The organism is Lachnoclostridium phytofermentans (assembly GCF_000733755.1).
Lineage (GTDB): Bacteria > Bacillota > Clostridia > Lachnospirales > Lachnospiraceae > Lachnoclostridium > Lachnoclostridium phytofermentans_A.
On record NZ_JPOF01000003.1, the window covers coordinates 1622672 to 1738014 of the forward strand.

At 35.7% G+C, this 115343-nt stretch carries 124 protein-coding genes, 4 tRNA genes and 2 pseudogenes (2 of these 130 running past the window's edge); 115 read left to right on the top strand and 15 right to left on the bottom strand.

All coding sequences use genetic code 11. The annotated features are described in order from the left end of the window. Nucleotides 1–480 carry the 5' portion of a QueT transporter family protein gene (locus tag CC92_RS0112465; protein WP_031420382.1) on the bottom strand. 39 nt of this gene lie to the left of the window's left edge, so only the first 480 of its 519 coding nucleotides appear in the window; the start codon lies at nt 478–480; its stop codon lies off the left edge, out of view. Nucleotides 481–866: 386 nt separating this feature from the next. On the opposite strand from CC92_RS0112465, the gene CC92_RS22200 reads away from it, so the two are divergent. From CC92_RS22200 to CC92_RS0112495, 5 genes are all read left to right on the top strand, one after another. Then, entirely contained in the window at nt 867–1766 is a 900-nt protein-coding gene (locus CC92_RS22200; RefSeq protein ID WP_081841828.1) for a response regulator, read from the top strand. A gap of 288 nt (nt 1767–2054) precedes the next feature. After that, nucleotides 2055–2765 (top strand): helix-turn-helix domain-containing protein, encoded by a 711-nt coding sequence (locus tag CC92_RS21690; RefSeq protein WP_051650681.1) that lies wholly within the window; start codon nt 2055–2057, stop codon nt 2763–2765. A gap of 140 nt (nt 2766–2905) precedes the next feature. Continuing rightward, a complete protein-coding gene (locus CC92_RS0112485) occupies nt 2906–3136 on the top strand; it encodes a hypothetical protein (RefSeq protein WP_029502574.1) in 231 nt (76 codons plus the stop codon). A gap of 52 nt (nt 3137–3188) precedes the next feature. Then, entirely contained in the window at nt 3189–4301 is a 1113-nt protein-coding gene (locus CC92_RS0112490; protein ID WP_029502573.1) for a GyrI-like domain-containing protein, read from the top strand. A 74-nt stretch (nt 4302–4375) separates the two neighbouring features. Further along, on the top strand, nt 4376–5626 hold the full coding sequence (locus CC92_RS0112495) for a helix-turn-helix transcriptional regulator (RefSeq protein ID WP_029502572.1): 1251 nt from the start codon (nt 4376–4378) through the stop codon (nt 5624–5626). Nucleotides 5627–5801: 175 nt separating this feature from the next. Here CC92_RS0112495 and CC92_RS0112500 read toward each other — a convergent pair whose 3' ends face one another. Continuing rightward, a complete protein-coding gene (locus CC92_RS0112500) occupies nt 5802–6884 on the bottom strand; it encodes an HD-GYP domain-containing protein (protein ID WP_029502571.1) in 1083 nt (360 codons plus the stop codon). Between the two features lie 150 nt (nt 6885–7034). Here CC92_RS0112500 and CC92_RS0112505 point away from each other — a divergent pair, with 150 nt between their 5' ends. Together CC92_RS0112505 and CC92_RS0112510 are read left to right on the top strand one after the other, a co-directional pair. Continuing rightward, nucleotides 7035–8120, top strand: a complete 1086-nt coding sequence (locus CC92_RS0112505; protein ID WP_029502570.1) for a metallophosphoesterase family protein — start codon at nt 7035–7037, stop codon at nt 8118–8120. An 8-nt stretch (nt 8121–8128) separates the two neighbouring features. Then, nucleotides 8129–10255 carry an ATP-binding protein gene (locus CC92_RS0112510; protein ID WP_029502569.1) on the top strand — a complete coding sequence of 709 codons (2127 nt, stop codon included), beginning with the start codon at nt 8129–8131 and terminating at the stop codon, nt 10253–10255. Between the two features lie 129 nt (nt 10256–10384). Here CC92_RS0112510 and CC92_RS0112515 read toward each other — a convergent pair whose 3' ends face one another. The 4 genes from CC92_RS0112515 to murC form a co-directional block, all read right to left on the bottom strand. Beyond that, nucleotides 10385–11554, bottom strand: a complete 1170-nt coding sequence (locus CC92_RS0112515) for a ribose-phosphate pyrophosphokinase (protein ID WP_029502568.1) — start codon at nt 11552–11554, stop codon at nt 10385–10387. A gap of 220 nt (nt 11555–11774) precedes the next feature. Then, nucleotides 11775–12770, bottom strand: a complete 996-nt coding sequence (locus tag CC92_RS0112520; RefSeq protein ID WP_029502567.1) for an ATP-binding protein — start codon at nt 12768–12770, stop codon at nt 11775–11777. A 125-nt stretch (nt 12771–12895) separates the two neighbouring features. Next, nucleotides 12896–14005 carry a DnaD domain protein gene (locus CC92_RS0112525; RefSeq protein ID WP_029502566.1) on the bottom strand — a complete coding sequence of 370 codons (1110 nt, stop codon included), beginning with the start codon at nt 14003–14005 and terminating at the stop codon, nt 12896–12898. 405 nt (nt 14006–14410) lie between these two features. Further along, on the bottom strand, nt 14411–15820 hold the full coding sequence (gene murC, locus CC92_RS0112530; protein WP_029502565.1) for a UDP-N-acetylmuramate--L-alanine ligase: 1410 nt from the start codon (nt 15818–15820) through the stop codon (nt 14411–14413). A 591-nt stretch (nt 15821–16411) separates the two neighbouring features. Here murC and CC92_RS0112535 point away from each other — a divergent pair. The 18 genes from CC92_RS0112535 to CC92_RS0112620 all read left to right on the top strand — a co-directional run bounded on the left by CC92_RS0112535 (nt 16412) and on the right by CC92_RS0112620 (nt 38202). Then, nucleotides 16412–17686: a glucose-1-phosphate adenylyltransferase gene (locus CC92_RS0112535; protein WP_029502564.1), complete on the top strand. Its 1275-nt coding sequence runs from the start codon at nt 16412–16414 to the stop codon at nt 17684–17686. Next, nucleotides 17683–18804 (top strand): glucose-1-phosphate adenylyltransferase subunit GlgD, encoded by a 1122-nt coding sequence (gene glgD, locus CC92_RS0112540; protein WP_029502563.1) that lies wholly within the window; start codon nt 17683–17685, stop codon nt 18802–18804. Before CC92_RS0112535 ends, glgD begins: the two co-directional genes overlap by 4 nt. A 52-nt stretch (nt 18805–18856) precedes the next feature. Continuing rightward, the gene (gene spoVG / locus CC92_RS0112545) at nt 18857–19138 is read left to right on the top strand and encodes a septation regulator SpoVG (RefSeq protein WP_029502562.1); all 282 of its coding nucleotides are present in this window, start codon (nt 18857–18859) and stop codon (nt 19136–19138) included. A gap of 706 nt (nt 19139–19844) precedes the next feature. Continuing rightward, a complete protein-coding gene (locus CC92_RS21695; protein ID WP_051650680.1) occupies nt 19845–20915 on the top strand; it encodes a polysaccharide deacetylase family protein in 1071 nt (356 codons plus the stop codon). Between the two features lie 445 nt (nt 20916–21360). After that, a complete protein-coding gene (pth, locus tag CC92_RS0112555) occupies nt 21361–21942 on the top strand; it encodes an aminoacyl-tRNA hydrolase (RefSeq protein ID WP_029502560.1) in 582 nt (193 codons plus the stop codon). 90 nt (nt 21943–22032) lie between these two features. After that, on the top strand, nt 22033–25572 hold the full coding sequence (mfd, locus tag CC92_RS0112560) for a transcription-repair coupling factor (protein ID WP_029502559.1): 3540 nt from the start codon (nt 22033–22035) through the stop codon (nt 25570–25572). 76 nt (nt 25573–25648) lie between these two features. Beyond that, the gene (locus tag CC92_RS0112565) at nt 25649–26698 is read left to right on the top strand and encodes a peptidylprolyl isomerase (RefSeq protein WP_029502558.1); all 1050 of its coding nucleotides are present in this window, start codon (nt 25649–25651) and stop codon (nt 26696–26698) included. A 203-nt stretch (nt 26699–26901) separates the two neighbouring features. Next, complete coding sequence (locus tag CC92_RS0112570) at nt 26902–27678, top strand: ABC transporter ATP-binding protein (RefSeq protein WP_029502557.1); 777 nt, start codon at nt 26902–26904, stop codon at nt 27676–27678. Nucleotide 27679: 1 nt separating this feature from the next. Beyond that, complete coding sequence (locus tag CC92_RS0112575) at nt 27680–28897, top strand: ABC transporter permease (RefSeq protein ID WP_029502556.1); 1218 nt, start codon at nt 27680–27682, stop codon at nt 28895–28897. A gap of 214 nt (nt 28898–29111) precedes the next feature. Then, nucleotides 29112–29504, top strand: coding sequence for an ArsR/SmtB family transcription factor (locus CC92_RS0112580; RefSeq protein ID WP_242841335.1), 393 nt, complete (start codon nt 29112–29114; stop codon nt 29502–29504). Between the two features lie 50 nt (nt 29505–29554). Beyond that, nucleotides 29555–30199, top strand: coding sequence for a TrkA C-terminal domain-containing protein (locus tag CC92_RS0112585; RefSeq protein ID WP_029502554.1), 645 nt, complete (start codon nt 29555–29557; stop codon nt 30197–30199). A gap of 273 nt (nt 30200–30472) precedes the next feature. Further along, on the top strand, nt 30473–31609 hold the full coding sequence (locus CC92_RS0112590) for an ABC transporter ATP-binding protein (protein ID WP_029502553.1): 1137 nt from the start codon (nt 30473–30475) through the stop codon (nt 31607–31609). Next, entirely contained in the window at nt 31606–33171 is a 1566-nt protein-coding gene (locus CC92_RS0112595; RefSeq protein ID WP_029502552.1) for a glycine betaine ABC transporter substrate-binding protein, read from the top strand. The genes CC92_RS0112590 and CC92_RS0112595 overlap by 4 nt, the downstream gene beginning before the upstream one ends. A gap of 252 nt (nt 33172–33423) precedes the next feature. Then, entirely contained in the window at nt 33424–33642 is a 219-nt protein-coding gene (locus CC92_RS0112600; protein ID WP_029502551.1) for a cation transporter, read from the top strand. A gap of 89 nt (nt 33643–33731) precedes the next feature. Beyond that, nucleotides 33732–35582, top strand: a complete 1851-nt coding sequence (locus CC92_RS0112605; protein ID WP_029502550.1) for a heavy metal translocating P-type ATPase — start codon at nt 33732–33734, stop codon at nt 35580–35582. A 268-nt stretch (nt 35583–35850) separates the two neighbouring features. Then, a complete protein-coding gene (locus CC92_RS0112610; protein WP_029502549.1) occupies nt 35851–36303 on the top strand; it encodes an 8-oxo-dGTP diphosphatase in 453 nt (150 codons plus the stop codon). Nucleotides 36304–36416: 113 nt separating this feature from the next. Continuing rightward, a complete protein-coding gene (locus CC92_RS0112615) occupies nt 36417–37307 on the top strand; it encodes an alpha-hydroxy acid oxidase (protein ID WP_029502548.1) in 891 nt (296 codons plus the stop codon). Nucleotides 37308–37365: 58 nt separating this feature from the next. Continuing rightward, complete coding sequence (locus CC92_RS0112620; protein WP_029502547.1) at nt 37366–38202, top strand: sugar phosphate isomerase/epimerase family protein; 837 nt, start codon at nt 37366–37368, stop codon at nt 38200–38202. 172 nt (nt 38203–38374) lie between these two features. On the opposite strand, the gene CC92_RS0112625 is transcribed toward CC92_RS0112620, so the two are convergent. Beyond that, nucleotides 38375–40525 (bottom strand): LTA synthase family protein, encoded by a 2151-nt coding sequence (locus CC92_RS0112625; RefSeq protein ID WP_051650679.1) that lies wholly within the window; start codon nt 40523–40525, stop codon nt 38375–38377. A gap of 579 nt (nt 40526–41104) precedes the next feature. Here CC92_RS0112625 and truA point away from each other — a divergent pair. The 13 genes from truA (at nt 41105) to CC92_RS0112690 (ending at nt 51328) form a co-directional block, all read left to right on the top strand. After that, nucleotides 41105–41899: a tRNA pseudouridine(38-40) synthase TruA gene (truA, locus tag CC92_RS0112630; protein WP_051650678.1), complete on the top strand. Its 795-nt coding sequence runs from the start codon at nt 41105–41107 to the stop codon at nt 41897–41899. A 216-nt stretch (nt 41900–42115) separates the two neighbouring features. Then, nucleotides 42116–42661, top strand: coding sequence for a stage V sporulation protein T (gene spoVT / locus CC92_RS0112635; RefSeq protein WP_029502544.1), 546 nt, complete (start codon nt 42116–42118; stop codon nt 42659–42661). A 151-nt stretch (nt 42662–42812) separates the two neighbouring features. Continuing rightward, the gene (locus tag CC92_RS0112640; protein WP_029502543.1) at nt 42813–44147 is read left to right on the top strand and encodes an APC family permease; all 1335 of its coding nucleotides are present in this window, start codon (nt 42813–42815) and stop codon (nt 44145–44147) included. Between the two features lie 191 nt (nt 44148–44338). Next, a complete protein-coding gene (locus CC92_RS0112645) occupies nt 44339–44662 on the top strand; it encodes an MGMT family protein (RefSeq protein ID WP_029502542.1) in 324 nt (107 codons plus the stop codon). Between the two features lie 171 nt (nt 44663–44833). Further along, entirely contained in the window at nt 44834–45838 is a 1005-nt protein-coding gene (locus CC92_RS0112650) for a patatin-like phospholipase family protein (protein WP_029502541.1), read from the top strand. Nucleotides 45839–46199: 361 nt separating this feature from the next. Continuing rightward, the gene (locus CC92_RS0112655) at nt 46200–47975 is read left to right on the top strand and encodes a carbohydrate-binding domain-containing protein (RefSeq protein ID WP_029502540.1); all 1776 of its coding nucleotides are present in this window, start codon (nt 46200–46202) and stop codon (nt 47973–47975) included. A gap of 23 nt (nt 47976–47998) precedes the next feature. Beyond that, a complete protein-coding gene (locus CC92_RS0112660) occupies nt 47999–48712 on the top strand; it encodes a MazG family protein (RefSeq protein WP_051650677.1) in 714 nt (237 codons plus the stop codon). Between the two features lie 427 nt (nt 48713–49139). Further along, the gene (locus tag CC92_RS0112665; protein ID WP_012198165.1) at nt 49140–49415 is read left to right on the top strand and encodes an HU family DNA-binding protein; all 276 of its coding nucleotides are present in this window, start codon (nt 49140–49142) and stop codon (nt 49413–49415) included. A 177-nt stretch (nt 49416–49592) separates the two neighbouring features. Next, nucleotides 49593–49832 carry an RNA-binding S4 domain-containing protein gene (locus CC92_RS0112670; RefSeq protein WP_012198166.1) on the top strand — a complete coding sequence of 80 codons (240 nt, stop codon included), beginning with the start codon at nt 49593–49595 and terminating at the stop codon, nt 49830–49832. A gap of 103 nt (nt 49833–49935) precedes the next feature. Continuing rightward, nucleotides 49936–50220 carry a sporulation protein YabP gene (yabP, locus tag CC92_RS0112675; protein WP_029502538.1) on the top strand — a complete coding sequence of 95 codons (285 nt, stop codon included), beginning with the start codon at nt 49936–49938 and terminating at the stop codon, nt 50218–50220. A 14-nt stretch (nt 50221–50234) separates the two neighbouring features. Beyond that, nucleotides 50235–50864: a spore cortex biosynthesis protein YabQ gene (yabQ, locus tag CC92_RS21700; protein WP_051650676.1), complete on the top strand. Its 630-nt coding sequence runs from the start codon at nt 50235–50237 to the stop codon at nt 50862–50864. Further along, nucleotides 50851–51150, top strand: a complete 300-nt coding sequence (locus tag CC92_RS0112685) for an FtsB family cell division protein (protein WP_029502536.1) — start codon at nt 50851–50853, stop codon at nt 51148–51150. The genes yabQ and CC92_RS0112685 overlap by 14 nt, the downstream gene beginning before the upstream one ends. Before the next feature lie 104 nt (nt 51151–51254). Beyond that, a tRNA-Met gene (locus tag CC92_RS0112690) sits at nt 51255–51328 on the top strand. Here CC92_RS0112690 and CC92_RS22205 read toward each other — a convergent pair. From CC92_RS22205 to CC92_RS21705, 3 genes are all read right to left on the bottom strand, one after another. Then, nucleotides 51310–52770, bottom strand: coding sequence for a recombinase family protein (locus CC92_RS22205; protein WP_029502535.1), 1461 nt, complete (start codon nt 52768–52770; stop codon nt 51310–51312). The two genes, CC92_RS0112690 and CC92_RS22205, sit on opposite strands and share 19 nt — an antisense overlap. Before the next feature lie 124 nt (nt 52771–52894). Then, on the bottom strand, nt 52895–53365 hold the full coding sequence (locus tag CC92_RS0112700; RefSeq protein WP_029502534.1) for an ImmA/IrrE family metallo-endopeptidase: 471 nt from the start codon (nt 53363–53365) through the stop codon (nt 52895–52897). A gap of 69 nt (nt 53366–53434) precedes the next feature. Continuing rightward, on the bottom strand, nt 53435–53860 hold the full coding sequence (locus CC92_RS21705) for a helix-turn-helix domain-containing protein (RefSeq protein ID WP_242841334.1): 426 nt from the start codon (nt 53858–53860) through the stop codon (nt 53435–53437). Nucleotides 53861–54037: 177 nt separating this feature from the next. Between CC92_RS21705 and CC92_RS0112710 the strand changes: the two genes are divergently transcribed. Continuing rightward, nucleotides 54038–54265 carry a helix-turn-helix domain-containing protein gene (locus CC92_RS0112710; RefSeq protein ID WP_029502532.1) on the top strand — a complete coding sequence of 76 codons (228 nt, stop codon included), beginning with the start codon at nt 54038–54040 and terminating at the stop codon, nt 54263–54265. A 20-nt stretch (nt 54266–54285) separates the two neighbouring features. Beyond that, nucleotides 54286–54480, top strand: a complete 195-nt coding sequence (locus CC92_RS0112715) for a hypothetical protein (protein WP_029502531.1) — start codon at nt 54286–54288, stop codon at nt 54478–54480. A gap of 129 nt (nt 54481–54609) precedes the next feature. Here CC92_RS0112715 and CC92_RS0112725 read toward each other — a convergent pair whose 3' ends face one another. After that, entirely contained in the window at nt 54610–54921 is a 312-nt protein-coding gene (locus CC92_RS0112725) for a hypothetical protein (protein ID WP_029502530.1), read from the bottom strand. A 132-nt stretch (nt 54922–55053) separates the two neighbouring features. Here CC92_RS0112725 and CC92_RS0112730 point away from each other — a divergent pair, with 132 nt between their 5' ends. After that, nucleotides 55054–55419: a hypothetical protein gene (locus tag CC92_RS0112730; RefSeq protein WP_029502529.1), complete on the top strand. Its 366-nt coding sequence runs from the start codon at nt 55054–55056 to the stop codon at nt 55417–55419. On the opposite strand, the gene CC92_RS0112735 is transcribed toward CC92_RS0112730, so the two are convergent. Then, on the bottom strand, nt 55416–55625 hold the full coding sequence (locus CC92_RS0112735) for a hypothetical protein (protein WP_029502528.1): 210 nt from the start codon (nt 55623–55625) through the stop codon (nt 55416–55418). The genes CC92_RS0112730 and CC92_RS0112735 overlap by 4 nt on opposite strands. 319 nt (nt 55626–55944) lie before the next feature. On the opposite strand from CC92_RS0112735, the gene CC92_RS0112740 reads away from it, so the two are divergent. From CC92_RS0112740 to CC92_RS0112850, 22 genes are all read left to right on the top strand, one after another. Further along, on the top strand, nt 55945–56157 hold the full coding sequence (locus CC92_RS0112740) for a hypothetical protein (protein ID WP_029502527.1): 213 nt from the start codon (nt 55945–55947) through the stop codon (nt 56155–56157). Nucleotides 56158–56162: 5 nt separating this feature from the next. Continuing rightward, nucleotides 56163–56420, top strand: a complete 258-nt coding sequence (locus tag CC92_RS0112745; RefSeq protein WP_029502526.1) for a hypothetical protein — start codon at nt 56163–56165, stop codon at nt 56418–56420. A gap of 165 nt (nt 56421–56585) precedes the next feature. Further along, the gene (locus tag CC92_RS0112750) at nt 56586–57452 is read left to right on the top strand and encodes a rolling circle replication-associated protein (protein ID WP_029502525.1); all 867 of its coding nucleotides are present in this window, start codon (nt 56586–56588) and stop codon (nt 57450–57452) included. A gap of 13 nt (nt 57453–57465) precedes the next feature. Then, nucleotides 57466–57930 carry an RNase H family protein gene (locus CC92_RS0112755; RefSeq protein WP_029502524.1) on the top strand — a complete coding sequence of 155 codons (465 nt, stop codon included), beginning with the start codon at nt 57466–57468 and terminating at the stop codon, nt 57928–57930. A 1-nt stretch (nt 57931) separates the two neighbouring features. Continuing rightward, nucleotides 57932–58408, top strand: coding sequence for a hypothetical protein (locus CC92_RS0112760; RefSeq protein ID WP_051650674.1), 477 nt, complete (start codon nt 57932–57934; stop codon nt 58406–58408). Between the two features lie 3 nt (nt 58409–58411). Further along, the gene (locus CC92_RS0112765) at nt 58412–58963 is read left to right on the top strand and encodes a DUF7666 domain-containing protein (protein ID WP_029502522.1); all 552 of its coding nucleotides are present in this window, start codon (nt 58412–58414) and stop codon (nt 58961–58963) included. Beyond that, the gene (locus CC92_RS0112770) at nt 58953–61145 is read left to right on the top strand and encodes a PcfJ domain-containing protein (RefSeq protein WP_029502521.1); all 2193 of its coding nucleotides are present in this window, start codon (nt 58953–58955) and stop codon (nt 61143–61145) included. The genes CC92_RS0112765 and CC92_RS0112770 overlap by 11 nt, the downstream gene beginning before the upstream one ends. 315 nt (nt 61146–61460) lie before the next feature. Continuing rightward, nucleotides 61461–61679 (top strand): hypothetical protein, encoded by a 219-nt coding sequence (locus CC92_RS0112780; protein ID WP_029502519.1) that lies wholly within the window; start codon nt 61461–61463, stop codon nt 61677–61679. Nucleotides 61680–61774: 95 nt separating this feature from the next. After that, nucleotides 61775–63115 carry a hypothetical protein gene (locus CC92_RS0112785; protein ID WP_029502518.1) on the top strand — a complete coding sequence of 447 codons (1341 nt, stop codon included), beginning with the start codon at nt 61775–61777 and terminating at the stop codon, nt 63113–63115. Between the two features lie 9 nt (nt 63116–63124). Next, the gene (locus CC92_RS0112790) at nt 63125–63310 is read left to right on the top strand and encodes a hypothetical protein (protein ID WP_029502517.1); all 186 of its coding nucleotides are present in this window, start codon (nt 63125–63127) and stop codon (nt 63308–63310) included. A 15-nt stretch (nt 63311–63325) separates the two neighbouring features. Next, nucleotides 63326–63754 (top strand): hypothetical protein, encoded by a 429-nt coding sequence (locus tag CC92_RS0112795; protein ID WP_029502516.1) that lies wholly within the window; start codon nt 63326–63328, stop codon nt 63752–63754. Between the two features lie 14 nt (nt 63755–63768). Then, nucleotides 63769–64173, top strand: a complete 405-nt coding sequence (locus CC92_RS0112800) for a hypothetical protein (RefSeq protein ID WP_029502515.1) — start codon at nt 63769–63771, stop codon at nt 64171–64173. Nucleotides 64174–64257: 84 nt separating this feature from the next. Next, nucleotides 64258–64416 (top strand): hypothetical protein, encoded by a 159-nt coding sequence (locus CC92_RS22560; RefSeq protein ID WP_155998327.1) that lies wholly within the window; start codon nt 64258–64260, stop codon nt 64414–64416. Then, nucleotides 64413–64703, top strand: a complete 291-nt coding sequence (locus CC92_RS0112810) for a hypothetical protein (RefSeq protein ID WP_029502514.1) — start codon at nt 64413–64415, stop codon at nt 64701–64703. The genes CC92_RS22560 and CC92_RS0112810 overlap by 4 nt, the downstream gene beginning before the upstream one ends. Next, nucleotides 64700–64858, top strand: coding sequence for a hypothetical protein (locus tag CC92_RS22565; protein ID WP_155998325.1), 159 nt, complete (start codon nt 64700–64702; stop codon nt 64856–64858). The genes CC92_RS0112810 and CC92_RS22565 overlap by 4 nt, the downstream gene beginning before the upstream one ends. 18 nt (nt 64859–64876) lie before the next feature. Further along, complete coding sequence (locus tag CC92_RS0112820; protein ID WP_029502513.1) at nt 64877–65059, top strand: hypothetical protein; 183 nt, start codon at nt 64877–64879, stop codon at nt 65057–65059. A gap of 16 nt (nt 65060–65075) precedes the next feature. Beyond that, complete coding sequence (locus CC92_RS0112825) at nt 65076–65363, top strand: hypothetical protein (protein ID WP_029502512.1); 288 nt, start codon at nt 65076–65078, stop codon at nt 65361–65363. Nucleotides 65364–65390: 27 nt separating this feature from the next. After that, nucleotides 65391–65657: a hypothetical protein gene (locus tag CC92_RS0112830; protein ID WP_029502511.1), complete on the top strand. Its 267-nt coding sequence runs from the start codon at nt 65391–65393 to the stop codon at nt 65655–65657. A gap of 52 nt (nt 65658–65709) precedes the next feature. Next, complete coding sequence (locus tag CC92_RS0112835; RefSeq protein WP_029502510.1) at nt 65710–65967, top strand: hypothetical protein; 258 nt, start codon at nt 65710–65712, stop codon at nt 65965–65967. Nucleotides 65968–66038: 71 nt separating this feature from the next. Next, nucleotides 66039–66320: a hypothetical protein gene (locus CC92_RS0112840; protein ID WP_029502509.1), complete on the top strand. Its 282-nt coding sequence runs from the start codon at nt 66039–66041 to the stop codon at nt 66318–66320. Nucleotides 66321–66367: 47 nt separating this feature from the next. After that, nucleotides 66368–66721: a hypothetical protein gene (locus tag CC92_RS0112845; protein ID WP_029502508.1), complete on the top strand. Its 354-nt coding sequence runs from the start codon at nt 66368–66370 to the stop codon at nt 66719–66721. A gap of 17 nt (nt 66722–66738) precedes the next feature. Further along, entirely contained in the window at nt 66739–67116 is a 378-nt protein-coding gene (locus tag CC92_RS0112850; RefSeq protein WP_029502507.1) for a DUF3307 domain-containing protein, read from the top strand. A 362-nt stretch (nt 67117–67478) separates the two neighbouring features. On the opposite strand, the gene CC92_RS0112855 is transcribed toward CC92_RS0112850, so the two are convergent. Beyond that, the gene (locus CC92_RS0112855; protein WP_029502506.1) at nt 67479–67781 is read right to left on the bottom strand and encodes a hypothetical protein; all 303 of its coding nucleotides are present in this window, start codon (nt 67779–67781) and stop codon (nt 67479–67481) included. 507 nt (nt 67782–68288) lie between these two features. Here CC92_RS0112855 and CC92_RS0112870 point away from each other — a divergent pair. From CC92_RS0112870 to CC92_RS0113010, 29 genes and pseudogenes are all read left to right on the top strand, one after another. Further along, complete coding sequence (locus CC92_RS0112870; protein ID WP_242841333.1) at nt 68289–69161, top strand: terminase small subunit; 873 nt, start codon at nt 68289–68291, stop codon at nt 69159–69161. Further along, a complete protein-coding gene (locus tag CC92_RS0112875) occupies nt 69161–69862 on the top strand; it encodes an HNH endonuclease (protein ID WP_029502504.1) in 702 nt (233 codons plus the stop codon). Before CC92_RS0112870 ends, CC92_RS0112875 begins: the two co-directional genes overlap by 1 nt. Before the next feature lie 115 nt (nt 69863–69977). Beyond that, entirely contained in the window at nt 69978–70292 is a 315-nt protein-coding gene (locus CC92_RS0112880) for a hypothetical protein (protein ID WP_029502503.1), read from the top strand. After that, nucleotides 70276–72018 (top strand): terminase large subunit, encoded by a 1743-nt coding sequence (locus CC92_RS0112885; protein WP_242841332.1) that lies wholly within the window; start codon nt 70276–70278, stop codon nt 72016–72018. Before CC92_RS0112880 ends, CC92_RS0112885 begins: the two co-directional genes overlap by 17 nt. A gap of 4 nt (nt 72019–72022) precedes the next feature. Further along, complete coding sequence (locus CC92_RS0112890; RefSeq protein WP_029502501.1) at nt 72023–73273, top strand: phage portal protein; 1251 nt, start codon at nt 72023–72025, stop codon at nt 73271–73273. Then, nucleotides 73263–73853 carry an HK97 family phage prohead protease gene (locus CC92_RS0112895; protein ID WP_029502500.1) on the top strand — a complete coding sequence of 197 codons (591 nt, stop codon included), beginning with the start codon at nt 73263–73265 and terminating at the stop codon, nt 73851–73853. The genes CC92_RS0112890 and CC92_RS0112895 overlap by 11 nt, the downstream gene beginning before the upstream one ends. Before the next feature lie 17 nt (nt 73854–73870). Then, on the top strand, nt 73871–75154 hold the full coding sequence (locus tag CC92_RS0112900; protein WP_029502499.1) for a phage major capsid protein: 1284 nt from the start codon (nt 73871–73873) through the stop codon (nt 75152–75154). Nucleotides 75155–75309: 155 nt separating this feature from the next. Then, nucleotides 75310–75606, top strand: a complete 297-nt coding sequence (locus CC92_RS0112905; RefSeq protein WP_242841331.1) for a head-tail connector protein — start codon at nt 75310–75312, stop codon at nt 75604–75606. Further along, the gene (locus CC92_RS0112910; RefSeq protein ID WP_029502497.1) at nt 75603–76196 is read left to right on the top strand and encodes a hypothetical protein; all 594 of its coding nucleotides are present in this window, start codon (nt 75603–75605) and stop codon (nt 76194–76196) included. Before CC92_RS0112905 ends, CC92_RS0112910 begins: the two co-directional genes overlap by 4 nt. Further along, nucleotides 76196–76657, top strand: a complete 462-nt coding sequence (locus CC92_RS0112915) for a hypothetical protein (RefSeq protein ID WP_029502496.1) — start codon at nt 76196–76198, stop codon at nt 76655–76657. Before CC92_RS0112910 ends, CC92_RS0112915 begins: the two co-directional genes overlap by 1 nt. Continuing rightward, nucleotides 76657–77124, top strand: coding sequence for a phage tail terminator family protein (locus CC92_RS0112920; RefSeq protein ID WP_029502495.1), 468 nt, complete (start codon nt 76657–76659; stop codon nt 77122–77124). Before CC92_RS0112915 ends, CC92_RS0112920 begins: the two co-directional genes overlap by 1 nt. After that, nucleotides 77111–78175 (top strand): phage tail sheath C-terminal domain-containing protein, encoded by a 1065-nt coding sequence (locus tag CC92_RS0112925; RefSeq protein WP_029502494.1) that lies wholly within the window; start codon nt 77111–77113, stop codon nt 78173–78175. The genes CC92_RS0112920 and CC92_RS0112925 overlap by 14 nt, the downstream gene beginning before the upstream one ends. A gap of 47 nt (nt 78176–78222) precedes the next feature. Then, a pseudogene (locus CC92_RS20985) lies at nt 78223–78625 on the top strand (phage tail tube protein). Nucleotides 78626–78628: 3 nt separating this feature from the next. Then, nucleotides 78629–78994: a phage tail assembly chaperone gene (locus CC92_RS0112935; protein ID WP_029502493.1), complete on the top strand. Its 366-nt coding sequence runs from the start codon at nt 78629–78631 to the stop codon at nt 78992–78994. A 166-nt stretch (nt 78995–79160) separates the two neighbouring features. Beyond that, the gene (locus tag CC92_RS0112940) at nt 79161–81245 is read left to right on the top strand and encodes a tape measure protein (protein ID WP_029502492.1); all 2085 of its coding nucleotides are present in this window, start codon (nt 79161–79163) and stop codon (nt 81243–81245) included. 15 nt (nt 81246–81260) lie between these two features. Continuing rightward, nucleotides 81261–81896, top strand: a complete 636-nt coding sequence (locus CC92_RS0112945) for a LysM peptidoglycan-binding domain-containing protein (protein WP_029502491.1) — start codon at nt 81261–81263, stop codon at nt 81894–81896. Nucleotides 81897–81908: 12 nt separating this feature from the next. After that, a complete protein-coding gene (locus tag CC92_RS0112950) occupies nt 81909–82964 on the top strand; it encodes an XkdQ/YqbQ family protein (RefSeq protein WP_242841330.1) in 1056 nt (351 codons plus the stop codon). Then, on the top strand, nt 82957–83214 hold the full coding sequence (locus tag CC92_RS0112955) for a hypothetical protein (protein ID WP_029502489.1): 258 nt from the start codon (nt 82957–82959) through the stop codon (nt 83212–83214). The genes CC92_RS0112950 and CC92_RS0112955 overlap by 8 nt, the downstream gene beginning before the upstream one ends. Next, nucleotides 83211–83627 carry a DUF2634 domain-containing protein gene (locus CC92_RS0112960; RefSeq protein WP_029502488.1) on the top strand — a complete coding sequence of 139 codons (417 nt, stop codon included), beginning with the start codon at nt 83211–83213 and terminating at the stop codon, nt 83625–83627. The genes CC92_RS0112955 and CC92_RS0112960 overlap by 4 nt, the downstream gene beginning before the upstream one ends. Further along, on the top strand, nt 83620–84666 hold the full coding sequence (locus tag CC92_RS0112965; protein ID WP_029502487.1) for a baseplate J/gp47 family protein: 1047 nt from the start codon (nt 83620–83622) through the stop codon (nt 84664–84666). Before CC92_RS0112960 ends, CC92_RS0112965 begins: the two co-directional genes overlap by 8 nt. Before the next feature lie 8 nt (nt 84667–84674). Further along, on the top strand, nt 84675–85238 hold the full coding sequence (locus CC92_RS0112970; RefSeq protein ID WP_051650672.1) for a putative phage tail protein: 564 nt from the start codon (nt 84675–84677) through the stop codon (nt 85236–85238). Between the two features lie 5 nt (nt 85239–85243). Further along, nucleotides 85244–85930: a phage upper tail fiber protein gene (locus CC92_RS20990; protein ID WP_034218386.1), complete on the top strand. Its 687-nt coding sequence runs from the start codon at nt 85244–85246 to the stop codon at nt 85928–85930. Between the two features lie 9 nt (nt 85931–85939). Beyond that, complete coding sequence (locus CC92_RS0112980; protein WP_029502485.1) at nt 85940–86968, top strand: WD40/YVTN/BNR-like repeat-containing protein; 1029 nt, start codon at nt 85940–85942, stop codon at nt 86966–86968. Between the two features lie 9 nt (nt 86969–86977). Then, nucleotides 86978–87301, top strand: a complete 324-nt coding sequence (locus CC92_RS0112985; RefSeq protein ID WP_029502484.1) for a hypothetical protein — start codon at nt 86978–86980, stop codon at nt 87299–87301. A gap of 28 nt (nt 87302–87329) precedes the next feature. Then, nucleotides 87330–87485 (top strand): hypothetical protein, encoded by a 156-nt coding sequence (locus tag CC92_RS22570; protein ID WP_155998323.1) that lies wholly within the window; start codon nt 87330–87332, stop codon nt 87483–87485. A gap of 74 nt (nt 87486–87559) precedes the next feature. Next, entirely contained in the window at nt 87560–88519 is a 960-nt protein-coding gene (locus tag CC92_RS0112995) for a hypothetical protein (protein ID WP_029502483.1), read from the top strand. 5 nt (nt 88520–88524) lie between these two features. Then, nucleotides 88525–88791 (top strand): hemolysin XhlA family protein, encoded by a 267-nt coding sequence (locus CC92_RS0113000; RefSeq protein ID WP_162175511.1) that lies wholly within the window; start codon nt 88525–88527, stop codon nt 88789–88791. Next, nucleotides 88792–88977, top strand: coding sequence for a hypothetical protein (locus CC92_RS0113005; RefSeq protein WP_330372715.1), 186 nt, complete (start codon nt 88792–88794; stop codon nt 88975–88977). A 2-nt stretch (nt 88978–88979) separates the two neighbouring features. Next, the gene (locus tag CC92_RS0113010) at nt 88980–89702 is read left to right on the top strand and encodes a peptidoglycan-binding domain-containing protein (protein WP_029502480.1); all 723 of its coding nucleotides are present in this window, start codon (nt 88980–88982) and stop codon (nt 89700–89702) included. A 63-nt stretch (nt 89703–89765) separates the two neighbouring features. Here CC92_RS0113010 and CC92_RS0113015 read toward each other — a convergent pair whose 3' ends face one another. Both CC92_RS0113015 and CC92_RS0113020 read right to left on the bottom strand, forming a co-directional pair. After that, nucleotides 89766–90167, bottom strand: a complete 402-nt coding sequence (locus tag CC92_RS0113015; RefSeq protein ID WP_029502479.1) for a type II toxin-antitoxin system HicB family antitoxin — start codon at nt 90165–90167, stop codon at nt 89766–89768. Nucleotides 90168–90189: 22 nt separating this feature from the next. Beyond that, nucleotides 90190–90372 carry a type II toxin-antitoxin system HicA family toxin gene (locus CC92_RS0113020; RefSeq protein WP_029502478.1) on the bottom strand — a complete coding sequence of 61 codons (183 nt, stop codon included), beginning with the start codon at nt 90370–90372 and terminating at the stop codon, nt 90190–90192. Between the two features lie 928 nt (nt 90373–91300). Between CC92_RS0113020 and CC92_RS0113025 the strand changes: the two genes are divergently transcribed. The 23 genes and pseudogenes from CC92_RS0113025 to nth form a co-directional block, all read left to right on the top strand. Continuing rightward, nucleotides 91301–92884 (top strand): SpoIIE family protein phosphatase, encoded by a 1584-nt coding sequence (locus tag CC92_RS0113025; RefSeq protein ID WP_029502477.1) that lies wholly within the window; start codon nt 91301–91303, stop codon nt 92882–92884. Between the two features lie 241 nt (nt 92885–93125). Further along, nucleotides 93126–94547: a tRNA lysidine(34) synthetase TilS gene (gene tilS / locus CC92_RS0113030; RefSeq protein WP_029502476.1), complete on the top strand. Its 1422-nt coding sequence runs from the start codon at nt 93126–93128 to the stop codon at nt 94545–94547. 31 nt (nt 94548–94578) lie between these two features. Further along, nucleotides 94579–95103, top strand: coding sequence for a hypoxanthine phosphoribosyltransferase (hpt, locus tag CC92_RS0113035; RefSeq protein ID WP_029502475.1), 525 nt, complete (start codon nt 94579–94581; stop codon nt 95101–95103). An 18-nt stretch (nt 95104–95121) separates the two neighbouring features. Next, on the top strand, nt 95122–96951 hold the full coding sequence (ftsH, locus tag CC92_RS0113040) for an ATP-dependent zinc metalloprotease FtsH (RefSeq protein WP_330372714.1): 1830 nt from the start codon (nt 95122–95124) through the stop codon (nt 96949–96951). 296 nt (nt 96952–97247) lie between these two features. Further along, nucleotides 97248–98546 carry a polysaccharide pyruvyl transferase family protein gene (locus tag CC92_RS0113045; protein ID WP_029502473.1) on the top strand — a complete coding sequence of 433 codons (1299 nt, stop codon included), beginning with the start codon at nt 97248–97250 and terminating at the stop codon, nt 98544–98546. Beyond that, the gene (locus CC92_RS0113050) at nt 98543–99256 is read left to right on the top strand and encodes a WbqC family protein (protein WP_242841329.1); all 714 of its coding nucleotides are present in this window, start codon (nt 98543–98545) and stop codon (nt 99254–99256) included. The genes CC92_RS0113045 and CC92_RS0113050 overlap by 4 nt, the downstream gene beginning before the upstream one ends. A gap of 59 nt (nt 99257–99315) precedes the next feature. After that, nucleotides 99316–99696: a GNAT family N-acetyltransferase gene (locus CC92_RS21710; RefSeq protein ID WP_162175543.1), complete on the top strand. Its 381-nt coding sequence runs from the start codon at nt 99316–99318 to the stop codon at nt 99694–99696. A 57-nt stretch (nt 99697–99753) separates the two neighbouring features. Next, entirely contained in the window at nt 99754–100557 is an 804-nt protein-coding gene (locus CC92_RS0113060) for a radical SAM protein (protein ID WP_029502470.1), read from the top strand. A gap of 10 nt (nt 100558–100567) precedes the next feature. After that, nucleotides 100568–101620 (top strand): glycosyltransferase, encoded by a 1053-nt coding sequence (locus tag CC92_RS21715; protein ID WP_051650670.1) that lies wholly within the window; start codon nt 100568–100570, stop codon nt 101618–101620. 34 nt (nt 101621–101654) lie between these two features. Next, nucleotides 101655–102755: a DegT/DnrJ/EryC1/StrS family aminotransferase gene (locus tag CC92_RS0113070; RefSeq protein WP_029502468.1), complete on the top strand. Its 1101-nt coding sequence runs from the start codon at nt 101655–101657 to the stop codon at nt 102753–102755. A gap of 52 nt (nt 102756–102807) precedes the next feature. Next, nucleotides 102808–103230: a methyltransferase domain-containing protein gene (locus CC92_RS0113075; protein WP_051650669.1), complete on the top strand. Its 423-nt coding sequence runs from the start codon at nt 102808–102810 to the stop codon at nt 103228–103230. Between the two features lie 12 nt (nt 103231–103242). After that, nucleotides 103243–105330: a glycosyltransferase gene (locus CC92_RS21720; protein ID WP_051650668.1), complete on the top strand. Its 2088-nt coding sequence runs from the start codon at nt 103243–103245 to the stop codon at nt 105328–105330. Between the two features lie 299 nt (nt 105331–105629). Next, nucleotides 105630–106099, top strand: a pseudogene (tnpA, locus tag CC92_RS20995) (IS200/IS605 family transposase). Between the two features lie 169 nt (nt 106100–106268). After that, nucleotides 106269–106712 (top strand): hypothetical protein, encoded by a 444-nt coding sequence (locus CC92_RS0113090; RefSeq protein WP_029502465.1) that lies wholly within the window; start codon nt 106269–106271, stop codon nt 106710–106712. A gap of 27 nt (nt 106713–106739) precedes the next feature. Further along, on the top strand, nt 106740–109061 hold the full coding sequence (locus tag CC92_RS21725; protein ID WP_051650667.1) for a glycosyltransferase: 2322 nt from the start codon (nt 106740–106742) through the stop codon (nt 109059–109061). A gap of 56 nt (nt 109062–109117) precedes the next feature. Continuing rightward, a complete protein-coding gene (locus CC92_RS0113100) occupies nt 109118–109381 on the top strand; it encodes a hypothetical protein (RefSeq protein ID WP_029502463.1) in 264 nt (87 codons plus the stop codon). Nucleotides 109382–109416: 35 nt separating this feature from the next. Then, nucleotides 109417–109953: a GNAT family N-acetyltransferase gene (locus CC92_RS0113105; RefSeq protein ID WP_242841328.1), complete on the top strand. Its 537-nt coding sequence runs from the start codon at nt 109417–109419 to the stop codon at nt 109951–109953. Nucleotides 109954–110563: 610 nt separating this feature from the next. Beyond that, the gene (locus CC92_RS0113110) at nt 110564–112666 is read left to right on the top strand and encodes a glycoside hydrolase family 13 protein (protein ID WP_051650955.1); all 2103 of its coding nucleotides are present in this window, start codon (nt 110564–110566) and stop codon (nt 112664–112666) included. A 145-nt stretch (nt 112667–112811) separates the two neighbouring features. Further along, nucleotides 112812–112893, top strand: a tRNA-Tyr gene (locus CC92_RS0113115). A gap of 4 nt (nt 112894–112897) precedes the next feature. Next, nucleotides 112898–112983 (top strand) — tRNA-Leu (locus CC92_RS0113120). 96 nt (nt 112984–113079) lie between these two features. Continuing rightward, nucleotides 113080–113150, top strand: a tRNA-Gly gene (locus tag CC92_RS0113125). A 36-nt stretch (nt 113151–113186) separates the two neighbouring features. Further along, on the top strand, nt 113187–115028 hold the full coding sequence (locus CC92_RS0113130; protein ID WP_029502460.1) for a B12-binding domain-containing radical SAM protein: 1842 nt from the start codon (nt 113187–113189) through the stop codon (nt 115026–115028). Between the two features lie 40 nt (nt 115029–115068). Next, on the top strand, nt 115069–115343 hold the 5' end (the start) of the coding sequence (gene nth / locus CC92_RS0113135) for an endonuclease III (RefSeq protein ID WP_029502459.1). Its footprint extends 421 nt past the window's final position; 275 of the gene's 696 nt are visible here — the first part of the coding sequence; the start codon lies at nt 115069–115071; the stop codon falls past the right edge of the window.

Here is a 115343-nt window from a genome sequence, read left to right on the forward strand (position 1 = left end):
AGGAATATAAAAGATTTTCTTATATGGTTTTAAGCAATATAATAATATGATACCTATAACCCCACAAGAAATAACTTCACCAATACCAACCGTTAACATCATAAAAGGAATTGACATAGCTTCGCCATAAGCAAAACGTAGAATCCAAGGGATGATAATCGTATTAGCGACTATTGGAGGAATTGGAACAAGGAACTTGTATCTTCGTAAGGAATAAGAACCGATTGCTCCAAGTAAGGTAGCAAGAGTCCCGAAGACAATATCAAGAATATCGCATCCTGCAATAATATTACCTAGCAAACAACCAATCGTAACTCCCGGTATCGCTGCCGGAGTAAAGAATGGAAGAATCGTCAGGGCTTCTGCAAAACGCACTTGAATATAAGAGACGCTGATTGGTTGAAATAATAAAACCAGCACAACATAAATGGCCGCAATCATCGCAGAATGCAGCAAGAAATAAAGTGTTTTGTTTTTCATAAAAATCTCCTTTAGTTTTGTTTTACGTGTGGAAGGTCTCGAACACACGATTACCCATTGGTATAGACCTTGTTTTTATGGGGTTTTAGCATGTAATATAATAACTCATAGGCTAAGAAAAAGCAAGTATTACACAGTTGTAATTTAATAATAGGATGAAAGACTCCTTTTGCAGAAATATTTCATTGCTATGTATTAGCAAATTTTGTATAATAATCACAAAACAATAAGAAAAATAAGTATAAGGTGTCAGGATCAATCTTGGAGTTCTTATAAGCATATCGGTATGAGAAATTTCCTAAACAGTGTATTCTATAGAATATAAGGAAGTTATGAAAAATGAAATTAGACATGATGATATCTTTCTATGAAAGGAGGGAGAATAGATGGCTAGAACAGTTACTGCTTATGACCTTTTAATATCCTGTCCTGGTGATGTATCACAATTTGTAGAAAAAATTGAAAATGCTGTGAGTAAATTTAATAACTTTTACGGACGTGAAAATGATATAGTATTACGCACAATCAGCTGGACAAACAATTCTTTTCCTCAGTTTGGAGCACATCCTCAAAAATTATTAGATAAACAAATTGTTGAAAAAGCTGATATTGCCATTGCAGTTTTCTGGACAAGATTTGGAACAGAAACAGAAGATTATGGTTCTGGCACGGAAGAAGAAATTGAAAAAATGCTAAAGGATGGCAAACAAGTATTTTTATATTTTCTTGACAAGCCAATACAACCGTCAAAAATCGACCAAGAGCAGTATAGTAAAATTCAAGCTTTTAAGGAGAAACATAAGAAAGGTGGATTATTTTTTACCGTACAAGATGAAAATGCTCTTGAAAATGCATTTCGTGGAAACTTGGAATTGTATATGGATAGTATAATTCATGGGAAGAAGTTTAGTCAGACGAAGGGAAGTAAACTGATTCTTTGGGTTGACGATTGTCCGGAAAATAATATTTACTTGAGACATATTTTTGAAAATTATGGTTTAAAATTTGATTTGGCACTATCTACAGATAAAGCATTAAACCAAATTGAGAACAATGATTATGCATTAATAATATCTGATATGGGGAGAAAAGAGGGTCCACGAGAGGGATATGTTCTGTTAAAACAAATCAGAGATAATGGTAATAACGTTCCATATGTCATATTCTCATCTGATGGAAGTAGGTCAGAGCATAGATTTGAAGCAGAGAAACATGGTGCACAAGGGTCAACCGATGATTCGAGTGAAGCGGTTGATCTGGTTTTAAAATTATTGCTTAACAAATGATGAAAGCAAAATAATAATACATAATAATATTTCAATTAGTAATACGTAAATCCCCTGTAAGAGAAATTAATATGCTTTTGCAGGGGTATCTTCTTTTACTGCTAGTACCCATTTTATATTTATCTGGGATAAAACACGATGTAATAAAATTCAGTACTTTCATGGGCAATAAGATACTAAGGCCTATCTAAACTCCACGTTAAGTAGACAATTTAGAACACACCGTTTGTATATATAATACAACAAGTGTAGTAATATTTACCTAACAATAGAAGGAGGTAATTAGGAATGGATACAGAAACGATTGGAAGATTTATAGCCGTTCGCAGAAAAGTAAGGGGACTTACACAGCAACAGCTTGCTGACGAGCTAGGATTAACAAACAAGGCAATCTCAAAGTGGGAAACGGGACAGGGGATGCCGGATGTTACGACGTTACCGATACTTGCTGAGATATTGGGAATAACGGTAGATGAGCTTTTAAAAGGAGAATTGATTGATAAAATCGATAATAAGAAGGAATACGGGATGGAGGACAGCTATACCGTACATCGAAGCATTTTTTGGTTTAAGGTCATGGCTTGCCTATCGATTTTCTTTGCACTTGCAGGCAATATTACTCCATTATTTATGCTTAGAGAAACTTCAGCGGTAGCAGCTTTCTTGTTTGGGTGTTGGTTTGAAATATGTAGTGTAACAGTGTTTATGGTATTTTATTTCAGAATGAAAAGTGAGATAGAGTTTCATAGCAAGACCTCAGCGAGTAAGGAAAATTCAATATTAATAAGAAATCAATTTATGAAATATGAACTTTGGTTTTGGTTGCTTTCGCCATCTGCTCTGCTTGTAACGATGGTGTCAGAAGCTCTATCCTGGGAAAATCCTATGATGCAAACCATTTTATCAATTGTTATTGCTATAATGGTAGGATTACAATTAATGTTTAGAATTAGGAATACTGGAAAGGTAACGAAAATCAATTCGAAGATGTTGATGTGATAATAATAGGTCTTTTGATGTAAGCAAATTAGAAAGAAGTTTTTAGATTATACTGAGTCAGAAAATATGTATGCATCTATTTTCTGGCTCTTTTTATTCATGACAGGGAAAAGTCCGCGAAGCGAGCTTTTTCTTGTCGTATGAAAAGAAGAAATAACAACTATTATTATACTGGTGATCTTGACTTTATAATGTGCTACATAAAAACCTGTAAGAGTGCAGGTATTTATGTTATTATGGAACTTGTTGGAAAATACGATTTTGTACATACCAAGATAAAAAAGTTGTTAAAAACGGATAATACCATAATGGAAATCAGTGATATTATGGTTAAGGAAGGGATAGCGAATTGTAATAGGCTACTTCCTTAAGTGTATAGAAAGCAAATGGATAAGATGTGATATGCTTAGAATGGAGGTTATGATGAGTTCATTACCAAAGGAAAACCCAGTCATGATAACAGAGGATTATAGGCCAAAGGACAAGCCCCTAATTATGTCCATGGTAGAGGAAATGAAGGAAAAGGGAGTGCCAGAAGAAATTGTGGTAGAGCAGATCAATGAGTTCTGTAGCATTGTAGACAGACCTGAAATGAAGATAGTTGGAATTCAAATACCTATGAATCCATACAGTGGTTTCGATGCTATTTCAATTGTAAAAAAACTGATAAGTGATGGAACATGTAAGCTGTTAGAGGAACTGCTTCATCCGAACAAAAAAGGAAGGTATGTTGCTGCAGTTAGTCAGGTGAAGACAGGGATTGAATTTACTTATGTAGTTGGAGTTGAGGTCGAAAGCTTTGATCATCTACCAAAACATTTACCACCAGATACCGTAATGCTAACCTGTCCGGCTGCACGATATGGTAAGGTCAGAAGAAAGCCAGCGAACAAAGAAGACAGGCATGCAGCCGCAAAGCAAGCAATCTGTTATTTATCTTCTCAGGAATTTAGAAATACCACAGGGTTATCCTATGATGTTGATGCCACGCCATTTCGTGTATTTGATCACTGTGGAGAATTGATATCTGCTTATGAGCCAGTGAAAAAACCAAATAACGAGGAAGAAAAGTTTGAACAGGTAGGATGCGAAATTGTAATGCTTCCTGAGATTAAAGTCATTGGATGCACGGGAGAAAATGGCTCCGGTATGTGGAACTTGTTTGACATTGAGAACGATATTGATTGGAAAGCAGCTGGAAGTCTGAATGATTATCAGTACTATTCTTTTACCACCAAGGATGAGGAAGGGAATAATACAAGCATCTTTGGTCGGATTGTTGGGGATTTTAATCATGTCCCTGAGTGTCTTGAGCAGGCAGCGATGCCATCAGGGCTATGGGTTAAGTTTTATCAGAAACAGATAAACAATGATGATCCTTCAATTATTTTTGAAGGTGCCAAGGAGTTATTATTCTCACAAAAATATCCGGATTACGAAGAAGATTATTCTATTCGTAGCGGTTTATATGTGGCCCAATATGAGCAAGGTGCATGTTATTACTTTCCAATCAGAGAAAAGTCAAGAGATAAGTAGAAGTATACTCTAATGAACTTTGCTAAACTAAACAATTTCTATAAAGGTAGCAATTTACTTAAGGGGAGGTAGGGATGCATCAAAAAGAATTGGAAAAAGTACTGGATTACATAGAAGCAAATCTAAATCAGCCCTTAAGCCTTCAAGAGATTTCAGCGAAAGAGTATAGATCCACCATGCAGATTTATCGGGATTTTTATAGTTTAACTGGGCATTCTGTCAAGGAATACATTCGTAAACGAAGGCTTTCCAACGCACTGGCAATGGTAAAGCATTCAGAACAGAGTTTAGCTGATATCGCTTACGAATATGGTTATAGTTCGCAGCAAGCTTTTTGTAAATCCGTAAAAGCTTCCACAGGCTTGACACCACTGGAATACAAAGCAGACGAAGGATTCTACTATTATCCGAGATTTCATCTGGATCATAAGTTTTTAGTCACTGTTTCTACTGACCACATACCCAAAACGATACAGATAAAATATTACCATAGTCAGATTAGAGGGATAGAGAATCGGTCTATTAGGTATTTACGCTCTATCTTACCTGAATATAAGGGTAGAATATTTGGGAGGAATGGAAAGCAGAAGGATTATAAATTTTGTTACGAACTAAGGATAGAATATCAGGATAGTCTCCTTCCTATCCTAAAATCAAGTGAGCGAAAAGAGATTGAGATTCATGATTCGGAAGTAAATAGCTATGCAAAGATATCCATTAAAAATAAAGATAATGATATTAATGAAGCTTGGGACTATCTGTATTTAAGATGGCTAAAGGCAAGTATGTTTGAACAGGCTAGAAGCCCTTATTTTGAAGAATACGTCTATAAGAAAGATAAGATTAAGAAATTAATATTATATCTTCCTATTACAAAAAGAAAAGATTATGCAAGAATCACCATAAGAGATTGTGAGGATATGTTTTTCTTGGTATCTAGCTGTGAAGGTATGGATGGAGAAGAGAAAGCTTCAAAAAATGTAATGGAATATTTAGCAAAATACAATCCCTTCTATATCAAAAAAGCAACAAAATTCTATGTTTCAATTTATAAGGATAACTATACCTGTGGTATTGAGGTTGACAAGGATTTCATGTATCAAAATAATGATAAGGTTGTATGCATTTCTAGAATTGGCGGTAGATATGCAGTGCTTGAGAGGGAATGTAGTGGAGACAGCAGCATTTATGAAGCTATGTTAAACGCATGGGTAGAGGAGAATGGATTACATATCGAGGAAAACAATAGATTTACACTATATGAATCATTAGATTCTAAAAATGAGAAACTAAAAACTACAGTTTATCAAAAATTAATGAAGTAAAAAGGTAAGTTGGCTTACAAAATAATAAGCCAACTTACCTTTTTATTTATTATTCTGGTAATAATACCATATAATTTTACTTTTTCAAGATTCGTTTTGTGATAATAAAGGATATCTCTAAAGTCTTAGCAATAGTTAAAATATACACTATTAGGTTATATAGGCTTTATTACTATTAAAGTATAGAAGCTATCTTAAGTTCATTATGTTTTGATAAATCAATAAACTGGTTATCCACTTTTACGACCGGGCGGGATAGATTGTTTTTGTTGATCATAACGACCTCACCAACCAGGGAATTACTAAGTCTCACAGTAGTATTTATGTAACACTGAGCGAGCCCTTCGAGGAATGGAAGGAGATATGCAGCATCGTACTTTTGAAAGCCTTCTTTTTCAAAGTTTTCAAGCACTTCAAAAGGACAGATTTCCTTGCGATAAACACGTTTTGCAGTCATTGCATCATACACATCTGCAATTGCTAATATTTTTGCAAAAGGAGAGATGTCTTTCGAGGAAAGTTGATTCGGATAGCCACTACCATCGCAGCGCTCATGATGCATTAGAATTGCTTCTTTCACACGTGGATCTATCTTATTATCTTTCACAAGCTCATACCCCATAACTGGGTGTTGATGAACATATTCAAGTTCCTTCTCATTGAGCGCAGTTGGTTTTTGCATAATATCCTTTGGCAGTTTTAATTTACCGATATCATGCAATAATCCAGCAAGCATAAGCTGTTCTGCATCATGGACATTAAAATTTAACCAGGTAGCAAAGGAAAAGCAAATTAACGACACATTAAGAGAGTGTACATAGATTTGGTCATCTAAGTCCCTGATACACTGTAACATATCAAAGGTTCTAAGAGAACTTCGGCATTCTTTTAAAAGCTGTTCGACCGAATCTAGTAGCTTGATTTCATCATATGGTAGAGAAGTTGTCCCAGTAAGAGCTAAATAAGAATCTTTTAAAGTAAGAATACTATCCATGTAAAACTTTTTGAATTTTTTAAATTCTATGGAATTTTTTAAAGCAGTGATATGTTCCGATGGTTTTTTTGTCTGCTTCTTCACTAAAGTATTCGGTATGTAAACAAAAATCTCTTTAATTGCATGAATTTTTAGTTTCGTTATACTTCTTGTGGTTACCATCGTATTGCGAGAAAGGATACGTTCATTCCTTAGATTATACACATCTTCTGCAACAATCATTCCAGATACGACTTGAGATACCGGAATATTTACTATGTTCATAGAAGTTAGGAACCTCCCCAAAGTTAATCATACAAATTCTACCACAATTATAAATGCTCTTTTCAAAATAAACAATACTTTTCTGTGTTTTTATAGAGAAGTATGCTATAATAAGTAAAATGAAAATAAGGCTAGAAAGGCGGATGTATCTTGAATTTTATACATGTTGCAGATATCCATCTCGGTGCTACTCCTGAGTCAGAACGTGGTTTTGATATCAACCGAGAGAAAGAAATCTACGATAGTTTTGGGCGTGTAATATCGGAATGTGAAAAAAAGAAAATTGACTTATTATTGATTTCTGGCGACTTATTTCACAAGCAACCATTGCTTCGAGAGTTAAAAGAAGTAAATTATATATTTTCAAAGTTAACACATACCAAGGTGGTGTTGATTGCGGGGAATCATGATTATATTGGTCCACGATCGAATTATTTAAATTTTAACTGGTGTGATTGCGTTAGTATGCTAAGTAGTGGAGAAATGGATAGCATCTATTTTGAGGAACTAAATACGGAGGTCTATGGATTAAGCTATCTTAGCAGAGAAATCTTTGAAGCGAAGTACGATGGTATTATACCAGGAGTGGAAGAGCGTATTAATATTTTATTGGCTCATGGTGGGAATGAGAATAACATTCCGATAAACTATAAAAAGGTTGACGAGGCTGGCTTTGATTATGTAGCATTAGGCCATTTTCATAAGCCACAATTAATTTTTGAGAGAATGGCTTATGTTGGTTCTTTGGAGCCGCTATCCAAAGGAGAACCTCTAAAACATGGTTACTACTATGGAGAAATCACGAAGGAGAAGACAGGGAATAAAGATGGTTATGAATCAAATCTATCCTTAACTTTTGTTCCAATTGCATGTAGAGAGTATATTACAAAAGAAATAGAAGTAACACCAGAAATGTTAAGTACACAAATCGTAGATTTGGCTAGGACTATCATAAGTGAATATGGATGCGAAAACTTTTATCAATTTGTTCTCGTTGGAAAAACAGATCCTTCTATTCTACTTGATTTAGAGGACTTTTATCGACTGGGCTATGTTACCGAGGTTTTAAACCATACTTTACCTGATTATGATTTTGATTCCTTGTATGAGGAGAATAAAGATAATCTTATTGGTAGCTATATCCGTCGTATTCGAGAAAGCGATGCGAAAGGTAACCTAGAAAATAAGGCGCTGTATTATGGAATCGAAGCATTACTTAATACAAAGGAAAGGTAGGATCTTAAGTGATTATTAAAGAATTACACCCAGGGCATTTTGGAAAGTTTCATAATGTCGATGTGGAGCTAACGCCTGGGATTAATGTGATATATGGTAAAAATGAAGCAGGAAAATCAACACTTCATGCATTTGTAAAAGGAATGCTATTTGGTATTGAGAAGCTTAGGGGAAGAGCTGGGAAAGAGGACCTTTATGTAAAATACCAGCCATGGGATACCCCAGGAGCATATCAAGGTAGCATGGTTCTTAGGGTAGATGGGGAAGACTATCGTATTATCCGTAGTTTTTATAAAAAGGAAAGAAGCATTAAAATAATCAAAGAAAGTACTGGACGAGAATTGACAGATGCAGAGCTTGGAGTAGGTGCTATCATTCCAAAACTTACGGAAAGTATCTATAGAAATACCATCAGTATTGAGCAGTTAAGAGCGAAAACAGAATATGAACTTGCAGAAGAATTAAAAAATTATATCACAAACCTTTCTATGTCAAAAAGCAAGGAAGTTGATGTTAATGGAGCTATTCAATATCTGCTAGAAAAGAAAAAGAGACTGGAAAAACAGCTTCCTGATGAACAAATTGCAGAGTTATCTAGCGAACTTAAAGAATTACAGGATACGCTTAAAACAATCGATGTTTTAAGTGGAGAGCTTACGGAATTACAAAAGAGGGCTACCTTCCTTGAAAATAAACAGAAGGAATACAATCGAAGTACCAATCAAGAGAGAATGAAAAAGGTTGCGTACTATCCTGCAATCCTTGAGAAGTTTAAACGTTTTATGGAGATGAAACAGGCTGCAAAAGATATGGAAGACAAGGTAGAAGGATTAGGGGAGAAGACCAAAAAACAAGCAAGCGAATTAGATAGTAGTAGTACCATCGAAGCGCATCTAAAAGAGCTTGGAGAATTGCGCCAGAAAAAGCAAGAGTTTGAAGAGGAGCTTAAGGTAAAACGACAGGAAATTGAGCCACTTCTAAAGCAAGGAAGTAAATCCGGTCGAGTAATCGGTGCAATTATTGTTATGCTAGGATTAGCAATTTCCTCAATTCCAATTCCTTTCATGACCATTGTAATGCGTTGTATTATAGGAATTGCATTTTTAGTAGCCGGAATTTCAAAATATATTATGACAGCTACAAAGGAAGAGAAAAACAAGCAAAAGCTAGAGGATATCAAAAAGGAATGTGAACGACAGATATTTTCTCTTCATAGTAGAAGGCATGATATTTTATTAAACCATCGTGTAAGTAATGAAAGTCAGTTAATGGCAAAATATAATGATGTTCTTAAAAATGAAATGGAACGGGAACAAGCGATACTTCGTAAGGAAGAATATCATACTGCTGCTAAGCAATATCATGAAAAGGCCGATGAGTTAGAATATGAAATAATAGACTATATGAAGTGTTTTGTCGGTAATCCAGAAGCTACCCAAGAATGTATGCAGGAACTTTGGCAGGAGATTGAGGAATTTAAGGAAGATATCATAGGAGAGATGAGTGCGAATGAAGAAGAACATACGTCAATTCGTACTCAGATGGAACGTATTCGCTGGACCTTGGAAGCAAACACGGAGTGCGAGGTAAAACTAGAGGAAAAGCAAATGGAATATGATGAGTCGTGTGAATTAAGAGAAGCATTATTAGAGGAGATTGAAGCAATCTCGTTAAGTATCCAAACGCTAAAGGAACTTTCCACCGATATTCATGATAGTTTTGGAAGTACATTAAATCAGATGCTATCAGAAATTGTATCCTCCATAAGCCAAGGCGAGTATAGTTCCATTGTAGTGGATGAGAAGCTAAATGTATCAGTTCTTCACCGGGGACAATATGTTACCTTAGATAGACTAAGTGCAGGAACTATGGATCAGATTTTTCTAGCGCTTCGATTATCAGTTGCATCGCTACTCTTTCCAGAAGAAAATATGCCGATACTTCTAGATGATTCATTTGCGTTATATGATGATGAACGTACCAAAGCAGCCTTAAGATTACTTGCAGAAGAAACGAATCGCCAAGTAATAATCTTTACCTGTCATCGAAGGGAAAAAGAATTACTTGAGGAATGCAAAGTTCCTTATCATTATGTTGATTTAAATGACTTAGGGAATTCTTTAGAGTATGCATAGCATGTAGGAAATGCGCCCCATAAGGTAACCGTATACTTTGGCTGCCTTATGGGGCGCATATTATTCTTGTATTCTCAATGAAACATCATCTGCTTCATCCAAAATCTATGATTCTATCATCTAAAAATTCTATTTATTCTTATACTTATTAAGAACGTTTTGAATACGCTCTGTTGGGCTTAAAAACTCACTAATGGAAGCATCGTGATTTAATGCATCAATTAATAATGCAATATATTTACTCATATCTGCACTGATATAGTAAGGTCTGCTAAGTAATTCCTCTGTCTGATATACAAGGTTTGTTGTCATTACGAAATCAATAAGACCCTTCTCATAAGCTTCATCAAATTTCTCAAGACCATTTGTGAATAAGCCAAAAGTAGCACATACAAAGATACGTTTTGCTTTTCTCTTCTTTAATTCTTTTGCTACATCTAACATACTTTCGCCAGAGGAAATCATATCATCTAAAATTAAAACGTCTTTTCCTTCTACATCTGCTCCTAAGAACTCATGAGCAACGATTGGATTACGTCCATTTACAATTGTCGTATAGTCACGGCGTTTATAGAACATACCCATATCAAGTCCGAGAACATTTGCAAAGTAAACAGCACGTCCCATAGCACCTTCATCCGGGCTGATTACCATCATATGCTGGGAATCCACTACTAAATCAGGAATGTTTTTTAATAAGTTCTTAATAAACTGATAAGATGGCATTACTGTTTCAAAACTCTTTAGTGGAATTGCATTCTGTACACGAGGATCATGTGCATCGAAAGTAATAATACTCTCTACACCCATGTTTGTAAGTTCTTGAAGTGCTAATGCACAGTCTAAAGACTCACGAGAACTTCTCTTATGCTGTCTGCTTTCATATAAGAAAGGCATAATTACAGTGATTCTTCTTGCCTTACCACCAACAGCAGCGATAATTCTCTTTAAATCCTGGTAGTGGTCGTCTGGAGACATATGATTCGTGTGACCACATAAGGAATAAGTTAAGCTATAATTACAAACGTCAACAAGTAAGTATAAGTCATCACCACGAACAGATTCTTTAATAACACCTTTTGCTTCACCAGAACCAAAGCGTGGACATTGATGCTTAATTAAGTAGGAGTCTCTTTGATAACCAGCAAATTGCATTGTTGCCGTATGCTCACCAGTGCGTTGCTTTCTCCATTCAACAATATAATCATTTACTTTCTGACCTAGAGCCTTGCTACTTTCCAAGGCAATGATACCAAGAGTTCCTACAGGTAGGGTTTCTTTAAAATTATCTTGTGACATTGTTTTTCCTCCAGTATTGTTCTTAACATAAGCTATTTGGGGTTTGCTCATGTTGTTTATAAGGGTATAAGCTATGATGAATAATTTCTTGAAATTATTTAGTTCAAGAAAAAATTGGCTTTTTCTATAAAAATTTCGCCAAATATAGTTAGATTCAACCAACTTCCGAAAGCTATATTACTATTATCCTCTTCTTTCGTCAAGATTAAACTCAACTTTTCTAGTGTTTCTTTAGAAGTTTCTGCAAACGTATGTCATCTCCTACAATTTTTAACAATAAATAGTTACTGGAAATTCGAGAAAATATTCGCTCGCTATAATTTGTTTTTAATTGTTCAAAAGACAGATTCGTTGAGATTACGGTTGATTTTTGTCTTAGGTGTCTTTCGTTGATGCATTGATAGAGTTGAGAGTTGATGAACGTGTTATTCATCTCTGTACCGATGTCATCAATAATAAGTAAGTCGCAGTCAAGGATATAGTCAAATTGGTTTCTTATGTCATCCATATCCTCAGCAGAATTAAATTTGTATTTCTCTAAGATTTCAAAAAGCTGAAAAGAAGTAAGGTAAATCACAGTATGTGCATTATCCATCAGCTCCTTTGCAATACAGTTTGTAAGAAAGGTCTTTCCAACTCCAGTATTACCATAAATTAAAAGGTTTTGATAGCTTGTATCAAAATGATTTATAAATTTCTTAATTTCTGTAACTACACGTTTTATATTTTCAAGAGGTGTTAGCTTCGTAGCTTCATCATAATAATCATTTGTGTAGTAATCATAAGAAAATGTTGAAAAGTTTTCATATTGCACCGAATCTCTTACATTGGATTGATGATATAGGATGTCTACGATTGCCTGTTTGAAACAGTGACATTTTTCGTTTCCAATATAGCCGGTATCCATACAATCAGGACACGCATACCATAAGTTCAGATAATGATTAGGATAACCTGCTTTACTAAGGAGCTCTTGTTTTTTCATGGAAAGAACTTCATTCCGTTCTTTTAAGTGCTTAAGTGCGTCCTCATTACCGGATAAAGAGAGTTTAGCACTTTGAATCGAACCATTAATGATTTCTTCGTCAATCAGCGTAAGCTCAGGTATTTTAGCATAAACTTCTTCTTTCCTTTTTTTTAACTCATGTTGATTTTGTAGCCTTCGATTATCGTATTCTCTTAATATGGTATTGTACTGATAATTTTTCAGTGCCATTAAAATCCTCCATTCTACCTTTAATCCACGAATATGGGCAGCAACTCAAATCTGCCAGTGAATCGCATTATATATATTGCTCACATAGGAAAGTTTTCACTTTCTTATGTGAGCATATTATATACTTAGGAACGATTATTTAATAGACGTTGCTCCATGGATAGAAAGTCCTCTTCCGAGTACTTTCTTTGTGGGAATGCATTAAAACGGTTATTTGTAGTAGGTTGTTTTGTGGCAGCAGTTTGCTTATTCGCTGCTAAAATAGCGGTTTGTTTTGCATGTGCCTCATCTAATTTAGCGATATCCGCTGCACAGGTAACCCCTTTTTTATACCAGTTTTCAAGAATTTTATCAGCATACTTAAAGTCTGGTTTTCCCGTTGCTAACATGGTACGATTGCATGCTTCCTCAATAATATTAATATCAAAACAAAATTCATGGAACCAACGGTGCATAAACTTTTTTTCGATGGTTCCTGGAGCTCTATTTAATCCAAAGGCTTTGTTAATGGCGTTGTAGTTATTGTTATAAGAAAGTGTTGCAGACTCAGCTTTTTCGACAGTGTCAATACCTTCTTCTGCCCAAGAAATCGCTACAGTTTCAATATAGCTCGCACTTCTCTTATTCTTTGATACACAGTACTCATAGAGATAAAAAATTAGTTCAGCGGAAAAACCAACGCTTTCATATAAAAATAGGATTAATTGAACGTCAGTTGGCTTTAATAAGCGCTCTAACAATCGTTCTACAGTATTCATAATCCACTTTACCTCTTCCATCTCAGTAAGTACTTTAATCTGTGCTTCGGAGTAATTTGGCTTATGAATGGTCGTTGCTTTTGGCCTATCCTGTTCTTTTGTCGCTGTTTTTATTATTGCTGTTTCCATTACCTCTTGAGTGTTAGATGGTAAATCTTCCTCAGTATTTACATTATCGTAGGAAGGTAGAGTAAAAGTTATAGCAGTAATTTGTCGATTGGCTGCTCTGGTTACGACGAGCAATTGTTCTTTTTCCCAATACCTTATTGCACGATCGATATCTTTTTCTGTCTCATCTAATTTTTCAGCTAAGTGAGAAATTGAAGTTTCTAAAGAAGGATCCTGAAAACAACGAAGCAGATAAAGGTATATTTTCACGAAGGTACCATTGGCACGTGGCATATATTCATCTAAAAATCTATTGGAAATTACAGTGATTCCTGTATCTGTGGTTGAAAAGAAAGAAATTTTACTCATAATTCGCCTCCAAGCTATATGAAACACAAACCTTCTGGGTTGAAAGTGGATTTTTTTCAACCTGACTACTCCCACTGTTATGTAATAGTGTAAACAGTACGGGGGATGGTAGGAGGTTTTACTATTGGTCTACCCTTGTTGCATGCACATTATAGCATACAAAAATTAAGAATGAAATAGGTCTTTTTGGAAGGAGGAGGGAATCTCTTAAAATGTGAATAATGTGGATAATGTGGATAAAGTAGTGGATGAATTTTAGGGAAAAATGTTAATGATTAAAAAAGTGGCTTAAATAAAGGGTTTTTACGAAATGGGTCGTTTCCTGTAGAATTTTAAGAGAAAAGAGAAAAATCCACAACCCTATCGGATAAAAAATGTTGATAAGGTTGTGGATAATGTGGATAACTATTTCTGAAGTAGAGATTCTCCAATAGATACAACGTCTCCGGCGCCCATGGTTATCAACAAGTCACCGTTGGTACAATGTTCTAATAAAAATTTTTCTATCTCTTTGAAATCTTTAAAATAGTAAGCTTCCTTCCCTATTTTAAGTAGTTCATTCTGAATATCTCTGGAAGAAATATCGCCAGGATTCTCTTCTCTTGCTGCATAGATATCCGCAAGGACTATTTTGTCGGCAAGTGCGAGGGATGTTGTAAAATCGTGAAAAAAGGATTTCGTTCTTGTGTAAGTGTGTGGTTGGAAGACACACCAAATATCTTTATGCGGGTAAGATGCCGCTGCAGTTAAAGTTGCTTTAATTTCAGAAGGGTGGTGGGCATAGTCATCAACGATGGTAATCCCGTTTAATACTCCCTTACGTTCAAAGCGACGTTCTGTTCCCTTATAAGCTAAAAGTGCTGTCTTAATAGCAGACATAGAACCACCAAGGGTATCTACAAGAGAGATCGCTGCCAAAGAGTTTAATACATTGTGGTCACCAATGACACCTAGGCGAATGCGGTCAACAAACTTACCGTATTTATACAAATCATAGCTACGAAGACCAAAATCGTCACTGCTAACATTGCAGGCAGCATAATCATAGCGATTGATATTTTCGCATCGTTCTTCCTCTGAGGAAAACATACCATAAGTGATAACATGACAAGAGAGGTCTTTTGTCAGTTCTTCATAACGGTCGATTCCGCCCCAGATGACTAGATTTCCATAATCAGGGAGTTTCTTTGCAAAAGTATGAAAAGAATTTCTAATGTCCTCAATATCTTTAAAGTAGTCTAAATGTTCTTCTTCTATATTTAAAATGATTGCATGGGAAGGATTAAAGCTTAAGAAACTATTTTTATATTCACAAGATTCAACAATAAAATTCTCAGAATTACCAATACGAATATTACCTTCAATATTATCAAGAATCCCTCCGACGGAGATGGTTGGATCAAAATTACTTTCTAACATCATTAAAGAAACCATAGAAGTAGTAGTTGTTTTACCATGAGTACCAGAAATACCAATGGCATTTTTATATTGTAGCATCACCTGACCCAAGAATTCGGCCCGATCTAGCATCGGTATGTTATGTTTTTGAGCAGCTAGATATTCTACGTTATCGGATTTAACAGCAGCAGTGTACACTACAAGGTTGATATCCTCAGTAATGTTGTCTGCCTTCTGACCAATATGAATTGTAATGCCTAAATGTCTTAATCGATCTACAATTTTACTGTCCTTTGAGTCAGAGCCGCTAACGATGAAGCCTTTTGTATGTAGTAGCTCTGCAAGGCCGCTCATACTAATGCCTCCGATACCGATAAAATGTACATGAATCGGTTTGGTAAAGTCAATATGATACATATAGAATGTCCTCCAGTCTTTATAAAAAGCGGAATATGATGTAACCGCTATAATACAGGAAACATTATTTCCTGATATAATACTTATGCTATAATAAGAAAACGGTGTCTTGGGTACAAGGCCTATTTTACCGTTGCATGAAGAATTTTCATACAGAAATCACAAAATAGTGTAACCACTGTATTCACTTGCTATTATAACCGATTTGAATAAAATTACAATCGTTCGCTGGAAAATAGCAAATATAGGTAGGTGCCTATAGAGAGAAATGGAATTAGAATAATATAGGTAGATAGGAATTTAAAAGAATTATTATATAATATGACAATAAGGGGCAGAATAGTACGTTATTGGACGAGGATAAATATGGTATCATTAAGTGAGATTTTAAAATGTTTCGTTAAAATGTAAAAAAATTCGCACTGATTTCGTAATAAATAGGAAAGAATGTCTACTAAATTTGTAGAAAAATAGAATTATATGATGTTTTGAACAATAATTATTATAATCCAAGAAAAAAACTAGTAAATATATTCACAACCTCGTAATAAAATGTTATAATGGAAATATAAAACAGCATGAGGTGATGGCATGATTAAAAAAGAAATGATTGCAATGCTATTAGCTGGTGGACAAGGCTCTCGTTTGGGAGTGCTCACCTCGACTATCGCAAAACCGGCAGTTACATTTGGCGGTAAGTATCGTATTATTGACTTTCCACTGAGCAATTGTATTAATTCTGGAGTGGATACGGTTGGTGTATTAACACAATATCAGCCTCTACGGCTAAATACCCATATTGGGATTGGTATACCATGGGATTTGGACCGTAACATAGGTGGAGTGTCAATTTTACCACCTTACGAGAAAAGTACAAACGCAGAATGGTATACGGGTACAGCCAATGCGATTTACCAGAATCTAAAGTACATGGAGTATTACAATCCAGAATATGTTCTTATTCTAGGTGGTGACCATATCTATAAGATGGATTATGAGGTCATGCTAGAATTCCATAAGAGTAAGAATGCTGATATCACACTTGCAACCATACCGGTTCCAATAGAAGAAGCGTCTCGATTTGGTGTAGTAATCACAGACGAAGACAAACAGATTTGTGAATTTGAAGAGAAGCCGCCAAAGCCAAGAAGTAATCTCGCTTCGATGGGAATATACATATTTACATGGGACATATTAAAAGAAGCCTTGATTAATTTATCGGAACAAAAAGGATGTGATTTCGGAAAACACATTATTCCGTATTGTCATGAACGTGGTGATCGTGTATTTGCTTATGAGTATAACGGCTATTGGAAGGATGTAGGCACCTTAACCTCATACTGGGAATCCAATATGGAGCTTATCGATCTTGTTCCTGAATTTAACCTGTACGAAGAGTTTTGGAAAATCTATACCAAAAGTGATGTAATACCGCCCCAGTTCGTCGCAGGACAAGCGGTTGTAGAGCGTTGTATTATTGGTGAAGGTACAGAAATTTATGGAGAAGTATATAATTCTGTCATCGGTGCTGGAGTTATAGTAGAAGAAGGTGCCATTATTCGGGATTCTATTATCATGAGATCAACGGTAATAGGCAAAAATACAAAAGTAAATAAAGCGATAATTGCAGAAAACTGTGTTATCGGCGCAGACTGTGAGCTTGGAGTTGGAGATGAGTTACCAAACGTTTTATATCCAAATATCTACTATGATGGATTAGTAACGATTGGGGAAGAGAGTGTTATACCAGATGGTGTAACCATTGGTAAAAATACAGCAATCTCCGGTAAAACCGAAAGAGAAGACTACAAAGAAGGTTCTCTTTTTGGTGGACAATGCTTAATTAAGGCAGGTGACATAGTATGAGAGCGATAGGAATTGTATTAGCTGGCGGAAATAGCAAAAGAATGAGAGAGCTATCAAACAAAAGAGCGATAGCGGCGATGCCGATTGCTGGAAGTTACCGTAGTATCGATTTTACTTTAAGTAATATGTCGAATTCACATGTTCAAAAGGTTGCGGTTTTAACACAGTATAATTCAAGATCTTTGAATGAACATTTAAGTTCATCAAAGTGGTGGGATTTTGGTAGAAAGCAAGGAGGGCTGTTTTTATTTACTCCAACGATAACAGCAGATAACGGGTTCTGGTATCGTGGTACAGCAGATGCTATTTATCAAAACTTAAACTTCTTAAAAAATAGTCATGAGCCTTATGTTGTAATCGCTTCTGGAGATGGAATCTATAAACTAGATTACAATAAGGTTTTGGAATACCATATTGCAAAGAAGGCGGATATTACAATAGTAACAAAGAGATTACCAAGCAATGATCTGAGTAATCGATTTGGGTGTATTATGACAGATGAGGATAACCGTATTGTTGAATTTGAGGAAAAACCTTTGATTCCGGTTTCTTCCCTTGTATCAATTGGCGTGTATGTTATTCGTAGAAGGCAGCTAATAGAGCTAATTGAGAAATCGGCATTAGAAGAGCGTCATGACTTTGTTTCAGATATCTTGATTCGGTATAAGAATCTGAAGAGGATTTATTCCTATGAGATTGACAGCTATTGGAGCAATATTGCTTGTGCCAATTCCTATTATAAGACCAATATGGATTTTTTAAATAAAGACATAAGGGACTACTTTTTTAAACAGTATCCGGATGTGTATTCTAAGATTGACGACTTACCACCAGCAAAATATAACATTGGCTCGGTTGTTAGGAATAGCTTAGTTTCAAGCGGATGTATTATAAATGGCGTGGTAGAAAATTCTGTGCTATTTAAAAAGGTTTATGTCGGAAACAACTGCACCATCAAGAACTCCATAGTTCTTAATGATGTACATATTGGTGACAATACTTACATTGAGAATTGTATTGTTGAGAGTCGTGACACGATTCGAGAGAACTCGACTCATGTCGGAGAAGAAGGAAATGTTAAGATTGTCATTGAAAAGAATGACCGATATGTATTATAGGGAGCATTTCTGGTCAACTGACAAAAGAATGAGTGCTAAAGGGGGATGCTGTATGCAGATCACGGATGTAAGAGTACGTAGGGTTAGTAAGGAAGGTAAGATGAAGGCAGTAGTTTCTATTACCTTAGACAATGAATTTGTAGTACATGATATTAAGGTAATTGAAGGAGAGAAGGGTCTCTTTATCGCAATGCCAAGTCGTAAAGCCGGTGATGGGGAGTATCGGGATATTGCACATCCGATCAACTCTACCACAAGAGATAAGATTCAGAGTATTATTCTTGAAAAATATGAACTCGCTGCCTTGGAAGGTAACGTAGAAGAGGTAGAGTAGATTAACTTAGCAAAAGTGCTAAAACAAAACTGTTTAAAAAGTAATCTAGGTCCCAAAAATACGGCTATCAAAGAAAATGATAGCTGTATTTTTTTTCATGACAAAAAAAGTCTGTAAAGCGTGTTTTTTCTTGTTTACTTAGTAATAATGAACTCCAAACATAGGAAAAAATGAAAAAAATTTGGGAATTAAAACTTATTGAAACTTTTTCAAGAATGGAGTAATCTATATATAAGAAAAGTTATTTAACGTAAATTTTCATGATTAACGGATACTACCATGATGAGATAAAAATATACATGAAAATTTACTAAAGTTCTCTCTGAGAAGGCATGCAAATGAGGTGAGTAATTACCCCATGAGGGTTACTATAGTGTGTCTTATGTCTATAGCAAAATACGAAAGATTAACACCACGCATAAGTTGGCGTGAAAGATTCCCCAAGTAATTATGTAAGTAGTAACGAAACAGATACGAAGTGAATAAAGTAATGTAGGTAGTAGATCCCTATGATATAAAATACGCTTGCCATGATAGACATTAAAAACATGGTGGATTTACCAATGTTCTAATAAACAAAGACATATCCTTTTGACGCTTACAAACCCTAAGGAGCCATATCTTAGGTGATGATGTTACAGTAATTGACATAAGAGTGGAGGAAGCAATTGACAACTGTTAACCATTGATTAGGAAGGAAAGAATTGTGAGACGTCGTAAAAGAAGAAACAAAAAATTATTGTATGCATTACAAATATCTTGGATTGTACTTGCGATTACAGCAACGATTGTAATGATAACACAAAGCAGTAAGTGGTTTGGCAATGGAGATGACGCAGATAGTACAATAGTGAATGCGGAAGGTACCATTGATAATGAGAATAAAGGTGACCCAAATGGATCTTTGGATGAAGATTCCGGAAATATACATACCGGTACACCAACAATAGAAGCCACGATTACCCCGACAATTCCTCCTGAGGGAAGCGGTGATCAAGTAGGAGATGGCGATCATGGGCAGATCGGTACTCCAAGCATTACCCCTGGTGTGGAAGAAAATGATGGATCTAATAATCAAGGAGAGAATTCATCTTCAGGAGACACGACAACGCCAGGAGAAAACGGTGGTTCTAGTGCATCTTCTGGTAACTCAGATCGCGTGATTGATCCAGAAAAGCCAATGGTCGCATTAACGTTTGATGATGGACCGTATCCACCAGTGACAAAAAAAATCTTAGAAACATTAGAGAAATACGATGCGAGAGCTACCTTCTTTGTGATGGGAAATCGTATTGATTTATATAGTGAGACCGCGAAGTTGGTATTTGATGCAGGAAATCAAATAGGAAATCATTCTTACAGCCATAAAGACTTAACAAAACTTGATAAAAAAGGAATTGAGCACGAAGTCGATTATTCCAATGAATTAATTAATGAGGTAGCAGAGGTAGGAGATGCTTTCCTTCGCCCTCCCTATGGTGCTAAAAATGATAAAGTATCAGAATATGTCAAAGTACCTATGATTGGATGGTGTGTTGATACCTTAGACTGGAAATCAAGGGATAAGAATGCAGTTTTTGAAGAGGTTAAGAAAAGTGTAAGTGACGGTGCTATTATTCTAATGCATGATTTGTATCCATCGACAGCAGATGCGATTGAATTAGTAGTTCCATGGTTGATTGAACAGGGATATCAGGTAGTTACTGTTGAGGAAATGTTTGAAGCCAAAGGAATCGAGTTAGAAGCTGGGAAAATATATCATAGCGCAAAACAATAATTTATTATATTAAAAAAAATGACAGGATAAAACAAGGATAAGTCATAGATTAGGTGGAGCCCATTTGCTTTTACTAAATCTTTAGGCTTATCTTTGTTTTTCTATTGGAAAGATCAAAAAGATTTTGTTGTAATAAGATTTCGAGTAAATTATAATAATAGAAGTGAGCAAATAAAAAGAAATAAGAATATAAAAGTTAACAAGTTAAGAAACCGCAGGTATTCCTTACCCACAAAACCCTAGGGAAAGGATATGTGCGGTATACTGTGTTTCAATTAAATTTTACTACACAAGAATGTAAAAAACCAATCTTCTTTGATTCGGTATGAGGGTTTGATATAAAATGGTGTATTACATTAGAGGGTGAAGTTGTACCTATGTTCAAACCTTTTTAGAAAATAAATAGCTTTAAATGCGCTAAAGTAGCGTAGAAATGAGGAGAATCATGTATATAATTATTGGATTAGGAAATCCGACAAGAGAATATGAAGCAACCAGACATAACATTGGATTTGATGCAATAACACGATTAGCAGATGACTATCATATATCGCTCGATACAAAAAAGCATAAAGCCATTTGTGGAAAGGGAATGATTGGTGGAGAGAAAGTAATCTTAGCAAAACCTCAGACCTTTATGAACTTAAGTGGGGAAAGTGTAAGAGAATTAATTGATTTTTATAAAGTAACAAAGGAAGAGATTATTGTAATCTATGATGATATCAGCTTGGATGTGGGGCAGCTACGAATAAGAACCAAAGGAAGTGCTGGTGGACATAATGGTATAAAGAATATCATTGCTCATTTGGGCTCCGATGAGTTTTGTCGTATAAAAATTGGGGTTGGAGATAAGCCGAAAAATTGGGATTTAGCAGATTACGTATTAGCTCGTTTTCCAAAAGAAGAGGAGCCTGTCGTAAGAGATGCACTTGCGAAAGCCTCGAAAGCTTGTGAAACTATTATTACAGAGGGCACACAGGTAGCAATGAATTTTTATAATAAAAAAGAAACAAACGCCAAGCCTTGAAACGGCTTCTTATATAGAAGTGTGGGATATAGCTTCACACGAATGGATTGTGATATGCACGAATAAGCATGCACAAGAATGGAGGAAAGCATGAAAACATTTACTGCGCCCTTGCAGGAATATCGGGAGTTTCAAGTAATTGAGCAAAGTGTTCAAAAAAATCAATTTCCACTCTTAATCACAGGATGTATTGATTCACAGAAATGTCACCTGATACATGCGCTCTCTGAGGGGATTGTATGTAAGCTCGTGATTACTTATAACGATATAAAAGCCAAAGAAATCTATGAAGATCTAAAGCTTTATGACCGCAATGTATACTTATATCCTGCCAAGGATATTATTTTTTACAGTGCGGATATTCATGGAAATGCCATCGTCAGAGAACGTATGAAAATTCTAAAGAATCTATTAGAACGAAGACCAATGACAGTAGTGGCAACAATTGATGGTGGGATGGATAAATTATTACCACTGGAGTACCTATCCAATAAAATTATCTGTATCAGAGAAGATTCCACTATTGATATAGAGGCTCTATGTGAAAAGTTGATTCACCTTGGCTATGACCGTCAGGGACAGGTTGAAAATCCGGGCGAGTTTGCCATTCGCGGTGGTATTATAGACATCTATCCATTAACTGAGGAGGCCCCTTACCGAATAGAATTATGGGGGGATGAGGTTGACTCCATTCGTACCTTTGATGTTGGAAGCCAACGCTCTATTGAAAGAGTTAGCACGGCAGTGATCTATCCAGCTTCTGAGATTATTTTAGAGCCTGAAGCGTTAAAAAAAGGACTTCAAAGGATAAATGCAGAGCAAAAAGAGTATGTTGCTAAGTTACGAGGAGAGCAAAAGACAGAGGAAGCTTCTAGGATTCATCAGATAACCGAGGAGTTTAAGGAAAATCTTGAGTGCTTACAAGGTTCTTTAAATCTTGATAGCTATATACGTTTTTTTTATGATAAAACTTGTTCTTTCTTTGATTACTTTGCCAATGATAGTTCTATTATATTTGCAGATGAACCAAATCGCCTTGCAGAGAAGGGCGAAGCTGTATTTACCGAATTTACGGAGAGCATGGTAGGACGTATTGAAAAAGGATACATTTTACCAAGTCAGATGGATGTTATTTATGATTATAAGGAGCTATTAGCAAATCTTAGTCGTAGAAATAGTGTGTTAATTAGTACGATGAACCATAAGGTAATGCAGCTTGCTGCAAAAAAGAAAGTGGATATAACCGTTAAAAGTGTCAATCCATATAATAATAATTTTGAAATCCTAATAAAAGATTTGCAAAACTGGAAGAGAAACGGTTACCGTGTGATTTTGCTTTCTGGTTCCAGAACTAGAGCAGCAAGATTAGCACAAGACTTAAGAGATAATGAATTACCTGCTATTTATAGTGAAGATGAAGATAGACTACCAGTAAAGGGTGAAATTGTGGTTATGCACGGCAGTGTTCACCGTGGCTTTGAGTATCCGTTAATTAAGCTTGTTATCATCTCAGAAAGCGATATCTTTGGTACTGAGAAAAAGAAGAGAAAGAAAAAACCTAATTATGAAGGTAAACAGATACAAAGTTTTACTGATTTAAATATTGGTGATTATGTCGTACATGAAAATCATGGATTAGGAATTTACCGTGGTATTGAAAAAATAGAAGTTGATAAAGTAAGTAAAGATTATATAAAATTAGAGTATGGAGGCGGTGGAGTACTCTACATCTTAGCAACCGGTTTAGATGTAATACAAAAATATGCAGGTGCAGATGCTAGAAAGCCAAAACTTAATAAATTAAACTCTGTAGAGTGGAAAAATACAAAAGCAAAAGTAAAGGGAGCGGTAAAAGAAATTGCCAAAGAGCTAGTAGAACTCTATGCGACCAGACAAGCAAAAGCAGGTCATGCTTTCTGCGAAGATACGGTTTGGCAAAAGGAATTCGAAGAAATGTTTCCATATGAAGAAACGGATGATCAATTAAGAGCGATTGATGATACCAAACGAGATATGGAAAGTAAAAAAATTATGGATCGTTTAATCTGCGGGGATGTTGGCTATGGAAAGACAGAAATTGCAATCCGCGCAGCATTTAAAGCGGTATCGGATGGAAAACAGGTAGTATTTTTAGTACCAACTACGATTTTAGCGCAACAGCATTACAATACGTTTAGCCAGAGAATGATGAATTTCCCAATCAATATTGATATGTTGTGTCGTTTTAAAACACCAGCACAACAAAAGAAGACATTAGAGCGATTAAAAAAGGGACAGCTTGATATTTTAATTGGAACCCATCGCGTGTTATCAAAAGATGTACAGTATAAAAATCTGGGACTTTTAATTATTGATGAAGAGCAGCGTTTTGGCGTTACTCATAAGGAAAAAATCAAACAAATGAAAGGCGATATCGATGTTCTTACCCTTACTGCAACTCCGATTCCAAGAACTCTTCATATGAGCTTAGTTGGAATCAGAGATATGAGTGTTTTAGAAGAGCCACCGGTAGATCGTTTGCCAATCCAGACTTTTGTGTTAGAACATAATGATGAAATTATAAGAGAAGCAATTAACCGCGAATTAGCAAGAGGTGGTCAGGTGTATTATGTACACAATCGCGTCAATGGACTGGATGAGATTACAAATACAATAGCAAAGCTAGTTCCAGATGCGAATGTAGCATTTGCCCACGGACAGATGCATGAACATCAGCTGGAAAAGATTATGTTTGAGTTTATTAATGGAGAAATAGATGTTTTAGTATCAACAACGATTATAGAGACTGGTCTTGATATATCGAATGTAAATACGATGATTATTGATAATGCCGATCAGCTTGGTTTATCACAGCTATATCAGCTTCGTGGTCGTGTTGGACGTTCTAACCGTACTTCTTATGCATTCCTCATGTATAAGAGAGATAAGTTACTAAAAGAAGTCGCGGAAAAGCGCTTGCAAGCAATTAAAGAATTCACAGAGCTTGGATCAGGCTTTAAGATTGCAATGCGAGATCTTGAAATTCGTGGTGCAGGAAACCTTCTAGGAGCTCAACAAAGTGGTCATATGGAAGCAGTCGGTTATGATTTATACTGCAAGATGCTAAATGATGCAGTGAAAGGGTTAAAGGGAGAGATTAGTGAGGAGGATACCTTTGATACCAGCATTGACATGGATATGGATGCCTTTATTCCTTCGACTTATATTAGGAATGAGATGCAAAAGCTTGATATGTATAAGCGCATCGCTGGAATAGAGAATGAAGAAGAATTTATGGATATGCAAGAAGAGATGCTTGACCGCTTTGGAGACATCCCAACCTCTGTAAATAATCTTTTAAACATCGCATTGCTTAAATCAATGGCTCATCAGGTTTACGTTAGCAATCTTGTTCAAAAAGGAACGGAGATAAAGTTAACGATGTATCCAAAGGCAAAGATCAAAGTTGAGATGATACCAGAGCTTCTTCTAAAGGTAGGAAATAATTTAAAAATGACCCCAGGTGCCACTCCGTTTTTCACCTATCATATGACCAATGTGGTCAAGAATACAAAGATAGGCACGATAGACACATTAGCAGTATTTGAGAGTGCAAAATCTCTCTTATTAGAGTTTCAAGTCCTTGTATAAGAGATGAATAGATAGAGACGAAAGGGAGATACAAACTTCTTAAGCGCAATGAGCATGCGCAGGAATGGAGGATAAGATGAGAAAGATAAAAAGAATAGGCACGATAGTATTGGTGATAGCCTTAGCAACTTCACTGTGGGCATGTGGCAATAAGAAAGATAAAGATGTAACAAATCAAGATGGGGTGACTGTAGCGCCAGAGATGTCTGCAAAGGAAAAACAGGGAAAAACTGTTCTTACGGTTAACGATATTACGGTTAGCTATGAAGAAGCAGTATTATATCTTCAGTCAAGAAAAGAAGAGATTGAGGGGTTATATGGCAAGGATGTATGGAGTCTTGTGGTTGATGACGAAGGTACCACTTACGAGCAATTATTAAAAGATTCGGTATATGAAGAGATAGAATACCTGATGCTCGTTTGCTCGAAGGCAGAAGAGTTAGGGATAACATTATCGGAAGATGAGTTATTGGATGTCGATGAATATACCGCAGACTTTATTAGTAATTTTTCTCCAGAAGCATTAGAGTACTATAATGTAAACAAAGGGGTTGTGAATAAAATCTATAAAGACAATATGCTTGCTAATAAGATTTATGAAAGCCTAACATTAAATGTGGATACGGAAGTATCTGATGAGTTAGCAAGGCAAGCAGTATTTGAATATATCCTAGTTGGAAAGTATGGATATGATGCCAATGGAAATCGAATTGAGTATACAGAGGAACAGCAAAAGGAAGCAAAAGATCGTGCAGATAAGTTAAGAGAAGAAGCACTTAATGCGAATAACTTTTACGATTTTGCGAAAGCAAATTCCGACGATGAAGATGAAGTGAAAATCACAGTTGGAAAAGGTGATATGAAAGAAGAACTAGAGAAAGTAGCATTTGCCCTAGAGGAAGGGGAAATCAGTGAAGTCATTGATACGGCAGAAGGTTATTTTATTTTCCATTGTGTTTCTTTATTAGATCGTGAAGCTACAGATAGCAAAAAGGAAGACATTATCATTGAACGACAAGAAGAAGCGTTTGATGTAGAGTATAGCAAATGGGAGAAGGAAAAAGATGTTAAGCTAGACGAAGAAATCTGGAACTCCATCGATATTACAGGGGTATTAGTGCAGTAAGTGTGAAAGAACGAAGTTCTTTTACACAGAAGTTTGTGCCTGCGTAATCCTCGGCACGAACTTCCAGCCTACTAAGAGGCATGTTTTGAAGTGTGAGAAAAACTTTCACACGGGTATTAAGTAGGCATGCTTTTCTAAGCGAAAGAAAAATCTTTCAGTCAGGAAATATGTAAAGAATTAGTTCAAAATAAGGGGGTGGGAGTATGATAGAAATTAATCATTTGACCAAGATTTATAAACTAACGAAGCGCCAAATGCGACAGTTAAAAACAAAAGAAACTTTAAAATGTGCAACTGATAATGTTAGCTTAACTGCAAAACCAGGGGAGATTTATGGACTGTTAGGTCCTAATGGCGCAGGAAAGACGACAATACTCCGATGTGTAGCAACTCTATTAAAGCCAACAAAAGGTTCTATAAAGGTGAATGGCTTTGATACAGTGATGCAATCTAAGAAGGTTAGAGAATGTATTAGTTTTCTGACAAACGAGATCAAATTAGACCCACAATTCTCTGCAAAGTATATGTTTCATTTCTTTGCTAATCTTCATGGTGTGTCAGAAAGAGAATGCACAGAGCGTAGAGAAAAGTTATTCAATTACTTTGGAATTACACCTTTTCAAGATAAAAAGATTGAGGAACTATCTACAGGAATGAAACAGAAGGCGGCGATTGCGGTCTCTTTAGCACATGATCCAAAGATTGTAATTTTTGATGAGCCTACAAGTGGACTAGATATTGTGACCGCACGAAGTGTGACAGAATATTTAAAGGAGCTAAAAAAAGAAGGAAAACTTATCATTATTTCAACTCATATCATGAGTGAGGCAGAAAAACTGTGTGACAGGATTGGAATTATCATAGAAGGACGAAAGGTAATTGAAGGTACTTTATCAGAAATCCTAAAAGAGACAAAGACAAATGATTTAGAAGATGCTTTCTTTGAGCTTTATCAAACCTATAATAAGGAGGAAGCGTAAGATGAATGGTGCAAAAATTATTTTCAAGAAAGAACTTAGGCGTATTTTTCAAGATAAAAAAATGATTTTTAGCTTATTTATCCTTCCTGGAATCATTATTATCGGAATGTACTCCTTAATTGGTGTAATGATTCATCAGATGGTTGATGATATAAAAAAACATGAATCCATAGTTTATATTCAGAACATGCCGAAGGAATATGAAAGTTTCGTAAAGGCGTCAGGCTTTTTAGAAAATGCTAAGGTCACGTTTCTTACCAAAGAAATTTCTGCTAAAGATTATGAAGAAATGATATTAGAGGAGTCTATTGATTTACTTGTATCTTTTGAGGATAGTTTTCATAATACCATAGCTTCTTATGAGAAATCCGGTGATACTATTCCGAAAGTTACGCTATATTATAATACAGCTGCAAAGTACTCACAAGAAGCGGAGAGTAAGTTTCGAAGTATGATCCTTGAGCCACTACAACAACAGTTATTAACTAACCGATTAGGGAATCTTGAGATATTGCAGGTATTCCAGATTGCAGACAAGGTCATCGTGGATGAGGATAAGCAAAATGGGCAGTTTTTAGCAATGCTATTACCGTATATGATTACCTTCATGTTATTTGTCGGTGCGATGAGCCTTGGGGTAGATGCCATTACAGGTGAAAAAGAACGTGGGACAATGGCAAAACTTTTGTTAACACCAATAAAAAGAAGTGAAATAGTGTTAGGTAAATTAAGCTCTCTTGCTGTGTTATCCAGTATTTCCGCTGTTGTATATGCAATCTCCATGATAATAGCGATGCCGATGATGGCTGGAGATATCAGTTCAGAGGGAGGAGCACTTAGTGTTCGATTTGAAGTGACACAGATACTAGCATTACTTATTATTATGATAATTATGGTGTATCTATATGTCGGATTGGTTGCCCTTGTTAGTACATTCGCAAAGACAGCAAAGGAGGCAAGCTCCTACATATCGCCACTTTATATTATAATTATTGTGGCTGGTATGCTTACTATGTATCAGGGGGGATTAGAAAAGCCTCTTTATCAATATGCAATTCCGGTATACGGGAACTCACTAGCAATTCAAAATATTATGACGAATGAGCTAACGCTAGCACAATTTTGTATATCCAGCTTCTCCACTTTAGTTCTTGCAATCCTTGTAACAATTGCCATTGCAAAAGCGTTTAATAGCGAAAAGATTATGTTTAATGCTTAGGTATTGGCGTACCAGTCTATGTGCCCTTGTTTTCTTATCATATCATGCTATAATGGTAGGATAAGCAGGCAGGTATCCATAGATTTGTGGTGCCATGACAGAGAGTAGGAAAGAATTTTTAATAAATTGTATTCTTTTATCGACAAGATTTGTGCGGTGTAGCTTTTGTACTAGTCTTGAAAGCGCCCATTAATGCGCAGGAATGGAGAAAGATATGTTAGGGAAAAAAGAAACTTCGATGCCAGTGGAACAATCACAACTGCATAATCATGATGGAGGTCTTACAAAGCTACTACACAACATTCCGCAGGAACATGAATTTGGAATGGCAGCAGAAGTCTTTAGCCAGCTAAGTGATGGTACAAGACTTCGTATTCTTTGGTTATTATGTCATAGCGAAGAGTGTGTAAATGATATAGCAGCTGCAGTGCGTATGACAGCACCTGCGGTATCGCATCATTTAAAAACGTTAAGACAGACTGGAATTATAAAGAGCAGAAGAGTTGGAAAAGAGGTCTTATATACATTAGAGGATACACCGAAAGCAATTTTAATTCATAAGATGGTAGACAGTATTTTTGAAATTAATTGCGGTGTTTCAAGATAGGTTTTATAGCTACTAATTTTGATTGTGAATCATAGAAAGAGGAATCCAAGATGGAGGAACAGAGGAAGAATAAGACTGCGATCCCTAGATATCAACAGATTGCAGTAGAAATTGCATCAAGGATTGCAAGTGAAGAATACAAGGTGGGAGATAAGATATATGCTCGTTCTTCCATTGCAGGGCAGTATGGAGTGTCTCCGGAAACTGCCAGAAGAGCTATCTGCGTTTTGTGCGATTTGGAAATTGTATCATCTGAAAAAGGGAGTGGTGTTACAATTAAATCAACAGAAAATGCGATAAAGTTTATTAAGCAGTATAGTAAACGCCAAACGATTGATACAATCAAGGATAATATTCATCAAAGCATTGCAAGACAAAGAAATGAGATGGAAGTTATGAATCAACATTTGACGGAACTTATTTCTGCTTCCGAACATTTTCGCTCATTAAATCCATTTATGCCATTTGAAATATTAATTACAAAAAACTGTATCTATCTTGGCAAAACCGTAGCAGATTTACAATTTTGGCAACATACTGGCGCAACCGTGATTGCGATACGCCGAGGGGATGCTACCATGATTTCTCCTGGCCCATATACTCATATCAAAGAACATGATATTTTGTATTTTATAACGCAGGACGATGCTCCAATTCGAGTTAAGAATTTTTTGTATCCATCGATAAATGAATAGTCCAGAGAAAGCACCCATTCTATAGTGGGTGCTTTTTATGTCCTTAGAAAATTGCCCTTTTATAAGGTTACTCTCTTGCGCAGTGAATATCTTATGAATCGATTTGCTGTTTTTTTCAGATACTATAATCTCTTGATATTTTAATGACAAGAATAGAGGGAATTTTAGTTTAGAACTTATCACTTGCTTTGTAGGATGGTGAATTATTCTTGACAAAGTAACAACTTTATATTAGTATAGAGGTTGTTACTTCGAGTAAGGAGGTAAAATATTATGATTCAATTTTCTAACATATCAAAAAGTTTTAAGTCAAATAAGATACTAAAAGACGTTACTTTCACTATTGATACAGGTAATCTAGTTGCAATTATTGGGGAAAGTGGATGTGGAAAAACAACATTGTTAAAGATGATAAATCGACTGATCAAACCATCCAGTGGTTCTATTCAGATTGATGGAAAGGATATCCTGTCGCTAGATGAAGTAGCCTTACGAAGAAAGATTGGTTATGTAATCCAGCAAACAGGTTTGTTTCCTCATATGACAATTAGAGAAAATATAGAAATTATACCAAAGATCCTAAAAGCAGATTCCGAACGTATTAAGGAAAATACCAAGAAATTAATGCACATGGTAGGACTTGATTATGAGGATTTTATTAACCGTTACCCAACAGAATTAAGTGGAGGACAGCAACAAAGAGTTGGTGTTGCTAGGGCCTTTGCCAATAATCCTGACGTTATTTTAATGGATGAACCATTTTCTGCTCTTGATCCGATGACAAGGTCCGATCTACAAGATGAATTAGTAGAACTGCAGTCAAAGTTAAAAAAGACAATAGTTTTTGTCACTCATGATATGGATGAAGCGATAAAGATAGCGGATAAGATATGTATCATGAGGGAAGGTTGTGTGCTCCAATATGATACACCAGAGAATATCTTAAAAAATCCGGTTGATGATTATGTATCGAACTTCGTAGGTAAAAATCGAATCTGGTCATCCCCAGAATTTATTAAAGTTCATGACATTATGATGAATAAACCAGTCACAGCGACAAAAGATCTCTCAGTTTTAAAATGCATTGATAAAATGCGTCAACATAAAGTTGATAGCCTTCTAATTATTAATCCAGAAAATCGCCACTTACAAGGTATTGTGAAAGCCAGCCAGTTAAGAAGTGTTGGGGATAGGGCAAAACCTGCAGAAAATTTCATGGACACTGAGTTCCCAACATTAAATCCCGATCATACCTTAGTAGATGCATTAAAATTAGTGACAGAACAGAAAATCTCAACCATTCCAGTAATTAATGAAGATAGATGTTTGGTTGGGTTAGTCACCCGTAGCAATCTAGTTACCACACTAAGTCAGCAGTACTATAATGAGGATGAGGAGGTGGAGGTATGAATTTCATAGATTATATAGCAAATAATTACGAACAGATTATAGGGCTTTTATTAGAGCACATTAAACTTACCGCAGTATCTGTAGGGTTTGCCATATTAATAGGTGTGCCATTAGGAATCTTAATAGCATATGCGAAAAGAGCGAGTAAACCTATCTTAATGGTAGCCAATATAATTCAAGCAATTCCTAGTATGGCACTGTTAGGATTTATGATTCCATTCTTAGGAATAGGTATGATTCCAGCGGTAGTAGCCGTTATCTTGTATTCATTACTACCGATAATTAAGAATACTTATACCGGAATCGATAATATTAATCCACAGACCCTAGAAGCTGCAAAAGGGATTGGATTAACTCCATTTCAGGTATTAACCAAGGTTCAGATACCACTTGCATTACCAGTGATTATGGCAGGTGTAAGAATTGCTGCTGTAACTGCGGTTGGATTAATGACTATGGCTGCTTTTATCGGCGCCGGCGGGTTAGGATATCTGGTATTTTCCGGAATTAGAACAGTTAATAATAATCAGATTTTAGCTGGAGCTATACCAGCGTGTCTACTTGCCTTATTTGTAGATTTCTTAATTGGTCTTGTGGAGAAGCTTGTAACACCTATTAGTTTACAAAAAGGTGAAAATAGTGCAAAGAAGAGAAAACGTGGAGTACAAAAAGGAATACTTGCAGGTGCACTAGTTGTTATCATAGCCATTTTTGCGTTCACTACAAAAGGCACGAATGCAAATAATCAGAAGGTAATTACGATTGGTTCTAAAGATTATACAGAACAGGCGATTCTCAGTAATCTTGTTGCAGATATTATTGAAAGTAATACCGATATTGTAGTGGATAGGAAGTTAGACCTTGGTGGAACGCAAGTATGTTTTGCTGCATTGAATAAAGGTGAGATCGATATGTATGTAGAATATAGTGGAACGGCATACACAAGTACGCTAGGACATACAGAAAAGAAAGATAAGGATCAAGTATTTGATATAGTAAAGGAAGAATTTAAATCAAAGTACGATATTGATGTTCTAAAACAGATGAGTTTTAATAATACTTATGCATTAGCAGTAACGAAGGACACTGCAGAGAAGTATCAGCTAGAGAAAGTAAGTGATCTAGCGAAAGTAGCTCCGACAATGAAATCAGGTACAACATTTGAATTTTTAAACAGGGAAGATGGATTGCCTGGTTTACAAAAGGAGTATGGATTTACAATCGGAGAAACCATTGCAATGGATGGGGCTCCGAGATACACCGCACTTGTAAATAAAGATGTTGATATAGTTGATGCGTTTACTACAGACGGATTATTGAAAAAATTCGGATTAACTGTTTTAGAAGATGATAAAGCATTTTTCCCACCTTATTATGCTATGCCAATCGTTCGTTCGGAGAGCTTAGCACAATATCCGGAAATTATACCACTCTTAGAGGAACTTGGAGAGGTATTGACAAATGACATAATGCTTGAATTAAATTATCAAGTGGATGAACTGCAAAAAAGTCCTGAAGCTGTAGCAAAGGAATTTTTGCAAAATCAGAATTTAATCCCTTAAGTAATATAAGTAAAAAAAGTAAGATAATCTATAATTGGCGGATAAGCTTTTTATAGATTATCTTTTTTTACTTTAAGTCTCATTTTCTTATTGACAGCATATGATATTGTGATATAATAAAGTCAACGATTAAATGATTGTTTAATTGTTCAATTGTTCAATTATAGAATTATTTATTTACAGGGTTAAGAAAAGCATACTCACAACGAGTGCTGGTAATTGAATTAATAAATGAAAGAAGAGGAGAATAGTATGAAGAAAGTAGTAAAATTAGAAAATTTAGATTGTGCAAATTGTGCAGCTAAGATGGAAGATGGAGTATCAAAGATTTCAGGTGTTGAGAAGGTAACAGTAAGCTTTCTTATGCAGAAGATGACAATCATTGCACCAGAGGAGCAGATGGAAGACATTTTAAAACAGGCAGAGAAAGTAATTCATAAAGTAGAGCCAGATGTTGTATTAAAATTATAATGTTTCGTTTAAGATACTTTGATTTTGAAATAATATAACTAACATAGATAAAAATAAAAGTAACATAGAAAAGGTGGGAGGTGGCTTCAGTGAATAAGCATAAAAAGAATTTAATTCGAATTATCATAAGTGCTGCAATATTCTTATTGGCAATTCTTTTACCATTGCCTAATATTGTAACCTTACTATTATACATTGCTGCTTATTTAATTATTGGCTATGATGTTCTATGGAATGCGTTTCGTAACGTTATCCGGGGGCATGTATTGGATGAGAACTTTCTTATGTCAATCGCAACCATAGGTGCATTTGCTATAGCAAAATATGATGAGAGTATTTTTGTTATGCTATTTTATCAGGTAGGAGAACTCTTTCAGTCTTATGCAGTTGCTCAATCTCGTAAGTCTATTACAGCGTTAATGGATATACGACCAGATTATGCGAACGTAATAAAAGATGGGGAAGTGAAGGTAGTAGATCCAGAAGAGGTCATGCCAGGAGATCGAATCTTAATTAAACCTGGTGAAAAGATTCCACTAGATGGTAAGATTGTGGTTGGCCAGACCTCCATTAATACGAGTGCCCTTACTGGTGAGTCACTTCCTAGAGAATCTTTAGTAGGAGATGAAGTAATTAGTGGATGTATTAATTTGAATGGTACAATCGAGGTAGAAGTAACAAAAGAATTCGAAGAATCTACGGTTTCTAAAATTCTAGAACTTGTAGAAAGTGCTAGTGATCGTAAGGCAAAAAGCGAAGCGTTTATTACGAAATTTGCGAAGTATTATACTCCTTCCGTAGTTATCTTTGCAGCTTTATTAGCAGTAATACCGCCAATATTTGTACCAGGTGCTTTATTTTCCGATTGGTTATATCGTGCTCTTATTTTCTTAGTTGTGTCCTGTCCATGCGCTCTTGTAATTTCAATTCCGCTTGGATTCTTTGGAGGCATTGGTGGTGCTTCTAAGAAGGGTATCTTAATCAAAGGTAGTAATTATCTAGAGTCGTTATCGAAAGTCACAGCAATCGCATTTGATAAGACTGGTACCTTAACAAAGGGTAACTTTGTTGTCCACGATATTGTAACGAATTCTGTAACAAAAGAGAATTTATTAGAAGTAGCTGCGCTTGCTGAAAGCCATTCAAGTCATCCAATTGCAGCATCGATACGAGCTGCATTTGGAAAAGAGCTTTCTATGGACCGCATCCGCGAAGTACAAGAAATCGCCGGTTTTGGTATTTCTGCAATAGTAGATGGACAGCAGGTTTATGCAGGAAATGCTAAGTTGATGGCAGAACAAAAAATTGAAATAAAGCAGCTATCAAAAGTAAAACCAATAGGTACTACGATTCATGTTGCTATCGATGGTAATTATGCAGGATATCTCGAAATACGTGACGAAATAAAACCAACGAGTAAGGCTGCAATAAAAGATTTAAGAAACAGTGGAGTGAACTCCCTTGTAATGTTAACAGGAGATGCAAAAGTTGTTGGTGAGGCAATTGCAAGTGAGTTATCCCTAGATCATGCATATACGGAATTACTTCCAGCAGATAAGGTAGAGAAATTTGAAGAGATGTTAGCAAAACGTGGTGAGAAAGACCAGCTTGCATTTGTTGGTGATGGCATTAATGATGCACCTGTTCTTGCCAGAGCAGATGTAGGAATTGCAATGGGTGGTCTTGGTTCGGATGCAGCTATTGAGGCAGCAGATGTTGTTATCATGGATGATGATCCACAGAAGTTGGCAACTGCAATAAGAATTGCACGTAAAACGATTCGAATTGTAAAACAGAACATTATCTTTGCACTTGGCGTGAAAGGCATTATCTTAATCCTTGGAGCGATTGGATTGTCTAATATGTGGGAAGCTGTGTTTGCAGACGTTGGTGTTTCTGTGATTGCGATATTAAATTCTATTAGAGCGTTGAAAGATTAGTATTTTCGTTTAGATGAGACTTTATTTTATTATGTATAATGATATAGTCAGATTTATTTTTCTAAATTATTCTGTTTAAGTAAGAACCCTAGATTATTTGTATAGGATACAAATGATCTAGGGTTTTAGTATTTGATTTCTTAAGAATACAACTGGTTAATTTAGGTTATTTGCAGTATAATAAATTTAAGATAAACCTCAGAATATAGCGATGTATTAAATTCTTAATTTTAGTTTCATTAAGGGTAAAACAGGAGAGAAATTTTAGATGAGTAGAAGTGAAAAGGCAATATTTACGAATATGTGTATGATTACATATGAGGATAAAATACTAGTTCAGGACCGTAAGAATAAAGATTGGCCAGGGATAACATTCCCTGGAGGACATGTAGAAGAAAAGGAATCCTTTGTAAAGTCTGTTATTCGAGAGGTCAAAGAAGAGACAGGACTTAGTATTAAGAATCCTATTCTTTGTGGGATAAAACAATTCCAAACAAAGGAAGAAGAACGATATATCGTTCTATTCTATAAAGCAAGTCAGTTTGAGGGTGAATTAAGATCCTCGGAAGAAGGAGAAGTTTTCTTTATCTCTCGTGCTGATCTAACTAATTATGTTCTGGCAGAGGATTTTGAACAGATGATAGAGGTGTTTGAGTCAGAGGATTTGAGTGAGTGTTATTATCATAAATCTGGGGGTGAGTGGAAGCTAGGGTTACTATAGGTGAAACGTGGTATTTGAAGTTATATCTATAAAATTATACATGCTTTCATTATCGAGGGATGGTGCTAAAGCAGTTTTTTTGAGAACAATGTGTAGATAGGAGTATAATAACTATGGAGAATTTAAGAACAAGTGATTCGAATATAATAACCAGGGATTACTTTGACTCATTGTTAATTGAAATGAGACATATCGACTCAATAATACCATCAACAACACTAGAGCTTTATGGAGAAAGATTTGACACCCCTATCATGATGGCAGCTTTGTCACACCTAAATAAGGTAAGAGAAAATGGTATGGTGGAAATGGCAAAAGGAGCTTTCCTTGCAAATGCTGTGAATTGGGCTGGTATGGGAGAGGAAGAGGAATTAGAGGAAATTACTTCAACTGGAGCCAAAATAATTAAAATTATAAAACCTTATGCGGATAATCAAATCATTTTTAAGAAGATAGAACATGCAAAAAAATGTGGGGTGCTGGCAGTTGGAATTGACGTAGATCATGCTTTTTCCGGTAATGGAAAATATGATAATGTGTTAGGCCATCCGATGACTTCAAAATCTTTGGATGAAATCAAAGAGTTTGTAAAATCAACGAATTTGCCATTCATCATAAAAGGTGTGCTTAGTGAGCAAGATACGATAAAATGCCTGGAAGCAGGAGTTAGAGGGATAGTAGTTTCACACCACCATGGAATTATGAATTATGCGGTGCCACCACTAAGAATTCTTCCTAAAATAGCTTCTATTGTAAATAAACATATTCCTATTTTTGTGGATTGTGGTGTTGTTAGTGGAATGGATGTCTTCAAAGCATTGGCACTAGGAGCAAGTGCAGTATCTGCAGGTAGAATAATCATGGACCCGCTATCAAGAGAAGGTGCAAATGGGGTAAAGGAAACGATAGTAAAAATGACTGAGGAACTGGCAGGTGTTATGGCACGTACATGCTCTCCTGATATTAATCATATTGATTCCTCCGTTATTTGGAATAGAGATTAACATAAAAAGTTGATTTATTGTTTGGATTGGTGTTTATATGAAAGGAAGGAGAATTATTATGAGAATTGGTGGTGGAATAGAAAAACCATATTCTAATCCCCAAGAATGGTATCAGTTGGTGAATGAGCTTGGTTACCGGGCTGTGCTTTCACCGATTGATTATAGGGCGAGTCAGGACGAAAAGAGAGATTATCTTCAATGTGTGAAAGAGCATGACTTGATTATAGGTGAAGTAGGGGCATGGAAAAATGCAATCGCATTAGATGAGTTGGAAAGAAGAGAGGCTCTTACCTATTGTAAAAACCAACTGGCTTTGGCAGAAGAACTTGGGGCGAACTGCTGTGTTAATATCTCCGGTAGCCGTGGAGAATTATGGGATGGGTGCTATAAGGAAAATTATCAAAGCGATACCTATGCACTCGTTGTGGATAGCATCCGCGAGATTATTGATGCAGTAAAACCAACGAGAACCTACTACACAATTGAACCAATGCCATGGATGGTTCCGGATTCTCCAGAGGAATATTTAAAGTTAATCCAGGATGTAGACCGCAGTGCATTTGGAGTACATCTTGATTTTGTTAACATGATAAACTGTCCAAAGCGCTATACATACCATGAGGAATTTATCAAAGAGTGTTTTGAAAAGTTAGGACCGATGATTAAGAGCATTCATGGAAAAGATGTATGGATGGAAAATAAATTTACAACACTGATTCATGAAACTATGCCAGGAAAAGGAATACTTAATTATCAATTGATTACGCGTTTATGTGAACGATTAGGAACGGACACAACACTATTTGTTGAACATTTGCCGGATTTTGAAAGTTATAAAAAGGCTGCAGAATATGTGAGGAAACAAGCGATGCTTGCAGGGGTATCTCTACCATAAAGTATGAAATAGATGACATAGAAAGAAAAAAACACTTCAAACATTCAAAATAAATAACTTAACAAGAGGGCTATGATTGATATCATAATTCATATTCAAAAAAAGAAGACATGGTAAACTTACCAGTGTCTTCTTTTTTGAACTTCATGTTAAAAAATCTACCTGCATAGCTTTAAGGTATTACATATGGATCCGTAGAACTAAGAGGGACTCCATCATTACCACTTTGTATTACTGTAATAACATCACCAGAATTCAATTCTTCAATCGGTGCACTTAGCATGGAACGATTAATAAATGTTGTTTCATAAACCGTATCATTAACCTGAATTTTGCTATATGGAGTGAAGTTACTACCCGTTACTACGATGCTTGCACTTACTTCTTCTTCCGTGCCTTCATTTTCCGCAGGTGCGGGTACAAAGTGAGCTTCCGTAATTTTAATAGGGACTGTGCCCATCTTTAGTTCTGTCTTGGTGTATGGATTTGTTCCATTAAAGCATTCCAAGTCACCATACAACATATCATATTCAAGAATCTTTAGCTCCTCTAAATAGATATCAGAATCCTTTTGAGTTTGATGAAGCTTTGTAATCAATCCATTGTGAATATCAAGAAGATCGAGGACATGTGCAGATAATTGGTAAGCTTCTAAATCCTCATCGTGTGTCGGCATATCGAAGTTACTCCATACGATATACTCCGTTTGAAATAAGGTGCCATTCGTTAAATCAGTATCCTCAAGCTGAAAACCTGGGAGGTGATCACCATACATCACGAGAATCGTTTCTTCCCCTCGTGAGGATAAAACATCGATTAACTCTCCGATAAACTCATCCATTTCTTTGATTTGATTTGTATAATAAAGGAGTGGGTAATATAAACTATCAGAAAGGTCTTCACTTAATGTTAAGTCTATTCGTGGATTCTCTATAAGAGCACTATCAGGATAGCTTCCATGGCCTTGAACCGAGATAGCATAAATCAAGTCTTGATTTTTGGTGGTATTAAGTACCTGAATAATTTCTGGTGTAAGAACCTTATCCTTTGCCCAATTATTTGGTGTACGTTCTATATCTTGCATGTATTCAATTGAAGTATACGTATCAAAACCTAACTGAGAAAATACAGTATTACGGTCGTAAAAAGTACCAACATTGTTATGCATTGCATGAGCGCTATATCCCAGCGATTTTAAATTAAAGGAAAGGCTTTCACAAGATGTCTTTTGTAAAATAGTTTTATATGGATATTCTCCAGGCCCAAAAAAGTCAAGGTTCATCCCAGTGATAACTTCAAATTCTGTGTTCGCTGTTCCTGCACCAACGCTTGGAACGCTTAGATATCCGCTTGAGAACTTTTCTTTTAATGCTCTAAAATTAGGTATCGGATCTTCGGTAAAGGTAACCCCTTTGATGTGTGTAGGATCAAAAAAAGATTCCAATTGTAAAAATATAATATTAGGTGTATCTTTTGAAGCTACCGTAATACCACCTGACGCAGAAAGGTCAATTGGTGGTACCTCCGTCGGGGTCGGAATCGGTGAAGGTGTGACTGTTGGTTCTGGTACTGCTGTAGGTGAAATATCAGCAGATTTAATTACCTTTCCCTGTTCTACTCCTTCTACGATTGTATTCACAACCTCTGTGGAATACATATCTGGTTTATCAATACCGGTGTTTATAACGCTGTTAACAAAACAATAAGGAAGACCATACTGGTGATATGCATTTGCAAGATTACCGAAATTTGTAGCCAAGAGGTTGGTCTTAAGCCCGAGTTCAGTTAACAAAGTTGCAGAAACTAAGGTTACTGCAAAGAAGACTGTTATCTTTACTAATGGTAAACGGGTGTCATAACGCTTGGCTTTTTTCCAAACGATAACACAGGAAAGAATAGCAAGCACGATACCAATACCAATTAGCACTAAATGAAACCATTTCAAATAATATTGCCAGATCTGAAGAGCAGATTTCATTAATGTGATATCAACAGCGGTAAATGGTGTAGTTCTAAATTGTAAAAGTATAAAATCAGTAACGCCAATGATAGCCCAAGCAAGAGAAACTAAAAAATAAACAAACCATCTTCTCTTAAAGAATAGTGCAATTGATAGTGTTACTAAGATAATAGTGGTATTATATAGAAATACCAAAGGATTCGTAAATAAATAAGCAATGGCCTTAAACACAGAGCGTCGCGACATAACTTCAACAAAGATGTTGAGAGCTAGGGCTAAAAGCACACACTGTAAAAGTGGTTGCTTACACTTAGTCTTTAGTGACTCGAGTATGGGTTTCGCATTCTGTGATATGAATTTCATATACTTGCCTCCAAAAAGTTGCAGTGAGATTAATAAGTGTCTGTTAGGAAAGTCTTTTCTTAATTGTATTATTTCTCAATGTTAGGAAATGAATGTAAAAAATATCCTATCATTTTATGCTACAACAGTTTATCACATTTAGAAAAAAAATCAATAGCGCAATTCTTAAGAATTTTTAAGTTATTATAACAAAATATAGGGCATTTTCACAAAGGGAGATGGAAGGATATTCTCTACTGCAGACTTAGGGGTATTTTGGACTTTAACAGTCTAAAATAATATATTATTCGTACGAGATTAAATTTAGTTACACTAAGTTCTAAAATTCATACAAAGTTAATGTTCTTGATATAATATTTATAATAGATTAAGAAAATAATTAAAAAAATCATTGGTGACATATTGAAGAATTGGTTTCTTTTTCATATAATATATAAACCATTATAAAATAGAGTATCTACTACTAATTTGGTTTTCAGAATATTTTACTTGAAATATTTAGAAAAAAGCTGTAAAATCTTAACTTAGTGTGGGTGCTAGATTAACACTAAGGGTATATCAGTTTGAGGGAGAGCAAAAATGCCTAGTGAAATGGATAGAAAGCGCAATATAAAACTAACCATAAGCTACGATGGGACAAACTATAGCGGTTGGCAGAGACTTCCTAAGGCAACGATAGGTGATAGATCAATACAAGGGTTACTAGAAGGATTGCTATCTGAAGTTTTGCTAGAACCAATTAAGCTGATTGGCTCAGGCCGCACAGATGCAGGGGTGCATGCTCTTGGACAGGTGGCGAATTTTTATTCCCGCTCCAATCTCGACGAAAATATTATAAGACAAAAGATGAATCAAGTTCTTCCGGAGGATATTAAGATAATCGAAGTGAATGAAGCTCCTTTCCATTTTCATTCCCGCTTCGATGCGGTAGAGAAAGTCTATCAGTATATCATAGATACCAGAGAACGGGAAAATGTTTTTATTCGTAAATATTCCTATCCTTGTGGCAAAGTTTTGGATTTGGATGCAATGAGGCAAGCAGCAAACTTACTCATTGGTACGATGGATTATAAGAGTTTCTGTACAGATCGAAGGGATGGTAAATCAACTATCCGTACGATATCTGAAATAACGATAGAAGAACTGCGACAGAATAGAAATCAACAGGGTGTTATTCTTACGTTTCGTGGAAATGGATTTTTACATCATATGATACGTATACTTTCTGGGACGCTGTTGGAGGTTGGAATACAAGAGAGAAGTGTGCAGAGTGTAGGGCAGGCTATTTTAGGGAAAAAGCGAGAATATGCTGGTATAACTCTGTATCCACAAGGGTTATTTTTAAAACAAGTTATCTATGAAAAAAATAGATAATGCTTAGGTTAATACTTAGGTTAACGTAATGGTGCGAGGGTGAATAATTAATGGTGGGTTGCAACTATAGACAAAAGATGCCATCATTTTAAATATTTTATGATAAATAGGTTCTTATTATAGGTATAAATTCCTTGAATTTACAAACAATATAGTCATAGCAATATTTTAGTGACAAGCATCTTAGATTGAGAAGTAAATGGAGGAATATGCTACATGAAAGCAACAGGTATCGTACGACGCATAGATGACTTAGGAAGAGTGGTTATCCCAAAGGAAATTAGAAGAACATTACGTATTCGTGAAGGAGATCCATTAGAAATTTTTACAGACCGCGAAGGAGAAATTATTTTAAAGAAATATTCTCCAATCGGTGAGTTGGGACAGTTCGCGAAACAATATGCGGATTCTATCGGTCATACGACTGGTCATATTGTAGCTATTACAGACAAAGATCAGTTTATTGCAATTGCTGGTTCTGCGAAAAAGGATTGGGTAACAAAACCAATTAGTAAAGAGCTTGAGGCATTAATTAATGATCGCGAAACAGTAGCTGCTGCGAAAGAAGAAAAAGGATTTATCCGTGTTTGCTCTGATGATGAAGATATTGCCTATGAAGTTATTGCACCAATTATTTGTGAAGGTGATGCTATCGGAGCAGTATTAATTCTTACAAGAGATGCAAAGACAAAGCTTGGCGAAGTTGAGAATAAACTTGCTGCTACAGCAGCTGCATTCCTTGGAAGACAGATGGAGAACTAATCTCTTAGTGAAAATAAAATAAGACAGGTTAGACATATAAGCGGAGAAATTACCTTGCTATGCCCGGGCATAGTAAAAAAAGGTTAATTCCTCCGCTTTTTTCGTGTGGTTATATTTCTTTGGTCATACTACGGTTTTAGAAAGGGTTTTTATGCAAGAAAAACGTTATGGGTTATTAACAGCCATTACTATGATTACTGGAATTGTCATTGGATCCGGAATCTTTTTTAAGTCGGATGATGTACTTCGATATACCAATGGGAATATGTTACTTGGTATCTTGGTATTTTTAATCGCTGCAATAGCGATAGTTTTCGGTTCATTAACGTTCTCACAGTTAGCAAGTAGAACAGATGAACCGGGAGGTTTAATCGGCTATGCTGAAAAATTTGTGAATAAACGAACCGCAGGGGCCATTGGATGGTTTCAGCTTACAATGTATTTTGCTCCATTAATTGGAGTAGTTTCTTGGGTGACAGGGCTTTATCTATGTCAATTGTTTGGAATTGAAAGTACACCAAAAAACAGTAGTTTGATTGGTTTTATAGTACTTTGTATCATATTTTTATTAAATATTTTATCTGCCAGGCTTGGCGGTGTGTTTCAGAACTTGGCTATGATAGTAAAGCTGATACCTTTGATATTAATCGCATTAGTTGGCTTATTCTTTGGCCAAGCACCTGAGATTATTGCAAAGGATGCTAGTGTTATGAAGGAGGCCATTGCATCTCCCGGATGGATTGCAGCTTTTGCACCGATTGCGTTTTCTTTTGATGGATGGTCGGTATCTACAACGATATGTCATGAAATCAAAAATAGTAAAAGAAATTTACCACTTGCGTTGATATTTGCACCTTTTATAGTATTACTATGCTATGTGATGTATTTTGCAGGAATTACCTCTTTGGTATCAGTTGATACAGTAATGCAGCAGGGAAATGAAAGTACTTATCTTGCTGCTACTAAGGTGTTTGGAAGTATTGGTGCAAGACTAATTTTAATTTTTGTTATAATCTCGGTGATAGGTACATTAAATGGTCTTGTGCTTGCTTATATTCAGTTACCTTATTCACTAGCGTACAGAGGAATGTTACCTTGTAGCGATGCTTTAAAAAAACAGTCTGAAAAATTACATGGGATCCCAATCAATTCTGCTATTTTAGCTTTTGTTCTTAGTAGTATTTGGATATTAATCAATTATCTTACTCAGAATGCGAATATGATCGGTGATGTATCAGAGGTTCCTATATGTTTAAGTTACCTTATGTTCATCATACTGTATATTACCGTTATGAAATTAAAGAAGCAGGGTGAAATAAAGAGTGTTTTTATGGGTTATGTTGCACCGATTTTAGCTATTATTGGTTCCATTATTATAGTAACGGGAACCTTATCGCATCCGTCTTTCTGGTTTTTTGCTGTCATTGGAACGATTGTTGCGTCCTGTGGATTTTGGTATACAAAGTCATCTGGCAATGCCTCTTGAATGAAAGGAATTTCATGAGAATTCTAGATTCAAAAGAATGGAACAGGTTATAAAATTACGATGAGATTACAAAAGTTGCTATTGAATTTTTAGCGAAGGTTCGCTATAGTAAGACGGCAAGCTAGTTATCAAAGTATAAGGATCAGTCCCTATGGACTAGAATACCAAGGAATAGAAAAGGAGCCCTAACCGTGGAAGAACTTACGACATTTCAACGAATATACGAGGTAGTTAAGGAGATCCCCTATGGAAAGGTTGCTACGTATGGACAGGTAGCAGCACTTGCTGGCAATCGACGCCTAGCAAAGGTGGTTGGTTATGCTTTGCATGTCAATCCAGATCCGGACATGATTCCGTGTTATCGTGTAGTAAATGCGAAAGGAGAAGCTTCGAAAGCATTTGCCTTTGGTGGAGAAAATCGTCAGATAGAATTACTTCAGAAAGAAGGAGTAGAATTTCTGGAGGATGGAAGTGTAGATATGGAAGTATCTCGTTGGGCAAAGTTAGTGTTCTAAAAGCAGGTGTAGTACAAGTTATTTATAGAGTTCCGTGGGTGCTGTAAGCATTATAGATTATAAGCAATACTGCGAAATCTTAAGGTATAGTGAAAAGAAAACCTGTGTATCATACATGGATTTCTCCTTCTTAGCATATAGTTTACTAAATCTGAGGAGGAGTGATGGACCATGTCAAAGAAAAAAGTGCTAGCAATTGACGGCGGAGGAATGAAAGGCATTGTCTCCGCTGTTTTGCTGCGTAGCTTAGAGGATAGACTACAATATCATAGCAATAATTATAAAGCAAGGATTGCAGACTATTTTGATTTGATTGCAGGTACTAGTACGGGATCAATCTTGACAGCACTTTATTTGTTTCCAAATGAACGGGGAGAATCAAAATTTTCGGCAAAAGAAGTAGTAGATTGCTATTACGAATACGGAGAGTACATATTTAAGAAACAAAAATTTTATCCTTTTTGGGGACCCAAATATACGAATAAGAATTTAGAGGAGATGTTAGTAAAGTATTTTGGTGATGCAACCTTAGGAAGTCTACGAAAACCATGTTTAATGACTTCTTATGATACAATGACTCGAAGTGCAGTTTTCTTTAATTCTGTGACAGGAAGAAAGGACGAAAATCGAAACTATCTATTAAGGGATGCTATCCTAGCATCAACAGCAGCACCAACCTATTTTCCGCCAAGCTGCTTTCACACAAAGGATAATTGCTATAACTGTTTAATTGATGGAGGAGTTTTTTCAAATAATCCAGCACTTTGTGCATTAATCGAGGCAATGAAACTACCGGGATGTGATGGAATTGGTGATACCATCTGTCTATCTGTTGGAAATGTAAAGAATACGAAGTCTTATACATATCAAAAAGTCCGTAGATTTGGACTCATACAATGGGCAGTGCCGATCTTTGATATCCTTATGGATGCCAGTGAGCAGACAGTAGATTATCAACTGAAAAAAATCTATAAATCCGTCAATCATCAGCAATATTATTACCGTATGGTGTTAAATACAGAAGAAGAGATACCAAAGATGGATGATTACTCAAAAGAAGCAGTACACAAACTAACCCTATATGGTGAAAAGCTAGCAAATAGGGAGAAATATCGTATCGATGAGATGGCGAAACGTTTAGTAATGGAAAGAGATAATGACAACTTGGTATTCTAAATACGTTTTAGAGATTTTGTAATAGAAAACTATAAAAATGCTAAAAGAGGCAGTATTCTTCTTTTAGCATTTTTTAAATTTAAAGAATTGTTCACATTAGGAACAAACTTCTTACATATTTATTCTGTATAATAGTAATACTCGAGTGCTTTTCTTTATTAAGAGAGGTACAATGTTGCGATAATATTAGGAAACAGGTGAGGAAGGTATTGGTTGGAAAGTTGGGGTAATGTTTGATTTTCCTAATCATGGAGAAAATTATAGTTGATAGATTCTATCAAACTAGTTAAAGTAAACGTATTGACACTAAGAATCATGCTATTTTGTTTTGTGGAACTTTAGTATGGATTTGGAGGACATGATGAGAAATAGTCATTCTATCTACTTAAAGATAAGCATATTACTTATTGCAACGTTGCTTTTTGGTTGCAGTAAAGTTTCTTCCAATCAGTTAGATTCGGAAGAAGCGAATAAAAACCAAAAAGAGGAACAGAATTCTGGAGACGAGGGCTCAAAGGATTCTTTAAAGAACACACCAGAGTCTTTTATTAACAATATGTCAGAGGATTTGTCAGAGGAAGGGCTTTCGTTTGATTCAGGGGACTATTATACTGATTATAATGAAAGAGAAGTAAATTATATTCAATTAAATGAAAGCTCTATCGTATTTAGTGGTGAAGGTGCATTTGTCAGTGATAATATAATTAGCATAAGTAAACCGGGTACTTATGTTGTATTTGGCATGTTAAAAGACGGTCAAATCGTGGTAGAGGAAAAGACAGGCGGATTGGTTCGTTTGATTTTAAAGGACGCAATCATCCACTGTGAAAAAGGCGCTCCTATTGATATCAAGGAGGCTGGTAAAGTTATGATTAGCTTAGTACCAGGGACAAGGAATGTGCTAACAGATGGCATATCAGAGGATAATAGTTTAAGTAATACGAAGGCCACAATATATTGCGAATCTGACTTAACCTTGAATGGGTCAGGGAGGCTTGTGATGAATGCAATGAATCAAAATGCCATAGTTTCAAAAGGCGTTTTAAAAATGGTAGAAGGGGACTATGAGATTCGTTCTGTGGCTCACGGAATTATTGGTGAAGAAGCAGTACTCATTGATGCTGCGAAGATGAAAATAACCTCTGGAAAGGATGGAATTCGTACAAGCAATGACTCTGTAAATTCAAAAGGTCTGATTTTTATGAATCGTAGCGAGTTTGTGATAAGCTCGAAGCAAGATGGAATTCAAGCAGATAAAAATCTGGTGGTTCAAGATGGTGTTTTTACTCTTAATAGTGAAGAAGATGCGATTCATAGTGATGGTAGTATATCGATTAAAAATGGAACTTTTACTATAGCTTCTGGAGATGATGGTATCCATGCAGATAGATCCCTTTCTATCGCAATGGCAGATATTACGATAACATCCTCTTATGAGGGAATCGAAGGTTCTATGATTCACATAAAGAGTGGAAAATTAAATATTGTATCCACGGATGATGGTATCAATGTTTCTGGCGGTTCGGATGGTAATAAAGAAAATTCAAAAGAGGAAGAAGATAGTTTTATGGAAGGAGAAGGGATGTTGTCCTTCTCAGGCGGTACCGTAACTGTTTATGCTGGTGGTGACGGTATCGATATCAATGGATCTGCAACAATGACAGGAGGCACTTTAATTATTGAAGGACCGACCAATCATGCAAATGGAGCCATAGATTACGATGGTGTATTTGAAATAAGTGGTGGAACACTACTTGCAGTTGGAAGTCGTAAGATGGCGATGGCACCTTCTAACACATCAAAACAAAATTCTTTATTGCTTAATTTAGAGGAAGTAATAGAAGAGGAAACTTTGCTTTGCTTACTGGAAGGAGAGGACAGAATACCAGTTATGGCATATTTACCCTCCAAGTCCTATCAGTCGATTGTATATAGTAGCCCACTTTTGGAAGAAGGAAAAAGCTATACACTATCTACGGGTGGAAACACAACGCCGAAAGAAGCTATGAATATCTATACTCCAAAAGCTTATGAGGAGGGGATAGATCAGGCTTATGTTACAATAAACGGAACCTTAACTACGTACGGTGAGTTAAAAAAACCTGATAGACAGCTACTTGATGAGATAATTGAATAGGATAATAGAAAGGAACAAAGGATATGAAGACAGAGTATGATTTTCAAGAATTTTGCGATATTATAGAGAGACTTCGCTCAGAAAATGGATGTCCATGGGATCGTGAACAAACGCATGATAGTTTAAAAAATTGTATGATTGAAGAAGCATATGAAGTTGTGGATGGAATCAATCAGTATACCAAGAGTGGGGACTATGATAACTTAAGAGAAGAGTTAGGAGATGTTTTATTACAGGTAGTTATGCATAGTCAAATCGCGAAAGAGGAAGGCTTATTTACGGTAGAGGAAGTTATTGATGAAGTTGCACGAAAGATGGTAAGAAGGCATCCCCATGTTTTTGGTGATGCTATAGTGGAAGATTCCGAAGGTGTTTTAACTACCTGGGAGGAAATTAAGAAAGAAGAAAAGAAGGGGAAAACTGTGGAGTCTGGAACGTTACATGTACCAATTTCTTTTCCAGCTTTGCTACGAGCACAAAAGATAGTAAAAAAAAGCAATAAAATTAGAAATATGGCTTATACTAAAGAAGAGTTGTTTTCTCGGTTACACATCGAAGCAACAAAGCTTCAAACCTTATGCCAAGAGGGAGCTTTGTTAGAGAAGCAAAAAAAGGCGTATGGGGATTTCTTGTATACTTTGAGTAACCTAGGGTTGGCTTTAAATATTGATGCAGAATCCTGTTTAACTGAAAAAATCCAGGATGAGATATCGAAATTAGAGTCAAATATGCACTAATTAATTTTACACTATAAAAGTGGAAATAATTAGAGGAAAATAAGCCTCTAATGAATGCTATACTGCAGTAAATTTATCTCGATTGTATATTGTGTGAAAATTTATCAATAGGGTTTTATGCCTATAAAAATAGCCAATTTAAGACTCAATCGACCACCAAAAAATTCTAATAGATAGAAATAGGCTTTTTTCTTCAAAAAACTCTGTCATTTTGGAAATAAATGCAGAAAATTCCTTGACAAATTGCCCTAATAAGTTTATAAATAGATTGAAGGTGATTTTTGAAGAAAAACCTACCATGGTTCACCTAGTTGCCCGAGAAAGAGTAATACTCAATTATGGGGAAGCGTGATACAAGACGGACCTAAAATCAATTCCGCTTGTGAAAAAACTATATTTAATAATACGTTAGAGGAGGAGTTTATCCATGAACAAAGCAGAATTAGTTGCAGCTATCGCAGAAAAGACAGAGTTATCCAAGAAGGATTCAGAGAAGGCATTAAAGGCATTTATCGATGTTGTTACTGAAGAATTAACAAAAGGCGAGAAAGTTCAATTAGTTGGATTCGGTACATTCGAAGTATCTGCTAGACCAGCAAGAACAGGTAGAAATCCACAAACAAAGCAGACAATTACAATTGCAGCTTCTAAAGCACCTAAGTTTAAAGCTGGCAAGGCATTAAAAGACGTTATCAACAAGTAATAGATTGCTTACAATGCGAACTTCTATAAGTTATAGTTGTTCTGGTAAACATATGAACATAGGCTGTTTTGAGGGATTCTTCAAAACAGCCTTTTTTCCTAGTTATGTTGAAATCTAGAAATTATTTTTCAACATATTGATTATAATACGTGCTAAAATACGCAGATAGGAGTTAGTATGAGATTAGATAAATATTTAAAGGTATCAAGGCTAATTAAGCGAAGAACAGTAGCAAATGATGCCTGCGATGCAGGCAGGGTTTTAATCAATGATAAACCAGCAAAAGCCTCCACAAATGTTAAGGTTGGAGATATTATAGAGATTGGTTTTGGAAGTAAAGCAGTTCGTGTTGAGGTATTGGATGTCCAGGAGACAACACGAAAGGATGATGCCAAGGAACTCTATAAATACTTATAGTTAACCTCGATACATTTGACCTAGAATTACTTCCGTAGTTCTTCACAATAACGTCCATGCATATATATGATAATAGCAGGGTTAGGTGAAATGAGGAGCATATATGGAAGATAGCAAACAAATAAAAAAGCATCATTTGAACTTAAATGATCGAAAGGAAGCGCAAATTACAGGTGTTCGTGACGTTCGTTCCTTTGACGATCATGAAATTATTTTAGAAACTGATTTGGGTATTTTGATGATTCGCGGTAGTGAACTGCATATGGGTAGACTGACCCTTGAGAAAGGGGAAGTAGATATCACTGGTCATGTGGACAGTTTTGTTTACTCTGAGCTAAAAGGATTTACGAAGTCAGGAGAATCCGTTCTTAAGAGATTATTTAAATAAACGGAGGGATGCTTATGAATACATCCATCTTTTTAGAACTTCGATATCTTGCGGCAGCATCCTATTGGGGAATCTTATTGTTTCTAATGTATGACTTGTTACGAATTCTCCGGAATACCTTTTATCATGGGAAAATAATGATTGGCATAGAGGATATCTGTTTCTGGATTGTGGCGGGCATTTTGATTTTTCGAATGATGTATCTGCAAAATGACGGAATGATTCGATGGTACAGTACAGTTGCTATGGTTCTTAGCATGGCTTTGTATCAAAAGATCTTTAGTCCACTGATTGTTTTATGTGGAACGAAGTTTACACTTTTCATTAAAAATTGTATATTGATGTTATTAAAACTATTAATTTCGCCGATAATGTTTATAATATCAAAGACAAAAAAGCTATTTCGTTTTCTTATAGGGAAAGTCGAAAAAATTGGACGTTTTATTGGTAGAAAAGTCCAAAAAAGAATTAATGTTTTCAAAGCTTGTATTAGAAAACGATTGAAAAAGTACGTAGATAAGGTTAAAATAAAGAAAAAGAAACAAGTGGAGGAAGCACCTCCACCAAAAGTAGAACGTCCACGTGGTGTTTTGGAGTTAATCACACAACCACAGGAAAAAGGTGAGATAAGTGAGAAGGAATAGGAAGAGAAGAAGCGGTTTAAGATTGACGGCGCTGATGGTTATGATAATTTGTGTTGTAGTGCTTTATAAATCAACAGAATTAAAAGAAGGAGCCAGCGCAAAAGAACAAAAAAAGGCTGAGTTAGAACTGCAGATTTCTGATGAGAATGAAAGAGCGAAAGAAATTGAGGAAAGTAAGCTATATCCAGGAACGAAAAAGTACATAGAGGATGTTGCTAGATCCCAACTTGGCTTAGTTTATCCGGATGAGATTATATTTGAACCGGAAAAGGAAAATAAAAATTAGAGAAAAGGTATCGATAATATACGATGCCTTTTTCTTTTTGAAAATGGATGAAAATACATATTGACATTAAAAACAAAACAAGTTATAATTTGCTTTGTCACTTTGGCGAAGTAGCTCAGTTGGCTAGAGCATACGGTTCATACCCGTAGTGTCGGGGGTTCAAATCCCTCCTTCGCTATTGTCCGTGCGTGCGACACCTACGGATACCTCAATATCTCCGTTTGGCATTATTACAATGCCAGTAATATAAGACTTAACTAATTCGGTATCATTTTTATATTCCCAGTTAGAAAATTGTTTTTTAACAAACATTGTAAGTCTTGATTTATCAAGTATAAGTCTAGAGTTTGAAGATGATATAATATTCTCCAACTCTTTTTTTCTGTCCTTAAGTTGCAGGAGTGTTTCTTTGAGTTCGGAAATATCTATTCCTGACAATATGGCATCCATACCGTTTTTTATCTTAGTTTGAATATCTAAGAGCTCTGATTGGTACTTATCAAGATTAGGAACCATAGCTTTATAGGTATTGTAAATATAGTCTACGACAAATTCAATATCTAGTTTTGACAGGAATTCTTTTAAATTCTCTAGTACAAAAGGCTCTATTATTTTGGCCGGAATATTCGGAGATTTACAAGTTCGTGTTCGTTTGCGGTTACTGCAAACATAATATATATTTTCATATCCTCTCTGATTTGTAGAAGCGTGTCCTACGTAAGAAGAACCGCAAGAGGAACATTTAATAAGTCCAGACAATAAATACTCGCGTTTGGCAGTATTACGAGCATTAGAAGCTGGTGTATTAAGTCTTCGTTGACATGAACACCACGTATTATCATCTATAATGGCAGGAATAGCGCCTTCAAGTCTTATAACCTTCGGATTTGGAACACCACCAGCCCACTTTCTAAGCTGTTTGCAAATACGTTTGTTCCACGTATACGTACCAATATATCTATCGTTAGATAAAATTGATTGTATTGAATTTTTACCAAAGGGGCGACCTCTTTTACCTTTTTTATTTTTAAGTGTATCAAGAATTTGATTATATGATTTGCCGGAAGCATACAGATCAAAAATTTTACGAACGATATCGGCTTCCATTTCATTTACTACATATTTACCTTCTACAATATCATAGCCCAATGGAGCTATACCACCAAGAAAAACAGCTTCTCTTGCCTTTACAGCTACACCATCAATAGATTTTTGCCTGGACGTAAGTACTTGATGTTGTCCTAAGCCTACATTCATAAGCTCAATTAAAAAATCATTTGGATTTAGCGGATCACCTAAATTATTTTCTACAGATATTACGCTAATGCGTAGTGCTCTCATTTCTTTTCTAAAAGAAAACCAATCGGCAACATCGCGGCTACCTCTAGTTACATCATAAATTACTACTGCATCGAATTCTTTTCGATGTGCAGCAGTTAGCATCTGTTGGAAGCCTTCACGCGATAAATTAGTTCCACTCTTAGCTTCATCATAAAAAGAAGCTACAATTTCAATATCGTTATTTAGACAGTATTCACGAATTTTACAAAACTGATATTCAATACTATTGCTTGTTTGATTATCAGTGCTATATCGAGCGTATTCAGCAGCTCTTATCATATCAATTACCTCCAGGATATTGTATCAACCAGTAAAGAATGATATAATAAGTTTGTGGGTGATATTATATCTTAACTGGTATAATGTTTATAACCGTCTTCGAAAGAAGGCGGTTTTTGTTTTGTTAATCATTAAAGGAATCAATTTTCTCTAGTACTGCTAGAGATGGGTCAAAAAATATAATATAGTTGCGATAAGGAATGCAGCAACCATACTTACTACGATAATATGAAATTGAAGACTCTAAAAAAGTTAAAGGGACATTTAGATAATCAGCAATATCAAATTTATCAAGGCAGCGTGCATTATAAGCATCGATTATTCTATGTAAGCCAATTAACTTATCATAACTCCAATATCGAGCCTTAATCTCTTGTTTTACGTTATTAGAAATATCTTGGTTAAGAATATCACCAACGGTAGTTTCATAATGTCCGATTTCTTCAGCAAGTGTTGTAAGTTTTTCGGATTTTATCATATCCGATTTTATATAAATATGATTATCTATTATTCTTCCTTTATTACCACGGAGTGGGACTTCTTTAATTTTTAGCTTCATACTAAAGGCTTCATCTAAAAGTTCTTCGTATTCCAATTAAAAACCTCCATTACCAGTTACTTTACAGGTCATTTGACTAATCCATAGTGAAATATTATTTAATTATTAATCATTTTTTTGTGATTCAAGTTCTTTTCTAATAAGCTCTTCATCAAAGTCTAAATCATCTTGTGTTGCATCTTCTATAGCGTGTGCAGCGTTAACCAATAGATAGGGTTTATTGCAACGACGGTACTCCATTTCTAGTATGGTATCTACTGTATGCTTGCCTTTGTCATCGATGGAACGATATTTATTTAGGTGTAACTGCTCTGACAGTGTAAGATGGAACTGTTCTTGGGCTTTTTCTTCCCAACCCATTAAATATGCTGGTGAGCATTGTAGAGCATCTGCTAATAATTTAATTTTATCACGTCGTACATTCTTAATCTCTCCGCTTTCATATCTCTGTATAGTTGGTGTACTAACTCCTGTTAACTTGGCCAACTCTTCCATTGTCATATTTAGTTCAGTACGCCTTTGATTGATCATATCCTTAAATTCCATATTTTCACCACTCTTTTCTAATTTTATTTTATAGTAACATGATTGTTGCATATTTGCAATAGGAAGTTGCGAAAAAGTAAAAATAGTTTGCGTTTACGTATTGACAATAAAAAAATACAATGCTATGATTAAGTTACGTAAACGCAAGAAAGGAGAAATTTAATGTTTGATAGGCTAAAGTTCTTAGGTAAAATAAAAGAATGTGGAAAAACAGTGCAAGAAGTAGCAAGTTTTCTTGGAATCAACCCAGCAACATTGTATAGGAAAATGAATGGTGAGAGTGATTTTTACAGGGAAGAGATTCAGAAATTAAAGGAGTTTTTAAACTTAAAAGACCCGATGGAAATTTTTTTTGCTGAAAAAGTTACGGAAACGCAAAAGGCGGGATAAGGTGTAGAGGAGGAGTACATATGAATAACTCAAATATAACAGTAATAGTTGATAAAAGTAATGTTGTACCTGTAGAGGTACTTGCTAAAGCTGTACTTGGTATGTCCGTAAGAAACTTTGTAGCGGCTCTCATAGAGAATAAAGACGGAGAGTTTAACTTTTTATTCTCAACAAAAGAAGAGATAGAAGCGAGAGAGAAGATGGGGAGGAGATGATGTGAAAAAAATAAATATAAGAATAACTATAAAACAAAATTTCTTAGATTATATGAAAGAAATTCGAAGTTCTACCAAACAAGGAAACCCAAAAGAGTCTCATTGCTTGGTAGAAAGGAAATAGCTAGATTATACTCTTACATCCGCAATACAGTCGATAATATCAGAAATCAAATCATCAACGTCCTGTTCCAATACGTCAACATCATTATCGTAGTAAAGAATCTTATACTCGTATAGGTAATCAAGAATAAGTTTGAGATAGGTAATCTTTTCATCTGTATCATTTGATGAATTTACTTTTTCTTGAAATGTAGATACAGCATGTTGTAAAGCGTTGACTTTGCTTTCTAAAATTAAGGAACAGGAATGACAGATTCCAATTTCATCATTAAAAAACTCTGACTCCGATTCATGGTTACAAATTTTGCATGTATTCATAGAGCATCTCCTTTCGTAAATACTTGGCTACGGGAATAGCCTGTAAGAAGATTGTACCATAAAATACCAAAATGTGAGTGGAGAGAATAAAGAATAAAAATAAAAAATGATAAACAAGGAGGATCTAAGAATATGAGATATGCAGTAGAAGCAAAAGTATTTAACAATGGGAAAATCGTAGCAAAGGTAAGAGATGCAAATCCAGAGGATAAGAATGGCTGTACAGAAACAAGGACATGTGATGTATGGATAGACTTGTTTGACAGTTACGAAGAAGCTCTTAAATTTAAGAATGATTATAAGAAAGTGGGGCTAAATGTGATGTTAAAGATATTGATTTCAATACTTTTAAGAAAAAGATCGTCAATAATTAGAGCTGTAAAAGTTAGAAACAAAACATATTTATTAAATATTGAAGAGTACACTCCAATACAAACACAGTTAGATGATTGGAAAAGCGCCTTGGAAGAATCAATCAACCAAAGCGCATCAAATTAAAAGCTGAAACTATCTAATTTTTCTAAACCTGGGACCGCATCTTTAAGCTTATCCATAATAGAAGTGTATAACTTAATTTCCTTTTTCATATCAGTATCTGAAAAAGGACAACCCGGAGTATTTTTTATTTCTTCAAGTTGTTGTACTTTCTTTTTAAATGTTCCGTAAATAAATAGTGCATCTTGAGTTGAAAAATTAATATCCATAAGTATTCCTTTCCTATGTACTTGGTGGTGCAACACCTGTAAGTACATTATAGGGGAAACGACAAAATATTACAATAAGGAGTAGAAGTAATGATAAAGAGTTGTAGAAACTGTTTACATAAAGAAAAAACATTATCACAAAAACCATGTGATAGATGTGCTACAAGTTTGAAAGATTTATGGAAAGAAAGAGAGGTGCATAACCATAAAAGCGAAACTAGGTGAAGTAGTAAAAGGAATTATAGCAGTCTTTCTAGCATCAATTTGTATTTTATCTATATTGTTAGTTATGTTTGCTGCTATAGCAGGTGATTGGAGAATGATATTTACTGGTATTCTACTATTTATAGGTAGTCTGTATGTATTAGTAGTTTTTACAGCACAAAAGTTCGTAAGTGATGAAGAGGCAGCAGAGGAACATGAGGACTTGAAGGAATATACGGTAGGAGAATGTTTGTTTCTCTATAAAGCAAAAGGAAAGCAAGTAATCCTTGAAGATGGACAAGTTACTGGTTTTAGTAAGGAGGCTTAATCCGAATGAGAAATAATGCCACTATAACAGTAAAGACATGGGACGGTCAGCAAAGGGCAATACATAATGCGGAGTTACGAGCAGAATTAGATCAAGGGGAAAATGTTTTCTTTAAGATTGAGGGTAAGCATGAAGATGATATATTCATGATTTACTACGATTATAACAGAGAGAAAGCCACAGCAGAGTATAACCAATTAACAAACAGGTTATTAAGGGCGCAGGAAAGGTGGCTGGAGCAGTACGTTGACAAGTACAGATAAAAAAAGAGCCATAGACTGCAATCTATGGCTCTCGGTTAAATGCTGAATAAAAATCCTATAAATATTATAGCATTTATCCTAAAATCTGTCAATTAGATTGAGGCCATAATTGCCTCTTATTCTACCTCGTAATGGGTATTATCTTAACGACGATAGGAGGATTAAGTGCTAGTGAAATATAAGGATTACGACTATGAAGAGATTTATGATATATCGGTACTGGGTAAAGAGGAACAAGAGGAGAGAATCGAAAGGTTAAGAAGAGGAAAAGTAAAGTATAAGTACAAACTGAAAACGATAGTATCCGGAAAGATGGTTGAGAGTGAATTGTATCCAGTCTATGAGAAATCGTGTGAGGTACCAAGAAAGGATAAGGAAAAAGAAAGTAAGGAATCTATGAAAAACCTTAATGATAAGAATGCACGTAAACAAATTGTTAGGTTGGTAAATACAAACTTCTCTGAAAAGGACTTAATGGTCACGTTGACATATACGGATAGGACATATCCTACGGAGAAGAGAGCAAAGCAAGATATGCAGAACTATATCCGAAGGGTAAAAACATATCGTAAGAAACATGGATTACCGGATATGAAGTATATCTATGTTATTGAATTCTTGGAACCGGAGGAAGCGGCACGTACAAGAAAGATAAGGATCCATCATCATATCATCATGAGTGGTATGGATAGAGATGCAGCAGAGGACCTGTGGAAGAAAGGAAGAGTGGAAGCTAAGAGATTACAACCCGATGACTTTGGATTAGAGGGTATAGCTACATACCTCATTAAAGGGAAAAAAGGTAAGAAAAGATGGTACTCTTCCCGGAATCTGAAAAAACCAAAGGTTTATGAAGCTGTTACCAGGGTTACAAAGAGAAAGGCTGAGAAGATGGCTTTGCAACCGGATAAGTGGAGAGAGATGTTTGAAAAGCTATATCGAGATAAATACATCATGAATGATTGTGAGGTATTTTACTCCGACATAGTAGGAGGTTTTTATCTGAGAGCGAGAATGAGATTGCTGATTTGAAGGAGGTAGAGCAATGGGCGAAGTTAGAATTTACATAGAAACCGAGTATAACGGAAACCCTGCATGCGGAAAAGGAAAGTATTATGTGGTCCTGGAAACAACATGCTCCAATGGAGAAATTGCAACAAGAGAAATCATTGGAGGAGTAAAGGAAACAACTAAGAACCGCTTAGCAATAATTGCTATTAATAAAGCTTTAGAGAGATTTACTAAAGAATCAGAGATTGTTATCTACTGTAATAACTCTTACGTCATGGAGACTTTGGACCAAGGGAGGTATATAACCTGGATCGAGAACGGATGGAGAGTCAGAAATAAAGAAATAAAGAATAAAGATTTGTGGTTACGTTTTGTAGAGTTAGCGCAAGAACATAATATTATACCTCAGTTAGTGCGAACCCATGCTTACACAGCAGTGCTAAGAACAATGCTTGATAAAGCAATAGTGGAATATGAGGAAGATAAAAAGGAGGATTAGTATGTTTGAATTATTTGGAGAGTTTTCAAGCGCAGAAGAAATCAACAAGGCAGCAGAAGGACAAAAAAACCAAGGCGATAGAGAATCGTTGATTGCATTAGCAAAAGAGAATGGAATCGATGAAATGTTTGCAGAAGCTTTTCTAAATGGAGAGATTCCTAATTTGGTTGATAACATGACCGCAGCAATTGGTAAATTGGCAGTCGAGGTTGAAGCTGAAAAAGAAAATAGTTTAATAATTGATTCCTTGAGAGCTATGGCAGATTATCTGCAATCACATTGCATAGAAGAAAACTTAGCAATCTGTGTAAGAAAGAAAGGAAAGAGACTGGTAGAAGCAGTCAATGAAATTCGTAAGGAAGCAGAGAAAAAAATATTAAATCCTCCAAAGCGGAGTGATAAAGGAGTAGAGGTTGTGAGTGTATATATGGCACCTTCTACAGTTTATCAGATGTTAAGAATGTACTATGAAAGGTAGAGTATGAAGGCTTATAAAGGGTTTGATGCTGATTTAAAGTGTAGAGGTTATCAATTTGAAATAAATAAAATCCATAGAACGAAGGAGGCAAACTGCAGGAGCAATGGATTCCATTGTGCAGAGAATCCTCTTGATTGTCTAACGTATTATCCGAATTGGGAAAAATCAGTTTACTACATAGTAGAGGCAGCAGGTGATATTAATGAAGATGGAATAGACAGTAAAGTTTCATGTACTGAGATGAAGTTAATAAAAAAACTGTCTATCGCAGACTTTGTTCTAGAAAGCATAATTTATATGACCGTTCATCCATATATGATTTGGAACAGATACGTCAAAAAAGATACGGCCATAGGTAATACAGAAGCATTCTTGATAGTGAGAGGAAAAAATCCAATTGCAAAAGGGAACAAAGGTCAGGTAATTGGATTAGTTAAAGAATGCATTGAATGCCATGAAATTGAAGAAATTTCTTTTTTCACGATTGATGGTAATGAATATATTCCGAATCAGTGGTATTCGGTGGAAGGGATGGTACAGGACTTTGAAGATTGAAGAACTTAAAAAGTTAAGAAAGTTATATGCAACGAAAGAAATGATGCAAAAAGCTGGAATAGATGTACCAAAAAGGGTTAGTACAGGAGGCTATTATAAGAAACTGGTTGAATCATATAAAAATGGCGTTTATATGCGAGGACAAAATCTAGGAGGAATTTTTAAGATAGCATTCTTCTTAGCGGATAGAATGAGAGTAGGTATTAAAGAACCAGTATATGAATTGTTTATAAACTACGAATCCGGTGAATTTATAACTTACGATGTGTCTCTTAAATCATGGAGGAATGCAAAACTTGATATGCTGGAGTGGCCAGAATATGTTTATCACTCGGGAAAGTTTGTTAACGCTGAATGCAATAGAAGTATTAAGAATCTACTGAAAGTAACTAGCGGAGGGTTTAAAGGAATCCTTGATTACCAGTTAAATGTACGAGCAGATCAATTAAAGAAAAAACATAAGCGTGAAACAAATCCATGGGATTTAGACATGGATGAGGTACCAGAATTACCAAAAGATTGGAATAAGTGGGTAGAAAAAGTAGGAATCACGAGCAATTATATTTTCTACGAATACCAAAGAAACGGAGCTAAGACAGGATATTGTTCATGGTGTGAAAAGGATGTTCCAATCGCAAAGGTGAAACATAACATGATTGGTAAGTGTAAGTGCTGTGGCCATGAAGTTACCTTTAAGTCCATTGGAAAAACAGGGAATTTCTATTCACCTGAAGAGTATATGTATCTAGTTCAAAAGTGTGATGATGGTTTTGTTATTAGAGAATTCAGAGGTCACAGACGTTACATGAAAGGTTCTTATAAAAAACCAGTAGAAAATTATGCTTCTGAGAGAAGAAGAACCATTTATAACGAGTATTACTCCTCAAAAAATTATTACTTTGGTGATTACAAGAATACAGAAATGCGTTGGATAAAAGGATATGAACGTAGCAATTACTATTATTCAAGCTACTACGGTGATTATGCTGGAAAAGTGTATGGAAAAACGCTTCCGAGTCTATCGAAAGATATTCTTAGAAAAAGTGGATTATATGAGATGGTTAAGAATATGGATAAGCTGGATCCGGAAACTTATATCAACAGCCTAAGGGGTAAGCCTTATCTGGAACAACTAGCAAAAGCAGGATTAACAAGATTAGCATATCAAGTCATGAAAGGTACTTTTTGTTTAGATAATTTCCATACTTCGGTTGGTGAACTTAGCAAAGCATTACTGATTGATAAGCAAAGAATGAAAAGACTTAGAGAGAACAACGGAGGAAATATTTATATAAAGTGGTTAAGAGATGAAAAAAATCGCAATAAAATAGTTTCCGATGAAGTTTTGAAATTCTTTGAAGCTGAAAAGATTGAGCCAGATAGTATCTCATTCATACGAGATAGAATGTCAGAAGTAAAGATAGCTAACTACTTAAAAAAGCAATACAGATTAAATGGTAGAAAGATTATAGAACTTATTTCAACATGGCAGGATTACTTGAGCATGGCCAATCGTCTGAAAATGGATGTTAAACAAGAATTGATATACAAGCCTAAGGACCTTATACAAAGCCATAACATTGTAGTTTCCTTATGTGGAGATGTAGAGATAGCAAAAAGGGCAGCAGAGATTGCAGAAGAGTTTCCTAATGTTGATGCAATCTGTAGAGAAGTAAAAGAAAAATATGAATTTGTTGATAAGAAGTATGCAGTAATAGTACCTCAGAAAATTGAAGATATCATTTATGAAGGTAAAATATTAGGTCACTGCTTAGACAGACATGATATCTACTTTGATAGAATCGAGAGAAAAGAATCATTCATTATGTTTCTTAGAAAAACAGAAGAAATTGATAAACCATATTACACTCTCGAAGTTGAACCGAAAGGGACCATCAGACAAAAGAGGACTGTCGGAGATAAGCAAAATCCTGACTTTAAAGAAGCGAAGAAGTTTTTAGAAAAGTGGCAGCGAGAGATTCAAAAAAATATGAATATGAAAGATGCTGAATTAGCTACAGAGAGTGCAAATCTAAGAGTTAAAGAGTTTGAGGAATTAAGATTGAAAAAGGTAAAGATAAGAGGAGGGCATCTTGCTGGAAAACTATTAGTTGAAATACTAGAAGCTGATTTGATGGAAGCAGATGTTGAGAGTAGAGAGGGGGAATACATCGTTGCATAAACATCATATCGTATTCCGGTCCCAAGGAGGACTAGATTTTCCTCTTAACTATAAAATCTATAGAGGTTATGACGACCATGAAGGGATGAACGGACCTCATAGAAACAGAGAAGTAGATTTGCAGTTAAAAAGAGAACTGCAGAATGAACTAATGCAACTTTTCACTAACACTCATTATACATTAAGAGAAATAGCGGACAAGTTAGATGTGAAAGAAAAGTACCTCGATCAACATTTCAAAAGAGTGTATAGCCATCAAGGAAAATACTTGAGAATGGACATCATCAGAAAGCTAATGGGAGGTAAATTGTATTAATGCTTAGAACATTGAAAAAGACAAAATATCAAGCAGGAGATAAATTTAAGTTAATGGTAGTAAAAGAGGATGGAAAAGAGGATAAAGAAAAGCCAAGAGAAATCTTCACAGTAATTAAAGAGTACCAACACTTTGTTTTAGCATATAAATTGACAGCAGAAGGAGATAAAATCCGAGAATGCTTTAGCAGATTGGAGATAGAGAAGAGAATCTGCTAGTAAACACAGGCACCTACATATCACACATATACCTTATTCGATACAACATATCAGGGTCTGCCCGGAGCTGGTGCGCTCCGGGGGAAAGGGGAACAATGAATGAGATTAATTTTACAAACATGACATATCAAGAAAGAAAAGCAAGCATTAAGGAGGGAATGATTAAAGCAACAGAATCCTTCTTAGTGATCGGGTACCAACTAAGACAGATTTATGAGCAGGAGTTGTTTAGAGAGGATGGATATAATACCATCTATGAATTTGCTAACAGTGAGTATAGAATCTCACGCAGCACAACCAACCGCTTTATGGGTATTAGTCGAAAATTTACGGTAGAGGGAGCAGGGCAGGAACTCTTACCACAGTATTCCGGCGTAGGAGTTGGAATGCTCCAAGAAATGCTGAATCTAACAGAGCAAGACTGTGAGTTGTTCGTTGATAATGTGGATAACTGTAATAGAGATAACATTAGAGAGTTGAAAAATTATAGAAAAGAAGAGGATAAGTACATAAAGAACACTGTCCAGGGAGAGCAAGATGAGGAACAAGTAACCGATCTGGAGACAGAAGTACCAAAACAGGTAGTGGAAGCAGAGAAAGAACACATCAAAGAGTTTTCAGACCTAGAAAAGATACTCCTTTACTTTTTTAAAGAAGCAGGAAAGCAAAAACAGAGGCATGGCCAGTTATTGGAGTTGCAGAAGATTGTAAGTAGCGAAAATGAAGTAAATATGGAGCGTGTGGTGGAAGTCCTCAATCCGAATGAAAATTACACCATGAGAACTGGTTTTTATTTTGTTTTCTTCTTCGATTTAACGAAGGGAATCAAGTACACCAAGTTTGGCCAAACACAGTACATCAATGTTACCTATCAAGAAGCATTAGAAACAATCAAGAATTTGTTTGATTTTACGGTGGAAGATGCCTGGTTAAAACAGTATGGAACTGAAGAAGTAATCGAGGAGAAAAAAACAGAGTTGCGCAGTGCGCAATCACAGAAAAACACTAGCACTCAAGCCAAAAACAGTGAAGAAAATATAGAGGATGAAACTGCGGAAGAAGAGGAACAAGAAGAAACAGAAAATAAAGAAGAAAATGAAGCAGAACAAGAGGTAATCGAACCTCAAGGACCCGAAGAAGCGGAGTCTCTAGTAGAAAACATTGAGGAGAAACAAGAACAGGGCGCAGAGCACTTACCGGATGAACCTACAGAGGATATAGTTGAAACCAAGATTGAAAATGTTACTGGTGAAGTAGAAGATGCTTATAAAACTAATTTGGAATGGATTCGAAGTAGCTCAGCGGAAGAACTAGCAAAAAGAGCGCAAGATGTTGGATATTGCCCTACTGGAATGAATATCTGCCGGAAAGATGAAGAATATTGTGAAGATGCATGTTCAAAGTGTTGGATGGAGTGGTTTACACAAACACATTAAGGAGGCGTTATGGCTGTTATTAAAGAGTTAAGACCTTGCTATGTAGCTATATGTGGAGAAATGAAGAAAGCATTATTCCACATATTTACCAAGGATGGAAATGCAATAGTGGAGTTGGAAGATGGCTGTGTAATGTCATGTAATCCAGCATTAATTAAGTTTGCAGATGATAAAATATATGAATATTTTTTATAAGAGAGGAGAAGTGAAATGTTAAAGCATGAAGTAGAGGAAGCCAAAAGGGAAGGTTTGATTGGAACCATAATCCAACAGGGAGCATGTAAGTGCTGTGGTCAACTAATGAAGATAGAAACAATCATTGACTGGGATGAAGATCGTTGCCATGAACTTGCAACCGAGAAGTGCGATTGTGAAGATGCGAAAGAATATACTCGCAAGAAGTATTGGCATGAGAATGCTAATAAGAAAATCTCTCTTCTTTTCGAAAACAAAAAAGAGCCAGTTAATCAGGAAGCAGTAGGGCTTATGAGAAATACAGTAGATTTACTCATTGATAACAAGCTTGAGAGTATTTCCATTGACCTTGGACAAGGAGTAAAAGCGAAGCTTTGTAAGAATTATAAGGGGAAAATCAAGGTGGAGCGTACTAACACAGTAAAAATGACAGAAGAAGCGTAGACAGGAGGAACTGGATGACAAAGAGAGACTTAAAGCAGATTTACTACATAAAGAAAGAAATTGAAGTTTACGAGGATGAATTAAGAGAACTAAGGTACAAGTCATTGGTCAAGGGGCAGCAGTTGACAGGGATGCCAACTGGAAGTGGTACAACATCGGATCAAGTCGGTAGACTAGCTGTAGATATTGCTGAAACAACAAAAATTATTGAAGGGAAAATTATTGAACTTCGAAAGAAAGAAATGCAGGTCTATGACTTCTTAGCTACCATTGAAGATAGTTGGATGAGACAAATAGTATACCTTCGTAATGTTAACCTGTTAAGCTGGAACAAGATAGCATCAAAGATGGGTGGAAATAACAATGAGGGAAATGTAAAGGTAGCATATCACCGATACATTAACTCTAGGCTAAAGTAGCGAGAGGCAGCAGATATGAATCAATATATGGAAAGTCAAATTATTAAGCATGCGTTGCAGTGTTATATCAAAAGGAGGTAGAAGGTGAGAAAAGAAATAAGTCCAAGAATATATGATGCAGAAAGCATTAACAACAATCCAGTGATGCCTTACAAGAATGGTGTAATGCAGTTTGTTAACATCCCAGTAAGGATAATTAAGGGTGAGGTATGCACGACTAAGGAAAGTATGGTGGAAGAATGAGCGATATAGAGAAAGAAGTATTACTACCAGAAGATGCAGAGGAAATACTTAGAAGGTATTCTTTTACACTTGCAAGAGGTATCAAAATAAAAGATATAGACACGGTAAATCTAGTTCTTCAGGCTATTTTTTCAGCAGGGAAAGCACTATATAAGCAGGTACCAAAGAAAATAGATAGAGTAGGCAACAAGTGCCCTGTATGTAAGTGTTACTTAGCAAGTGATCCTGTAGGAGACCATTACTGTTTTAACTGTGGTCAAGCGATAGATTGGAGCGTGGAAGAATGACAGTAGGTGAATTATTGGAATATATTCATGAAAATATTTCAGATGGTTGCTTAACAAAAGATAGCATTGTAGTGTTAAAAACGTATGAGGGAGATATACCAGCCGATTCATTATTTAATGATTGCAATGAGTTAACTATAGGTGAGTTAAATTAATAATTAAGGAGATAGAGAATGAGTAAAGACACATTAACAGTAGGAGAATTAAAAGAGTTTATTGAGGATTTACCTAGCGATATGATGGTATATATTACAAGCAATGATGATATGCCAATTAAAGCAGTGATTGATATATCATCAGAGGAACGTGTTGGATATTACAAAGAATTATATCTTGAAGTTGAGTGTGTAAACTGAAATTAAGGGGGTTAATATGAGTTTTATAGCAAGACAACCTAATGGTTTGTTATGCAGACATTCATCAATTACTGATTGCATAACGGACTATAACATGACAGATGAAGAGTATGTAAATCTCTGTATTGAAAAAGCTATCGAACAGGCAAAACATGAAGCAGAAGAAGTGTTAAAAGATTACGTAAGAGATATGGATCTAGTTAAAGCATCCTTCTTGCAAAACAACATGAGTAAGAAAAGATTCAATGAAATCCTGAAAGAAATGGAAAAGCCAGCTTGTGAATGTAAACATATGACCACTTAATAAAACTATAATTAAGGAGGAATAACCGTGAAAGATATTACTGATTTTTTTGAAGAGCAAAAAGTGATGTACATAGAAAGAGCAGAACATTGCACCGAACAAATTGAAATGTTTGAGCGCGGATATAAGAATAACGAACAAGCTCATGGTGATATTGCAGGCTATCCAAATGCAATTATTCCAGACGAACATGGAAGAGAGCAATTTATATCTGCAAGAGTAAAGAGAGAGGGACTTCTTGCAAAGGTTGAACTTATAGAACAACTTCAAGAGTTATATGGCTTTGTTAGGTAAGCTGAAATTTCACAATTAAGATGTAGCCTATAAAAAATAGAAAGGAAATATTATGGATAAATTATCGATTTTAAATGAGTTAAAAGTAATAGACGACTCATGCAGTGGTGGGGAATGTGAATATGTTCTCATAGAGAATTCAGATGAAAATTGTGAAGTATTAAAAGAACTTGGTGCAGATGAAGCAGATATCGAAAATATGAAAGTTCTTGATAACTATGATGTACTTGATATTACGTGGTTTGCATTTAATCAGCTAGACGCAGCGTGGTATGAGCCAGGTACTGGATTTAGTTACGATGAACATTAGTTCACTAAACTAAATTTTCCTCACGGTGAGGAATTAATAGTTAACTAAGTAGAGCAGAAAGGAGTAATGAGTTGGTAACGTTAAAAGAGCCTAAGCGACTAAAAGCAAGAAAAGAACATAAATGTGATTTTTGCGATAAGATTATAAACATTGGTGAAGAATATGTCTATGCTACCTATAAGGAAGATTATATCTATGATTGGAGAAATTGTGACAGATGCAAACCTTATGTAGATGAAGCATTTAGCAATAAAGACTATGATTGGTCGGATGGTATGGGATGGCAAGATTTCCATGATTATATGTGGGAAGAGCATAGAGAAATTGCAACAGAGTGGTGGAAACGTAACTAATTTAAACTGAAAGTTACCGAGGTAACTTAAGATTATAGGAGGTAAGTATGGATAACGTAAATATAGATAACTGGATTAAAGAATTATTTGAAAATCTATCTAACGGAGTATCAAGAACAGATGAAATACAAAGAAAAACAATTAAAGCACAAGACGGCATTACGGCAGTTGGTAGTAAGTATGGACTAGTTGCTAAAGATAATGATCTAAATAATGTAAACATATTCGATGTAGTTGATTCGTTGGGTGAATATGAAGATACTGGAATGACACCTAGTGATATTTTAAAAGCAAAAGAAGCAATAAAACTATTCTATAAAGATTTTCCCAAAAATATAGGAAAGGCAACTGATATGTTTCCATTATCTTTGTTTACTAAAATAGATATATCTGTAAACTAAATTCTAGGAGGATAAAAATGAATATTAAAATTATGATATTGTTATCAATGATATTTCTCCATATTGTTGATGATTACTATTTGCAAGGTTGGTTAGCATCCGCAAAACAAAAATCTTGGTGGGAAAAAAATGCACCAGATAAGTTATATAAGCATGATTATATTATTGCTTTATTTATGCATAGTTTTAGTTGGGCATATATGATTACATTAGTTCCTACACTATATATTGTATTATTTGGCGGTAAATGGTATCCAATATTATTTATGGGAAATGTACTTATACATATGGTTGTTGATGATATGAAAGCAAATAAAAAGAAAATCAATCTTATTCAAGACCAATCAATTCATATGTTACAAATACTTTGGACATGGGTTTGTTATTTAAACTAATTTAAGGAGGTGTTCGAAATTAAGGCAAGATATATCGGGGAAGATTCCGAAGGTTTTATTAATGGTAGAGTATATGACATCGAAACAAGATGTGTGCTGGTGACTGGAAATGGTATGAAAAAACCAACACCTTGTTTATGTGTGTGCGACACAGCAAGTAATACATGGTGTCCGTACAGTAGACTGGAGCCAATGCTAAAAAATTGGGAGCTATTATAAAATAGAATAAGAGGGAGATTATGGGGTTAAATGATTAATTACAGGAGTTTTGCACTAAGCATAGTTACACTGGAAAGATAAGTAGAAATGATTCCGGGGAATACGAAGCAAGGAAATAAAAAAACAGCTACTAATCGATATGGTTAGTAGCTGTTTATTTTGGAAGTAACCCAAAGACCTTGTTCTTTGTAGTAGATGATATCAATTAGTTGTTTACGGCCGTTAAGAGTAACATAGCAGTTATACAAAGTTCGCCCATGTAGTTCTTTCGTAAGTCGTACACTATCAACTGGTACCGTAACACGAGATTCGTCAGGTAAATCAATTTTAATCTTGAGAGGTGTTGAACTTCCTTCCGAATCGGTATAAGTAAACACAGCAATGGTCTGATACTTTTCATAATCGATTTCTATTTTATGAGTTTTAGGTTGTTCATAGAATGGCATAAGATGCACCTCCAGTGTTAGTATAACACAAGAAAAATAAAATGTTACGTTTGTTACGAAATTTTGTGATAGACTACAGATAGTGAAGTATAGATACATGGTTGATAAATCTATTCTTAGTCCTCCAGAGCCTACGTAGCGCACACGTAGGCTCATTCCGAAAGATGGTGATAACATGATAATCCTAAAAATTGAATGTATAGAATGGATTAAAGAAAAGAAAACAAGACCAGCATTTGATTCCGAGGGTAAAGCCAACAAGGCAGCAGGTCAATGGAATAGAGATGGTCCCAGATAGCCAATATTACATAAGCTACCCAAGTAAAACCTCGGAGTAGGTAGCAGAGTAGTATTGGCATAAAGAATTATATAATAGAGCAACAAAGGCAGCAGTGATTAAGATATCACGGTTGCCTTTTTTATAGGGATGTAGCGCAATGGGAGAGCACCTGTCTTAAATGCAGTTGGTTGTGAGTTCAAGTCTCATCATCCCGATTAAGCATAATTTTGATAAGAGGTGGTGATATGGCAAGGCCAAGAAGCCCTAATAGAGAAAAAGCTTTTAAAATATATAAAAGGCATCAAGGAAAAATATCAAATAAAGAAATTGCTGATATTCTAAGCGAAGATCCTAAGACTATTTCAAAGTGGAAAAAGTTAGATGAATGGGAATCTAAAGTTGAAAAGGAGAATAAAAAGGATAAGAATTCGAAAAATGATTCGAGTAAGGCTTCTTATGATTATATCTCTTGGGATGAAATAAAGAATGACACTACTTTTGAAAAAGAGATAAATGATATAAGAGAATCTGACGAACTGAATGAAAAGCAAATGCTATTCTGTATTTATTTCATACAATTTTTTAATGCTACAAAGGCATACAAAAAGGCGTATAATTGTAGTTCTAATACAGCAAGGGTAAATGGAAGCAAATTACTAGCACAAACTAACATTCAAGTCACTATTTCTAAACTTAAGCAAAATCGCATTAATCGTGCTATGTTATCACCTGATGATATATTCCAAAAATATATGGATATAGCGTTTTCAGATATCACAGAATTCATTAGCTTTGGAAAACGTGATGTACCAATTGGAAAGGATGAACAAGGCAGGATTGTTTATCAGAATGTTAATTATTTAGATTTTAATAATAGTGAAGAAATAGACGGTAGTATAATTCGTGAGTTTAAAGAAGGAAAGAATGGATTTAGCATAAAGCTTGAGGATAGAATGAAAGCACTGCAGTGGCTTACAGATCATTTGAATATGGCAACAGAGGAACAGAAAGCGAAAATTGACTCGCTTAGAAGCAAGGTAAAAGTAGAAGAAGAAAAACTTGAGTTACGTAAAAAAGAATTTGAAAGGAATGATTTTTAATGAGTTCAGGGGTGCTGCATAATTTCTATTGCTCGAAAGAATGGATTCGGTTTAGGGAAATGATAATTCAGGATAGAAGCAAGGAAGGGTTTGTATGTGAAGAGTGCAAGGGGTTAATCTTTAGTGTTAGTGATATTCATATCCATCACATTACCGAATTGACTGAGCAGAACTATCAAAATAAGTTGATATCGCTAAATCCTGATAATGTTATGATGGTACATAAGGTGTGTCATGATAAAATACATGGTCGCTTTTGCAGTGGTGCCAGGAAGAAAGAGAGAGGGATTTACATTGTATGTGGACCACCATTGGCAGGAAAGCATACATATGTGGAACAAAACATATCAACGGGTGATATGGTAATAGATATGGATCGACTCTTCGAGGCTATAAGTTTTAAAGAAAAATATAACAAGCCGGACAATCTAAAGTACAATGTCTTTGGTATTAAGAATCTATTAATTGATAATGTGAAGACAAGATACGGAGATTTTAAGAGTGCCTGGATTATAGGAGGTTATCCGAACAAGGTGGAAAGGGAGCAGCTCGCTAATAAGTTAGGTGCAGAGATTGTTTTACTAGAGGTACCGAAAGAAGAGTGTCTTAAAAGATTAGAGAATACTTTCGATTATAGGCATGGTCACTTCAAGGAATGGAGCCAGTATATCGAAGAATGGTTTTTTCATTTTTCGAAATGACCCCCCCAGTATCAAAATGATACGGAACGTAACAAGACCGATATAGCCAAGGCAGTTTCTATTGAGACTAGAATTTTGACTTTTTTGAAGAAAGATCTGGAAAGTTGGTGAGAACTTGGAAGTTGAAAAAGAATACCAAAGAATTAAAGCACTTTTCGAAGGGTGTGACGAATTACAAATCAAATTGTTGGAGGGTGCATTTTGGGAGTGCGCTAGACTAAGGACAGAACTTGATACCTTACACCAGATAGTTAGGAAAACAGGACTGGTCAAGGTCAATCCGTCTAACCCGTCAATGCAAAAGGAACTTCCTGTTTCAAAACTTATTGTAAGAACAAGGGCCAACTATCTGAATTATGTTGCTAAGTTATCCAATATACTTGGCAAGAACATAGGAGATGAGGAAGACGACCTTGAAGAGTTTGAGTAGTCCGTGTAGGAGTAACATCTTACAGTATTATCATGATATTGAGCGCGGCAATATAATTGTTGGCCATGAACTTATGCTGCAGCTCGAAATGCTTGTCAAGGAGATAACGGATCCTTTTTATCAGGAAATTAATCGTATAAAGATTGAGTATGAGGATTCAGAGAAGCGTATCCAATTTATAGAAACAAAGTGCAAGCATTCAGAGGCACCCTATGCTGGAAAGCCGTTCTTACTGGAACTATTTCAAAAGGCTTTAATCGAAGCTATATTTGCTATAAAAATATATGATGATGAACTTGGAAGGTACGTTAGAAAATATCAGGACGTACTTTTTTTAGTGGGAAGAAAGAACGGTAAGACTCCTCTGATCGGTGCCATTTGTCTATCTGAATGGTTCTGTGGTGAGATGGGAAAGAAAATTCTGTGTGCATCAAATGATTATGACCAGGCAGATCTTATGTATCAGGCAATCGATGCAATGAGAGAGGAGAGTCCTTCGCTTGAAAAGGTAACTAGAAGAAATCAAAAGGGAATGTTCTTTGGTAATCCGAAGAAAAAGAAAAAGACCGGAAAGTTTTCTTACCAGAATAAAGGAAGTATTCGAAAGCTATCTGCAAAGGCTGGAGCAAAAGAAGGAAGAAACATTGCAGTAGGAGCAGTAGATGAAGTATTCGAAATGGAAGACAATAGTCTAGTAATGCCAATCAGACAAGCACTATCGACACAGGATGAACCGCTATACTTCGAGTTAACGACAGAAGGTTTTACAAACAACGGGTACCTGGATACTCGCTTAATTGATGCAAGGCAGGTTCTTCATGGAGAATTGCAACGTCCTAGATGGCTAATTTGGTTATATACACAGGATAGCGAAGAGGAAGTATGGCAGGATGAGCAGAGCTGGTACAAATCCAATCCGGGTTTAGGAAAGATAAAAAAATGGTCTTTTTTACGTGGAATGATATCAGAAGCACAAACATCAAGCAGCACTAAGGCTTTTGTTCTTGCTAAGGATTATAATATTAAGCAGAATAACGCACAAGCCTGGCTGAGTGAAAATGATATAGCAAATGATCTGAGATATGACATGGAGGAAATGAGAAATTGTATTGGAATTGGTGGCGCAGACTTATCTGAAACAGGTGATTTGACTAACGCGAAAGTATTAATATATCATCCGATAACACGTCACAAATATTTTATCAGTAAATACTTCCTTCCGGCCTGCAAAGTCCATGAGAATGAACAATATGAAGAATGGGCGAAATCAGGCTACCTGTACATCTGTGAAGGTAATGAAGTGGATCAGTCCGATATTGTAACCTGGTTCGTGTCATTGTATAAAAAATATGGAATAAAGCTTTATATGACTGGGTATGACAAGTGGCAGGCTAAGGCATTCAAGAATGAAATGGAGAGCTACGGGTTTGAATTGGAAAAAATAACACAAGGTTTTGATTTATCAAATGCCATGACCGTATTAGAAGCAGATTTAAAAGCAGATATGGTCAATATGAATCAAAATCCAATGGATATAGAATGTTTGAAGAATACTTCTGTCAAATGGAATTCTGCCGGCACCCTAAGAATGCCAGTAAAAGTCCAGGGCGATAATGAAAAGAAGATTGACGGAGCTGTTACGATGTTGATATGCTATGAAACTTTAGATAGGTACCGGAAAGAGTATATGGAGATGGCTTATAGAAATTTTGCAGGACAGAGGTGAAAAAGTGGGACTATTTGACTTAATAAAGGCATTTCAGATGAATAAAAAAGAATTACATTATGCCAAGGTTATGAATGGGTTAACACCCGTATTCAGCAATTTTGGAAACGATGTATATGTCAGTGATATCGTTAGCGGAGCGATACGATGTATAGCAACTGAAATGAGTAAATTGAATCCAAGGCATATAAGAATTGATCCAAGGACTGGTATTCAGGAAGAAGTAAATGACGAGATTAATCGATTGCTAAAGTATGGACCCAATCCGTATATGACAACATCCGATTTTCTGCACAAGGTTGTTTATTTAAGAGAAAAATACAAAAATGCTTATATCTATCCGGCTTTTACTAAAAAAGACTTAGGAAATGGAAAATATAAGCGGATTTATACAGGTTTATATCCGTTGAACCCTGTGGGGGAAGAGTATCTGGAAGATGAGCATGGAAATCTGTGGATAAAACTAAAGTTTGGCAGTGGTTATGAATTTACGATGCCTTATTCAGATATCATTCATTGGAGGAAAGACTATACCGAGAATGATTTTAAAGGTGGTGATATGAATGGGCAGCCGGATAACAGAGCAGAATTAAAGCTTTTACAGGCAGATGATACAATAACACAGGGAATCGATAAAGGTGTCAAGGCTAGTCTTGGGATTAGAGGAATTCAGAAATATAATACAATGCTGGATGATGGGACTCAGGAAAAAGAGAGGGAAAAGTTTGAAGCAAAACTAAATAGTGCCCAAAGTGGCATATTGTTAGCAGATTTAAAAACAGAATTTATTCCAATCACAATTGATCCGAAAGTAATTGATAAAGATACAGTAGAATTCATCATAACGAGAGTGCTAGCAAATCGTGGAGTTTCATTACCGATATACAATGGTACATTTACGGAAGAAGAATATCAGGCCTTTTATGAAAAAACTCTTGAGCATATGATTATTAGCCTGGGCAGGGTAATTAGCAAAGTGCTGTTCACGAATCGGGAACTGGAGTTAGGGAACGAGATTATTTGTTACAATCAGGGACTTATGTTTACAAATACGGCAAACAAAATAAAAGCGGTTGATATATTGTCAAGAGTCGGTGTACTAACGGATAATCAAATTCTCGGTATATTTGGATATCCTCCTTTTGAAGGTGGGGATGTCAGGAATAAGTCACTTAATTATATTAATCGTGAGATTGCAGACGAATATCAGCTTTTAAAAACAAAAGGAAAGGGGGAAACAAACGGTGGAAAATAAAAGTGAGCAGCGAATAATTGAATTCAGAGCAGTTGACAATGACGAAGGTAAGATGATTATAGAAGGGCATGCGATAACATATGATCAACCTGCTACGCACCAGAATGGTAGTAGAAAATTCACAGAAGTTATTCAAAGAGGTGCCCTTGATAATACAGATATGAAGGATGTGCCATTAAGATATAATCATAATGATACTTGGTGTATCATGGCCAGGACCAGAAATAATAGTCTGCAGCTCATAAAAGATGATGTAGGACTGAAAATCAGAGCAGAATTAATTGATACACAGAGCAATAGAGACATATACAAGTCAATCCAGGAAAGATTGATTGATGGTATGTCTTTTTCTTTTACTATTGCAGATCAGGGCGATGAATGGTCCTATGGAGAAAAAGAAACCATTCGAAAGGTTAAGGCTATTAACCGTTTATATGACGTTAGCGTGGTGGATACCCCGTTTTACGATACAACTTCTGTATTCGCAAGAAGTTTTGAATTGCTGGAGAGTAATTTAAAGCAGCTGGAGAGCCTTGAAATGCGAAAACGGAAAATATTAATGCAAGCAAAATATCAATAAAAGAAAGAGGTAGAAAGATGAATTTGTTAAAGCAGTTACAGGAGTTAAGAGAAAAAAGAAATGCAGAAATGTTAAAGATTACAAATGCTGCAACGAATGAAGCACTTGACGCAATTGAGCTTGAAATCAGAAAGTATGACATGCAGATCACCCAGCTTGAGGGATTAATCAAGGATGGAGGAGAGGGCGAGGATCCGGCAGCTAGAAAGAGCGATGAAAGCGGAGAAAATCCAGAAAACAGAAATTTGAATCCTTTAGCTACATTTGAGAACAGACGTAGTGCGAATGCTGGTTCTGAAGAAGATATCTATGGTTCAATGGAATACAGAAATGCTTTTAAGAACTATGTTGTTTCAGGTACTCCTATTCCAGAAAAGTTCCATGCAGAGAACAGAGCAGCGGAACTTACTGTAGTTGGTGATGTGGCAGCAGTCATTCCGACTACAATTTCAAACAAGGTAATTGAAGACTTAACAACGGAAGGTAAGATTATATCGAGAATTACGCAAACGTCCTTCCAGGGTGGTATTCAAATTCCTATTAGTGAGATTAATCCGACAGCTACATGGTTAGAAAGTGAATCCGTTGTATCAGAGGAACAGAAAGCTAAGATGGAAGCAAAATTGCAATTTGCATATCATGTTTTAGAAGCAAGGGTAGCAGTTGGTTTATTGACATCGACTGTATCACTTCCAGTTTTTGAAGCAACAATTGTTAAGAACTTAAAGAAAGCAATGTATAAGGCGATTGAAATGGCAGCAGTGGCAGGTACTGGTTCCGGACAGCCGTTAGGCTTCACGAAACACGAACTGCCGGCAAATCAGAAGATATCCTTTGACGATACTAATATCAGCACTGTAAAAGGCTGGGCAAGAGTTGAAGCAGCACTTACAGAAGCGTATGAAGACGGTGAAATTTATGTTATGAATAAGCAGACATGGGAGATGTACTTAAACTCCATGACTGATACAACCGGTCAGAAAATTGGACTTGGAAGAATCAATGAAAAAGGCCAGAGAATCTTAAATGGTCGTGAAGTGTTATGCAGTGATACAATTCCAAGTTATGATAGTGTTGCAGCCGAAGGAGTATTTGGTGTGCTGGTAAACTTATCAGAGTACTGTCTAAATAGTAATCTTGCAATGTACTACAAGAAATACTTTGATGAAGATAAGAATAAATGGGTACATAAGTCCTTAATGATTGCAGACGGAAAAATGCCAATTGGCAAAGATTCTAAGAACAACCTAGTTGGGGCAAAGGGACTTATTTACATGGTTAAGGCAGCAGCGGGGGAATAGTAAGGTATACCCGTGAGGAGCTAGAAGCTATAACTATAGCGACTATGAAACAACTAGCCGCTGAAAATGGGTATACCATTACTAAATCACTAAAAGCGGACATTATTGACGAGTTTTTAGGGCAGCAGTTAAGCTGCCCTATTTAGGTGAGGAAGATGAGTGAAGTAAATGAAGAAGTAAAAGATTTGTCATTAGAGGATGTTAAACTGTTTTTAAAAGTTGATTTAGAAGATGATGACAATTACATCAAATTACTGATAGATGTAGCTAAAGAATATGTTAGCAGCCAAATAGGTTCATGTGATCAATCAAAAGCCAGAGTACGGATTTTAATGCTAACAATTATAGCGAATCTTTATGAGAATAGACAATTGACTATTGATAAAGGTGATAAAGTTCAATATGTTCTTAACACAATGATTATGCAGTTGCAGATGGAGGGTGATTCGTGAATCCTGGTGAAATGAATGAAAAAGTATCTGTATTAAAGCTCAAAGGGGCTGGTGATATGTTTTTATGGGAACAGGAATCTACTTTGTGGGCAAAATCCGAAAGATTAAATGGTAATAATCTATTTTCTAGAGTAGGAATAGGCGTAAAATCAGTAAAGTTCATAATACGAACAAGAAGGAATTTATCACTCCATAATGCATTTCGGTGGAAAGGAGCACATTGTTTTTTGACTGATATAGTTCCTATTGACCGAATGTATTATGAGGTTACAGCAGCTCTAATTGAGCCACGATTGTGCTCTGTGAAACGAACAGGAAAGCCAGTATTAAATGAGCTTAATCGTCCAGTTTACATCGATGATGTAACCTTAACATTTCCAGCATGCTTAACAGAAAAATATATAGGATTTACGCAGGGAGAGCCAATGGGTGTCAAAGAAACAAGGTATGTTCTTGTAACACCTAAACCAATCGAACTACAAGTTGGAGAACTTGTTACAATTGATGAAACGGATTATACCGTGATAATCCCTCATACATTAGATGATTTTAAAAACGAATATGAAATCATCGTAAAGGAGGATGCTTAATGCAAAGTGTCGATTTAAGCGGTTTAAAGCAGCTTGACGATGATCTAGAAGCTATCTTTAATGAGTTACCACGAAAACGTAGAGAGTTACATGAGAAGATTGCAGATGTAATAAAGTCAGAAGTGGACATACAAATCACTAATTCGGGACTGAATGATAGTTCAGGCAAAGTAAAGGGCTGGCAGGACAGTTACGTTGGTTCTGGTGGTGGTTATGCAGCGATACGTGCCACTGATAAAAGTACAGGAGCAAATAGCCCAGGAGCAATTACAAACTATCTTGAAAATGGTCATAAAATTCGCCAACCTTCAGGAAATTATAGAAAGTATCGCCCACGTATAAAAAAAGCTTACGTTGACGGATATCATTTTTATAAGACTGCAAGGGGAAATGTAGAATCCAAGGCTATTGAAGCAGCAGAAGAATTTGTACAAGAAATAACTGAAAAAATGGAGGGATAATGGTTAAACAGGTAGAAATATTAAGAAGCATAAACCGTATTCTCGCTGATTCCTTTCCTAATTACACTGTTCATATTAATACTTGTCCTGAGAAGTTTACCAGACCAGCTTTTTTACTGGAGTTAGTGAGGTCAAGTCAGACAGATGCTAATCGAACCACTGTTGATAAGACTGTATACTATACAATTACATGTTTTACTACCGTGGATAACCGCTATAAATCTGATGCAGAGGAGCTAATAGACTTACAAGAGAAAGTTTTGCAACTATTTACTACACAAGGTTATGTAACTGTTGGCGATAGAGCAATCAAGGTATCAGGGAGTACTGGAGGATTGGATATAGATAGAGCTTATATAGATTTACAATTCGAATATTTCGATAATCGAACCGATGAAGAGGACAGTACGCCACTTATAACGTCGGTTTATACAAAAATAAGGAGGAATAACAATGAAGCTACCTAACATTAACATTGTTTTTACAACGCAAGCGGCTAGTGCTATTACGCGTTCGGAAAAAGGAATCGTAGCACTGATTGTACGTGATACAGCAGAAAACGGTGGTCATATTTTAACTAATTCCACACAAATACCAAAAGGTCTTGGCATTGAAAATAAAGATTACATCGAAAGAGCGTTTATCGGGTATGTTAACCCACCGAGAAAGGTAATTATTTATGTTTTACCGGCAAATGCAGAGGATTTATCCGAAGCACTTCAATACTTTGAAACCCAGATGTTTGACTACCTTGCAGGACCATCGGATATCACCATTAGCGAGTGTACATCAATTGTTAACTGGATCAAGGCTCAACGATCTTTAGGATTTATACAAAAAGCAGTTCTTCCAGACACGGCAGCAGATAGTGAAGGAATTATTAACTTTACAGCAGATAGTATTAAGAATGGTGAAAAGGAATTTACAACCGCAGAATACTGCTCGAGAATTGCTGGTCTTATTGCTGGGACACCGATGACAATTTCTTGTACTTATGCAACGCTTCCAGAACTATCCGAGATTGATAGACTTACGATAGAAGAAATGGATACTGCGATAGGTTCTGGAGAGTTTATATTGCTACATGATGGTGAAAAAGTTAAAGTTGGGCGTGGTGTAAACTCCTTACAGACAACTACCCAGGAAAAAGGAGAAGCTTTCAAAAAGATTAAAATTGTAGAAGCAGTAGATATGATTCGAAGCGATATCAAGAAAACTGCACAGGACAATTATATTGGGAAATACGCTAACAGCTATGATAATAAGTGCCTGCTGGTAGCAGCAATTAAGGGATACTTTACAGGGTTAGAAAACGATGGAATATTAGAGAGAGATACCAGTGTAGTAGAGATCGATATGGAAGCGCAAGAGATTTATTTACAAAGCATCGGTAAAGATACATCTACTATGACAGAGCAGGAAATAAAGACTGCTTCTACCGGTGATAAGGTATTCTTATCGGCAAAAATAACAATAATGGATGCAATTGAGGATATTGATCTTAATATCGCTATCTAAGGAGGCGTAATATGAACGGAGTTAAAAAGACAAGTGGCAATAGAATCATGAGTGGCACATGGGGCGAGGTATGGCTCGATGGTGACTATGTAGCTGAGTGCTACGGATTACAAGCAAAATCATCATTTACAAAAGAAGAAGTGTATCTATGTGGTCAAATGGCAGTAGATCAGAAAATTACAGGAATCAAAAACACCGGATCGCTGAAGTTACATAAAGTAAACAGCAGAATGGCAATCGTTATAGGGAATCAGATTAAGAAAGGATATTCGATTTACAATAATATCCAAGTTAGATGATCCAGATGCTTATGGTGCGGAACGTGTTGTAATTAGCAATGCTTCTTTTGATGATGTTACGTTGGCAGATTGGGAAGTTGCAAAGAAAGGCAGCGTGGAAGCTCCTTTTACATTTACAGACTATGATTTCCTAGATAAAGTGGAGGGTTAGAGTATGAATACACTAGACTTGTTATTAAATACAGAAGTACAAAGCTTACCAGAGAAAGAGTATAAATTAAAAAGACTTTCTACAATTTGCGGTAGTGATGTTATTTTTAAGTTAAGAGCACTCACTTATAGTCATGCGAATAATTTAGCGCAGAACCATATGGAAGAGTTAAATGTACACACGGTATTAGCTGGTACGATTGAACCAAACTTAAAAGATAATAATCTGCTTGAGAAATATAGCGCAGTCACTCCTGCTGAATTAGTAAAGAAGATGTTGCTTCCGGGTGAAATTGAAGATTTGTCAAGAGCTATAGAAAAGTTGAGCGGATACCGTCAAATAACGGTCGAAGAAATTAAAAAAAAATAGATTCAGAAGTGGAGATGCGACTACTATATTATCTTTTTGTCGAACATAATATTTTACCAAGCTCTTACCGTAACTTACCCGCTGGGGAAAAGGTTATTGTAAGAGCTTTTTTTGAAAAAGATATGGAATCAAGGGTAGATTAATAATGATAGTCGGGAGGTGAAAAATGGGACGTGACGTAAGCATAGCAATAAGTGCAAAGGATAATTTTTCACAAGCAATTACCACAATGCGTAATGCAAATCAAGGATTTAACAAGGATTTAACTGGATTACAATCTAAGTTAAACGAATTGAATAAAACGAAAGCTATTTTAAAAGTTGATACAGATAAGGCAAAAGCATCATTAAAAGATGCAGAAAAACAATTTATAAAGACTGGTGATGCAGCAGATAAGTTAAACTTAGAGCTTGCTAATTCAAACTATGAGAACGCTCGTCGAAATCTATCTCTAGTATCTGATAATGCAAAGAAAGCTGAAAAAGATATGCGTAGCCTTGCAGATACTGTAAGTAAATCCGAGAACCGAGCAAGTAACACCGGTTCATCAGGCAATAGCATTATCAATAGTCTAGCAGCATCTGGAGCAACTAAAATGGTTGGAGATATGTTTGGGAATGTAGCGACAACTTGGATTAACAGTGCGTATGGGGCAGAGGCTGGTACTATGGCTAGCAGTATGTTATCTTCAGGAGCCATGGGAGCAGCAATAGGAACAGCAATAGCACCAGGTATAGGAACCGCAATCGGTGCTCTAGGCGGTGCTGTTATAGGATATATTAATGGTAGCAATACGATTTATGAAAACAAAGATGAAGCATTTAAAAAATATTACAATGAACTATATAGCGGAGTATTAGATAATCAGAGCCAAGCACTCACAAGTGGTTCAGGAATCGCATCTGGGCGTGAAATGAATAAAATTTCATTTCAAACTTTGTTGGGAAAATCTGAGGCAAATAAGTATCTTAAATCCTTAGTGCAATTTGGTATGGATACACCATTTGAATATGACTCTTTGGTTGATATTAGCAAGGTTTTACTTGCATACGGATATAAACAGGATGAAATATTACCTTTACTTGAGAAAGTTGGAAATACTGGTTCAGCACTAAGTATGAGTGTTCAGGATATGAAATTTGTATCAACTGCACTTGGTCGTATGAAAACGACTGGAAAAACAACAATGGAATATTTGAATCCTTTGCTAGAACGTGGTATTGATGTTTGGTCTTATCTTGCTGAAGCTTCGGGAAAAACAAAAAAAGAAGTACAAGAGATGGTAAGCAAGGGTTTAGTACCTGGAGAAAAAGCCGCAAAAGCTATCGCAGATTATATGGGATATAATTTTGCCGGAAATATGGAGAAACAGGCGCAAACTTATTCAGGTCTTATTAGCACATTAGAAGATGCTAAAGCAGAGTTAAATAATTCTATGGGAGAAGGATATAACAATACTCGTAAAAAGGGTATAGAAGATGAAATTAACTTTCTCGAAGGGAATACCGGCGATAGCATGAAAGAAGCCTATAATAAAATAGGTCAATGGAAAGCATATCAAGAAAATCAGGCAGAACAGTTTCAAAGGGATGTTATGAGTTCTGTTATGTCGGGTGAATTAGCATCTAGTCTTCATGATTCGGAACAAAGGGCTGCAGTTGAACGACTTATGAAGGAGTATAGCGAAGCAAAAAAGAAGCAAGATACAAGATATCGATCATATGACGAAGAATCAGCAATAAAAGCTGGTGCTGAAATGGGAAGAGTTCTTGCAGAAGCACAAGCAATTGCAACAAATGAGTATAACGCTAGCGAAGGAGCTCAACTTGCACTAGAGTCAAATAAAACATTAGCAGAAAACTTAAAGAATGATACAGCATCACTTGATGCATATTGGGATGCTGGATATGTAATGGGGCAGGAATTCACTAAAGGGTTATCATCGGCAATTCAAGAAGGTTCTAGTATTACGGCACCAAAGGGCGATATATATCAACCAGCGCAACCCCCAGTAAATAATCGAGGAGGATATGCGTTTGGCTTAAGTAATGTTCCATATAATAATTACCCTGCTTATTTGCATGAAGGAGAAAGGGTTCTTACTGCTAGCGAGAACAGAAGCTATTCCGCCGGTACTCCCCCAATTAAAATTACAGGAAACACATTTGTGGTAAGAAATGACAGCGATTTTAAGGGTGTAGCTAGAGAAATAGCAAGTCTAATAAAACAAGCATTTATACTAGCGCAATAACAAGGAGTGATATATATGCGTAAATTCATTTTTAAAGATACAGAAAAAAATACAGAATTAGTGTTGCCTGTCACTCCGCCAAGTTTTGAGGTTTCACACGGTATAAAAATAGAAACTATTAATATGCATACGCTTGGTGATGTAATACTTCCTGGTTACGGAACACTTCCACCTATCCGCTTAGATTGCATGTTTCCAGCAAAAAAATATTCCTTCAATCAACCGAAAACAAATCTTGATCCCTATAGTTATATTAAAAAACTTGAAGCGTGGTGTGATAATCATACAATCTTGAGATTTATAGTTTCGAATACTGGAGTTAATGAGCAAATAATTATTACAGATATAACTTATGGAGAAAAGGATGGTACCGGGGATGTTTATGCTACTATAAACATAAGAGGGTATAGAAAACTAACTGTTACTCAAACAAGTAAGACAGGAAATAAACCTCGCTCAAATGATAATCCATCATCAAAAACACAAGTTTACGTTATTAAGCGTGGTGACACACTTAGCGCATTATGTCGTAAGTTTTATGGTAATGCTTCGCTTTATCAAAAACTAGCTGCGTATAACGGGATAAAAAATGCTAACTTAATTTACACAGGTAACACACTTAAAATACCGGATAAAAAGTCTTTGATTTAGAAAGGAGTTACCGTGCCTATCAAATTATTCATTACAAACAATACTAAATCAGTGGATGTTACAGAACTAGCACAAGCGATTACATGGTCCGGTGATTACCAGCAGTGTGCTCGAACCTTAGACATAGAGCTTATTTCTTCGTATACAGATAAAAACATACCAGTAATAACATGTGAACTAGGTAGTATTGTAACACTGACATCAGATAATAGGATATTATTTGAGGGGATTGTATTTGAACGCCAGAAAAGTACTGATAGTAATACTATAAATATCACGTGCTACGATCGAGGAATTTACTTAAAGCGAAACGAAGCAACTTATAAGTTTTCAGGAATAACAGCGGAAGCAATCGTTAAAAGGGTATGCGCAGATTTTGGTATATCCATAGGTTCAGTAGCAACCACAGGTATAAAGATTTCAAGAAATTTCGTTGGTGTTACTCTTTATCAAATTATGCAAACCGCATATACACTTGCAGCAGAACAGACAGGTAAGCAGTATATAATTCGATTCAGTGGCAAGAAACTGAACGTAATTGAGAAAAAAGCCACAAATGAAACATTAATAATTGAGGGTGGTACTAACCTTATGTCAGCTTCAACAAGTGAAAGTATTTCAAATATGATTAATCAGATCGCTATATATAATTCTAAAGACGTTCTTGTTAAGACACTAAAGAGTTCCGAGAATATTAAATTATTTGGACTAATGCAAAGTTCTATGAAGCAACCTGATAAACAGGACGTTTCAGCGAAAGCAAAAAAGATACTCTCAGATAACGGAGTTATCCAAAAAATTGTTATAAATAACCTTGGAAATATCGCAAATATAACTGGGGGTACTGTCATTGTTCGGGAGCCATATACAGGAGTATATGGCTTATTCTACATAGACAGCGATACACACACATGGAAACTAGGACAATATTATAATAAATTGACCGTTAACTTCAAAAGTATCATGGATGAGCAGGAAGCAGGCAGTTTACCAAGTAAATCTAAAAATAATGGAGTATCTGGTACATGGGAATATCTTTATGAACCGGGAGGTGGTAAAAATGGATGATAATCCTTTCTCCAATATTGTAAGTATAATTCGTGATGATAATAAGAGTCAAATACACGCACATTACCGTATTGGTAGTGTGATATCTGCGGATCCATTAAGAGTAGATGTTGCTGGGGCTATCCAAGACAAAGATTCCTTGCTTGCGAATGGTCAAATAACTAATTTTCAACCAGGGGAAGAGTTGCTTCTTACTCCAATCGAAGACGAACAAAGATATATAATAATTTGTAAGGTGGTAAGCGTATGAGTATTTTTCCAATGATACAACCTCAAATATATGCTGAGTCAACTGAACAAAAATTATATAAAGAGATAAAATGGGATTTTGAAAATAATGAACCAGTTTTTCACAACGGGAATCCTATTATTATAAGTGGAAAGGAAGCAGTTTTCGTATGGGCTTGGAAAGCTCTACAAACGGCAAGATTCCGCTATGAAATTTATACATGGGATTATGGTTGTGAGGTTGAATCTCTCGTTGGACAGCCATTCACGGAAGAATTAAAGTTATCTGAAGCTGCACGTTATGTAAAAGAATGCTTACTAATTAACCCATATATAACGAGTGTATCTAATATTACAGCTTCGTTTAAAGATGAGACATTAAGTGTTAGCTGCGTGATAGAGACTGTATATGGGGAGGTGAGTATAAATGTATGAAACATTAACAGTTGAAGATATAAAAAATGATATCTTAAGCCGTATGAAAACAGACATTGATAAACGAGAAGGAAGTTATACTAATGATATGATTAGCACTGTTGCTTATGAAATTTGGAATGCTTACCAGTCACTAGATTCATTACTATCAATTATCTATGTAAATGAGACATCAGGAGATTATATTGATAAAAGATGTTCTGAATACGGTATAAAGAGAAAGGCAGGAACAAAAGCAACAGCAATTTTAACTATTACAGGCACTAATGGAGTAGTGATTCCACAAGGGAAGGTATTCTTAACTAATGACGGACTTGAATTTCTAACGGATAAAAAAGTGATTGTTGCGGATGGAGTGGCTATTGTAACAGCAACGGCAGCAGAGGCAGGAAGTGAATACAATGTAGCGGCTGGTACAATTGTAAATCAATACGTAAATTTAACAGGGATACTATCAGTTACAAATGCTGTAGCAACAGGAGGAAATGAACCAGAAACAGATGCAGGATTAGTATCAAGATTATATAACTATCTGCAACAACCTGCCACATCAGGCAACGTCGCAAATTACAAGCAATGGGCTATGGAGGTTGAGGGAGTAGGAGATGTTAAAGTGTTCCCTCTCTGGAATGGTTCTGGTACGGTTAAAGTAACGATAGTTGATATGGATAAGCAACCAGTAAATGAGACACGCATACAAAAAGTTGCGGAATACATAGAAACTGTTCGGCCAATTGGTGCATACGTTACTGTAGCATCTGGTATATCTAAGCCTATAAATTTATCAGCAACGGTTACGTTAGCACCTGGATATAGTGCTCAAATGGTTAAAGATGAACTTCAAAAGGATTTGGAAACTTACTTTAAGAGTATTGCTTTTGTGATGACTTATGTAAGCTATGCTAAAATCGGTAATATATTACTTAGCACAGAGGGTGTTCTAGACTATAACAACCTACTAATCAATGAAGACAATGTAAATATAGCCCTAGCTGATGATGAAGTTCCGCTTTTAAGTACGGTGAGTTTGGAGGTGTAAAATAAGCATTGAGTAACGTAGATGAGTACTTTGATGACCTAATGTCATATCTTCCGAACTTTTATAAAAATGTAAATGAAGTTAAAGAGATACAATTAATCTTTGGACAAGAAATGGCAAAGATAAAGTTTAGTGTAAAGGACTTGCTAGATCAGTGTTTTATATCTACAGCAACTTTCGGACTAGATTTATATGAAAAAATGTATGGAATAAGCACAGATAAAAGCAAATCTTATGAGGAACGAAGAGAAATTATAAAAGCAAAGCTTCGAGGCTCTGGAACCGCTACAAAAGAATTGATAAAGAATGTTGCGACTGCATTTTCCGGAGGAGAGGTTGAAATAGAAGAATATCCAGAAGAATACAGGTTTGTAGTACGGTTTGTCGGTGTCAAAGGTATACCGAAGAACATGGCAGGACTTATATCAGCTCTGGAGGAAATAAAACCAGCCCACTTATCTTATAGTTTTAAATATACCTTTACTACATGGGGACAGATAAATAAAACTTTACCGTGGAAAGAAGCTAAAAAAATGACTTGGGCTGAACTAAAAGTCTATAAAGGAGAGTGATAAGAATGCAGTACACGGCAAACTATAAATTAAAAAAGCCCGAAGATAACGATGTAACAAGCAATGAAGATTTTAACGAGAACTTCGACGTTGTAGATGAAGAGCTAAAGAAAGTTGCAGAGGAAACCGAAAGCAAATTATCAAAGATTGAAGCTGATGAGAAGTATGAAGAAAAAGCAAAATTAAAAGAGGCAGCATATAAGGAAATCTCAAATGTACCAACAGAAAACAGTACGAAGTTAATAACAAGTGGAGCTGTTTTTATCGCTAATAATGGAAAAGCTAATTTATCACATAAACATACCAAGGCAGATATAACAGACTTTCCAACGTCTATGCCTGCCAGTGGGGGTAATGCTGATACTGTAGATGGGAAGCATGCCGATGAATTTGCTACAGCTTCTCATAACCACACTAAGTCACAGATAACAGACTTTCCAAGTAGCTTGCCTGCATCTGACGTACCATCATGGGCTAAACAACCATCGAAACCTACTTACTCTGCTTCAGAGGTAGGGGCATTGGCTGTTAATGGTAAGGCAGTAAGTGCAGGAACAGCAGATAACGCCACTAATGCAACGAATGCATCTAACGCTGATAAAGTAGACGGAAAGCATATATCTGTACTCACTCAAGCGGCTTACGATGCCCTTGGCACGAAAGATGCAAATACAATTTATTTTACAACATAGGAGGTAGCTATGGCAGGATATAATCAATCAACAAAGCTAATGGGAATCTTTGATGGAGTAAATAAGATAAAAAACGTTTATCAAGGGACTGCTAAGCTATGGGCTTCGTTCACGAATAGAGTGCTTGTCACGGGTACTTATCAAACTGATTTATATACATTGGATGGGATAACTTTTAATTCAATGGCTAATGTAAATAGTGTATCGACTGTGACATTAGCAGCATCTGATGGAGAGACGATACTACTTATTACAAACAACAATACAATTATGAAGTCTTCTGATAACGGTGCTACATGGGTTGAAGTTACAAAGCCAGGTGGTAGTATTCTTTATTACGGAGTGGTTTATGGAAATGGAATATGGATAATCTATACTGAGAATGTCTTATATTACAGTACAGATTTGACAAAGTGGCAATCAAAAACAATGACGTTCGAACAGTATGAGCGTTTTAACAGTATAATATACACTGGTGGCTATTTTCTTTTTTTAACTGATTTTACTTTAAATAGTCAACTAACAGGTTTTAAGACCTATAAAGTAACAAGTGTGCCATTTAGTGAAAGTGATGTTGCTATTAAAAAGTTTACAAACGCAGGCAACTTATACAATGATAGAAAAAACGCATGCAAATACTACATTGATAAGAAAATGTTTTTAGCCGCAGGATACGATGGATTTATTAGGTCACTTGATGACGGTAATACGTGGTCAAGGTTTCCGTACTCAAATTCAAATTGGCTTAGCCGATGCTATATAACTTATGGAAATGGAAAGTATTGTGCAGTTATGTATTATGAAACGGCAACTAGAGTTTTTTATTCTACTGACCTTATAAATTGGACCATTGTTGATAGCATTTATTACACAAGTATGTCAAGGAAGGGGATTGAATTTATAAACGGAAGATTCATGGTAATAGTAGATAATACCAGAATAGCTACCAGTACAGATTGTATAAACTGGACTACAGTTACTGTCCCATACTACGGAAACGATGAGTTTTCACTTACTGCTATAACAAATGCATATTAGGAGGTAGCTATGAAATTATTACTAGACAGTAGAAAATTAATTTTAGCAATTGATGAAAACATTGAATTTGTGACACATGAAGGTTTAGCAAAATGGAAGATAGGAGAAACGACATATTACCTAGACAACAATTTTTCTGTTGAAGAATTGATTGACATTCCGTTCGATATTATACCAATCAAGTACTTTTACATTGATGGTGAATTTGTGCTAAACCCAAATTGGAGTAACACACCAGAAGACATTTCCAAACTACAAGCGGAAAATGCTAGTTTAAAGTCAGAACTAAGTTTACTACAAGAGGTTGTAAATGAAATGCTCTTGGGTATATAGATTATTATTTAGGAAAGGAGGAACTCGTATGAAAAAGTACAGCGCAACGGTTCGTTACCTTGTAAATCAGATTTTGATGAACAATCTTACTTATTTACAAGTAACAACATCGAGAAATGATCTCAAGCCTGATATTGATGGTTACATCAATCAGGAAGGTATTGAGATTGATAAGACAATCTAAGTAAGATTGAATAATCATTTGCATGCATAGGGCGCTTAGGCGCTCTTTTTTGTATGCATGAGAGGATGTGATATATGAAAACAATTATTGTAAATCCTAACAATACAATGAGTACAATCCAAAAAGCTCTCGATACAAAAGGAAGCAATATCATTTTTTCACCTGGAATTTATAATATTACAGCTCCTCTATTTATTGATTCTGGTGTAAAAATTATCGGTGACAAGGCTATCCTGCGACAAGCAGGGAAGATAAATCATTTACTTATGACGAGGACATATAAAAATACAACAGCATATTTAGGGGCGCATGATATCATCATAGAAGGGCTTACTTTTGAAGCTATGGCCAAATATAAAACTAAGCTAAACTTAGTAACTTTATGGCATGCTCGTGATGTGACCTTACGAAATATCACTATGCTTGATGCGTATATGTTTCATGCATTAGAAATAAACAGCAGCAAGAGTATAGTCGTTGAAAACTCAAGTTTTCTAGGTTACTTTTCAGATCATAAAGCAGATTTTAGAGAGCAAATTCAGATTGATTTTGCTTCTGAGTCAGCCTTATTTTTATTTGCCAAGGGATCTAAATGTTATGACAATACATGTTGCGAGGATATAACAATACGTGGATGCACCTTTGATAGCCACAAATCAGATAATCGGATAATAAGACCTGCAGCAAGTCAATGTATCGGTAATCACTGCCAGCCATCCAATGGACGTAAACATAAGAATATCATTATAGAAAGCAACATCTTCAATGGCGAAGGTGGAACAAACCCTAAGGGATGCGCAATTAATCTTACTGCTATGGATAATGTTACTATTAGAAACAATAAAGCTAGTGGGTTTGGAAGATTTGCTGTTGCAAAAAGAAATAAAGATTATTCATACAACAAAAATGGGAGGAAGATTACACCTACCATGAAAGATGGTACTTGCAATAATACAATAATAGAAGGCAATAAAGTAACCAATCCTTCTTGGTCCTATAAAGCTTATGAATTTTATCGAGAGAAAGGATGCTAGAGCATATGGAAACACCATTTGAAAGGGAAGTACTGGATAGATTAACAAGAATTGAATCCAGGATCGATGGGTACGATAAATTAAAGGACGTAGTATATGAGAGCCAAAGAGAAATTATTAAAATGAAAGAGAAGGATGATAAACAACAGCATGATATTGATGAACTAATAGAAAGGAACAAATGGCTAGCAAGAGTAACAGCAGGAGCCATAATAACTGGAATTATTGGACTTGTATTTGTTTTTGTTAAAATTGGAATGGGGGTAAATTAGATGATAAAAGAAAAACTAGCAAAATTACTGACCGTTAAAAGCTTAGTCACAATTATAACAACTATAGTTTTTTCTATTCTTGCATTACGTCGTGATATTACAGGAGAACAGTTCTTAATGATTTTTACAACTATAGTTGCTTTTTACTTTGGCACTCAATCAGAGAAAAAGAAGGATGGTGAGTAGAAATGCTTGAGTTATTTATTACATATTTATTGGACATGGCTGGACGTTCATTATATGTATGGGGTGCACAAGGAGAGAGTATTAGATCTATTGTCGCAACTTGGATTGAAAGCAAAGAAACATCAAGTAAAAATGCGCAACGTGTTATGAATCTTCTAGAAAAACTATTGGAGCATGACCTCTTTTTTTATGATTGTAGCGGTTTAGGAGTTAAGTGGCTATTGGATAAAAAATTAATAAAGTCCGATATGACAGCGAATAGCATGTATAAAATATGCACACCAATAAAGAAAACACAGCTTAAAAAGGGTGATTGGGTATTTATTAAAAACGCTTCTGGTATTATGACACACATAGGGTACATTGTAGATGATAATCTAAGCGTAGTTGAAAGTGCTGGAAGAGACGCTGGAGTAATAAAAAGAGATTTTTCGCAAGGATCTCCTAATGGTAAATGGACAGATTTCGCTAGGCCGGATAGTTTATTTCCAGAACTTAAAGAGGACAAGTTGACAATAAGCAGAGTCTTGAAGTTAACACAACCGTATATGAGGGGAGATGATGTAAAGGCTCTACAGGGAAAGATTGGGGAAAAGGAAGACGGAATATTTGGACCGGACACAGAAGAAAAAGTGAAAGAGATACAAGATCAATTAGGTCTTGTAGTAGACGGTAAAGCTGGAGAAAATACATTAACTGAATTGGGCTTTGAATGGAATGGGTAATCCATATACCAATAAACCCCTAGTCATAGGACTAGGGGAATCTTTAGTAAGCATCAGTATTAGCTATTTAATACTTTCTTTTTCTAATAATGCATCTTGAAGTACCTTAGAGAAGTTTAAATTCTGTTTCTCTCCAAAAGTTTTTAACCATGCGGGTATAGTTACATTAGTTCTTATACTTTGTGATCCATACTTTTCGGAGTAGCTATCCATATCTAGTACAAATAGATTAACGAAGCTTCCAGCAGGTGGAATGATATCAGTAATGTTAGAGGGAGCAGGAATTTTATTACCATCCTCTAATTCATCAAGTACCCATCCACTCGCTGCATCAACGCCCATTTCTAGTGCTTCAGCTAAGGTTTTACCTTCTGTAATACATCCTTGTAAATCTGGAAATTCAACAACGAATCCACCGGAATCATCTGAGAATGGTGTAAGAATAGCAGGATAGATTAGTTTCATATATATACCTCCTTATGCAGGGCTATTTAAGCCCTGCTTGTTTTAATATTGATTTAACTGTGTCTGGATGAATATCACCGGAATGTTCAGGTATCGTTACTTTTCCGGGCTTTGTTGGGTGTTTGTAATGATTGTGTGACCCTTTTTGATTTTTAAAGTACCAACCATCTTCAAGTATAATCTTCTCTAATTCTCTGAACTTCATCCTAGGTAACCTCCTCATGATTATATTATACACACTATGCGTATAAAAGTCAATAGTAAAATGCGTATTATACACATATATTTTCAAGAAATATTCTAATTTGTATGCTAAGAAACTTTAGTATAGTAAAAAGTCGTGAGTACAACTGGTTGCACACCTTCGCTATTGTTAATAAAAGGCACAGGATAATATCCTGTGCCTTTTTGCTGGTCCATCCATTCCGAAGGTTGTTAATGTGACAAAGTATAGCAAACCATGTTTTTTATTATATAGTTATTTTAATGTTATACCATTTTCTCGATTGCTACAGAACTTTTTAATAACCCACCGGTTATACAGGTGAGTTGTTAGGAATTTAAAAGAAAAGTAATAATGTGCTGTCGAAGAAAAGTAGGGCTGAAGTCATAAATCTCTAAAATAATAATTTTGAGGATGGAAAAAACATGTTGAAGAATCAGAAAAGGGATTAAAAAGGGGTTAAAAAAGTTATTAAAAAGGTATGTAGTGATGAAAAGAGTCTTGAAGTAGGACGTGTGTAGTCGCTAAGTAAATTTAATTTAAAAATAAAGTATAACAACATCTTGTAATACTTACTTGCTAGGTCCTACAAGATAATGTTCTTTAGGCAATATTGAGACTGTAACAATATTAAAATACATAAGTATTAATTGTGCTACAAATAAGATATAATTTCTAGTTTAACCTTCTTAAACAAGTTGAATTCCCTGAATTCGAGTTCTCAAGTGATACAAAAGGATAAATTGTCATAATGTTTTTGGAATTGGTACATCAATATGACAAACATTTTACGCCATCAGTTTTATAATCCTAAATTAACCGCCTGTTTTATTGCTGTATAAAAAATGATTTTAGGTAAGGAGCAGGAAGGCAGGGAAAAATACGGATAAGGGAAGGACGGCGTGTTCTTATGAAGAAGAGAAGAAGCTGGTTATTGCCATTGGCGGGGGTTGTTGTTGCGTTAGTTACTTTTTTTAATGCAAGTCCGAATGTTGTAGCAAGGTATCTGATTTTAGCTACCATCGTTATCATATTGATAGGAATCGCAGCGGTGATTGTTGGATTGCTGCAGGGAAGTGGTTCAGTTAACAATGGAGAACATTATGTGAAAGATGAATTTGAAAACACAGCACGTAAGAAATTAGAGGGGATTGCAGGGTCATTTCATAAATTAGCGTCAAGCTTTGACTATATGGCATCCCCCAAGACCGTATTAAATACGGAGGACATGCAGTTGGTCTTAGAAGACATCAGTACAAACCTATGCAAAAATTGTAAAAAGTGTGGTGTATGCTGGGATAGGAACTTTAATCAAAGTTATCAAGCAACATGGAATCTCCTTGAACTTGCAAAAGGAAAAGGCAATGTTACCGTAGATGATATGCCTGATATGCTAAGGATTCAATGTATTCAGGTTCCTGAGTTTGTGGAGGAAGCAAACCGTAACCTTAGTACAGCACGCCTTAAAATGATATGGCACAATCGAATTGTAGAGAGTAGAGAAGCAGTTGCAGGACAGCTTGGAGAGATAGCCAGAATCGTAAAGGATTTTTCAGGAAATCTTTGCGATAACGGAGAAGTGATTGAATTAAAGCGAAGAAAAATAAATCAAAAACTGCGTATACATAGAATCAAAGTACAAAGAGTATTGATGTTCGAACGGGAAAATAGAGGGATGGAACTACACATAAGAGCAAGATGCAAAAACGGTAGATGTCTAACAACAAAGGAAGCAGCAGTATTAATTGGAAATGCTTTAGAAAAGCATTTTGTACCAAGAGAGGATTCGAGGAATGTAATTGGACGGGTATACGATGATTATGTCTTTTGTGAGGATGCAAACTTTAAAGTATTAACAGGGGTATCCAGAGCTTCAAAAAAGAAAGGAGAATTAAATGGAGATAATTTCTCTTTTCTCTATCCAGATAGTCAGGATGTCGTTATGATGTTATCGGATGGTATGGGAAGTGGTAGTGAAGCTTATGAAGAAAGTGAAATGGTTATTGAATTATTGGAACAGTTTTTAGAAGCAGGATTTCGTGAAGAACCTGCAATTAAGCTTATCAACTCGGTACTCGTTTTACGGTCGGAGTATTCCATGTCATCCACGATTGATTTATGTATTGTTAACTTGTGTGCAGGTACCTGTGAATTTGTAAAAATCGGTGCAGCAACCACCTTTATTAAGAGGGATCATTTTGTTGAGACTATTAGTTCTAGCAGTATGCCAGCAGGAATTCTAAATCACGTCGATTATGACAGTAAGAGTAAAAAGCTTTATGATGGAGATTATGTTATCATGGTATCCGATGGAGTAATAGATTGCGTTGAAGAAGAGGACAAAGAGGGGTATTTTAAAGAGTTAATAAAAAATATTCCATATAAATCACCACAGGAAATTGCAAATACAATTCTATCAGCTGCACTTGAAAAGCATGGATATATACCAGCGGATGATATGACAGTCTTAGTTACTGGTATCTGGAAAAAGTAATATGGAAGGTTGCTATTTTATAGAAGAAGAGATAAAATACAGTTAACTCATTTTTTAGGGCAGAAAACAGTATATGATCGGAACTAAAAGCGTGTTCCAATCATCCGATTTACGGTGCAAAAAGCGCACCTTTTATCAGAAGTTTATAAATAAACTTCTGATAAGCTATCATACTAGGTTTAGAAATAGTCTTACTGAGAAAGACTTTAGGAGTACGTTAAGAAAGTTGTGTGAGGATGCAATGTTAAAGAAAGTGGAGAACTTTATAGAAAAACAGGAGATGCTTATGCCTTTTGATGCCATTGTTGTAGGGGTATCAGGAGGTGCAGATTCGGTATGCCTTTTAACTTGCCTTCATAGGTTACGGGAGCAGTATCAGCTAAAATTGTATGCAGTTCATGTGAATCATATGTTGCGTGGGATGGAGGCAGATGAGGACGAAGCATTTGTTGGGGATTTGTGTAAAAGTTTATCCATCCCTCTTCACTGCGTTCATGAAGATGTTAAGAGATTAGCAGAAATTTCAGGGACTACGATAGAGGAAGCCGGAAGAAATTTGAGATACCTTAGCTTTGAACAGGAATGTGAACGTGTTAAGGCTCATAAAATAGCGGTAGCACATAATCGAAATGATAATGCGGAAACGGTATTATTTCATCTGTTCCGTGGAACAGGTCTAACCGGTATGACAGGAATTCCGAAGAAGCGCGGTCAGATTATTCGACCGCTTCTTTGCGTTACAAGAGAAGAAATTGAAAACTTTTTGTTAAAAGAGAACATATCTTATCGTACAGACAGCACGAACCTATCAAATGACTATACTAGAAATAAAATTAGGCTTAGTATTCTTCCGATTGTCACGAAGGAGATTAATGAAAGAGCAATAGAGCATATCACGTCTCTTTCGGATCAATTAACGGAAGTTGCAAACTACTTAGACCAGGTAACGGAGAGAGAATTTAGAAAGATCGCTACTCTTTCGAAAGGGAAAGTGACGTTAGAATTAAAGGAATTCTCGTCCTATGAGGACTTAATAAAGCGTGAAATTCTCCGTAAAGCAATCAAATCAATTAGTGGGTTGAAAGATATTGAAATGATACACCTTACCGATGGAGCACATTTAAGTAAATGCCAAGTTGGTAAGGAAATTCATTTGCCAAATCATATTATTTTAAAGCGAGGGTATAATACTCTTATTGTTTATGATAGTCAGCTATACTCGGAAAGAAAGGATGGGGATAGAAATATTCAGCCAGTCGAAATTCCTCTTACGCTTGATCATGAGGATTCTATGAAAAAGGGGACAGTTCAAAGGGTAGATTTTTTAGGGAAAGGCTTTGAAATAAGGCTATTTCCTTATGAAAAATCTTTGGCGATACCAAAAAATAGCTATACGAAATGGTATGATTATGATAAAATAAGAGATGCTGTTGTTTTAAGAACAAGACGAGAGGGCGATTTTCTTATGATTCATCCGCAGGGAAAAACAAAAAGTTTAAAATCTTTGTTGGTTGATCAGAAAATTCCGCGAGAGGAACGTGATAAGATACCCTTGGTAGTATGTGATAGTCATGTACTTTGGGCAGTAGGTGTCCGCTCAAGCGAGGCGTATCGTATAGATCAGAATACGAACTGGGTGTTATCCGTTACCGCAGATAGCTAGTAGTAAAGAGAAGAGAAAGAGGTGCAATACAATGGCAGAAAATATAAAAGTACTCATATCAGAAGAGGAAATAGGTAAAAAGATTAAAGAACTTGGGGAAGAGATAAGTAAAGAATATGCAGGAAAAACGCTACATTTAATTTGTGTATTAAAAGGTGGTGTGTTCTTTATGACAGAACTTTCAAAGCATATTACAGTACCAGTAACTATTGATTTCATGTCCGTTTCCAGCTATGGAGATTCCACAGTTAGCTCCGGGCGTGTTAGAATCTTAAAAGACTTAGATGAAAGTATTGAAGGACGTGATGTTCTTGTGGTAGAAGATATTATTGACTCTGGAAGAACTTTGTCTTATTTATTAGATTTATTAAAAAACCGTCAACCAAGCAGCTTAAAGCTTTGTACTCTTTTAGATAAGCCTAGCAGAAGAGAAGTTGACGTTAAAGTGGACTATACGGGATACCAGATTCCGGATGAATTTGTAGTTGGCTACGGTCTGGATTATGCCCAAATTTATAGAAATCTTCCATACATTGGAGTGGTTCAAACAGTATAATAAAAAGGAGGTTTTGTATTGAAAAAGTCGATGAGGGGATATGGCTTTTATGTTATTATCCTACTAATTATTATCTCAGCAGTATATCTGTCTGAGAGTTTTGCTAGTAATAGTTCTGTAAAACACAGCTATACCGATTATGTAGCTGATTTACAAAGCGGTTCGGTGGCATCAGTGGATATTTATCAAAATGAGGAGGCTCCAACCGGCCGTGTAAAGGTTAATTTATCCGATGGAAAGACTTATACCATTTATGTAACGAGTGCAGAGGTAGCAGAAGCAGATGCTAGGGCCAATGGTGTTGCTTCTTATGTACATGACATAGAGAAACCAAGCTGGTTTTTAACAAGTGTACTACCTTACTTAATCGGTTTTGTAATTATTATTTTAATGTTTTCCTTCCTAACCAGTCAGGTAAGTGGTGGCGGCGGTGGTAATAACAAGGTGATGAACTTTGGTAAGAGTCGTGCCAAGATGACAATGGATGAAGGGAAGAATACAACGTTTAAGAATGTAGCAGGTCTGGCTGAAGAAAAAGAAGAGCTGAAAGAAATCGTTGACTTCTTGAAAAATCCTAAGAAATTTATTCAGGTGGGTGCTCGTATCCCTAAGGGTGTCTTATTAGAGGGGCCTCCTGGTACCGGTAAGACGTTACTTGCAAAGGCAGTAGCAGGAGAGGCAGGAGTTCCATTCTTCTCGATATCCGGCTCTGACTTCGTAGAAATGTTTGTCGGTGTCGGTGCATCCCGTGTTCGTGACTTATTCTCCGAGGCAAAGAAAAACAGCCCATGTATTGTTTTTATTGATGAGATTGATGCTGTAGCCAGAAGAAGAGGTACTGGTATGGGCGGCGGCCATGACGAAAGAGAGCAAACATTAAATCAGTTACTTGTTGAGATGGATGGTTTTGGTGCCAATGAAGGTATTATTGTAATGGCAGCTACCAACCGTGTTGATATTCTTGACCCGGCGATCCTTCGTCCAGGACGTTTTGACCGAAAAGTTTTAGTGGGTAGACCAGATGTAAAGGGCCGAGAAGAAATTCTTGCTGTTCATGCAAAGAATAAACCACTTGGTGATGATGTTGATTTAACACAAGTAGCTCAGACAACCGCTGGATTTACCGGTGCAGATCTTGAGAATTTGTTAAATGAAGCAGCGATTAGTGCTGCGAAAGATGATAGAAGCTTTATCTTAAGCGAGGATATTAAGAAGTCCTTCATTAAGGTTGGAATTGGTACAGAGAAGAAGAGCCGTGTTATTTCCGACAAAGAAAAGAAGATTACTGCTTATCACGAAGCAGGTCATGCGATTTTATTCCATGTCTTACCTGATGTTGGACCGGTTTATACAATATCGATTATTCCTACAGGAGGGGCAGCAGGTTACACGATGCCACTTCCAGAAAAAGATGAGATGTTTAATACACGCGGTAAGATGCGTCAAGATATCATCGTAAGTCTTGGTGGTAGAATTGCGGAAGAATTGATTTTCGATGATATCACGACAGGTGCTTCTCAAGACATTAAGATGGCAACGAAGACTGCTCGTAGTATGGTTACTCGCTATGGTTTCACAGAGAGTATCGGTATGGTAAACTATGAGAATGACGATGAAGAAGTATTTATCGGAAGAGATCTCGCTCATACAAAGAACATGAGTGAAGCTGTTGCAAGTAAGATTGATGAAGAAGTTAAGAAAATCATTGATGAATGCTATAAAGAAGCAAAACGAATTCTTTCAGAGAATATGCATGTGCTTCATTCTTGTGCAGAACGCTTAATTGAAAAAGAGCGTATTACAAGAGAAGAGTTTGAGTCTTTATTTGAAGTGCCAGAGGAAGTTTAAGATTTAAATTATATAATCTGAAATGAAAGATTGAGAGTAAATAATATTTTTTACGATTCATATGGATATTATGTTGGCAGGAAACGTTTGTTTCCTGCCTTTTTGAGGTGTTGTATCCAGTAGAGTATGGGTAATTAGTCCTTAATTCTATAAAAATAGTACTTTCTTTTAGATTTCTCTATCCTTTATGTGAGTATGTCTAATTGCGAAAACAAGTGATACAAGGTATAATGAAAGTAGAATAAAAATGTCGAATAAAGGCTAATTAGGTAGAAAAAGTATTAGGGAGGTTAAAATTGCGAATTTTAGTGACAGGGCTTTGTACGCTTCACTGGGGAAGGCTCCAGTTTGGTAACGTTGGTAATTATTATATTATTGAACCTTTGTTTCGAGAGCTACATCGGGTGTTTCCTGATGGAGAGATCACAACGACTTTTCAAATGACAAAGGAGTTTATAGAAAAAGAAAAAGTGAAATGTCTTCCTATAGAATGGTATTATGCTTGGCGGGAGAATGAGATTGAGTTAGCGAGAGAAGAGTATGAAGCGGTAAGGAAACATAAAGAGGTTACCACTCCCTATGCAACCTATGTAAGAGACTGCGACTTGATAATTAATGTGTCTGGAGATATGTGGGGAGATAATGCTGAACACGTAGGACACGGAAGGTTTCTAGTTGATTTATATAAAATGGGCACTGCACAATTACTAGGGAAAAAAACAGTGCTGTTCGGTGGTACCCCTGGACCTTTTACAGAAGAGGTAACTAGAAAATTTGCTAAATTGATATTTGATAACTTTGACCTGGTTGTCAATAGAGAGCCTGTTTCAAGCAGAAATCTAGGTGAATGGGGATTTTGCGTGGATAAAGTAAAAGACTTTGCTTGTCCTGCATTTTTGTATCAACCGGAACTATCGCAGAAGAAGGAATTACAGGTTGATAATATTTTAAAAGACGTTAAGGGCGAGAGACCATTGGTTGGTTTTACAATCGGAGGGTTTAATATGCCTGTTGGTCCTTATGATATGTGGCCAAGAGAAGAGTGGCAGTATAGTTGTTTTGCTGAAGCAATTGAATATATTGTAAATGTATTAGGTGGAAGGGTTATTTTAATTTCTCATACCAATGGGTTTACACTACCGCCAAACTTTGAGTTAATCAATGGAAGGGACTACCCAATTTTGAATCAATTATATGAGGTAGTAAAAAAACGTGGTTTAATTAAAAATATGGAGGAAGTTATTTGCATTGACAAGCCATACCTGCCAGAAATGATAAAATCCATAATTGGTAGGTTCGATCTCATGGTAACAGGACGAGTGCATGCATCTGTAGCTGCAATTAGCCAGTGCGTTCCAACTGTGTTTATCACTTATGAAAAGAGTTTTATTCCAAGTACTAAGATGTATGGATTTGCTTCCCTTGCAGGAGTTGGTGAGTTAGTAAGTGAACCAGGAGATAAAAAAGATCTTCTCACGAAAATAGACATTTGCTATCGTAATCGAAATGAAATAAAACAGAGGCTAGAAAAACGAATTCCGGAAGTGAAACAATTATCAAGAGACGCATTTGATGAAATGGGGCGTTTAGTATGAGTAAAAGGCTAGGGATAATGCAACCCTACTTTATGCCTTATCTGGGATATTTTTCATTAATAAAGCATACAGACATATTTATTCTTCTGGATGAGGTCCAGTTTATACGTCATGGTTGGATAGAAAGAAATCGTATTTTAAAACAGACAGGTGGTTGGCAGTATATCGCTGTTCCTTTAAAGAGTCATAGTCAAAAGACTATGATTAAGGAAATAGAAATTAATAATGAAATGCCATGGAAGAATAGAATATTAGATCAGTTAAGCCATTATAGATATGCTCCATATTACTGGAAGGTAAGAAAAGTATTAGAGGAGGCATTCCGTGATGAAGTTCATGATATTGCACATTTTAATCTAAAGTGCCTGATAGAAGTGTGTAAATATCTTGAGATTACTACTCCTATTTGCATGTATTCAGATATGGGGCTTACCATAGAGCCTGTAAATGCGGCTGATGAATGGGCATTATCTATATGCAAAGCAATACCAGGGGTGACTTCGTATTGGAATCCACCAGGAGGAAAGAGCTTTTTTGATGTTGATAAATATCATCGAAATAAGATAGAGATACAATTTCAGCAAGTTGAACTTTTAGAGTATGAACAAAAGGGTGATTTATTTATCTCAGGACTATCTATACTGGATGTTATGATGTTTAATGATATAAGTACAATAAATAAAATGTTAGACAGGTATAATTTATTATGATAGATATAACGATATATCATGAGAAGCCACCTTGTGACAAGGAGCGGCTAAGAAAACATATGAATGTTTTAAAGGATATTATGATACCTCCTCTTACTGGTAGAGTAGTACTTGATGAGTACGTTGAAAAACTTGCTCAAAATGCAGATTTATTTTATGCAATGGAGGGTGAAGTTACCTGTGGTAGCTGCGCTGTATACCTAAATCAGAGAATTGGTTATATCACTTCTATTGGTATTTTACCTGATTTCTGTAGAAGAGGAATTGGCTCTAAACTGATAGACGAGATGATTCGAGTAGCCAAGGAATATAAGATAGAGGTAATTACATTAAGAGTATTGGATAGTAATACAAAAGCAGTTCATTTTTATGAAAAGTCCGGTTTCGAAGTTGAGATTATAGAAGAAAATTGGATCAAGATGATATATAAAGTTAAATAGAGGAATCCACAAAGGATTTACAAAAATAGGAAGTTACCATAGGAGAAACAAAATTAAATGAAAAAACAAATAGATTTATTAAGAACAGGATTCTGTGTATCTCAAAGATGTACGTTAAGGTGTAAGCTTTGTCTTGCTTTTATTCCTTATTATAAAGAGCCTAAGGATGTATCATATGAGGAAGCAGGTGTTATATTGAATCGCTATTTTGAGCTTGTTGACAGTGTGGGGGTGTTTACTGTGACCGGAGGAGAACCATTATTAAACCCTGATTTGTATGATATTATGAAGCTTCTATATACATATTCTGGGCAGATTACAAGATCAGTGGATTTTGTAACAAATGGAACTCTTGATATTCCAGAGGATATTCTGAAATTATTTGCTGAACATGCAAATCAAACTAGAGTTGTATTAAGTGATTATGGAGAATTGTCTACTAAAATACATGATATTGCACAGAAACTTGAGGAGAGGGAAATAACTTACCGAATCTCTAGCTTTCATGGTGATAACTTATATTTTGATGGATGGATAGACTTTAGAAATCATGAAAAAAAGATTTTTAATCTAGAGGATCGGGATAGTCATGGGGAAAAATGCATTCATAAGTCTGGAAAATATTATCTTATTAATGAAGGAGAGCTACATAATTGTTCACGTTCTTATTGGAGAATGAAACATGGAATTATCCCTAGGGTAGAAGGAGAGTTTATTTCACTTCTTGATGATATATCGATAGAGAGAAAGAAGGATAAGCTTAGACAAATGTTAAGTCAAAAAAGTGTAACCTCTTGCGGATATTGTATAGGGCTACGAAATGATGTTCCAAGGCATTATCCAGCAGAACAACTTAAATAAGGAGAAGACAATGGAAAATAAAAAGGTTGGTGTGATTATTCCCTGTTATAATCATGTAGATTTTGTAGAACAAGCTATTGATAGTGTATTAAACCAATCGTATCAGAGTTTTGATGTCTATATAGCAGATGATGCTTCATGTGATGGAACGAGAGAAAAACTAATACAATACGATGAGAAAGTTAGAGAAATTCATTTCTTTGATGAAAATCAAGGGGGACAGACTATGTTTCTTCTTAGTAGATTAGACAATGAATACACAGCTTTACTCAATTCAGATGATTTTTGGTATGAAAAAAAATTAGAGAAACAGATCCGTTATTTGGAGGAAAATCCAGATTGTGCCGCGTGTTTTACTTGGTGTGCTCAAGTTAATGAACATGGAGAAAGGGTAACAGGGATTGATGCATTTCAGCAAAATAACAGAAGCCCTGAAGAGTGGATGCGATTTTTTTATGAGAGAGGGAACTGTCTTGCCCATCCATCGATATTAATACGGACAGATATTTATAGGCAGCTGATTAATAACAATTATAAAGCGTTTCGACAGATACCAGATTTTCAGATGTGGGTAAAGTTAGTTCAAACAAAAAAGATACATATTATTGAGGAAGAACTAATGAGTTTTCGTTGGCATAATTCTGCAAGTGCTATTAATGTGAGTGCTGGGACAAAAGAAAACCTAGCTAGACACCAAAGTGAAGAGTGTTATATGTGGTATGAAACAATAGCAGAAATGGAACAAAGTTTCTTTATGACAGCCTTTCAAGATATGTTAATCAATAAACAACCACAAACCCCAGAAGAAATTCAATGTGAAAAGTTTTTTGTGCTAGTTAGAGCAAGAGAAGAGCTAAGTCGCCAAGCAGCAGTCTTTTATTTTTATGATATCTACAAAAATAAAAAAGTTCAGGAATGTTTTACGGAAAAATATAGCTTTAGTAAAAAAGATTTTTTTCAGTTAGAGACAGAGATAGGATGTGCAAAACTATTTTTAGCTGGGGAAGAAAGAAAGAGCATTATGCGTGAGATGGGTCAATGTATTATGGAAGCAAATCGTTAGGAGAACAGGTGGATAAGCAGAAATGGAGTACAATATGATAGAAAAACCTGTATATGTAACTCGTTCATCTTTGCCTACCTATGAGGATTATATTGAGATGATACGTCCAATATGGGATACTCATAAGTTAACGAATATGGGTGATTATCATAAAAGATTGGAGAGGGAGTTAAAAGACTTTTTAAGTGTTCCTAATATTTCACTTATGGTGAATGGACACATAGCATTAGAAATGATAATTCAGGCTATGGATTTTCCAGTGGGCAGTGAAATCATTACAACGCCTTATACTTTTGTATCTACAACCCATGCTATTATTAGAAATGGCATGATTCCTGTATTTTGTGATATAAAGCTTAGTGATTTTACTATAGATGAGGCTAAAATAGAGTCTCTAATAACGGATAAGACAGTTGCAATACTTCCCGTACATGTATATGGAAATGTATGCAACTATTTAGAGATTGATAATATCGCAAAGAGAAATAATCTAAAAGTTATCTATGATGCAGCTCATGCATTTGGTGAAACGATAGATGGAGTACCAGTAGAAAGTCTTGGAGATGCATCAGTGCTAAGTTTTCACGCCACCAAGGTTTTTAATACAATTGAAGGTGGAGCAATATGCTTTTGGAAAGATGATTTATATGAAAAACTATTTGATTTAAAGAATTTTGGAATACGCTCAGAAGAGGTTGTGGCTTCTGTTGGAGCAAATGGAAAAATGAATGAGTTCTGTGCAGCAATGGGGTTATGTAATTTAAAATATGTAAAGAAAGAGATCCAAAAAAGAGCTGAAAAGTCTTTTTATTATGATGAGCGATTAACAAGTAGAAGTGATATTAGATTACGAAAACAGAATTTGCGAATCAATTCTAATTATGGGTATTATCCGGTACTATTTTCTAGTGAAGAACATAGGAATAAAGTTTATGATAGATTAAGAGAACATAACATCTATGCTAGGAAATACTTTTATCCTATCACAGCAGATCAGCAGTGCTTTCAAGGGGTATACAAGAACCTAGATTTAAAGAATGCAAGATATGTATCCGAGAGGATATTAACTTTACCTCTATATTCTGATTTAGAAGAGACTGAGATAGAAAGAATATGCACACTGATAGTGAGCTAATATAAATGGACGAGTAGTTGCTCTAGTATAAATTACTCATTAAAAATAAAGTATGGGAAATGATAAGCGTTTTGGTGTAACTTTTCAAGTGGATCTACAAGATATGAACATGATACCAGATAATAGTTATAGTATGTGGATTTTCTCACATGTATTGGAACATGTACCAGATGACAGGAAAGCTTTGAGAGAACTACATAGAATATTAAAACCAAATGGAATAGAATTACTTTTAGTACCGTTAGACATAAATATGTTAGAAAAAGACGAGGAAATTGGTTGTTCAGAAGAAGAAAACTGGAGACGATTTGGTCAAGGGGATCATGTTAGAAAGTATGCGAAACAAGACGTTATGAAGCGAATTACTGAGAGTGGATTTTCATTAAAGTGCTTAGGTAAAGAATATTTTGGAGAACAGTTATTTAAAAAAAATGGTCTATCGGATACAGCTACACTTTATGTAGTTAGGAAGTAAAGGGCGAAAACAATGAACGAAAAGAAGATAGCATTTATTATCTGTGTTAACAATGAATTATATTATGAAGAGTGTTGTTGGTTTCTAAGTCAGTTGATATTACCAGCGGGATTTGAAATCGATATTATTGCTGTAAGAGAAGCAGATTCGATGACAGAAGCTTATAATGCAGCTATGGAAAGCACCGATGCAAAATATAAAGTGTATATGCATCAGGATGTTTTTATCTGTAATCAGAACTTTATTACTGATATGTTAAATGTATTTCAGGCAGAGGAACAGATTGGGATGCTTGGTCTAATTGGAGGGGTAAGACTTCCTAAAAACGGTGTTATATACAATGCTTGGAACTGCGGTAGAACGATTGCTTGCGATTGGTCATTGGCGGTAGATACCTGTTTTTATCAAAAAGAACCATATATACTTGTTGATGCCCTAGATGGAATGCTCTTAGCAACACAATATGATGTGAGATGGAGAGATGATATTTTAAAGCAGTGGGATTTTTATGACATCTCGCAATCTTTTGAGTTTATTAAAGCGGGCTATCAGATAGCAATTCCATATCAAGAAATTGCATGGGCTATTCATGACTGCGGTTATAGTAATCTAATCAATTATGATAAAAATAGAAAAATTATGTTTGAGGCTTATCCTGAGTTTTTTTCTGGAACATGGGAAGAGTATCCATTTAAGCATAGCTATGAGCTACAATCGCTAACCAAACAAGTCTATAAGGAAATTGAAATCTTAATTAATCAAGGCAGAATCAATGAGGCAGAAGGTCTCATAAATAGCTTTGAAGAGAATGGTATGGATAAAAATGTGCTATTGTTAAGGAACATTTTTACGATTTCAAAATTGGAGAGAGAATGTTTAAACGAATCCATGTTATTGCAAATGGATTTGTCAACATTAGATTTATTAGAACGATATACAAGGATTAAGTTTTATCTTCGAAGACTAGAGGTGGGAGAAAAAGCCGAGGTAAAAAATATTCTTATATGGATTAAGAAATATCAAATTTCTCCTATAGAAATTATGATTTCCATAATTACTAACCTAATTGATAGGAAAAAGGTTTTTGATTTGATTGTGAAGGCTTATCAATCTGAGAATAATTTTAGAAATGCAGAAATTATTATGTCTATGCAAAAAAAGATTGAAGAAGGTAAATTAAGTATTACAAAAAAGGATGAGGAATATATATCAAAAAGACAAAAAGAAGCAGAATACTGGTCAAATTACAAGGAGGATCCTGATAGAACTAGATGGTGGCAGTCACCTACTATAATTCAGCACTATAATAAAACGATATGTGGGAAAGAGATTGATGGATGGAATTCAGGACCTATCCAGTTGCTAAAAGACAAGAACTTAATACCTGCTGGAGGATTTGAAAGAGCTATTTCTATTGGATGTGGCAGTGCACAAAAAGAGATTCATCTAATAAAAGAAGGTATCGTGAAACACTTTACTTGTGTAGATATAGCGCAAGGAATGATTGAGAAGGGCAAAGAAAATGCTAAAAATCAAAGTGTAGAACACCAGATGGATTTTATATGTGGTGATATTTATACGATGGCAGATAAAAAAGAGTACTATGATTTGGTTTTCTGGGATAATAGTCTTCATCATATGCAAAGTGCAGATAATGCAATCAGGATTTCTTGTGAACTGTTAAATCCGGAGGGTTTACTTTTCTGTAATGATTTTATAGGGAACAGTAGATTCCAATGGACAGACATGCAAATGGCAATTGTTAATGGCATTCGTCTATACCTTACGGAAGAATATTTTGAGAGTAGGAATGGTAATAAATATCCCAGATTTTTATCTACACCAACACTACAGCAGATGATGAATACAGATCCATCTGAGGCAGCAGATTCGGAAAATATTATACCAGCAGTAAAAAAATACTTTAAAAATCCAACAATTATTAATACGGGAGGATTAGTTTATCATTTGTGCTTGGAAGATATTTTGCAGAATATGCCAGAAAAGAGTGAGATATTAATTCATATGCTAACGTTAGATAATCAGACTATAGATTTTGGTTTGAGTCTGTATGCATTTATTTTTGCTAAAAAGCTTTAGAATTAAAAATTAATCTATAGTAAAGATGTTAGATGCTTCTTTAGGGTTATTAAAGTTCAGGAATTAAAGAGATATCACTGATTATTAAAGGGAAAAAGCAGCACCTTGTTTATGTTAATTTATTAGAATTAGGCAGATGCATAGTTGTTGCAGCTGCCTTTTTTTGTAGGGCTATCTTTAATAAACCACCGGCTAGGCCGGTGGATCACAATGGCTTCTAGCATTTTCATAATAAAACTCCTTTGTTATAATAAGTGTGGGTCTCAAACCGCACTAAATATAACAAAGGAGGTATCCAATTGGATAAGAATACATTATCACATACAACATGGGAATGTAAATATCATATTGTTTTTGCACCGAAATTTAGAAGGCAGATAATTTATGGAAGTATAAAGGCAGATGTTGCAAATATACTAAGTACATTGTGTAAAAGGAAAGGTGTAGAAATTATAGAGGCTGAATGCTGCAAAGATCACGTGCATATGCTAGTTAGAATACCACCGAATATAAGCGTTTCGGAATTCATGGGGTATTTGAAGGGAAAAAGTTCATTGATGATATTTGATAGACATTCAAATTTAAATACAAATATGGAAATAGAAAATTCTGGTGTAGAGGATACTTTGTAGATACAGTTGGAAAAAATGCAAAGAAAATAGAAGAATACATCAGAAGCCAGTTGATGGATGACCAAGCAGAAGATCAACTAAGTTTGAAAGAATTTATTGACCCGTTCACGGGTGAGCCAGTAATAAAAGGCAAATAATAAACCCTTGTAAGGGTTAGCCAGAGAAAGTGGTGCGGTTGGGGCCTTTACTTTCGAAGGACCTTTGAGGTCCATGCCGGCAATAGCCCCTTACAGGGGCAGAGCAAACCACCAGTTCACACTGGTGGTGCTGATTAAGGAATGGTTGTAGTAGAGGGGGAAATTATAAGTGGATTATTCAGAATTAAAAAATCAGTTTGATTACCATATTAAGAGACATGACCTAGAAAGTTGTATAAAGTTATATGAAAAGATTGGTGAGGTAGAAAAATCTGATAAAAGAATGACAGCTTTTTCTGTAATTCTAAAAATAGCTCAATTAGAAACTGCAGAAAATCGAACAGGACTTTTTTGGAGAGAAGATTGTAAAGATTTCGATAGCCTTGTGAACCTTTATTACAAGATCAAGTTTTGCCTTAGAAGGATAGAATTTGGAATAGACCAAGGAATAAGCAAAGAGTTTTTTGAACTTGAGATTTCAAGATTTATGCTTCTTATGATGATTTCACTATTTAGCTATGATCGAAAAAGAATGGCTTTATTATTAGAAAAGTGTTACGAAGAGAATAGTGATTTTGAGATGGCTAAGGCCTTACACGCTCTTGTCAATTAGAGCAACTAACTTATATAGGGAGGAAAGATGAAGGAAAATAAAATCGCATTTATTAGTTGCTCTAATCAGAGGGAAATCCGGGAAGAGATCATCAAATACATAGAGAAGCTGAAACTTCCTATTGGAATAGAGAGAGAGCTCATTATTATTGATGACGCATTGTCAATGACAGAGGGTTATAATCGGGCAATGAGCAGAAGTGATGCTAAATATAAAATATATATGCACCATGATGTATTTATCATTAATCCACTATTGATAGAGGAAAGTATACGAATCTTTTCGGAAAACCCTCATATTGGAATATTAGGGGTGATTGGTTGTGAAAAACTCCCAAGAAATGGAATCTGGTGGGAGAGTGATAGTTGCATAGGTAAAACATTAGAGGATAATCTAGAGTGTCTTAAGCTTCTGGAACTAGGAGAAGTGAAAGAACCATATTGTGAGGTGCAGGCTTTAGATGGACAGTTTCTAATGACACAGTATGACATTATGTGGCGTGAAGATATTTGTCGGGGTTGGCATTTTTATGATACCTCACAGTGTCTTGAGTTTGCTAGGGCAGGGTATATAGCTGCGGTAGTACGTCAGGAATCACCATGGCTAATTCATGAGTGTGGAATGGATATTAATAGAGGATATGAAGAAGAAAGAGATAGATTTTTAAACGAATACAGATTACAAATAGAAAATCGTGATTTTTCCGTTGAAGAAAGAATAGGATTACTAATCAATACAGGAGCATTACAAGAAGCTAAGAGTTTGCTAGAGGAGTATAAAGAGAAAGTCTTTTATAACGATAATATGGCTATTTTTGAAGCTAGTTTACTTTTTGCGGAACAAAAAGAGTATGAAGCTTATTGTTGTATTGGAAAAGGACTTTCTTATAATTGTAGAAATTATGAACTGTATTTTATGCTTGGTAATTATTATAGGGAAAAGAATAAAAATCAGGCCTTTCTATGTTATGAAAATTCTGAATTTTTTTGTAATAATGAAGACAAAGAATATGTAAGAAGTGTGAAAGAAGAACTATTACTATCTGGAGAGATAGAGGTTCGTCCAGTATCTGTGATCATTTTATCTTATAATGGTATGGAACTTACCTCTCTTTGTATTGATAGCCTCTGTCAGAGCATGCCAAAAGAGGCAGGAGAACTAGTAATCATTGATAATGCATCAACAGATGGAAGCGCTATTTGGCTTCAGAATCTTAAGAAATCAGAAGAGACAAAGAATAATTCTACCAGAAGAAATCCTGTTATTAAGGTGATTTGCAATGAGGAAAACAAAGGGTTTCCTAGTGGTTGTAATCAAGGTATTCTTGCTGCAGAACCCGAGAATGATATCTTTTTACTAAATAATGATACGATAGTTCCACCGAATGCTTTGTTTTGGCTTCGAATGGGATTATATGAAAATGAAAAGATAGGCGCTGCAGGTAGTGTCAGCAATCATGCCAATAATGACCAGATGGTCACGGCAAAAAAGGGAAGTCCAGAAGCATGGTATAAATATGGGGAAGAGCATAACATACCTATGAAATACCCTTATGAAAAAAAAGCTTGGCTTATGGGGTTTGCTGTGATGTTTAAGCGTAAAGCGCTAGAAAAGGTTGGTTATTTGGATGAGAGATTCACGCCAGGAAATTATGAGGATAATGATATTGGTTACCGTTTTTTAAAGGAAGGTTATACGCAGCTTTTATGCAAAAATAGCTTCATATATCATTTTGGTAGTGTGGGATTTCGTAAAAACAAAAGAGCTTTTGATGAATTATTAAGCAGTAATCGTAAGAAGTTAATTGAGAAGCATGGAATGGAAATTGACAGCTTTAGTTGGGTGCGTACAGATTTACTTAAATTAATAGAAGAAGAACCTTTCTCTAGACTTCGAATTTTAGATGTTGGATGTGGTTTAGGAGCAACAATTGCTAAAGCTGAGAGTTTATTTCCAAATAGTGAGGTAATTGGTATTGAAAAGGAACCAGAGGTTGTTAGGATTGGAAACAATCTAGCGAGAATAATAAAGGGAGATATCGAAACGATGGAGCTTCCTTTTGAAGAAAGTAGATTTGATTATATCCTGTTAGGTAATGTTTTGGAACATTTGAAGAATCCTCCGGAAGTATTGAAGCGGCTATATCGATATGTGAAAAAACCAGGTTCTATAATCATTAGTTTTTCGAAACATTATAGGAAAAATGGTGTTATGAGAACTGTAAAAAAAGAGGAGCTAGAGAAAATGCTTCCGAACAATAAGGAATTAAAGGTAATTTGGATAAAAGAGGAGGTAAATGAGGAAAAACCAGATTATATTATAAAGGTACAATTAATAAATAGTAAATAATATAACATTAGAGCTTGATTCATAAGGGATATAAAAATGAAGAGTGGAGGTTATCAATGATTACAATGTTTAATCGCAGAGAGTTATATACTACATTTTCAATGAAAGAGCAAGCCAATATAAGAGAAATACTTACAGGGAATAACATTGATTATGTCGTAAAGACGATAAATCGAAATAGCCCGTCTGCATTGTCAGACACAAGGGCTAGAACAGGAACATTTGGTCAGAATAAGGATTATGAGTACGAGTATATTATCTATGTTCCTAAAGCTATGTTAAATGAAGCAAAAGAGTTAATCGGAAAAATCTCGAAATAAACAATGATAGTACTAAACAATAAGAGGAATTAACAATGGAAGAGAGTAATATAAGTATGGAAAACAGTAGGGCAATACAACTTCGCCCTTACCAACCAGTCGATTGTAAGGAGATATCAGAACTCTTTTATCAAACAGTACACCATATCAATGTAAAGGATTACTCCCTGGAACAAAGAATGGTATGGGCGAATGGAAAGGTAAATCTAAAGGAATGGAATGACTCTTTTTTAAACCATTACACCTTAGTTGCTACCGATGGATCTTCGATTCTTGGATTTTCAGATATTGATGCTACAGGGTATCTTGATCGTCTTTATATTCATAAAGATTACCAGGGGTTAGGAATTGCTACTAGACTATGTGATGCGTTAGAAGCACAAGCCTTTACAAATGGAAGTAAGGAGATAACGACACATGCTTCTATTACCGCAAAGCCTTTCTTTCTTAAGCGAGGCTATCAAGTTGTAAAAGAGCAGCAGGTGATAAGAGGGGGAGTCTCTTTGACTAACTATGTTATGATATTAGAGAAAGAAAAATCAGAATATAACAAAGAATTTATAAATAACTAGATTTATTTTCTTAATATTTAGCCGAGAGAGAATTTGTTTCTATTTCGTGAATGATCCAAAATTGTAAATGTTTGCTCTGATTACCGGGAAGGAATCTTTCCATTCTCTATTGTAGAATGTTGAAACAGAGAATGGAAGAAGGTAAGTAAATATACCAAGCTTCTAGTTGAATCTATCTAGGAAAGAAGGAGTAGAAGATGAAATACAAAAAGGCAACTTTATCCATGTCTAAATCTGTCATTTTTTACGGGTGTAAAATATAAAGTATAGGTAACGGTTGGCACTTTTACTAAAAACATTTTTAAATTGATATAAACTTTGTGCACACTTAAGTGTTCCCTCATGCTATACTAATAATCGTAAACCCCAATACATTATATAGTTTTTGCTACACCCCATAAGTAACAAAAATACCTTCTCCGAAAAGGACAGCACCCGTGAAGCTGTCCTTTTTACTTTGTAAGAAATCGTCCATTAATGGCTTGTTTCCGAGATTTGTGCGGATGGTTTTTATTGTAATTGGGTTAATTATCAGTTAAAATAAGCTTACAATGTTGTGCAAGGGCTTATTGGAGTGATGGTAAAAATCATGTGGAATGACGGACAGGTTATGGAAGAAAAAATAGAAGAGATACAGTTAGAAGAAGCCCCTTTTTGCAAAGAGGCTGTTTTTAGTGATGGAACCATATTATATCGAAGTCCACAAGAGCCAAATCTTTTCGAACAGGTGAAGATTCGTATTCGAGTGAAGCATAACGACGTAAATGGAATATGGTTGATTAATAATAATCAAAAACTTCCTATGAAACTTTGGCTGGTGGAAGCGCTGTTTGATTATTATGAGGTAGCATTTGAGGTAAGGGAAGATCGAGAATCTTATTATTTTGAGTTGGTAAAAGGTGATAAGACGTATTTTTATGACGCTGCTGGTGTAACGGAAGAGATAGCACCAGAAAAAGAATTTACTATACTTGCTGGATATAAGACACCTGACTGGGCAAAGGGTGCTGTATTCTATCAGATATTCGTTGACCGTTTCTATAATGGAGATGTGTCAAATGACGTACTAGACAATGAGTATCATTACATAGGGGGAAGTACAGCACGGGTGTTAGACTGGAATAAGTACCCGGCTGTCAATGGCGTGAGAGAATTTTACGGTGGAGATCTGGCCGGTATAATAAAAAAATTAGATTATTTAGAGGATCTAGGGATTGATGCAATCTATATGAATCCTATTTTTGTCTCGCCTTCTAATCATAAATATGATATACAAGACTACGATTTCGTAGATCCACATTATGGAGTTATCAAACAGGATGAAGGTGAGGTGCTTAACATAGCAACTCAGAGCAACAAGGAGGCAACTAGATATATTAAAAGGGTAACAGACTTAGAAAATCTTGAAGCCTCGAATCAGTTATTTCAAAGCTTAGTAGAAGAGGCACACAAGCGTGGAATAAAGATAATTCTTGACGGAGTTTTTAATCATTGTGGTTCTTTTAATAAGTGGCTGGATCGAGAATTAATTTATGAAGATGCGAAAGGTTTTGAAAAAGGAGCATTTGTTTCAAATGAAAGTCCTTATCATACCTTCTTTCAGTTTCGAAAAGATTCCTGGCCTTATAATACTTCCTATGACGGTTGGTGGGGGTATGATACTCTTCCGAAGTTAAACTATGAAAAATCTGAAAAGTTACGAGAGTATATTATGGAGATCGCTAGAAAATGGGTGTCACCGCCATTTTCTGTGGATGGCTGGAGACTTGATGTAGCGGCTGATTTAGGCTATACCGTAGAATATAATCATTGTTTCTGGAAGGAGTTTCGAAAGGCGGTGAAAGAAGCCAATCCAGAAGCGCTTATCTTAGCAGAGCACTATGGAGATCCATCGGAATGGCTAAAGGGTGATGAATGGGATTCTGTCATGAACTACGATGCCTTTATGGAGCCTGTGACTTGGTTTTTTACAGGTATGGAAAAGCATAGTGATCAATATCGTGAGGATATGTTATCCAATCACAGCAATTTTATCAATGCTATGAATCATTATATGGGAAAATTCCAAACGCAATCACTACAAGTAGCTATGAATGAGCTTTCCAATCATGATCATTCGAGGTTCCTAACAAGAACGAATCGAAAGGTTGGTAGAACGAATAGTGTAGGGGCTCATTTGGCGGAAGCTGGAATTCAAATGTCAGTGATGAGAGAAGCAGTTGTGCTTCAGATGACGTGGCCAGGAGCTCCGACCATCTATTATGGCGACGAAGCTGGATTATGTGGGTGGACTGACCCGGACAATCGAAGAACCTATCCTTGGGGAAATGAGAATAAGGAGTTAATTCGTCTTCATAAGGAACTAATACGATTACGGAAATCATATCAAGCATTGAAAGTTGGTTCTTTGAAGTTCTTAACTTCCTTTCATGGAGTGGTAAGTTATGGTCGATTTGATTTAGAAGATCAGTTTTTAATTCTATTGAATAACAATGATTACGAAGTGACAGTTTCTGTACCAGTTTGGGAAATTGGTGTTCCATATAATTACCCAATGGTCCGTATGTTTGCAACGGATGATTCTGGATTTGCTGTGGATGCCAAGGTGTATTATCCTGACCAAGGAGATTTAAGGTTAAAATTAAAAGCTCACTCTAGTTTAATAGCAAAAAATTATCCAAAGAGACTGATGTATCTAAAGCAAGAAGTATAGTATAGAGAAAGTTCATCATTTTCTTTACGTAACCCGAATGTATGATATTTCCTACTTTTGCCACTTATAAAATAATTAATTTTTTTTCAATAAAGGCTTGTACAATTAAAACAATTGTGCTATAATCAATCCTTGTCAGTACTATGGATGGGTTCCCGAGTGGCCAAAGGGGGCAGACTGTAAATCTGTTAGCAACGCTTTCGAAGGTTCGAATCCTTCTCCATCCACTTAGCCGGCGTGGCGGAACTGGCAGACGCACAGGACTTAAAATCCTGCGGGACTAATCTCCCGTACCGGTTCGATTCCGGTCGCCGGCATCTACTAACTGACAGTAGAGCTTAATTATTAGATTTTGAAGTAATAACATATCAGTTACAACTATGAGATATATGTATCTCGAACATAATTCACATGCGGGTGTAGTTCAATGGTAGAACACTAGCCTTCCAAGCTAGATACGTGGGTTCGATTCCCATCACCCGCTTTTTTTGTACGCAAAAATACCAGAAAGGAGCCAACTATGAAAATCTTATTAACTGCAATCAATGCAAAATACATCCACTCGAATCCTGCAATATACTACTTAAAGAGTTATGCAAATGAGTATAGAGATTACATCGAGTTAGCAGAATATACAATCAATCAATACACAGACGATATTCTGCAAAGTATCTACCGAAAGAAACCAACGATGTTAGCATTTTCCTGTTATATCTGGAACATTAGTATGGTAGAAGAAATCATTCGTGAATACCGTAAGCTAGATGAAAGTGTTAAGATATGGCTTGGTGGACCTGAAGTAAGCTATGACCCAGAGGAATGTCTAAAGCGACTTCCTGAAATAGATGGTGTTATGATTGGTGAAGGGGAGGCTACCTTTACGGAATTAGCTGAGTATTATTTTCAACTTGAGAATAGTTTTCTACATTCAAGGAATGTAGAAACAGCAGATATAGACATCAAATGTGACGAAGATACTCCTAAGGTTCTTTCTAGCAACAACGAGAAAGATGCAAGAAAGCTACTATCAGAGATTGCAGGTATTGCATACCGTACGGAGAATGGAGAGGTTATTGTAACAAAGGCTCGTAAACCGATGGATTTCACAAGACTTCCCTTCCTATATCAAGAGGCGATGGAGTTATCTGAGTTTTCTAACCGTATCATTTATTATGAGACCAGCAGAGGCTGTCCATTTTCTTGTAGTTATTGCCTTAGCTCAATCGATAAGAGAGTACGCTTTCGAGATATTGATTTGGTATGTCAGGAGCTTCGTTTATTCTTAGATAAGAAAGTAGCGCAGGTTAAATTTATTGACCGTACTTTTAATTGTAAAAAATCTCATGCAATGGCAATCTGGCAATTTATAAAAGAGCATGATAATGGGATTACGAATTTTCACTTTGAGATAGCAGCAGATATCTTAGATGAAGAACAACTATCATTATTAGAAACTCTTCGTCCGGGATTAATACAATTAGAAATAGGTGTGCAATCAACAAACAATAAGACAATTGATGCAATCAATCGTCGGATGGACTTAAACAAGGTAAGTGAGAATGTAGCCAGAATTAAAAATGCGGAGAACATCCATCAACACTTAGATTTAATTGCAGGACTACCGTATGAAGATTATAATAGCTTTGGGAACTCATTTAATGAAGTATATGCGATGAAGCCTGATCAGTTGCAACTTGGTTTCTTAAAGGTATTAAAGGGTTCCTACATGGAGGAAGTATGCAAGGAATATGGTATCGTATATAAAGCGAAACCACCTTATGAGGTGTTATATACGAAGTGGCTTTCTTATGTTGATGTCATTCGTTTAAAAGGGGTAGAAGAAATGACCGAAGTATATTACAACAGCGGGCAATTTAAAAATACCCTTGCATTTTTAGAACATTTTATTTCATCACCTTTTGCTTTTTTCGAAGACCTTGCGAGGTACTACGATAACTCTGGACTATTTGGATTAAATCATAACCGAATTCGCAGATATGAGATTTTGCTTGATTTTATAGAAGAGTGTTTTGATACCAAGATTGTCTCAGTAGCAAAGCAGATTATGATATTTGACTTATATCACAGAGAGCGTTTAAAGACGAGACCGTCTTTTGCACCATATCCGGAGGAGTACAAAAAGGTATTCAAAGCTTATATGACTTCACAAGGAACGAGTAAAAAAGGCGAACAGATACACTTAGAGCACTTTGATTATGATATAGTAGAAGCAGTTTTTAGTGGAGATATCGTAAAAAAAGACCTTTTTATAAAATTTGATTATCAAAAGAAATCAATGCTTCATGGAGAAGCAGAGTTTACCATCCTTACGGAAAAGGAAATTGACACTGTGAACATGTAGAGTAAACTAGCCGGGGTATTTGGCTGAAAGGAGTATACGAATGGCACGTGAGAACGAAATCACAAAAAAAAGACTTAGTAAAGCTGAAAAAGAGAGAATTTCTGCGATACTTGCTTTGTTAGATGAGCATTATTCTACGGAATACAAATGTTATTTAAATCACGAAACACCATGGCAGCTGTTAATTGCTACAATGCTTAGTGCGCAGTGTACGGATGAGCGTGTCAATATCGTAACAAAGGACTTATTTGTAAAATATAAGAGCGTCGAAGATTTTGCTAATGCTGATCTTAGAGAACTAGAGAAGGATATTCA

Bases quoted from the DNA above. Each gene is read 5' to 3' on its own strand.
- CC92_RS22200 (WP_081841828.1), top strand. From the start codon at position 867: ATGGCTAGAACAGTTACTGCTTATGACCTTTTAATATCCTGTCCTGGT.
- CC92_RS21690 (WP_051650681.1), top strand. From the start codon at position 2,055: ATGGATACAGAAACGATTGGAAGATTTATAGCCGTTCGCAGAAAAGTA.
- CC92_RS0112485 (WP_029502574.1), top strand. From the start codon at position 2,906: ATGAAAAGAAGAAATAACAACTATTATTATACTGGTGATCTTGACTTT.
- CC92_RS0112490 (WP_029502573.1), top strand. From the start codon at position 3,189: ATGAGTTCATTACCAAAGGAAAACCCAGTCATGATAACAGAGGATTAT.
- CC92_RS0112495 (WP_029502572.1), top strand. From the start codon at position 4,376: ATGCATCAAAAAGAATTGGAAAAAGTACTGGATTACATAGAAGCAAAT.
- CC92_RS0112500 (WP_029502571.1), bottom strand. From the start codon at position 6,884: ATGAACATAGTAAATATTCCGGTATCTCAAGTCGTATCTGGAATGATT.
- CC92_RS0112515 (WP_029502568.1), bottom strand. From the start codon at position 11,554: ATGTCACAAGATAATTTTAAAGAAACCCTACCTGTAGGAACTCTTGGT.
- CC92_RS0112520 (WP_029502567.1), bottom strand. From the start codon at position 12,770: ATGGCACTGAAAAATTATCAGTACAATACCATATTAAGAGAATACGAT.
- CC92_RS0112525 (WP_029502566.1), bottom strand. From the start codon at position 14,005: ATGAGTAAAATTTCTTTCTTTTCAACCACAGATACAGGAATCACTGTA.
- murC (WP_029502565.1), bottom strand. From the start codon at position 15,820: ATGTATCATATTGACTTTACCAAACCGATTCATGTACATTTTATCGGT.
- CC92_RS0112535 (WP_029502564.1), top strand. From the start codon at position 16,412: ATGATTAAAAAAGAAATGATTGCAATGCTATTAGCTGGTGGACAAGGC.
- glgD (WP_029502563.1), top strand. From the start codon at position 17,683: ATGAGAGCGATAGGAATTGTATTAGCTGGCGGAAATAGCAAAAGAATG.
- spoVG (WP_029502562.1), top strand. From the start codon at position 18,857: ATGCAGATCACGGATGTAAGAGTACGTAGGGTTAGTAAGGAAGGTAAG.
- pth (WP_029502560.1), top strand. From the start codon at position 21,361: ATGTATATAATTATTGGATTAGGAAATCCGACAAGAGAATATGAAGCA.
- mfd (WP_029502559.1), top strand. From the start codon at position 22,033: ATGAAAACATTTACTGCGCCCTTGCAGGAATATCGGGAGTTTCAAGTA.
- CC92_RS0112565 (WP_029502558.1), top strand. From the start codon at position 25,649: ATGAGAAAGATAAAAAGAATAGGCACGATAGTATTGGTGATAGCCTTA.
- CC92_RS0112570 (WP_029502557.1), top strand. From the start codon at position 26,902: ATGATAGAAATTAATCATTTGACCAAGATTTATAAACTAACGAAGCGC.
- CC92_RS0112575 (WP_029502556.1), top strand. From the start codon at position 27,680: ATGAATGGTGCAAAAATTATTTTCAAGAAAGAACTTAGGCGTATTTTT.
- CC92_RS0112580 (WP_242841335.1), top strand. From the start codon at position 29,112: ATGTTAGGGAAAAAAGAAACTTCGATGCCAGTGGAACAATCACAACTG.
- CC92_RS0112585 (WP_029502554.1), top strand. From the start codon at position 29,555: ATGGAGGAACAGAGGAAGAATAAGACTGCGATCCCTAGATATCAACAG.
- CC92_RS0112590 (WP_029502553.1), top strand. From the start codon at position 30,473: ATGATTCAATTTTCTAACATATCAAAAAGTTTTAAGTCAAATAAGATA.
- CC92_RS0112595 (WP_029502552.1), top strand. From the start codon at position 31,606: ATGAATTTCATAGATTATATAGCAAATAATTACGAACAGATTATAGGG.
- CC92_RS0112600 (WP_029502551.1), top strand. From the start codon at position 33,424: ATGAAGAAAGTAGTAAAATTAGAAAATTTAGATTGTGCAAATTGTGCA.
- CC92_RS0112610 (WP_029502549.1), top strand. From the start codon at position 35,851: ATGAGTAGAAGTGAAAAGGCAATATTTACGAATATGTGTATGATTACA.
- CC92_RS0112615 (WP_029502548.1), top strand. From the start codon at position 36,417: ATGGAGAATTTAAGAACAAGTGATTCGAATATAATAACCAGGGATTAC.
- CC92_RS0112620 (WP_029502547.1), top strand. From the start codon at position 37,366: ATGAGAATTGGTGGTGGAATAGAAAAACCATATTCTAATCCCCAAGAA.
- CC92_RS0112625 (WP_051650679.1), bottom strand. From the start codon at position 40,525: ATGAAATTCATATCACAGAATGCGAAACCCATACTCGAGTCACTAAAG.
- truA (WP_051650678.1), top strand. From the start codon at position 41,105: ATGCCTAGTGAAATGGATAGAAAGCGCAATATAAAACTAACCATAAGC.
- spoVT (WP_029502544.1), top strand. From the start codon at position 42,116: ATGAAAGCAACAGGTATCGTACGACGCATAGATGACTTAGGAAGAGTG.
- CC92_RS0112640 (WP_029502543.1), top strand. From the start codon at position 42,813: ATGCAAGAAAAACGTTATGGGTTATTAACAGCCATTACTATGATTACT.
- CC92_RS0112650 (WP_029502541.1), top strand. From the start codon at position 44,834: ATGTCAAAGAAAAAAGTGCTAGCAATTGACGGCGGAGGAATGAAAGGC.
- CC92_RS0112655 (WP_029502540.1), top strand. From the start codon at position 46,200: ATGAGAAATAGTCATTCTATCTACTTAAAGATAAGCATATTACTTATT.
- CC92_RS0112660 (WP_051650677.1), top strand. From the start codon at position 47,999: ATGAAGACAGAGTATGATTTTCAAGAATTTTGCGATATTATAGAGAGA.
- CC92_RS0112665 (WP_012198165.1), top strand. From the start codon at position 49,140: ATGAACAAAGCAGAATTAGTTGCAGCTATCGCAGAAAAGACAGAGTTA.
- CC92_RS0112670 (WP_012198166.1), top strand. From the start codon at position 49,593: ATGAGATTAGATAAATATTTAAAGGTATCAAGGCTAATTAAGCGAAGA.
- yabP (WP_029502538.1), top strand. From the start codon at position 49,936: ATGGAAGATAGCAAACAAATAAAAAAGCATCATTTGAACTTAAATGAT.
- yabQ (WP_051650676.1), top strand. From the start codon at position 50,235: ATGAATACATCCATCTTTTTAGAACTTCGATATCTTGCGGCAGCATCC.
- CC92_RS22205 (WP_029502535.1), bottom strand. From the start codon at position 52,770: ATGATAAGAGCTGCTGAATACGCTCGATATAGCACTGATAATCAAACA.
- CC92_RS21705 (WP_242841334.1), bottom strand. From the start codon at position 53,860: ATGATCAATCAAAGGCGTACTGAACTAAATATGACAATGGAAGAGTTG.
- CC92_RS0112710 (WP_029502532.1), top strand. From the start codon at position 54,038: ATGTTTGATAGGCTAAAGTTCTTAGGTAAAATAAAAGAATGTGGAAAA.
- CC92_RS0112715 (WP_029502531.1), top strand. From the start codon at position 54,286: ATGAATAACTCAAATATAACAGTAATAGTTGATAAAAGTAATGTTGTA.
- CC92_RS0112725 (WP_029502530.1), bottom strand. From the start codon at position 54,921: ATGAATACATGCAAAATTTGTAACCATGAATCGGAGTCAGAGTTTTTT.
- CC92_RS0112730 (WP_029502529.1), top strand. From the start codon at position 55,054: ATGAGATATGCAGTAGAAGCAAAAGTATTTAACAATGGGAAAATCGTA.
- CC92_RS0112735 (WP_029502528.1), bottom strand. From the start codon at position 55,625: ATGGATATTAATTTTTCAACTCAAGATGCACTATTTATTTACGGAACA.
- CC92_RS0112740 (WP_029502527.1), top strand. From the start codon at position 55,945: ATGATATTTACTGGTATTCTACTATTTATAGGTAGTCTGTATGTATTA.
- CC92_RS0112745 (WP_029502526.1), top strand. From the start codon at position 56,163: ATGAGAAATAATGCCACTATAACAGTAAAGACATGGGACGGTCAGCAA.
- CC92_RS0112755 (WP_029502524.1), top strand. From the start codon at position 57,466: ATGGGCGAAGTTAGAATTTACATAGAAACCGAGTATAACGGAAACCCT.
- CC92_RS0112760 (WP_051650674.1), top strand. From the start codon at position 57,932: ATGTTTGAATTATTTGGAGAGTTTTCAAGCGCAGAAGAAATCAACAAG.
- CC92_RS0112765 (WP_029502522.1), top strand. From the start codon at position 58,412: ATGAAGGCTTATAAAGGGTTTGATGCTGATTTAAAGTGTAGAGGTTAT.
- CC92_RS0112780 (WP_029502519.1), top strand. From the start codon at position 61,461: ATGCTTAGAACATTGAAAAAGACAAAATATCAAGCAGGAGATAAATTT.
- CC92_RS0112785 (WP_029502518.1), top strand. From the start codon at position 61,775: ATGAATGAGATTAATTTTACAAACATGACATATCAAGAAAGAAAAGCA.
- CC92_RS0112790 (WP_029502517.1), top strand. From the start codon at position 63,125: ATGGCTGTTATTAAAGAGTTAAGACCTTGCTATGTAGCTATATGTGGA.
- CC92_RS0112795 (WP_029502516.1), top strand. From the start codon at position 63,326: ATGTTAAAGCATGAAGTAGAGGAAGCCAAAAGGGAAGGTTTGATTGGA.
- CC92_RS0112800 (WP_029502515.1), top strand. From the start codon at position 63,769: ATGACAAAGAGAGACTTAAAGCAGATTTACTACATAAAGAAAGAAATT.
- CC92_RS0112810 (WP_029502514.1), top strand. From the start codon at position 64,413: ATGAGCGATATAGAGAAAGAAGTATTACTACCAGAAGATGCAGAGGAA.
- CC92_RS22565 (WP_155998325.1), top strand. From the start codon at position 64,700: ATGACAGTAGGTGAATTATTGGAATATATTCATGAAAATATTTCAGAT.
- CC92_RS0112820 (WP_029502513.1), top strand. From the start codon at position 64,877: ATGAGTAAAGACACATTAACAGTAGGAGAATTAAAAGAGTTTATTGAG.
- CC92_RS0112825 (WP_029502512.1), top strand. From the start codon at position 65,076: ATGAGTTTTATAGCAAGACAACCTAATGGTTTGTTATGCAGACATTCA.
- CC92_RS0112835 (WP_029502510.1), top strand. From the start codon at position 65,710: ATGGATAAATTATCGATTTTAAATGAGTTAAAAGTAATAGACGACTCA.
- CC92_RS0112845 (WP_029502508.1), top strand. From the start codon at position 66,368: ATGGATAACGTAAATATAGATAACTGGATTAAAGAATTATTTGAAAAT.
- CC92_RS0112850 (WP_029502507.1), top strand. From the start codon at position 66,739: ATGAATATTAAAATTATGATATTGTTATCAATGATATTTCTCCATATT.
- CC92_RS0112855 (WP_029502506.1), bottom strand. From the start codon at position 67,781: ATGCCATTCTATGAACAACCTAAAACTCATAAAATAGAAATCGATTAT.
- CC92_RS0112875 (WP_029502504.1), top strand. From the start codon at position 69,161: ATGAGTTCAGGGGTGCTGCATAATTTCTATTGCTCGAAAGAATGGATT.
- CC92_RS0112900 (WP_029502499.1), top strand. From the start codon at position 73,871: ATGAATTTGTTAAAGCAGTTACAGGAGTTAAGAGAAAAAAGAAATGCA.
- CC92_RS0112905 (WP_242841331.1), top strand. From the start codon at position 75,310: ATGAGTGAAGTAAATGAAGAAGTAAAAGATTTGTCATTAGAGGATGTT.
- CC92_RS0112915 (WP_029502496.1), top strand. From the start codon at position 76,196: ATGCAAAGTGTCGATTTAAGCGGTTTAAAGCAGCTTGACGATGATCTA.
- CC92_RS0112920 (WP_029502495.1), top strand. From the start codon at position 76,657: ATGGTTAAACAGGTAGAAATATTAAGAAGCATAAACCGTATTCTCGCT.
- CC92_RS0112925 (WP_029502494.1), top strand. From the start codon at position 77,111: ATGAAGCTACCTAACATTAACATTGTTTTTACAACGCAAGCGGCTAGT.
- CC92_RS0112935 (WP_029502493.1), top strand. From the start codon at position 78,629: ATGAATACACTAGACTTGTTATTAAATACAGAAGTACAAAGCTTACCA.
- CC92_RS0112940 (WP_029502492.1), top strand. From the start codon at position 79,161: ATGGGACGTGACGTAAGCATAGCAATAAGTGCAAAGGATAATTTTTCA.
- CC92_RS0112945 (WP_029502491.1), top strand. From the start codon at position 81,261: ATGCGTAAATTCATTTTTAAAGATACAGAAAAAAATACAGAATTAGTG.
- CC92_RS0112955 (WP_029502489.1), top strand. From the start codon at position 82,957: ATGGATGATAATCCTTTCTCCAATATTGTAAGTATAATTCGTGATGAT.
- CC92_RS0112960 (WP_029502488.1), top strand. From the start codon at position 83,211: ATGAGTATTTTTCCAATGATACAACCTCAAATATATGCTGAGTCAACT.
- CC92_RS0112965 (WP_029502487.1), top strand. From the start codon at position 83,620: ATGTATGAAACATTAACAGTTGAAGATATAAAAAATGATATCTTAAGC.
- CC92_RS20990 (WP_034218386.1), top strand. From the start codon at position 85,244: ATGCAGTACACGGCAAACTATAAATTAAAAAAGCCCGAAGATAACGAT.
- CC92_RS0112980 (WP_029502485.1), top strand. From the start codon at position 85,940: ATGGCAGGATATAATCAATCAACAAAGCTAATGGGAATCTTTGATGGA.
- CC92_RS0112985 (WP_029502484.1), top strand. From the start codon at position 86,978: ATGAAATTATTACTAGACAGTAGAAAATTAATTTTAGCAATTGATGAA.
- CC92_RS22570 (WP_155998323.1), top strand. From the start codon at position 87,330: ATGAAAAAGTACAGCGCAACGGTTCGTTACCTTGTAAATCAGATTTTG.
- CC92_RS0112995 (WP_029502483.1), top strand. From the start codon at position 87,560: ATGAAAACAATTATTGTAAATCCTAACAATACAATGAGTACAATCCAA.
- CC92_RS0113000 (WP_162175511.1), top strand. From the start codon at position 88,525: ATGGAAACACCATTTGAAAGGGAAGTACTGGATAGATTAACAAGAATT.
- CC92_RS0113005 (WP_330372715.1), top strand. From the start codon at position 88,792: ATGATAAAAGAAAAACTAGCAAAATTACTGACCGTTAAAAGCTTAGTC.
- CC92_RS0113010 (WP_029502480.1), top strand. From the start codon at position 88,980: ATGCTTGAGTTATTTATTACATATTTATTGGACATGGCTGGACGTTCA.
- CC92_RS0113015 (WP_029502479.1), bottom strand. From the start codon at position 90,167: ATGAAACTAATCTATCCTGCTATTCTTACACCATTCTCAGATGATTCC.
- CC92_RS0113020 (WP_029502478.1), bottom strand. From the start codon at position 90,372: ATGAAGTTCAGAGAATTAGAGAAGATTATACTTGAAGATGGTTGGTAC.
- CC92_RS0113025 (WP_029502477.1), top strand. From the start codon at position 91,301: ATGAAGAAGAGAAGAAGCTGGTTATTGCCATTGGCGGGGGTTGTTGTT.
- tilS (WP_029502476.1), top strand. From the start codon at position 93,126: ATGTTAAAGAAAGTGGAGAACTTTATAGAAAAACAGGAGATGCTTATG.
- hpt (WP_029502475.1), top strand. From the start codon at position 94,579: ATGGCAGAAAATATAAAAGTACTCATATCAGAAGAGGAAATAGGTAAA.
- CC92_RS0113050 (WP_242841329.1), top strand. From the start codon at position 98,543: ATGAGTAAAAGGCTAGGGATAATGCAACCCTACTTTATGCCTTATCTG.
- CC92_RS21710 (WP_162175543.1), top strand. From the start codon at position 99,316: ATGAATGTTTTAAAGGATATTATGATACCTCCTCTTACTGGTAGAGTA.
- CC92_RS0113060 (WP_029502470.1), top strand. From the start codon at position 99,754: ATGAAAAAACAAATAGATTTATTAAGAACAGGATTCTGTGTATCTCAA.
- CC92_RS21715 (WP_051650670.1), top strand. From the start codon at position 100,568: ATGGAAAATAAAAAGGTTGGTGTGATTATTCCCTGTTATAATCATGTA.
- CC92_RS0113070 (WP_029502468.1), top strand. From the start codon at position 101,655: ATGATAGAAAAACCTGTATATGTAACTCGTTCATCTTTGCCTACCTAT.
- CC92_RS0113075 (WP_051650669.1), top strand. From the start codon at position 102,808: ATGGGAAATGATAAGCGTTTTGGTGTAACTTTTCAAGTGGATCTACAA.
- CC92_RS21720 (WP_051650668.1), top strand. From the start codon at position 103,243: ATGAACGAAAAGAAGATAGCATTTATTATCTGTGTTAACAATGAATTA.
- CC92_RS21725 (WP_051650667.1), top strand. From the start codon at position 106,740: ATGAAGGAAAATAAAATCGCATTTATTAGTTGCTCTAATCAGAGGGAA.
- CC92_RS0113100 (WP_029502463.1), top strand. From the start codon at position 109,118: ATGATTACAATGTTTAATCGCAGAGAGTTATATACTACATTTTCAATG.
- CC92_RS0113105 (WP_242841328.1), top strand. From the start codon at position 109,417: ATGGAAGAGAGTAATATAAGTATGGAAAACAGTAGGGCAATACAACTT.
- CC92_RS0113110 (WP_051650955.1), top strand. From the start codon at position 110,564: ATGGAAGAAAAAATAGAAGAGATACAGTTAGAAGAAGCCCCTTTTTGC.
- CC92_RS0113130 (WP_029502460.1), top strand. From the start codon at position 113,187: ATGAAAATCTTATTAACTGCAATCAATGCAAAATACATCCACTCGAAT.